The sequence below is a fragment of the Streptomyces altiplanensis genome (assembly GCF_053591575.1).
The window spans coordinates 1-114,222 of the sequence record NZ_JBSFUB010000015.1; the positions used below are offsets into that span (position 1 = coordinate 1).

A 114,222-nucleotide genomic window follows, 5' to 3' on the forward strand; every position below is an offset into this window, starting at 1 on the left:
AGGAACGGACGCTTCCTTCGTACTCACCCTCGCGGGCTTTCCTCCGGGCTTTCGTTCGGCATTTCGTGTTCCCGACTCTATCAGACCCTTTCCGGTCCGACTTCCTCGGCGCCTTCCGGTTCTTCGCTTTCGCGTTTCCCTTTCCGGCGGTTCCGACTTTATCAGAAGCATTTCCGCCGAGCTAATCGGCTTCCTGATTCGGATAAGAATCGAATTGACTCTCGGGAGTTGATTCCCTGAGGAGCCGCATAAACTTTAACGGTTGCCAGTGAGTATGTCCAACTCGATGCAACTGTTAAAATCTACCTCCTCACGCCGACCGTGTCAACAGTCCTTGTGGGGCAGACAGGACACTAGCAGGTCAGACAGGTCGTACGCACATCACGCGGCGGTCGGGAGTTCCGCGCTGCGGTCGGCCGGTTCGACGTCACCCTGGTCGCCTGCTCGGGCTGCTCGGCCGCCCAGGATGTAGACGTACGCGAGGAATGCCAGCTCGGCGGCGATGCCGATGGTGATGCGGGCCCAGGTGGGCATGCCCGACGGTGTGACGAAGCCTTCGATCAGGCCGGAGACGAAGAGGACCAGGGCCAGGCCGAGAGCCATGCCCAGGGCCGCTCGGCCTTCTTGGGCCAGGGCCGCACGGCGGGGGCGGGGGCCCGGGTCGATGAGGGTCCAGCCGAGGCGCAGGCCCGTACCGGCGGCTACGAAGACTGCGGTGAGTTCGAGCAGGCCGTGCGGGATGACCAGGCCCAGGAAGACGTCGAGGCGGCCGGCCGAGGACATCAGGCCGATGCCGACACCGAGGTTCAGCATGTTGAGGAAGAGGATCCAGAGCACCGGGAAGCAGAGGAAGGCGCCCAGGACCAGGCACATGGCTGCTGCCTGGGCGTTGTTCGTCCAGACCTGGGCCGCGAAGGATGCTGCGGGGTTGCTGGAGTAGTAGGTCTCGTACTGGCCGCCGGGGCGGGTCATTTCGCGGAGTTCCGCGGGGGCCGCGATGGCTGACTGGACCTCGGGGTACGTGCCGATCCACCAGCCGATCACGGCTGCCACGGCGATGGAGAGTACGGCTGTGGGGACCCACCAGTGGCGGGTGCGGTAGATCGCGGCGGGGAAGCCGGCGGTCAGGAAGCGGGTCGCGTCGCGCCAGGATGCGCGGCGGGTGCCGGTCACGGTGGCGCGGGCGCGGGCCACGAGCTGGGTGAGACGGGCGGTGAGGGCGGGGTCCGGGGCGCTGGACTGGATCAGTGAGAGGTGGGTGGCCGTGCGCTGGTAGAGGGCGACCAGTTCGTCGGCCTCGGCGCCGGTGAGGCGGCGGCCGCGGCGCAGGAGATGGTCCAGTCGGTCCCACTCTGCGTGGTGGGCGGTGACGAAGACGTCGAGGTCCATGATCGGCTGCTGCTCCAGGCCCTGGGTCCGTACGGTCCGTACTGCGCGGCGCGCTCTGCGGGCCAGCTTGGCAGACTGGGGATTCGAGGGGCAGGGAAGGGCGGCGGCCGTGGGTGGCGGAGGGTGGGTTTCCGGTGAGTGAGCTTGTTACGGGCGACGCGGTTGTACTGGGGTTGCGGCCGGCGAGGCTGCCGAGCCGGGCTCTTGCCCTGGCGATCGACATGGCAGTGGTGTGGACGGTTTACCTGAGTGTGTCCGTGGGACTGGCGATAGCCACTGCCTCGCTCGACGAGGCGGCCGGTATGGCGATCGCGGTGGCGTCTTTTCTGCTGGTGCTGGTCGGGGCCCCGATAGCGGTGGAGACGCTCACCCATGGGCGGTCGCTGGGGAAGATGGCCTGCGGGCTGCGGGTGGTGCGGGACGACGGGGGGCCGGTCCGGTTCCGGCATGCGCTGGTCCGGGGGGCGGTGGGGGTCGTGGAGATCCTGATGACCTTTGGGGTCGTTGCGTGTATTGCTTCGCTCGTGTCCGCGCGGGGTCGGCGGATCGGGGATGTTTTCGCCGGGACTCTCGTCGTACGGGAACGGGTGTCTGCGGGGCGGGTGGGTGTGGTGCCGCCTCCGCCGCCGTGGCTCGTGGGGCGGTTCGCCGGGCTGGACCTGTCCGGGGTGCCGGACGGGCTGTGGCTTGCGGTGCGGCAGTACCTGACGCGGATGGGGCAGTTGGATCCACAGGTCAGCTCGTCCATGGCTGAGCGGCTGGCCGGGGATCTTGCGGTGCGTACGGGGGCGCCGGCGCCTCGGGATGTGCCGCCGGCCGCTTACCTCGCGGCCGTGATGAACGAGCGGCAGGCTCGGGAAGCGCGTCGGGTGCTGACGGGGACGGGTGCCCCCGGTGTGGTCGCGCCGGAGGGCGGGGCAAGCGCGGTGGCGGATGCTGTGCGGGTGGCTGCGCCGGATGCCGGGCCGGGCGCTGGGGCGGGACGGGCGGAGGCGCCGTTGTCCAGTGCCAGTACTGGCACTGGCACTGGGTTTGCGCCGCCCGCTTAGGGCTCCCCTCGATGGGGGTTGGCTCCTCGTTGTGGGGTGCCGGCGGGCAGCGTGAGGTGAAGGGCATCGGTACGGCCTCGCTGCTCATGCTGGAGGAGCGGGCGTGCGAGCTCAGCCTCAGCCAGCGGTCGGACCCGGCGTGGGTGGGGGCGAATGCGGCGCCCGAGGGAAGCCACTGCCTGTGGCCGGCCCGGTGGAACAGCCTGTCCCACCGTCCGGACATTCCGCGTCGGCTGCGGTGCGGTCTGCTGCTCACACTGCGCTCGGGAGAGCGCGTGATGAGCCTGCCGGGCATGCTTCCCGATGCCTTCGTCCCACTGCCGAGGGTGACCTCGCGCGAAGAAGGCAGGCGGGTCGGCCGGCTCCTGGACCGTGTTCCGACGGTCAGGGAATGGCTGTTGCGGGAAGGCGAGGGCTCAGCGGGCCGGCTGTGACAGGCGGTGCCGCCCGGAGTGGCGGGAGAAGCTGGGTGACGTCGTTGCGGTTGCCGCCGGTCGGCGTGGTGGCGAGTGGGATACGGGATGTCGGTGGGGTCGGTGATCAAGGGGCGCTGCCCGGATCGGATGCGGGAGCCGTCCGCCGTTGCCCGGGAGGAGTCCAGGGCGCTCGCGCGGCGGATCCTGAGGATGCCGGTGTGCAGTGCGGGCAGGGTGCCCTGGCCACCCCACCGGGCCGGATACCGAGTGCGGCGCTCCGGCTCCCGGACCAACAGTCCCGGAGTGGACCGGCCACCCCGAAGATCATTGCGCTGGGAGTCGCTGGGCGGGGCGGCGCTCGCAGTCGTGGGAGGCGGGGTGCTGGTGGTCAGGGAAAGGCCGAAGGTGGGGTTTCCAGGTGCTCCAGCTCGATGCCGGGGGCTGAGAGGACCACGTCGCCCGCGATGTGGATCTGGTGCTGCTCGCCGGTGTCCAGGGCGTTGACCTGGTACTCGTCCACCATCAGGGGGCCGTTGTCAGTGGCGTGCGCTTCACTCCTGAGCAGGGCCCAGGACTGGTCGATCGTGCGGGGGGCCAGGACCGGGTCCGTGAAGGCGACGAGACGGACGCGGGCGGCGGGGGAGCCGGGGGTGAGGCGCAGGAGGCGGGTGGTGGCGACGAGGAAAGCGGGGGATGTACCGGTGAAGGCATGGGCGGGGACGTTGCCTTCGGTGGCGTGAGTGCCGGTCGGGTCGGTGCGGACCCAGGTGACGCCGTCGATGGCCGCGCCGCGGATCTGCCAGCTCGCGGCGTGCAGTTCGAGGCGGATGGGGCGGCCGAGTTCGTCGATGGCCAGGTCGACGGAGCCGGCGTGGTCGCCGGAGGGGGCGGTGATCTGGGAGACGTAACGCCAGCCGGAGGGGCCGGGCGCGCAGTGGAAGTGTTCTTCGCCGAGGAGGGTGTGGTCGTGGGGGTCGTGGAGCGAATATCGGCCTCGGGGCATGGGTCTGTCCGGTTCTTCGGGTCCGACACGGGGCAGGCCCCCGGCACGGGGGTGCGGGGGCCTGCCTGAAAGCTACTGCTGTGTGTTGAGCGTGGTGCTCAGTAGCGGTAGTGGTCGGACTTGAACGGGCCCTCGACCTCGACGCCGATGTAGGCGGCCTGCTCGGGGCGGAGGGTCGTGAGCTTGACGCCGAGGGCGTCGAGGTGGAGGCGGGCGACCTTCTCGTCGAGGTGCTTGGGCAGCACGTAGACGTCGGTCGGGTACTCCTCGGGCTTGGTGAACAGCTCGATCTGGGCCAGGGTCTGGTCCGCGAAGGAGTTGGACATCACGAACGAGGGGTGGCCGGTCGCGTTGCCCAGGTTCAGCAGGCGGCCCTCGGACAGGACGATGATGACCTTGCCGTCGGGGAACGTCCAGGTGTGGACCTGCGGCTTGACCTCGTCCTTGACGATGCCGGGGATGGCGGCGAGGCCGGCCATGTCGATCTCGTTGTCGAAGTGACCGATGTTGCCGACGATCGCCTGGTGCTTCATCTTGGCCATGTCCGCAGCCATGATGATGTCCTTGTTGCCCGTCGTGGTGACGAAGATGTCGGCGATGGAGACGACCTCGTCGAGCGTCGTGACCTGGTAGCCGTCCATGGCCGCCTGGAGCGCGCAGATCGGGTCGATCTCGGTGATGATCACGCGGGCGCCCTGGCCGCGCAGGGACTCCGCGCAGCCCTTGCCCACGTCGCCGTAGCCGCAGACGACGGCGACCTTGCCGCCGATCAGGACGTCGGTGGCGCGGTTGATGCCGTCGATGAGGGAGTGGCGGCAGCCGTACTTGTTGTCGAACTTCGACTTCGTCACGGCGTCGTTCACGTTGATCGCCGGGAAGAGGAGGGTGCCGTCGCGGTGCATCTCGTACAGACGGTGGACGCCGGTGGTGGTCTCCTCGGTGACGCCGCGGATCTCGGAGGCCAGCTGGGTCCACTTCTGCGGGCTCTCGCCGAGGGTGCGGTTGAGGAGCGTGAGGATGTGGGCGTACTCCTCGCTGTCCGCGGTGGAGGGGTCCGGAGCGGCGCCGGCCTTCTCGAACTCGACGCCCTTGTGGACGAGGAGGGTGGCGTCACCACCGTCGTCGAGGATCATGTTCGGGCCGCCAGTGGGCGTGTTCGGCCAGGTCAGAGCCTGCTCCGTGCACCACCAGTACTCCTCCAGGGTCTCGCCCTTCCAGGCGAAGACCGGGACACCGGCGGGGGCGTCCGGGGTGCCGTTCGGCCCGACCGCGATGGCGGCGGCGGCGTGGTCCTGGGTGGAGAAGATGTTGCAGGAGGCCCAGCGGACGTCGGCGCCGAGGGCGACCAGCGTCTCGATGAGGACGGCGGTCTGCACGGTCATGTGCAGCGAGCCGGTGATGCGGGCGCCGGCGAGCGGCTGAGCGGCGGCGTACTCCTCGCGGATCGACATCAGGCCGGGCATCTCGTGCTCGGCGAGAGTGATCTCCTTGCGGCCGAAGGCGGCGAGGGAGAGGTCGGCGACCTTGAAGTCCTGGCCGGTGGCGACAGTCGTCATGCGGGCTGCTCCTCGTGGGTTGGTTCGAGGTGGGTACGGCTGACTCTGCGGCGGCGGGCATACGAGTGCCCGGGCGCTCGCAGCGCAGTCCGTCGGAGGCCCTCTCTCCCTCGGCCGGTCCACGGGACCGCCCGACCGCCATCAGCAGCGACGTCTGGCTAGGTCACGAATCTACACCGATCGGCCCAGTGAACCCCAGCCGCCCTGGTCAGGGCTGTGGGCGGGAGACAGGGAGACAGGTCGGCCGATACCAGATTTTTTGGGCTTTTGATCGGGGTGTTTGTGTGTGGCACGGCGCCTGTTCACCGGGACCATGCGCGCAGCCAACGAGGAGATCCACGTGGCGAGACCTGCAGGTCACCCGGGGAGCGGAGACATGAGAACCGGGGGCATGAGCGGACAGAAGAAGCCGAAGCTGCTCGCGGTCACCGCCTGCCCCACCGGTATCGCCCACACGTCCATGACGGCGGAGAAGCTGACGCGGGCAGCGAGAAGGCCCCCGCCGGTGAACGGCGGGGGCCTTCTTCGTGAGGCGCGTGAGGCCTGTGGGGCGTACGGAGGTCAGTGACCGGCCGGGCCGCCCGGTGTGCTCGCCGGGTTCTTGCCCGCCGCTGCCGCCGTCTCGCTGTAGATGTCCGGCTCCAGGTAGATCACGCGGGCGATCGGGACCGCCTCGCGGATGCGGCTCTCCGCCGCGTCGATCGCGTGGGCGATCTCGGCGGCCGTGTCGTCGTGCTGGACCGCGATCTTGGCGGCGACCAGCAGTTCCTCGGGGCCGAGGTGGAGCGTACGCATGTGGATGACGCGGGTGACCGTCTCACCGTCGACGAGAGCGGTCTTGATCTTCTCCACGTCCTCCGTGCCGGCCGACTCGCCGAGGAGGAGGGACTTGGTCTCGGCCGCCAGGATGATCGCGATGACGATCAGCAGGACGCCGATGCAGAGGGTGCCGATGCCGTCCCAGACGCCCTCGCCCGTGACGAGGGCCAGGCTGACGCCGACGAGCGCCAGGATGAGGCCGACCAGCGCGCCGAGGTCCTCCAGGAGGACGACCGGCAGCTCGGGGGCCTTGGCGCGGCGGATGAAGTTCTTCCAGGACAGGTTGCCGCGCGTCTGGTTGGACTCGACGATCGCCGTGCGGAAGGAGAAGGACTCCGCGATGATCGCGAACACGAGGACGCCGACCGGCCAGTACCAGGCCTCGATCTCGTGCGGGTGCTTGATCTTCTCGTAGCCCTCGTAGATGGCGAACATGCCACCGACGGAGAACAGCACGATGGAGACCAGGAAGGCGTAGATGTAACGCTCGCGTCCGTAGCCGAAGGGGTGCTGGGGGGTCGCCTCGCGCTGAGCTTTCTTGCCTCCGAGCAGCAGCAGGCCCTGGTTGCCCGAGTCGGCGAGCGAGTGCACGCTCTCCGCGAGCATCGAGGACGAGCCACTGAAGAGGAACGCCACGAACTTGGCTACTGCGATCGCGAGGTTGGCGGCGAGTGCCGCCACGATCGCCTTGGTTCCGCCTGACGCACTCATGGGTGCCGGATGTCCCTTCCTTGGTGCTGCGGCCCTGGCGCCGCCGTACGGCCGGTCATTGTTGCAGCTTGCCGCGGAAGCCTGCGCGGACGGTACGTCAGGCGACGACCGTGGCACGGAAGAGTGTGCCCGTACCGGACAATCGGGTCGATTCGCCTGCCGGTACGAAGGCCGACTCTCCCGGTGCGAGGGTGAGTTCGCCGGCGCTGACCCTGCCGGCCGTGCAGAGCAGGATCTGCGGGGTGGCGGACGGGAGGGTGCGCGGCGCCGCGCCCTCGGCCAGGACGTGGCGCGAGAGGCGGAATTCGTCGATCGGGGTGTCGTACAGCTCTTCGCCGTCGGGGGACGACGCCTCGGGGCGCAGGACGCCCGGGTCGCCGGCCTCGAAGCGGACGACGCGCAGGAGTTCGGGGACGTCCACGTGCTTGGGGGTCAGGCCGCAGCGCAGGACGTTGTCCGAGTTCGCCATGATCTCGACGCCGAGGCCGCTGAGGTACGCGTGCGGGACGCCGGCGCCGAGGAAGAGGGCCTCGCCGGGCTGCAGCCGTACGTAGTTGAGCAGCATGGCGGCGATGACGCCCGGGTCGCCCGGGTAGTGGTGCGCGAGGCCGGCGTACGGGGCGTACGCGCCGCCCAGGCGCTCGGCGGCGGCCGCGGCCGCCGTGACGGTCCCGGCCATCTCGGCGCGGTCCGCGGTCAGTACGGCGGTGAGCACCTCGCGGAGCGCGGCCTCCTCGGGGTGGGCGTGGAGGAGGTCGACGTACGGCTTGAGGGAGTCGACTTCGAGCGCGGCGAGCGTGTCGGCCGACTCGGCGGGGGCGCGGAAGCCGCAGAGGCCCTCGAAGGGGGTGAGAGCGCAGATCAGTTCGGGCTTGTGGTTGGCGTCCTTGTAGTTGCGGTGCGGGGCGTCGAGGGGGACGCCCCGGGCCTCCTCGGCGGCGTAGCCCTCCTTGGCCTGGGCCAGGTTCGGGTGGACCTGGAGGGAGAGGGGGGCGCCGGCCGCGAGGATCTTGAGGAGGAAGGGGAGGCGGGGGCCGAACTTCCGCACCGCGGCCTCGCCCAGTTCGGCTTCGGGGGCGGCTTCGACGACCGCCGAGAGGGGCTGTTCGCCCGTGCCGCGGTCGACGCGGGAGGGTGCTCCGGGGTGGGCGCCCATCCACATCTCGGCCTGGGGCTCGCCGGTGGGGGCGGTGCCGAGCAGGTCCGGGATGGCGGTCGTGGAGCCCCAGGCGTAGGGGCGCACGGTGTTCGAGAGGCGGTCCATGGGGCTTTCCCTGGGTGTGGTGGCTCTGGTACCGGCCGGCCTCGGTGGCGGCGGCAGGTGGTGCAGGTCAGGTGCTGGCCCTCATGATCACCCTGCGGAAGCGAGCGCCAGGTAAACGGCGGCGAAATCCGTGATGGCGAGCAGTTCGGCGAGGTTCTCCAGCTCGCTGCCCTCCTCCGGTTCGATCTCGCTGACGGCCGTGTCGTGGCTGAGCGCGAGCTCGCGGGCGGCCGGGGCCGCGGAGATTCCGCCGGCGGGGCGGTCCCGGAGGAGCACCACGCGTGCGTGCAGCGCCTGTGCTTCGTCGACACGGTCGCGGAAGAAGTCTTCGGGGTCGGCGCCCGCGGCGAAGGTCCCCGCGAGCAGTACGCCGTGGGCGGGCAGGGCCTCCGGAAGCTCGGCGGCGAGGGCGGGGCGGCCGGCCAGCTCGGCGAGCACGGAGGAGAACCGGCGGCCTGCGGGGCCGGCGCACGCGCCCTCCGTCCAGATGAGCGGCAGCGAGTCCGCGAGCTCGGACGCGAGGGTCTTGGCCGGGTTGCCGTACGTCGCGATGGCCGGGCCGCAGCGTTCCGCGGTGCGGTCGAGGCGGTCGGCGACGAGCCGGAGGGTGTCCGGGGGCGCGGTGACCAGGCCGAGGCGGTCGAAGAGGACGAGGAGGGGGGTGAGGAGTGCCCAGAGCGCGCCGGGGCCGGTGGCGTCGCCCTCGTCGTACTCCTCGTAGGGCGCCGTCGCCATCGGTACGACCATGCCGTGCACGCCGCCGACGGACTCGCTCAGCGGGGAGCGCTGCGGGGCCACGGCGACGACCGTGCAGCCGCGGCGGTACGCCTGCTCGGCGAGGAGCGCGAGGCCGGGTTCGGCGCCGTCCGGGGTGACGAGGAGGAGGAGGTCGACGGAGCCCGCCCAGCCCGGGAGCGCCCAGCGCAGGGCGCCGGCGGCGGGGGCGACTCCGGTGGGGTGCAGCCGGGCGACCGGGCAGGAGGCGCCGGCGAGGGTGGCCAGCAGGTCGGCCACGCCGTTCGCGGCGGTGCCCGGGCCCGCGATCAGTACGGCGCGGGGGCGGCCCTCCGGCTTGATCTCCGCGAGGCCGGCCTCGGTGGCGTGCCGTGCGGCGGTGCGTACGCGTGCGCCCGCCTCCGCGGCGCCGCGGAGCAGGCCGCGGTGGTCGGCACGGGCCAGGGACTCCGGGTCGTCCAGCAACGACTCGTCGAGCATGGTGCGGGCCTCCGATCGCCGGGCGCGTGGCTTGTGGCCCTGCGCGAGGTGGTGGGTGGGGCGTCAGGCGGGGCGGGTGTCGGGCGGGCTGGGCGTCAGGCGGGGCGGCGGGCCTCGTCGACGAGGAGGACCGGGATGCCGTCTCGTACGGGGTAGGCCAGACCGCAGTCCTTGCTGGTGCAGATCAGCTCGGGGGTGTCCGCGGCGGACGCGTCGTCGAGGGGCGCGTGGCAGGCGGGGCAGGCGAGGATCTCCAGAAGGCCGGCTTCGAGCGGCATGGGGCGGGTCCCTTCAAACATGCGGGCAGGGGTACGGATCGGGCCAGGTCAGCCTACCGCCGGGGCGGGGGCGGCGCGGTCTGGCGGGGCGATCGGCGTGGACGTGGCGGTGTTCCCCGGTTCCTCGCTGCCGGACGGGCGGTGCGGAGGGGCGCGGGTGGAGGGGCGCGGGTGGAGGGGGCGCGGGTGGAGGGGGCGCGGGTGCGGTACCCCTCCGCCGGGCCCCGTGGAGCCCGGCGGAGAAGGTACGCGCACGGTGCCGCCGTGCCGGGGCCGGAAGGCTAGGCGCGGATCAGGGCCAGGGCCTCGTCCCGGGTTTCCACCATGGTGGACTCGTCCCTCGCCTCCACGTTCAGCCGCAGCAGGGGCTCCGTGTTGGAGGGGCGGAGGTTGAACCACCAGTCGGCGGCGGTGACCGTCAGGCCGTCGAGTTCGTCGATGGTGATTCCGTCGCGGCCGGTGTACGCCGCCCTGACCGCCGCCAGCCGGCCCGCCTGGTCGTCCACCGTCGAGTTGATCTCGCCGGAGCTCGCGTAGCGGTCGTACTGCGCGACCAGGTCGGACAGGGTGCCCTCCTGGCCGCCGAGGGCCGCGAGGACGTGGAGGGCGGCCAGCATGCCGGTGTCCGCGTTCCAGAAGTCCCGGAAGTAGTAGTGCGCCGAGTGCTCGCCGCCGAAGATCGCGCCGGTACGGGCCATCTCCTCCTTGATGAAGGAGTGGCCGACACGGGTACGGACCGGGGTGCCGCCGTTCTCCTTGACGACCTCCGGGACGGACCACGACGTGATCAGGTTGTGGATGACCGTGCCCTTGCCGCCGTTGCGCGCCAGCTCGCGCGCGGCGACCAGCGCCGTGATCGCGGACGGGGAGATGCCCTCGCCGCGCTCGTCGACGACGAAGCAGCGGTCCGCGTCGCCGTCGAAGGCCAGGCCGAGGTCGGCGCCGGTCTCGCGGACCTTCGCCTGGAGGTCGACGATGTTCTTCGGGTCGAGCGGGTTGGCCTCGTGGTTCGGGAACGTGCCGTCCAGCTCGAAGTAGAGGGGGACGACCGTGAGGGGCAGGGAGGCGAAGACCGTGGGGACCGTGTGGCCGCCCATGCCGTTGCCCGCGTCGACCACGACCTTCAGGGGGCGCATCGAGGCCAGGTCGACCAGGGAGAGGAGATGGGCCGCGTAGTCCGTCAGCGTGTCACGCCGGGTGATGGTTCCGGTCCTGGTGGCGGGGGGCGTCTGCGGAGCGTTCGCCGACCACTCCTCCACCAGCGCGCGGATCTCCGCGAGACCCGTGTCCTGGCCCACCGGAGCCGCTCCCGCCCGGCACATCTTGATGCCGTTGTACTGCGCGGGGTTGTGCGAGGCCGTGAACATCGCGCCCGGCAGACCGAGTTGCCCGGACGCGAAGTACAGCTGGTCGGTCGAGCAGAGCCCGATCTCCGTCACGTCCACCCCGCGCGCCGCCGCCCCGCGCGCGAACGCCCGCGAGAGCCCCGGCGACGAGGGCCGCATGTCGTGCCCGGTGACAATCGCGTCGGCATTCGTCACCTGCGCGAAGGCGGCTCCGAACAGCTCGGCCAGCGACTCGTCCCACTGGTCGGGGACCACTCCGCGCACGTCGTACGCCTTGACGATCTGCGACAGATCAGCAGCCACGGCCAACCCTCCTGAAGTCCGGTTAGGACCCCCCAAGCTACCCGCAGGACGTGACGTCAGAAACGGGCCTCAGGAGTCGGGAGAGCGCAGGACCCGCAGATGCCCGCGGCGTGCGACCTCCATCGGGTCCGCGGTGCGCGTCCCGCCGCCGACGTCCGCGGCGCGGTCGTGCGGCCTGGCGGCCTCACGTACGGCGTTGGCCAGTGCTTCGAGATCGTCGCCGCTGGGGCGCGGGGGGGCCGACCCGTCGACGAGCCGGAGGACTTCCCAGCCGCGTGGGGCGGTCAGCCGATCCGAGTGCTCGGCGCACAGGTCGTAACAGTGGGGCTCGGCATAGGTGGCGAGCGGGCCGAGGACTGCGGTCGAGTCCGCGTAGACGTACGTCAGTGTCGCGACGGCAGGGCGGCCGCACGCGGTGCGCGAACAGCGACGTACAGGGCTCACGATGTTGGACGGTACCGCACTCTTGAGCGGGCCGCGACGACTCTCCCTCACGTCACTCCGCCGTGTCGTGTCTTCCACCGTGCCGCGAAGGCCTCCTGAGCCACCGGTCTGACCTGCGCGGAGACCGTGACGAGGCGGTGGATAACCGGCCGTGACCGGTCGTCACCCGGGACAAATGCCGTCAAGCGACGCGAGATCGACGGTCGTGCACCGGCGTGAAAACGAGCCCAACCTTGGCTGGAATGCTCAATATGCGACATGCCGCGTGCCGTCCCTCCGTCGCGGTCCGACCGCTCGGATGAGGGCTACCCTGCGTCAGTGATGGACAGTCCCGTACCCCCCAGTCCCACCGGCCCGGGGCCGCGCCGCCGCGACCGCCACGGCCGCGGCATGCGTGGACCCGTGGCGCCGCCCCAGGTGCCCCTCTCGGTCAGCCGGGCCGCCGTCTTCGGCGACCTCGTGCAGGATTCCGTGGAGCGGCTGGAACGGCGCTGGCCGCAGCTCGCCGAAGTCGACTTCCTGGTGCTCGACGTACCGCCCGCGGCCGGCGGCGGCGACGATTCCGGCGCCTGGGCCGACGAGTCGGTGCCGCTCGGCGGGGTGACCGCCGCGACGAGCGCCCACCCGGCCCGGATCGTCGTCTACCGGCGCCCCGTCGAGATCCGCACCAAGAACCGGGACGAGCGCGCCCTGTTCGTGCACGAGATCATCGTGGAGCAGGTCGCGGAACTGCTCGGGCTCGCACCGGAGTCGGTCGATCCGCGGTACGGGGGCGGGGACGGGCAGGACTGACGCCGGTCAGTCGTCCAGTACCGACAGGTCTTGCTCCGCTTCCGGCACCAGGACCGTCCCGCGGTCGTCCGGCATCGTCTGCACGGTGAACATCGGGATGCCGTCCTCGGGCAGTTCGAGCGCGCGCGACGCGTGGACCGGGCCGCCCGACCGCGGTTCGACCGTCAGCGCGTACGAGCCCTTGAGCCCGGACGGCACCGGCGGCTTCACCGCGAGCGTCGTGCCCGCCTTGACCGTGTACTTCTTGACGACCGGCTCGCCGCCCCCGCTGCCCGCCGACGCGGTGACCTCGACCTCGGCCGTCGCGCCGGGCGCGGTCAGCGAGAGCACCGAGCCCCCGGCCCTGTTGTCCGCCACGGTGGCCCGCTCGCCCACCTGCCCGGTCGCCGGGATGTACGCCGTCTCCCGGGCGGCGCCCTTGCCGCGCACCACGCGCAGCGCGGCGACCACCGGCGCCGGGTCCCCCTGCGCCGGGCTCAGCAGCAGCGAGCCCTCCTCGCCCTTGGTGATGTCCTTGAGGTCGACGGCCGTGGTCATGCCCGCCTTGACGTGCAGGGTCTCGTGGCCCGCCGGTGTGATCGAGCCGCTGCGGCCCGCCAGCCGTACCTTCAGGTCGGCGTCCTCCTCACCGGGCGCGAACACCACCAGGTGTACGGACGTGGCGTCCGCCGGGATGCCGGGGAGCACGACGGTGTCCGAGGCGTCGGCGGAGGCGGCCAGCCAGTCACTGCCGGCCTCCTCGTCCACCGCCTGGACGACGGCGCCGACGCGGCCGCTGCGGGTGGTGACGTGGACGGTCACGTTCTCGGCGCCGTCGGCGCTCAGCGTCGACAGCAGCACCGGGACGCTGGACCTGGCGGGGACCGTGATCCCCTCCCCCGCGTCGGACTCCAGGGCGCCGTCCTTGCCGTACAGCCCGACGTCGGCGACGGCGGCGGTGTCGTCCGGGTTCGTGAGGTGTACGTAGTCGTGCCGCGTGTCGGCGGTGCTCGCGCCGGGGAACCAGAAGCTGGTGTCGGGCGCGGTGCAGCTGACGCCGAGCACGCCCCGGCCGTCGCCCGCCGTGATCTTCGTGGTCTGCTGCGCGGTCCATCCGGGGGCCAGGAGGCCGTCGGCCGAGCCGACGAGGGCGGGGGCCTCGGCGGTGTTCGCCTCGGCGGTGACGGGCTTGCCGGGCTCCTTCAGCGAGAGGACCGGCTTGCCGGGCCCCGCCTTCCCCGGGTCCTTTTTCTTCTTGTCCTCGGCGCCGTCCCGGGCTGCCAGGGTCGCGTTGGTGGGAACGAGTTCCGCGGAGCCCTCCTCCGCGTCCGCGTCGCCCTTGCCCGCCGGGGTGACCGACGTGTACGTCGTCTCCGCGAGGTCGGACGTGCTGGGTGCGGGGCAGAGCAGGCTGGAGCGCTCCACGGGCATCCGCGCCGGGGTCTTCGCACCGGCGGCCCCGCCCGTACCGGCCGCCGCGGTGTCCGCCGGGCCGTCCGGCGCGGAGACCGCGGCGAATCCGGTGACTGCGGCGAGAGCGGTGGCGGCGGCGATCAGGGAGAGGGTGGTGCGGTTCATCGGTTGTTGCTCCCGTCGGGACGCTGCTCGGGCTCGTTGCCTTCGTCGTAGGGCTGCGGCTGCTGCTGTCCGTAGCCGTACGGGTCGTACTGGCCTTCCTGGTACTGGCCTTCCTGGTACTGACCGGTCCGGTACGGGTCCGCCTGGTACGGGTCGGCCCGGTACTGCTCGCCGCCGTAGTCCTGCCGGCCGTCGCCGTACTGGCCGGCCTGGTACGGGTCGGCCTGGTACTGCTCGCCGCCGTAACCCTGGTGCTGGTCCTGGGCGTACGGCTGCTGCTGCCCGTACCCGGCGTCCGCGTACGCCTGCGCGTCCCACTCCCCGTACTGCTGCTGCGGCGGCACGGCCGCGTACACGGCGGTCCCGTCCTGCTCCTGGGACGGCTGACCGTACGGGTCCGCGACCGGCGGGGCCGGGGGCTGCTGCCCGGACTCCCCCGCGTCCTCCTGGGGGGCGTGCGGGGCTTCCGCCTGCGCCGCCGCGCGCAGCCTGCGCGCCCTGCGCCCCTCGCCGGCCACCGGCTGCGCGGGCACCTCGGGCTCCTCCTCGGGCAGGTCGTCGTCGATCTCCTTGCGGCGGCCCGGCAGTGCGAGCACCAGCAGGAGGAGGACGAGCCCGACCTGGGTCCAGACCCACACGGTGTGGGTGACTGGGGCCTCGTAGGTGAGGTCGAGCCTGCCGCCCCCGGAGGGCAGCTCAAAGCCCTGCGCCCAGCCGTCGACGGTCTTCTTCGCGAGTACGCGCCCGTCGAGCGTGGCCTGCCAGCCCTCGGCCGCCGAGTCCGCGATCCGCAGGACGCGCCCCGCTTCGCCCGACGGGATCTCCGTGTGCGCCTCGACCGGCTCCGAGGCGACGGACAGCGGCTCGGCGCCCTCCTCGCCGGAGACGATCGTGGCCCGCGCGACCTGGCGGTCGACGCGCCACAGCGCGCTGCCGTCGAGCTGGCTGAGCCGGCTCAGGCCGGGCGTCGAGTCCAGGACGCGGCTCACCGAGCGGGGCGCACCGTCGCGCACGAGGACGTAACGGACGGCGTACCCGCCGAGCTGGTCGGCCTGGTCGGCGCCGGAGCCCGCGACCAGGTTGGAGACGATCCTGTCGAGGCGCGGACTGCTGCCGCCCGCCTCGACGAGCTCCCCGTCGCCCAGGCGGGCGCCGGAGCCGCGTACGAGCGTGTACGAGACCTTCACGGCCGACGTACCGCCGAGGACCAGGGTGCGCGCCTGGTCGCGGGTGCCGCTCTCCTCCGCGACGAACGCCGGCACCTGCACCGGGTCGCGCCGCTCCAGCGGCCCCGCGGCGCCGCCGATCATCCATCCGGCGGCGGCGAGCAGCGGTCCGGCCGCCGCGGCGAAGGCGATCAGCACGGCGACGGGCTGGCGCCAGCCGAAGCTCTGGGTGGCGACGCGCTCGCGCGCGCCGTCCGCGCCGAGCACGGTGGCGGCGATCAGCGCCAGGCCGTAGACGAGGGTCGCCGGTCCCGCCCAGCCGTGGTTGTTGGTGAGGACCGCGCCCAGCAGGGACACGATCGCCACGACCCACGCCGTGCGGATGGCGAAGGTCCGCTCCCCGCGCAGCAGGGCCGCCAGCGCCGCGAGGACGATGCCGACGAGCAGCAGCCCGCCCGCGGCCTTCGGGCCGCCGGGGCCGGCGCCGAGCAGGTCCAGTGCCCCGGCCGGGTCCGTACCGAAGTCCAGGCCCGCCTCGCGGAAGAAGGCGGCCGGGCTGGTCAGCAGGGTGAGCGACCAGGGGGCCAGCACCAGCACGGGGGTGCCGACGCCGGCCAGGAAGCGCAGTCCGTACGCCACGATGTCGCCGCGCCGCAGCGCCAGTACGCCGATGCCGAGCACCAGGGCGATCGGCCACACGACCGGCGTGAACGCCGTCGCGAAGGTCAGCAGGAGCGCGTAAGCCCAGACGGCGCGCCAGCTGGAACGCGCGCCCTCGGCGCGCAGACCGCTCGCGGAGACGGCGCACCGCGCGATGAGCGGCAGCAGGACCGCCAGGACGGCGGTCCCGAGGCGTCCGGTGGCGAGGGCGCCGGTGGCGGCGGGCAGGAAGGCGTACGCGACGGCCGCCCAGGCGCGCAGCAACCGGGACTCGACGAGCGGGCGCGAGACGAAGTAGGCGGTGAGGCCGGCCAGCGGCACCGAGCAGACGAGCAGCACGGTGAGCGCGAACCCGGTGGAGCCGAGGAAGACGGCCGACAGGGCGGCGAGGAGGGCGAGGTAGGGCGGCGCCGTCTGGGTGCCGCCGGTGCCGATCGGGTGCCAGGCATCGGCGTACCGCGACCAGAGGCCGGACACGTCGGCGGGCGCGGGCAGCAGCGCGCCGCCCGCGAGCGATCCGCCGCCGAGGAGACCCCGGCAGGCCACGAGCGACACCAGGAGGAGCAGCACGAAGAGCATGGGCCCCGGCTTGCGGGCGATCCGCTTCAGCCGCGCGAACTGCTCGATCTCCAGGTAGTCGGCGTCGTCGCCGCCGGGGCCCGACTCGACGACGCCGTGGCGCGAGCCGGTGTCGGGCTCGGAGCCGCCGCCGAAGGTGCCCGCCACCTGTTCGACGGTCGCCCGGACCGTGGCGCCGGTCGGCGGGAAGAGGGGCCGCAGTTCGCTCGCGTCGACCTGTCCCTTTCCGCGCCGCTTCCTGGCCGCGAGGATCTTCCCGGGGCGCAGCAGGGTGCCGAAGAGTCCGGTGACTTCGTCGACCGCCTGGCCCGGCGCCTTGCCGAGCAGGTAGGCGAGCGTGCGGAGCAGCGTGCCGACGACCAGGCGCAGCATGACGTACGGCAGGGCGGGGCCGCGCGCGTTGACGAGCATCGTGTAGACGGCGCCCGCCTTGTCGACGCGGTGCGGGTTGGCGACGGAGCGCCCGGCGCAGTCGATGGGCCTGCGCTCGCGCGCGGACGCCTCGGCGTGGCGCAGTACGGCGTCGGGGGCGACGAGGACGCGGTGGCCCGCCGCGTGGGCGCGCCAGCACAGGTCGACGTCGTCGCGCATGAGGGGCAGCCGGCGGTCGAAGCCGCCGAGCTCCTCCCACACGTCCCGGCGCACCAGCATTCCGGCGGTGGACACGGACAGCACGGAGCGGACCTGGTCGTGCTGGCCCTGGTCCTGCTCGCGCCGGTCCAGTCCGGTCCAGCGGCGGCCGCTGTTGGCGATGGAGACGCCGACTTCGAGGAGCTGTTTCCTGTCGTACCAGCCGCGCAGTTTGGGGCCGACGATCGCGGCGTGCTCGTCGGAGTCGGCGACGCGCAGCAGTTCGGCGAGCGCGTCCGGCTCGGGCGCGCAGTCGTCGTGCAGGAGCCACAGCCACTGCACGGGTTCGCCGTGCGGGAGGTCGGGGAGGTCGTACGCGTCGTCGCGCCACGTCCTGCTCACCGGGTCCCAGCCGCTGGGGCGCTTCAGGTAGGGCAGTTCCTCGGGTGTGAGGACCTGTGCGCTGCGGACCGCCTCGTCGACGGCGGTGCCGAAGCCGGAGCGGCGTGCGAGGTGCAGCACGCGGTCGGCGCCGATCGCGTCGGCGACCAGTTCGGCGGAGTCGTCCGCGCTGCCGGTGTCGGCGGCGACGACGCTCTGTACGGGGCGTTCCTGCCCCAGGAGCCCGGCGAGCGCGTCGGGCAGCCAGCGCGCTCCGTCGTGGGAGACGAGCACGGCGGTGACGACATGCCGGGGGAACTCGGGCTCGGCCGCCGCGTACGGCGCCGACGTTTGGCTGTGCACGGACATCGGGGTACGGGCCCTCCGGCCGGGGTCCGGGGGTCGCCCCCCGGAAGGCTGCTGTCTGACTGCGCGGACGCGCGCGCCCCGCGGGTGCGTTGATGCGTCTCGGACAGCGCCCCACACTAACGGCTGGGCAACGCAACGGTCCGCCGCCTGCGGCCGGGGGCCGGGCGACGGACCGGTGGATACGTACAAGCTTGTGACATTTGGTCAATAAGGCGTAAGGCACGGCAGAGAACGGTGGCGGGCACAGCGGTCAGACGGCGGCCTTCTTCAGTCGTCGGCGTTCACGCTCGGACAGTCCGCCCCAGATGCCGAACCGTTCATCATTTGAAAGCGCGTACTCAAGGCATTCGGAGCGGACCTCACAGGCGAGGCAGACCTTCTTGGCCTCGCGGGTGGAACCGCCCTTCTCGGGAAAGAAGGACTCGGGGTCGGTCTGGGCGCACAGGGCACGCTCCTGCCAGCCAATTTCCTCGTCCGCGTCCTCGACCAGCAGTTGCTGGAACAGCTCGGTCATGTGCGCCCCTCGTCTGTCTTTTGCTTCCCCGTGATGTAGTCGTTGCCGTTTTCGGCCGAACGACACGAGTGAAATTACAAGTGTGCGGATCCGAGGCAGTCAAGCCGAGATCTGCTATTGAGCCGGTTATTCACTCTGCGGAACCAAAGCTATGCGGAAAGTGTTCAAATCGCTAAAAACCGCGACACATGCCACCGGCCCACTCCTGCCCCCTCATCCGAGGGAGATGCAGCAAGGTTCGATCTTGTTGCGGCCGGCCCGCGGAAGCGATCCGGATCACAGTCCGGCCACAACGTCTCGACGACGTTTGCCCGCGCGGTTGATGCGCCACTTCTCCGCCCCGCGAGCCGCACAAACCTTTCTCCACATCCATTAACCGGATGAGGTGAAACATTCCCCCCAAATCGGTCATCGGGTTGACAGCGGGTGAGCGAGCCGGTCTTCTTGAACGTATGCCAGCGACCGCAGTGCTCCCCCGGACCCACACCCGTGGGTTCCGTTGCGCTGTCCAGGCCCGCTGTTGCTGTTCCAGCTGTTGAAGCCGCCGCGCTCCAGCTCACTCTCCGTAACACCCGCTCCACCTGTCGTGTGACGACTCGCGCCATCTCCCGTCGCACCGCCTCTTCTCTCCTTGCGACACCCCAGCACTCATGCCGAGGAACCCCCGCACCATGAACAGCGACAGCGACCTCCAGATCGCCGGCGACATCCTCGCCGTCCAGCACCTCCTCCAGCCCGCCCGTGAGCACCCGGCCACCGTCGCCGAGTTCGCCGGACTCGCCCGCTCCATCGCCGCCGACCGCGCCCAGTGGGAGCACCTCGTCGCGTACGACACCACCACCCGCTGGTACCACCGGCTGCGCACCGGACCCGGATACGAGGTCTGGCTGCTCAGCTGGGTGCCCGGACAGGGCAGTGGTATGCATGACCACGGCCTCTCGTCCGGCGTACTGACCGTTCTCGACGGCGAGTTGACCGAGCGGGCGGGGCGGGCGGGGCGCACGCTGGGGGCGGGCGCGCAGCGGGTGTTCGCGCCCGGGTACGTCCACGAGGTCACCAACGACTCGCTGGAGCCGGCGGTCAGCCTGCACGTCTACTTCCCCGGACTCACCGAGATGCCGATGCGTCCGGCACAGTCGGACCAGTCGGCCCAGTGCTCCCCGGCGGCTCAGGATGCCGTTCCCGCCTGACAGACTGCTGTGCATGCGCATTGTGGTTCTGGCAGGCGGTATCGGTGGCGCTCGCTTCCTCCGCGGCCTCAAGTCGGCCGCGCCTGACGCGGACATCACCGTCATCGGCAACACCGGTGACGACATCCATCTGTTCGGGCTCAAGGTCTGCCCCGACCTGGACACCGTGATGTACACCCTCGGCGGTGGCATCAACGAGGAGCAGGGCTGGGGGCGGGCGGACGAGACCTTCCAGGTGAAGAGCGAGCTCGCGGCGTACGGCGTGGGGCCCGAGTGGTTCGGGCTCGGCGACCGTGACTTCGCGACGCACATCGTCCGTACGCAGATGCTCGGCGCGGGCTATCCGCTGAGCGCCGTGACGGAAGCGCTGTGCGAGCGGTGGCAGCCGGGGGTGCGGCTGCTGCCCATGTCCGACGACCGGATCGAGACGCATGTCGCCGTCGAGGTGGACGGGGAGCGGAAGGCCGTCCACTTCCAGGAGTACTGGGTGAAGCTGCGCGCGTCGGTGGACGCGCAGGCCGTCGTGCCGGTGGGCGCGGAGCAGGCGAAGCCGGCGCCGGGGGTTCTGGAGGCCATCGGCGAGGCCGACGTCATTCTCTTTCCGCCGTCCAACCCTGTGGTGAGTATCGGGACCATCCTGGCTGTGCCCGGTGTCCGTGAGGCGATCGCCGACGCGGGGGTGCCTGTGGTCGGGCTCTCGCCGATCGTCGGGGACGCGCCCGTGCGGGGCATGGCCGACAAGATGCTGGCCGCGGTGGGTGTCGAGTCGACCGCTGCCGCTGTCGCCCGGCATTACGGGTCCGGGCTGCTCGACGGGTGGCTCGTCGACACGGTGGACGCGGGCACGGTCGAGGACGTGGAGAGCGCGGGGATCCGGTGCCGGGCCGTTCCGCTGATGATGACCGGTGTCGAGGCCACGGCCGCGATGGCCCGGGAGGCGCTGGAGCTGGCCGAGGAGGTACGGGCGTGAGTGCGCCGGGGCCCGGAGGCGGTTCCGGGGCCGGGGCCGGGGCCGGTTCCGGGGCGGCCCCGGCCTGCCGGGTGTGGGCGCCGGCCGGGATTCCGGAGGTGCGGGCCGGGGACGACCTCGCCAAGCTGATCGCGGACGCGGAACCCGGGCTCGTCGACGGCGACGTCCTGCTCGTCACTTCGAAGATCGTCAGCAAGGCGGAGGGCCGCGTCGTGGAGGCGGCCGACCGCGAGGCGGCGATCGACGCCGAGACCGTACGGGTGGTCGCGCGGCGCGGCGCGCTCCGTATCGTCGAGAACCGGCAGGGGCTCGTCATGGCCGCGGCCGGTGTCGACGCGTCCAACACGGCGGCCGGGACCGTGCTGTTGCTGCCCGAGGATCCGGACGCTTCGGCGCGGCTGATCCGGGACGGGCTGCGGGACACGCTCGGAGTGGACGTGGGTGTCGTCGTTACGGACACCTTCGGGCGGCCCTGGCGCACCGGCCTGACGGATGTCGCGATCGGGGCCGCCGGGGTCCGGGTGCTGGACGACCTGCGGGGCGGGACCGACACGTACGGCAATCCGCTGAACGTGACGGTCGTCGCCGTCGGGGACGAACTCGCGGCGGCGGGCGATCTGGTGAAGGGGAAGGCGGAGGGGCTGCCGGTCGCGGTGGTGCGGGGGCTCTCGCATCTGACCGGCGAGGGCTCCGGCGGTGACGGTGGCGGGCGGGCTCTGGTCCGGGCGGCGGCCGACGACATGTTCCGGCTCGGGACGTCGGAGGCGGTGCGGGAAGCGGTGACGCTGCGGCGTACGGTCCGGGACTTCACCGACGAACCCGTGGATCCGGGCGCGGTGCGCCGCGCGGTCGCGGCGGCTGTGACGGCGCCCGCGCCGCACCATACGACGCCCTGGCGCTTCGTGCTGGTCGAGTCGGAGACGGCACGGGTGGCTCTGCTCGACGCGATGCGGGACGCGTGGGTCGCGGACCTGCGGGCCGACGGGAAGTCGGAGGAGTCCGTCGCCAAGCGGGTGCGGCGGGGGGACGTGCTGCGCAGGGCGCCGTATCTGGTGGTGCCGTGCCTGGTGACGGACGGCGCGCACGTGTACGGGGACGCGCGTCGCGACGCGGCGGAGCGGGAGATGTTCGTGGTCGCGGCCGGCGCGGGTGTGCAGAACTTCCTGGTGGCGCTGGCGGGCGAACGGCTGGGGTCGGCGTGGGTTTCGTCGACGATGTTCTGCCGTGAGGTGGTGCGGGACGTGCTGGGGCTGCCGGAGGACTGGGACCCGATGGGCGCGGTCGCGGTGGGCCATGCCGCGGCCCCGCCGAAGGAGCGGGCGGCGCGGGACGCGGCGGCGTTCGTCGAGGTGCGCTGAGGCGGGCCGGCGCGGGCGCGGGGGCAGAGCGGTGCGTGAGGCAGCGCGGGGGTCTTGGGGCCGGTGCCCCGGGGCGTCTCCTCGGGCGCCGGACGGCGAGGGTGGTGGGTCGTCCGGGTGTGTTGTGTTCGACGCCCTGCGGGGAGCGCCACGGTGCCGCCCCTCCCGGCACCGTGGCGCGTGAGGCGAGGCGGTCGCGTGGCCTTGGGGGCGGTGCCGTGTCGTGCGCGGGGCGGGGTGCTGGTCAGAGGCGGGCTATGTCGCGCGGGGCCATGCGGGGGGCCCGGCGGGGCGGGGTCCGGCCGGAGAGAAGGATCAGACGGGTAGCCCGGTGGCGCTGGCCCGCGTACGGCGCCAGGAGTTCGAGCATGACCGCGTCGTCCGCGTCGCGGTTGCCCGCCAGGGCGTAGCCGACCGTACCCGGCAGGTGGAGGTCGCCGACCGTCACCGCGTCGGGGGCTCCGTTGCTGCGTTGCAGGGTTTCCGCCGCCGTCCAGGGGCCGATGCCCGGGACGAGCCGCAGGCGGGCCGCGGCGTCCTCCGGTGACATGGCCGCGGCCTCCTCCAGGCGGCCCGCCACGCGTACCGCCCGCAGGATCGTCGAGGAGCGTTTGCTGTCGACGCCCGCGCGGTGCCACTCCCAGGAGGGGATCAGCGACCAGGTGCGGGGGGCGGGCATGACGTGCATGCCCTTTGCCGGGCCCGGGGCCGGTTCGCCGTACTTGCGGAGCAGCAGGCGCCACGCCCGGTACGCCTCGTCCGTGGTGACCTTCTGCTCCAGGACGGAGGGGATCAGCGATGCGAGGACCAGGCCGGTGCGGCCGAGGCGCAGGCCGGGGCGGCGGCGCTGCGTCTCGGCGAGAAGGCGGTGGCGCGGCACGAAGGCGGACGGGTCGTCGGACGCTCCGAGGAGGGAGGGGAGCCGGTCCAGGAGCCAGTCCGCTCCCTGGCCCCAGGCTGTCGCCTCCACCTCGCCGTGGCGTGCGGCGAGGTGGAGGGTGCCGGGGCCCGCGGGCGTCCTGCTGGTGTGCCAGAAGGAGCCGTCGGGGGTTGCGCGGAAGGCGGGGTCGGCCGGTCCGCGCCGCAGCGGACCGAGCACCAGTCCGAGGTCCAGTTGCCCCGGTGGTGTCCACGTGCGGGTGGTCCCCGCGGTGGTGGGGGCGGCTCGGCCTGACATGGGGGTCCTCGGGTCCGGGATGGACTTCGAGCCTACGGGCATCGGGGTCCCGGACCCAATGGACCGGCGTTACTGGTCCGACGAGAAACGGAGCGAGCCGTCGGGGAGGGACGCGCCGCACCACACCCGTACGCCCTCGCGCAGCTCGTTGTCCGCCCCCACCGTCGCGCCGTCGCCGATCACCGCGCCGGAGACGACCGTACGGGCGCCTATCCTGGCGCCCGCGCCGACGAGGGAGTCGGTGATCACCGCGCCCGGCTCGATCACGGAGTGGGGCAGAAGGGCGCTGCCGTCGATGCGGGCGCCCTCGCCGACCACCGCGCCCTCCCCCACGACCGTGCCGCCGGTCAGCTTCGCGTCCGTGGCGACGGAGGCGGTCGGCAGGACCAGGCGGTCTCCGCAGCGGCCCGGCACGGCCGGGGACGGGGCGCGGCCCATGACCAGGTCGGCGGAGCCGCGGACGAAGGCCTGCGGGGTGCCCAGGTCCAGCCAGTACGTCGAGTCGACCATGCCCTGGAGGTGCGCTCCGGAGGAGAGGAGGTCGGGGAAGGTCTCGCGCTCCACGGAGACGGGGCGGCCCGTGGGGATCGTGTCGATGACCGAGCGGCGGAAGACGTACGCGCCCGCGTTGATCTGGTCGGTGACGATCTCCTCGGGGGTCTGGGGCTTCTCCAGGAACGCCGTCACCCGGCCCGTGGAGTCGGTGGGGACCAGGCCGAAGGCCCTGGGGTCCTCGACCCGGGTGAGGTGCAGCGAGACGTCCGCGCCCGAGGCGGTGTGGGTGGAGACGAGGGCGCCGATGTCGAGGCCCGTGAGGATGTCGCCGTTGAAGATCAGGACCGGGTCGTCGGGGGCCGAGCGGAGGCGCGAGGCCACGTTGCGGATGGCGCCGCCGGTGCCGAGCGGTTCTTCCTCGGTGACGTACTCCAGGTGCAGGCCGAGGTCGGATCCGTCGCCGAAGTACGGTTCGAAGACCTCGGCGAGGTACGAGGTCGCGAGGACGATGTGTTCGACTCCGGCCGCCCGGGCGCGGGCCAGCTGGTGGGTGAGGAAGGGCACGCCCGCCGCCGGGACCATCGGCTTCGGTGTGTGCACGGTGAGCGGGCGCAACCGGGTGCCCTTGCCGCCGACCAGGAGGATCGCTTCAGTCACCTTGTCGTCTCTGCTTCCTGCTGGGGCCGGCCGGGGTACGGGCAGGCCAGTGTATGCAGACCGTTCGATGTACCCCGGGCGGCGGTCAGCGTCCCTGGAGACGGGCCGAGGCGGTCCGGGTCGCGCCGAGCTTGCTGTAGAGGCGGCTTCCGGGGCAGTCGGTCACGTACCCGTCCCGGTGTCCGGAGATGACGTTGAGCTTGACGTTGGTGCCTTTCTTGTAGCGGTTTCCGCCACCGGACTTGAGCGTGGTCTTCGCGCGCGGATCCGCGCCGTACAGGCCGAGCTTCCAGGCCGTGAGGCGGGCAACCGCGTTCACGACGGCGGTGGGTGGTTTCGACTTGCTGTACGTCCCGAGGACGGCGATGCCCGTGCTGTTGGTGTTGAAACCGAGAGTGTGCGCCCCCAGGACCGGCTTGGCCACACCCCCGGCCCGGCCTTCGTAGATGTTTCCGCACTTGTCGATGGCGAAGTTGTAGCCGAAGTCGCGCCAGCCGCTGCTCTTGACGTGGTAGCGGTAGATACTGCGCAGAACTGAGGGCGCTTGCGAGCAGGTGTAGTTGTTCCCGGTCGCGCTGTGGTGCACGAAGGCCGCCTTGACGCGCTTGGTGTAGACGAAGCTGCGCTCGCGGAGCTTCTCGTCCGCGCCCCACCCCTTGCGCGTGACGATGCGCGGGCGCGGTCCGATGTGCGGCTTCGATCCGAGGAAGGCGACTTCCTCTTCCGTCTCCGCCCGGCTCAGGGCGGGCACTTCGGCGGCACCGAGCGGTGCGAGGTCTGCGTTGACCGCGGAGCTGGCGGCTTCCTCGGCGGACAGGACGACGGTGGTGGTGGTCCGGGGGTCGTCGACGGCGTCGGTCTCGGCTTCGGTGTTGGTGGTGGTGTCGTCGTCGCGGGAGCCGGCCGGGGGGTCGTCGCCGGGGTCGACCAGTTCGAGGCGCAGGCCGGCCGGGAGCGGAGTGGGGGTGGCGGCGCGTACGCCGTCGGCCTCCTCGGGGTGTACCCGCACCTCCACACCGTCGCTGTCGCCGACCCACAGGGGCGCGGTCGAGCCGCGGACCTTCCCCGCCTCGCGCTCCGCCGTACCCAAGTCGGCGGCGTGGTCGTGGTTGTGGGTCTCGACGTCCTGCCAGCCGGACCAGCCGGCTGCCCCGGTGGCGCGGGTACGGACCTGGACCGTGCCGTGGAGTTCGGCTTCGGCGTCGTCCCAGACGACCCCGACCAGCGAGAACGGTCTGACGTGGCGGGGTGGCAGGCCGCGCGGGGCGGTGCCTGCGGCCCGGTCGGTCCCGGGGCCCTCCGGCACCAGTGGTGCGAGGGGCAGCGACTGGGTGGAGCCGGGTGGCGCGGGGGCGGGTTCGGCGGCGGGGGCGGTCGTGGCGGGGGCGGCCACGGCGCCGGTGGGCAGGACCAGAGCGGCGGCGCACGCGACTCCGATCGCGGAAGCAAGGAATGCACGCATGGTGTAGATCTTGTGCATAACCATATAAATATGTCCATTTGAGGATTTGACGGCTCATCGGTCCGACGGGGTGCGGCCGGCCGCGCCCGCGCCCGGGCTCCACGGCGTCCGGGCGCGGGCGCGGCGTACTCTTGCGCGGTGAACGCCACCGATCGCACCCCCGCCGACCTGCTGCGATCCGCGCTCGCCGCGGATCCGGCCCGCCCCCTGGTCACCTTCTACGACGACGCCACGGGCGAGCGCGTGGAACTGTCCGTCGCCACCTTCGCCAATTGGGTGGCCAAGACCGCCAATCTGCTCCAGGGCGACCTCGCCGCGGCCCCGGGCGACCGGCTCGCGCTGCTGCTGCCCGCGCACTGGCAGACTGCGGTCTGGCTCCTCGCCTGCTCCTCGGTCGGCGTGGTCGCCGACGTCGGCGGCGACCCGGCCGACGCCGATGTCGTGGTGACGGGACCCGACACGCTGGAGGAGGCGCGGGCCTGCGGCGGGGAGCGCGTGGCGCTCGCCCTGCGCCCCTTGGGCGGCCGCTTCCCGCAGCCGCCCGCCGGGTTCGCGGACTACGCCGTCGAGGTGCCGGGGCAGGGGGACCGTTTCGCGCCGTACGCCCCCGTCGACCCGGACGGGCCCGCCCTGCGGGTCGACGGTACGGAACTGACGGCCGCGGAGGTGGTCGACCGGGCGCGCGCCGACGCGAAGACCCTCGGGCCCGGCCCCGGGGCGCGGCTGCTGTCGGGGCTGGCGTACGACACCTGGGAGGGACTGTCCTCGGGGCTGTTCGCACCGCTCGCCTCCGGCGGTTCCGTGGTGCTGTGCCGGCATCTCGGGCAGCTCTCCGAGGAGGGCCTCGCCCAGCGGGTCGAGAGCGAGCGGGTCACCAACACGGCGGTACGACAAGCACCCTGAGGGCCACTCGTCCGGCCCACCGGCTGCCGAGCCCCCGGGGCGGAGCGCCGGCTCCGGTGGATGATCGACGGTACGCACCGCACAACCAAGCGCGAGGTTCAGCCGTCTATCCCTGCGACCGGCGGCCCAGCGCGCCGCCGACTCCGTGAAGGATGGACGCAGACGTGACCGACAGTGCTGGCACGCCCTCCGAACCGGACAGCCCGGCCGGGGGCGAGGCCGAGGACCGGGCCACGGAAGGTGCGGACGGGGGCGCGGACGAGGAGACCGGGGCCGGCGCCAACCGCAGGCGGCGCTGGCTCCATTGGACCGCTCTCGGCGTCTCCTTCCTCCTCCTCGTCGCGGCCGGCGCCGGCTGGTGGATCTACCGGAAGCTCGACGACAACATCACCACGGACACCGGCGCCGCCGCCGAGCTGGAGACGTACGAGAAGGAACGCCCCGCGTCCATCGCGCTGGACGCCCAGAACATCCTGCTCATCGGGTCCGACACCCGCTCCGGCAAGGACAACCGCAAGTACGGTCCGGACGAGGGCACCCAGCGCTCCGACACGACGATCCTGCTGCACCTCGCCGCGGACCGCGGGAGCGCGACAGCCGTCTCGCTGCCGCGCGACCTGATGGTGGACGTCCCCAGCTGCCGCAAGCCCGACGGCACCCGCACGGAGAAGCGGTTCGCGCAGTTCAACTCGGCGTTCGAGCTCGGTGGTACGGCGTGCACGATCCGTACGGTCGAGCGGCTCACCGGCATCCGCATGGACCACCACATGGTGATCGACTTCGCGGGGTTCAAGGGGATGGTCGACGCGGTGGACGGCGTCGAGATCTGCGTCAAGGAACCCATCGACGACGACGCCGCCCTCCTCCGGCTGGACAAGGGCCTCCAGAAGCTCGACGGCGAGCAGGCCCTCGGCTACGTACGGGCCCGCAAAACCGTCGGCGACGGCAGCGACACCGAACGCATGGACCGCCAGCAGAAGTTCCTGGGCGCGCTGGTGAACAAGGTGCAGAGCAACGGCGTACTGCTCAATCCGACCAGGCTCTACCCGGTGCTGGACGCGGCGACGAAGTCCCTCACCACCGATCCCGGGCTCGACTCGCTCAGGGATCTGTACGACCTGGTGCGCGGCATGCGGGACATTCCGACCGAGCGGGTGCAGTTCCTGACCGTGCCGCGCCGGCCGTACACGTACGACCCCAATCGCGACGAGCTCGTCCAGCCGGACGCCGGCCGTCTGTTCAAGCGGCTGCGTGAGGACGCGCCCGTCTCGGTCGTGCCGGCGGGCGCGGAGAAGGGGGACAAGGAAGGCGGAGCCCCCGCCGGGAAGAACGACGGGAAGCCGGACGGCCCGGATTCCTCCGGACCGGCTCCGGCACCCACTTTCACCGGGAGCAATGCCGCCGTCGGCACGTGCGAGTAAAGCCATACCCAAGGCATGACCAGCAACAGAACAGATTGGGCGTATTGCCCAGTTGTAAGGGGCGTGGAATTTGTCACGGACGTCGCTGCGCGCTGAACTGGGCAGATAGTGTGACGCGATCCGGTGCTTCCGGCCCTGAGGTCGCACTGCTGGAATGAACGACCGGGTGCCTGGGGGAGGCGCCTCGTGTCGCACCCGACGGAGGACTCAAGCAACCGTGGATGCGCAAAACCGTGGGCGGGCGGAAGAAATCGATCCCGCAGACCAGTGGGTGCTCAACCCGGAGACCGGTCATTACGAATTGCGACTGGAGCGACCCGCTGAGCAATCGCCCGCGGCGCCCCGGACCCGGAAAGCCCCGTCGAGAGCACAGGCCCGTGAGCGGACCGCCGCGCCCCGGCGCGAGGTCCCGGCGCAGCGCAGCCGGCGGGCCGCGAACGGCTCGCGCGGTGCGAACGGCTCGCGCGGTGCGGGGGGTTCGGGCGGTTCACGCGACTCCGGCGGCGAAGGGTCCGCCCCGCAGGCCGGCCGCCGCAAGCGCAAGGCGAAGAAGTCCGGCAAGAAGAAGGTGCTGCTGTGGACCGGCGGCGTCATGGGCTTCGTGCTCGTCGGCGTCTCGGCCGGCGCCTACGTCGTGTACGACCGCCTCAACGGGAACATCAGCTCGGTCGACGTGGGTGACGCGGCCAACGGCGGCAGCCTGAAGGACGGGCCGATCAACATTCTGATCATCGGCACGGACATCCGGACCGGCGAGGGCAACGAAGACTACGGAGACCGGCAGAACACCACCGGCCACGCCGACACGACGTTCCTCTTCCACGTCTCCGAGGACCGCACCAACGCGACCGCGCTGAGCATCCCCCGGGACCTCAAGACGGACATTCCCGACTGCCTCACCAAACAGCCGGACGGCACGGACAAGGTCATTCCGGGCAAGAAGTACACGAAGTTCAACGAGAGCTTCGGAGTGAGCGGCCGGGACCCGGGGTGCACCATGCGCACGGTCTCGGCGATCACCGGGCTCCCGATCCACCACTTCATGATGGCCGACTTCAACGCGGTCAAGACGCTGACCACGGCGATCGGCGGCGTGGACGTCTGCCTGTCGAAGCCCATCAAGGACGACAACTACTCCAAGCTCGACCTGCCGGCCGGAAACCACAGCATCGAGGGTGAGGAGGCGCTCGCCTTCGTCCGGAACCGGCACGGCCTCGGCAACGAGAGCGACCTCGACCGGATCAAGATGCAGCAGCAGTTCATCGCCTCGATGATCCGCAAGATGAAGGAAGACACCCTCGGCAGCCCGAAGAGGATGCTCGACCTCGCGGACGCGGCGACCAAGGCGCTCACCGTGAACAAGGAGATCGCCGGCATTCCCGAACTGACCGGCCTCGCCAAGGAACTCGGCAAGATCAACCTCAAGAACATCACTTTCATGACGATCCCTGTGATCGACAATCCCGCCGAGGCCGTCAAGGCGACCGTTGTCGTGGACCCCGTCAAGGCTCCGGAGGTCTTCAGCGCACTGCAGAACGACATCTCCTTCACCGAGGTGAAGGAGAAGGAGAAGGCCGCCAAGAGCAAGCAGGCGGCCCTGCTCAAGGGCGCGCGGGCCCAGGCGTCCGAGGTACGTGTCGACGTCTACAACGGCAGCGACACCCCCGGGGCCGCGCAGAGGACCCTCAACTGGCTGCAGGTCCAGAAGGGCGTGCTCAAGTCCACGAACAAGAGCAACGCCCCGAAGAAGATCGCCAAGACCACTCTCGAGTACGCGCCGAACCAGGCCGACCAGGCGCGCAAGCTCGCGGACCTGATGGGCCTGCCCGCCGGGGCGCTCAAGAAGGGCACCGAGGACGCCGGGGAGATGCAGCCGATGGTCCTGACCCTGGGTGCCGACTTCAAGGGCGAAGGGGTGCCCATCACCGGCCCGGTGAAGCCGCCCGAGAACGTCGACAAGGTCGAAGCAGACAAGAAGATCTGCGCCAAGTGAAACCGGGTCACCGGATGATGCGGCGCGCCTGAACAGCAGGGGGGCCAGGGGTGGGACAGAACAGCGTGCGCGGGGCGGGGACACGGCGAGACGCCCGGGACGCCGGTGACCGGAGTGAGGACGACAGCCCGTACGGGAGCGGGCCGGAGGGGGCCGGGGACAGAGGCGGTACGCCGCCGGATCCGGTGAGCACGGCCGCCGCCGGCACGGGACCGCCCCGGCGGCGCGGCAGCGGCAAGCGGCGGATACTGCGCTGGGGCGCCTCCGTGCTGTCCCTGCTGATACTCGGCACGGCCGGCGCCGGATACCTCTACTACCGTCACCTCAACAACAACCTGCAGCGGGAAAAACTGAATCTCGGCGACCAGCCGATGGCCGAGCACAAGGCCAACGCCGCAGGCCAGACCCCGCTCAACATTCTGCTCATCGGCTCGGACGCGCGTAACTCCGACGAGAACAAGCGGCTCGGCGGCGCCCGGAGCACCTTCGACAGCACGCCGCTCGCCGACGTGCAGATGCTGGTGCACGTCTCCGCCGACCGCAGCAACATCTCGGTGATCAGCATGCCGCGCGACACACTGCTGAAGATGCCCCAGTGCACGGACCCGGAAACCGGCGAGGTCTACCCGGAGACGACGCGGCCGAGGATGACCAACGAGAGCCTCGGACGCGGCGGTCCGGGGTGCACGGTCGCCACCTGGCACATGCTGACCGGCATCACCATCGACCACTTCATGATGATCGACTTCTCCGGTGTGGTCTCCATGGCGGACGCCATCGGCGGCGTTCCCGTCTGCGTCAGCGACAACGTCCGCTCCCGCAACAGCAAGGGAGAGGGCTCGGGCCTGGAGCTGAAGAAGGGCACGACCTACATCAAGGGCGAGAAGGCCCTCCAGTGGCTGCGCACCCGTTACGGCTTCGAGGACGGCACCGACCTCGCCCGCGCCCACGGCCAGCACATGTACATGAACTCGATGGTCCGCGAGCTCAAGAAGACCGAGCTCAGCGACCCGAACAAACTGCGCAAGCTCGCCGAGGCCGCCACCCGGGCGCTCGTCGTCGACGAAGAGCTGGACACCGTCAAGAAGCTGTACGACCTGGGCGAGGAGCTCAAGAAGGTCCCGGCGGCCGGGATCACCATGACCACCATGCCGTCGGTGCCGGAGGGCAGCAGGGTCCTTCCCAAGCCGGACGAGGCCGAGCTGCTCTTCAAGATGGTCCGCGAGGACACCCCGCTGGACGGCAGGGCCTCGAAGAAGCAGAAGCCGAAGGTCTCCGAGGACCCGGCCGCGCCCGACGCGGAGATCGGCGTGATGGTGCGGAACGGCACCTACACGGCCGCTCTCGGAGCGGCGGCGGGGCGCGTCACCGAAGTCGTCGACGTCCTCACGGAGAAGGGGTTCACGCAGGCGAGGGCCGACGCCCAGCGCACCCCGCAGGAGCGGACGACGGTGTACTTCCCGAGCGTCGACCTGGAGGGTGACGCCCAGGCGGTCGCCAAGTCGCTGGGGCTGCCGGTGAGTTCGGTGAAGAGGTCCACCGATGTCTCGGGGGTCACGCTCGTCGTGGGCGCGGACTGGCGTACCGGCAGTACGTACCCCGGGTCCGCGGCGGAGGACGACGGCAAGGACAAGGAAGAGACCCTCAAGTCCGCCCGCGCGCTGAGCGGCGACGACACCGGCGCCTGCATGAAGGTGCAGCCCGGCTTCGTCTGGTCCGACTGACCCGGCCGGCCACCACGCGCGAGAGCCGTACTGGACGACACCACCCGGGCCGGGCTCCGGGGTCCGGCGCTACGGCCTGCCGGGGACCGGCCGAGTGCCGCCGGCCCGCGGCCGGCGGCACTTTCGGCGCCGTCGTCAGACCGTCGTGGCCGTGACCGCGGGGCGGCGGCTCGCGATGACCTTCTTCGCGAGCGAGCGCGGGCTCGTCAGGAAGCCGTAGCCCCACGACATGTGCATGGTCGCCAGGGCGACGGGGATCTGTGCCCGGGCCTTCAGCGACAGGCCCTTGCCGGCCGGGACCGAGCCCGCCACGATCGCGGCCAGGTAACCGGCCGGGACGACGAAGCCCCACGGCGTGAGGGCGGCGCCGACGACGGTGCCCGCGGCGATCGCGCAGACGGCGGCCGGCGGCGCGAGGTAGCGCAGGTTGATCGAACCGGCGTGGTAGCGGGCGACGACGTGGCGCCAGCGGCCGTAGTCCTTGTACTGCTTGGCGAGGGCCTTGACGGAGGGGCGGGGGCGGTACTGGACCCTCAGCTCGGGCGAGAACCAGATCAGGCCGCCCGCCTCGCGGATGCGGAAGTTCAGCTCCCAGTCCTGGGCGCGGATGAACTCCTCGTTGTAGCCGCCCTGCTGTTCGAGGGCCTCGCGCCGGAAGACGCCCAGGTACACGGTCTCGGCGGGCGCGGCCTCGCCGCCCGTGTGGAACGCCGCGTTGCCGACGCCGATCTTCGAGGTCATCGCGGCCGCGACCGCGTCCTCCCAGGCGTTCTCGCCCTCGGCGTGCATGATGCCGCCGACGTTCTGCGCGCCGGTCTCCTCCAGGAGGCGGACGGCGGTCGCGATGTAGTTCGGCGAGAGCATGCCGTGGCCGTCGACCCGTACGACGACGGGGTGCCGGGATGCCTTGATGGCGGCGTTCAGCGCCGCGGGGGTACGGCCGGTGGGGTTCGGGACGGTGCGGACGCGGGGGTCCTCGCGCACCAGCTCGGCGGCGATCTCCTCGGTGCGGTCCGAGGACGGGCCGATCGCGATCACCACCTCCATCTCGCCGTCGTACTCCTGCTCCAGGATGTGGCGGACCGAGTTGCGCAGATGCCGCTCCTCATTGAGGACCGGCATGATCACGGAGACTGCGGGTGTGGCGTTCATATCAGGGGTCACGTTACCGCGAACGGGGGACGCGGACGCGCGGCGGCCATGTCACTGCCCGGGACGTAGATCGTATGGGCTTACGTTGCTCACTTCTCCCCTCTCCCCCTCGCCTTCGCGGAGGTGTCCCACGTGCCCACGCCGCCCCCTCCACAGCCCCGCCCGCGGCAGGGCCGCGACCGGAGGCAGGACGAGCGTCCGCGGTGGCCGACGCGCCTGATCACCGCGATCTCGGTCCTGGTGCTGTGCGCCGGCGGCATCGGTCACGCCGTGGTGACCCGCATGGAGACCGGCATCGAGCGGGTCGATCCGTTCAAGGACATGAAGAACCGTCCCGTGGGGGGCCACGGCACGAACATCCTGCTCGTCGGCACCGACGGCCGCGACAGGATCACGTCCGGGGAGAAGCGGAAGTACCGGCTGGGCGGCGCGCCCTGCCACTGCACCGACACGATCATGGTGGTGCACATCTCCGCGGACAGGAAGCGCGCGAGCATCGTGAGCCTGCCGCGCGACAGCTACGCGGAGGTGCCCGGGCACACCGACCGGTCCACGGGCGAGCACCACGAGGCCCACCCCGTGAAGATCAACGCGGCGTACGCGGAGGGCGGCCCGCACCTGACGGTGCGGACCGTGGAGCACATGACGAAGGTGAAGATCGACCACTACCTGGAGCTCGACTTCACCAGCTTCATGAAGACGGTGGACGTGCTCGGCGGGGTGGAGATCTGCACGGCCCGCCCGCTCAGGGACCGCTACACCGGCCTCGACCTGCCCGCCGGCCCCCACCGGCTGAACGGCGGCCAGGCACTCCAGTACGTCCGCTCCCGGCACATCGACGGGGCGTCCGACTTCGGCCGCATGCAGCGCCAGCAGCGCTTCCTCGCCGCTCTGATCGCCAGGGCCACCGAGAGCCGCGTCCTGCTGAACCCGGTGAAGTTCCGGGAGGTGACGTCCGCGCTGCTCTCCTCCGTCCGCGCGGACAAGGGTTTCGGTACGGAGGAGATGCTCGCCCTGGGGCAGGCGATGCGCGGCTTCACACCCGCGTCGTCGGAGTTCACGTCCGTACCGGTCGCGGGCATCAACCCGCCCGTCAGGGGCATCGGCTCGACGGTGAAGTGGGACGAGGCGAAGGCGAAGAAGCTCTTCCAGGCGCTGCGCGACGACAAGCCGCTCGCTTCGCGCCTCCCGGAGAAGGAGGGGGCGTCGCTCGTCGACGTACCGCCGCGGCAGATCGCCGTGCAGGTCTACAACGGGACGTCGGTCCGGGGCCTGGGCAGGCGCGTGGACGACGCGCTGCGCTCCGCCGGGTTCAGGACCACCCGTACGCCCAGCGACGCCGAGCTGGACGACGTACGGCGCACGATCGTCATGTACGACCCGCGCTGGGACCGCTCGGCGAAGTCGCTCCAGGCCGCGCTGCCCGGGTGCGAACTGCGGGCGGTGGACGGGCAGGGCGGGCTGCTGAAGGTGATGGCGGGCACGGACTTCAAGAAGGTGCGGCCGGTACGGGCGGACGATCCGTATCAGGGCAAGCCGGCCGCGGTCACCGGCGACCAGGTGCTCTGCCCGTGACCGGCCGCGCCGGTCCTCGCACCGGTCCTCCCCGTCGGTCCTCCGTGCCGGTCCTCCGCGTCAGCCCTCCGCGTCAGCCCTCCGCGTCCAGGCCCTCGGCGGCGCGCCTGTCCCGCAGCTCCTTGATCGCGCGGCGCCGCGCGAGGCGGTGCGTGCGCCGGATCTGGGCCTCCTGGTAGCGGCGCCGGTCGCGCTCCGTCTCGGGGACGACCGGCGGCACGCGGCGGGGCTTGCCGTCCGCGTCGACGGCGGCGAACACGAGGTAGGCGCTGCCGACCTGCGTGGCCGGGGTCGACTCGTTCCAGCGCTCGGCCAGGACCCGTACGCCGACCTCCATCGAGGACCGGCCCGTCCAGTTGACCTGGGCTTTCACATGGACCAGGTCCCCTACGCGCACCGGCTCCAGGAAGACCATCTCGTCCATGGACGCGGTGACGGCAGGCCCGCCGGAGTGCCGGCCGGCGACAGCGCCCGCCGCGTCGTCCACCAGCTTCATGATCACGCCGCCGTGCACCGTACCGAGGAGGTTGGTGTCGCTGCCGGTCATGATGTGGCTGAGCGTGGTGCGGGACGCGGAGGTGGGCTTGCCCGGAATATCGCCCGGCTGAAGTGTTCCGGTCGGAATGTGGGCCTGATCTGTCATGCCCTCCACCTTATGCGGGGGCTTGCGCGGGGGCGCATTGCATCAGGACTGCAACAGCCCTGACCCGATTTCCCACCCGCCCTGTAAGCGGCCCACCCCTTGCCTGCACACTGTTCCGCATGAGCGACTGGCCCGACGGATGGACCAACGACCGCGGCGACCGGCACGGACGCGGCAGCGGCAGCGCGCAGCCCGAGGGCGCGCGCGTGATGCGGCATGTGCAGCGCGGCCAGGTCCCGCCGCAGCCCGCCGCCCCCGTGCCCCCCGCGCCTCCGGCCCACGGTCCGGTGCCGGCGCAGCCGCAGGGGTACGACGACGGTTACGGCCGGGGCGGCCACGGCCAGGGGCACGGCGACGACGGCTACAACACGGGCCAGGTCTACGGCGGCGGACGCGTGTCTTCCGGCGGCCGGGGCCCCCGTCCGCCGCGCGGCGGCCCGGCCCCCGACTGGGGGCGCCGGATCAAGCTCGGGTCGCTGACGCTGGTCGTCGTGCTCCTCGCCGTCTCCATCGGTACGTACTTCTGGGCGGACTCCAAGCTCAAGCGCGAGGTCGACCTGGCGAAGGTCATCGACCGGCCCGAGGAGGGCGACGGCACCAATTACCTGATCGTGGGCTCGGACAGCCGCGAGGGCATGAGCGCCGACGACAAGAAGAAGCTGCACACCGGGTCGGCCGAGGGCAAGCGGACCGACTCGATGATGATCCTGCACGACGGCTCCAACGGCCCGACGCTCATCTCCCTGCCGCGCGACTCCGACGTGGAGATCCCGTCCTTCGTGGGCTCGGAGTCCGGCAAGAAGTTCCCGGCCCAGGGCCGGCGCGTGAAGCTGAACGCGGCGTACGCCGAGGACGGACCCGAGCTGCTGGTCCGTACCGTCGAGCACAACACCGGCCTGCGCATCGACCACTACGTCGAGATCGGCTTCGCCGGCTTCGCCAACATCGTGGACGCGATCGGCGGGGTGGAGATGGACATCCCGAAGGCGTTCAAGGACAAGAAGTCGGGCGCCGACTTCCAGGCCGGCAAGCAGACCCTCGACGGCGAGCAGTCGCTGGCCTTCGTCCGCACGCGGTACGCCTTCGCGGGCAGCGACCTGGACCGTACGAAGAACCAGCAGAAGTTCCTGGCGGCGCTGGCGAGCCAGACGGCGACGCCCGGCACGGTCCTCAACCCGTTCAAGCTCTACCCGACGATGGGCGCCGGCCTGGACACGCTCATCGTCGACAAGGACATGAGCCTGTGGTCCCTGGGCCAGATGTTCTTCGCGATGAAGGGCGTCACGGGCGGCGACGGCACGTCGATGAACATGCCGATCTCGGGCAGCAACGGCAGCAACCTGGTCTGGGACAAGGCGAAGGTCGCGCAGCTCGTGGAGCAGCTGAAGAACGACGAGAAGGTCACCGTCACCGGCAACTGACCGGTCACGCGGAAGGGGCCCGGACGGATCACCGTCCGGGCCCCTTCGCCGTGCGTGGCGTTCGCCGTGCGTTACGGCAGGTTGCGGGCCATGACGATCCGCTGGACCTGGTTCGTGCCCTCGTAGATCTGGGTGATCTTGGCGTCGCGCATCATGCGCTCGACCGGGTAGTCGCGGGTGTAGCCGTAGCCGCCGAGGAGCTGGACGGCGTCCGTGGTGGCCTCCATGGCGACGTCGGAGGCGAAGCACTTCGCCGCCGCGCCGAGGTAGGTGAGGTCGGCGTCGCCGCGCTCGGAGGCGGCGGCGGCCTGGTAGGTGAGGGCCCGGGCGGCGGAGATCTTCATCGCCATGTCGGCGAGCATGAACTGCACACCCTGGAAGTCGCCGATCGGCTTGCCGAACTGCTTGCGCTCCTGGACGTAGCCCTTGGCGTAGTCGAGCGCGCCCTGGGCGATGCCGAGGGCCTGGGCCGCGATCGTGATGCGGGTGTGGTCCAGGGTCTTCATCGCCGTGGCGAATCCGGTGCCCTCCTCGCCGATCATGCGGTCGGCGGGGATGCGCACGTTGTCGAGGTAGACCTCGCGGGTCGGCGAGCCCTTGATGCCGAGCTTCTTCTCCGGGGCGCCGAAGGAGACGCCCTCGTCGGACTTCTCGACGACGAAGGCACTGATGCCCTTGGAGCGCTTCGCCGGGTCGGTGACGGCCATCACCGTGTAGTACTCGCTGACGCCGGCGTTGGTGATCCACCGCTTGACGCCGTTGAGGACCCAGTAGTCGCCGTCGCGGACCGCCCTGGTCTTCATGCCCGCCGCGTCGGAACCCGCGTCCGGCTCGGAGAGGCAGTACGAGAACATGCCCTCGCCCCTGGCGAGCGGCGCCATGTACTTCTTCTTCAGCTCTTCGCTGCCGGAGAGGATGACCGGGAGCGAGCCGAGCTTGTTGACCGCCGGGATCAGGGAGGAGGAGGCGCAGACGCGCGCGACCTCCTCGATGACGATGACGGTGGCCAGCGCGTCGGCGCCCGCGCCGCCGTAGGCCTCCGGGACGTGGATGGCCTGGAGGTCGTTGGCGACCAGGGCGTCCAGCGCCTCCTGCGGGAAGCGGGACTCCTCGTCGACCGCCGCGGCGTACGGCGCGATCTTCGCCTCGGCGAGCGAGCGGACCGCGTCACGGAGCATGTCGTGCTCTTCGGACGGGCGGTACAGGTCGAAATCAGGCGAGCCTGCCAAGGTCTCTCACTCCCCAAGGATGCTAACTACCGTTAAGTAACCCAATTTTAGTGGGCGCCCCGCCCCCAGGGATACGTGAGTTTGCCGACAGAGGCGTGACACGGGGAAAACGTCCCCGCCGACGGGCGCGACTATGCTCGGGCGGCGAATGTCTGCCCGTACCTTCCTGGAGCACTACATGGCCCTCAAGATCACCGTGATCGGCACCGGCTACCTCGGCGCCACCCACGCCGCGGCCATGGCTGAGCTGGGCTTCGAAGTCCTCGGCCTCGATGTCGTGCCCGAGAAGATCGAGATGCTGGCGGCCGGCCGGGTCCCCATGTACGAACCCGGACTCGAAGAGCTGCTGCGCAAGCACGTCGCGGGGATCGAGGGGTCGACCGGGCGGCTGCGCTTCACGACGTCGTGGGAGGAGGTCGGCGCGTTCGGCGACGTGCACTTCGTGTGCGTGAACACGCCGCAGAAGCGCGGCGAGTACGCGTGCGACATGAGTTACGTCGACTCCGCCTTCGCCTCGCTCGCGCCGCAGCTGACCCGGCCCGCCCTCGTCGTCGGCAAGTCCACGGTCCCGGTCGGCAGCGCCGCCCGGCTCGCGGCGCTGCTCGCCGAGCGGTCGCCCGTGGGGGCGGACGCGGAGCTCGCGTGGAACCCGGAGTTCCTGCGCGAGGGCTTCGCCGTGCAGGACACGCTGCACCCGGACCGGATCGTGGTGGGTGTGGAGAGCGAGCGCGCGGAGAAGCTGCTGCGCGAGGTGTACGGCGGGCCGATCGAGGAGGGGTCGCCGTTCGTGGTGACGGACTTCCCGACGGCCGAGCTGGTGAAGACGTCCGCGAACTCGTTCCTGGCGACGAAGATCTCGTTCATCAACGCCATGGCGGAGGTGTGCGAGGCCGCCGACGGCGACGTGGTGAAGCTGGCCGAGGCGATCGGGTACGACGAGCGGATCGGGAAGAAGTTCCTGCGGGCCGGGATCGGCTTCGGCGGCGGCTGCCTGCCGAAGGACATCCGGGCGTTCATGGCGCGCGCCGGTGAGCTGGGCGCCGACCAGGCCCTGACCTTCCTGCGCGAGGTCGACTCGATCAACATGCGGCGCCGTGGCCACATGGTCGAGCTGGCGCGCGAGGCGGTGGGCGGCAACGGCGGCTTCCTGGGGAAGCGGGTCGCGGTGCTGGGCGCGACGTTCAAGCCGGACTCGGACGACGTACGGGACTCGCCGGCGCTCAATGTCGCCGGACAGATCCACCTCCAGGGCGGCCAGGTCACGGTCTACGACCCGAAGGGCATGGAGAACGCGCAGCGCCTCTTCCCGACCCTCGGGTACGCCCCGACCGCGCTCGAAGCGGTGCGTGGCGCTGATGTGGTGCTGCACCTGACGGAGTGGCGCGAGTTCCGGGAGCTGGACCCGGTGGAGCTGGGCGAGGCGGCCTCGGCACGGCTGATCCTGGACGGACGCAACGCGCTGGATCCGGAGCTGTGGCGCGGAGCGGGCTGGACGTACCGGGCCATGGGGCGGCCGAAGGCGTAGCGGCGGCCGGTGTTCCGACGAGGGCGCCCTCCCGCGCGGGGGCGCCCTCCTACGTTTTCGCGCGGCCGGCGCGGTACCCGCGCGTCTTGGCCCGGCTGCCGCAGACCGCCGTCGAGCACCAGCGGCTCCGGCCCGCCGGACTGCGGTCGTAATACGCCCACCGGCAGTCCTGGGCCTCGCACGCCTTGAGGCGCGGCCAGGCCCCCTCGGCGGCCGCCGTCGCGCTGGCCGCTGTCACGGTGGCGGGAGGGGACGCGCCGGGGCGCTCCCCGCAGGGCGTCGAACGCAGCCACCCCGAAGCGGTCCCCGGTGCCCGAACGTTCGGCGCCCGAGGAGACGCCCCGGCACGGCACCGACCCCGAAGCCCCCGCCCCGCCCCGGCCTACCCGTCCAGCTCGCTCAGCGTCGCGTTCGACGGGGGAAGGTGCCGGAGCCCCGCGGCCACCGACTCCGCGTCGCGCAGGGCCCGTACCGCGTTGTGCCAGGTCAGCTTCGCCAGGTCGGCGTCCGACCACCCACGCCGCAGCAGCTCCGCGACCAGGTTCGGATAGCCGGCCACGTCCTCCAGGCCGGCCGGGGTGAAGGCCGTCCCGTCGTAGTCGCCGCCGATGCCGATGTGGTCCACACCCGCGACCTCGCGCATGTGGTCCAGGTGGTCGGCCACCGTGGCCACCGTCGCGACCGGTCGCGGGTTCGCCTCCTCGAAGGCCCGGTGGACCTTCATCGCGTCCGCCGTCGTGTCCAGGTGGTGCAGCCCGTGCGCCCGCATGTTCTCGTCCGCGCGCCGCGTCCACTCCACCGCCTCCGGCAGCACGAACTTCGGCACGAACGTCGCCATGGCCACGCCCCCGTTCGCCGGGAGCAGTTCCAGTACGTCGTCCGGAATGTTGCGCGGGTGGTCGCACACCGCCCGCGCCGACGAGTGCGAGAAGATCACCGGGGCCACCGAGGTGGCCAGCGCCGCCCGCATCGTCGTGGCCGCCACGTGGGACAGGTCCACCAGCATGCCGACGCGGTTCATCTCGCGGACCACCTCGTGGCCGAACGGCGAGAGCCCTCCGACCCCCGGCTCGTCCGTGGCCGAGTCCGCCCACGCGATGTTGTCGTTGTGCGTCAGGGTCATGTACCGGACGCCCAGCGTGTGCAGCGCCCGCAGCGTGGCCAGGGAGTTGTTGATCGAGTGCCCGCCCTCGGCGCCCATCAACGACGCGATCCGCCCGGCGCCCCGCGCCGCCTCCATCTCGTCCGCCGTCGTCGCCCGCGCAAGGTCGCCCGGGTAGCGCGCCAGCAGCTGACCGACGACGTCGATCTGCTCCAGCGTCGCGCTGACCGCCGCGTCCCCCGCCAGGTCGGACCGCACGTACACGGACCAGAACTGCGCGCCCACGCCCCCCGCCCGCAGGCGGGGGATGTCGGTGTGGAGGCAGGCCGACTGGTCGGCGGCGATGTCGCGCCGGTCCAGGTCGTACCGGACCTGCTCGCGCAGCGCCCACGGCAGGTCGTTGTGACCGTCGGCCACCGGGTGCGCGGCGAGCAGCTCGCGCGCCCGGTCGGTCAGCCGGCCGTGCTCCACGGGCGTCACTTGCCGAAGCCGAACGAGTCCGCGCCCATCGCCTTCGCGCGCAGCCGCTTGCCCTTCTCCGTCGCCTGGTCGTTGAGCTCCTGCTGGAACTCCCGCATGCGGCCGAGGAGTTCGGGATCGTGCGCCGCGAGCATGCGCGTCGCCAGCAGCCCCGCGTTGCGCGCCCCCGCCACCGACACCGTGGCCACCGGCACGCCGGCCGGCATCTGCACGATGGACAGGAGCGAGTCCATCCCGTCGAGGTACTTGAGCGGGACCGGTACGCCGATGACCGGCAGCGGCGTGACCGAGGCCAGCATGCCCGGCAGGTGCGCCGCGCCGCCCGCGCCCGCGATGATCACCTTGAGGCCGCGGCCGTCCGCCTCCTCGCCGTACGCGATCATCTCGCGCGGCATCCGGTGCGCCGAGACGACGTCGACCTCGTACGGAATCGAGAACTCGTCCAGGACCTTGGCCGCCGCCTCCATGACGGGCCAGTCGGAGTCCGACCCCATCACGATGCCGACTACGGGAGCGGAAGCAGCAGGAGTCGTCATTCGGTGATCGTTCCTCGCAGGTAGCCGGCGGCGTGACGGGCGCGCTCCAGCGCGTCGTCGAGGTCGTCGCCGTAGGTGTTGACGTGGCCGACCTTGCGGCCGGGCTTCACGTCCTTTCCGTACATGTGGATCTTGAGCTGCGGGTCGCGCGCCATGCAGTGCAGGTACGCCTGGTACATGTCCGGGTAGTCGCCGCCGAGGACGTTCGCCATGACCGTCCACTTCGCGCGCGGGCGCGGATCGCCGAGCGGCAGGTCCAGGACGGCCCTGACGTGGTTCGCGAACTGCGACGTCATCGCGCCGTCCTGCGTCCAGTGGCCCGAGTTGTGCGGGCGCATCGCCAGCTCGTTGACGAGGATGCGGCCGTCCGTCGTCTCGAAGAGCTCGACGGCGAGGTGGCCGACGACGCCGAGTTCCTTCGCGATGCGCAGCGCCAGGGTCTGCGCCTGCCCGCCGAGCTCCTCGGAGAGGCCGGGCGCCGGGGCGATCACGGTGTCGCAGACGCCGTCGACCTGCCGCGACTCGACGACCGGGTAGGCGACGGCCTGGCCGTGCGGGGAGCGGACGATGTTCGCCGCCAGTTCCCGTACGAAGTCGACCTTCTCCTCGGCGAGGACGGGGACGCCGGCCCTGAAGGGCTCCTCGGCGTCCTCCTCGCCGCGTACGAACCAGACGCCCTTGCCGTCGTATCCGCCGCGAACGGTCTTCAGGATCACCGGGAAGCCGCCGGTCTCGGCGGCGAACGCCGCCGCGTCCGCCGGGTCGCTCACGATGCGGTGGCGCGGGCAGGGCGCTCCGATCTCCATGAGCTTCGCTCGCATCACGCCCTTGTCCTGGGCGTGCACCAGTGCGTCGGGTCCCGGCCGGACGGGGATGCCGTCCGCCTCCAGGGCCCGCAGGTGCTCGGTCGGGACGTGCTCGTGATCGAAGGTGATCACGTCGCAGCCGCGCGCGAAGTCACGCAGCGTGTCCAGATCGCGGTAGTCGCCGACGACGACGTCGCCGACGACCTGGGCCGCCGAGTCCTGGGGTGTGTCACTGAGGAGCTTGAATCTGATGCCGAGGGGGATACCGGCCTCGTGGGTCATACGGGCGAGCTGACCGCCACCGACCATGCCGACTACGGGGAACGTCACTCCTCCAGGGTATCCGCAGGCCCGCGGCCCCCTGTCCGCGCGCCCGCCGGCGCACCCCTCACCCGCCGTCACGGGACCGGCACGTCTTCGACGGCGCCCGCGAACATCCTGGAGGGCCGCTGGTTAGCATGGCTGGGTCGACGGCACCGACCGGCAGTCGACCACGGGGCGACACCGACCGAAACGGGGCTGAGCGATCACCATGAGTGGACGGGACGGCGGCCCTTTGCGAAGGCGCCTGGAGCGGTTCGGGCGCGAATTCGCGAAGTTCGGCGCGATCGGCGGTCTGGGGCTCCTCGTCGACCTCGGCGTCTTCAACCTCCTGCGCCACCTCACGGACGTTCCCGTCGTGCGGGCGAGCATCGCCGCCACGGTGGTCGCGATCGGCTTCAACTACCTGGGCTTCCGCTACTTCACGTACCGCGAGCGCGACAAGAACCGCAGGACCAGGGAGCTCACGCTCTTCCTGCTGTTCAGCGTGGCCGGCCTGGTGATCCAGAGCGGGGTGCTGTACACCGCGACGTACGGCTTCGGCTGGGACAGCCCGCTCCAGAGCAACGCCTTCAAGTTCCTCGGCATCGGCATCGCGACCGTCTTCCGCTTCTGGTCGTACCGCACCTGGGTCTTCCGGAAGCTGCCCGAGCGCGACGCCGTGGAGAGCGACGACATAGAGCCCGGCGCCGTGGAGACCGGCGCCGTGAAGGCCGCGGAGTCGGATCCGCTTCTGGACGCCCCCGCCCCGCGGGTCCCCGCCGACCGCGTCGTCTGACCGCCGGCCGCGTCACCTGACCGTCGGCCGCGTCACCTGACCGTCGGCTCCGGCTCCTGCCTGGGGCGCGTCACCCTGCTCAGGAAGAGCGCGAACACCGGCGGCTGCTGCTGGAGCATCTCCAGACGGCCGCCGTCCGCCTCCGCCAGGTCACGTGCGACGGCCAGGCCGATTCCCGTCGAGTTGCGGCCGCTGATGGACCGCTCGAAGATCCGCGCGCCGAGGTCGGCGGGCACCCCCGGGCCCTCGTCGGTCACCTCGATGACGGCCTGGTTGCCGGTGACGCGGGTACGCAGGGCGACCGTACCGCCACCGTGCATCAGGGAATTCTCGATCAGCGCGGCCAGCACCTGGGCGACCGCGCCCGGCGTGCCGACGGCCTGCATGCCGTGCTTGCCCGAGTGCACGATGGCCCGGCCCGCGCTGCGGTAGGCCGGGCGCCACTCCTCGATCTGCTGCTTGACGACCTCGTCGAGGTCGAAGACGACGGCGGAGCCCGTGCGCGGGTCGCGGGAATTGGTGAGCAGCCGCTGCACGACGTCGGTGAGCCGCTCGACCTGCGTCAGCGCGATCGTCGCCTCCTCCTTCACCGTGTCCAGGTCCTCGGTGAGGGTGATCTCCTCCAGCCGCATGGAGAGCGCGGTCAGCGGCGTGCGGAGCTGGTGGGAGGCGTCGGCGGCGAGCCGGCGCTCGGCGGTCAGCATCCGGGCGATCCGCTCGGCGCTGGAGTCGAGCACGTCGGCGACCCGGTCGAGCTCGGGCACGCCGTACCGCTTGTGGCGGGGGCGCGGATCGCCGGAACCCAGGCGCTCGGCGGTCTCGGCGAGGTCGGTGAGCGGGGAGGCGAGCCGGTTGGCCTGGCGTACGGCGAGGAGGACCGCGGCGATCACGGCGAGCAGCGCCACCGCGCCGATGATCAGCAGCGTACGGCCGACCTCGTCGGTGACGGTGGAGCGGGACTCCTGGACGGTGACCTTCTCGCCGGTCCCGCTCCGCGCGACGCCCTCGATGACGCTGCCCTCGGGGCGCTCGCCGATCTCGATGGGGGCGCGGCCCGGGATGTCGATGCGGGCGTACCGCCGGGGGTCGATCTGCTCGCCCAGCACCCCCGGGTTGACGCTCTCCTCACCGAGGAGACGGCTCTCCACGACGCTGATCAGGCGCAGCGCCTCGGAGTCGACGCTCTCCTGGGCGCTGTTGCTGATGGTGCGGGTCTCCACGATGACCAGGGAGACGCCGAAGACTGCGATGACGACGAGCACCACGGCGAGCGTGGAGTTGATCAGGCGGCGGCGCATGGCTGTGTGTGTACGTCAGCTCTTCTCGAAGCGGAAGCCGACGCCCCGCACGGTGGCGATGTAGCGCGGGTTGGCGGCGTCGTCGCCGAGCTTCTTGCGGAGCCACGAGATGTGCATGTCGAGGGTCTTGGTCGACGACCACCAGGTGGTGTCCCAGACCTCGCGCATCAGCTGGTCGCGGGTGACGACCCGGCCGGCGTCCCGGACGAGGACCCGCAGCAGGTCGAACTCCTTGGCGGTGAGCTGGAGTTCCTCCTCGCCCATCCAGGCGCGGTGCGACTCGACGTCGATCCGCACGCCGTGGGTGGCGGGCGCGGGGGCGTGGTCGCCGGCGCCGCGCCGCAGGAGGGCCCGTACGCGGGCGAGGAGCTCGGCGAGACGGAACGGCTTGGTGACGTAGTCGTCGGCGCCGGCGTCGAGGCCAACGACGGTGTCCACCTCGTCGGCGCGGGCGGTCAGCACCAGGATCGGGATGGTGTGGCCCTCGGCGCGCAGCCGGCGGGCGACCTCCAGGCCGTCCATGCCGGGCAGCCCCAGGTCGAGCACGACCAGGTCGACGCCGCCCTGGAGGCCGGCGTCGAGCGCGGACGGACCGTCCTCGCGCACCTCGACCTCGTAACCCTCCCGACGCAGGGCGCGGGCCAGTGGCTCCGAGATGGAGGCGTCGTCCTCGGCGAGCAGTACACGGGTCATGGAGTGATGGTAGTCCGCGAGAGGTACGGGGTGTGGTCGGTCACCGAGTGATCGTTCCGGCCTGCGGCCCTGGGATGCGATCCTGGTATCGACCTTCGAATCAGGCCCCTTGGTTCCAAGGTCACCTGTGATCCATCTCTCAACCTCTTCCATATGGGGCACTGTCGTGACGTATGGTGGCGAGACTGCTTTATCACGACTCAGTGGCCTTTGGCCTGTCATACACGCCGAAGGTCTCTTTTTTCTGTGCGGGGTTGGCGCTGCCGGCCCGGCAGGGAACGACCTTTGGGCCGGGCCCCTCACGCGATGGCGCGCGGAGGGAGTTGATCCTGGCGCGGACTGCTCCGCGTCGGTGCCGGCCGCCCCCACCGGGCGCGTATCCGCTCACGAGGCGGACGCGTCCCGAGCAAGCAAGGATCACCATGGCGTCCAGCCTGACGAAGGACACCCCCGAGGCCGCCCCGGGCGGGAAGACCTTCCTCGGCCACCCCCTCGGCCTGCCCATCCTCTTCCTGACGGAGATGTGGGAGCGGTACAGCTTCTACGGCATGCGCGCGCTGCTCGTGCTCTATCTCTCGGCCACGGTGGCCGACGGCGGTCTGGGCTTCGACACGGCCACGGCCGTCGCGATCTACAGCGTGTACAACGCGATGGTCTACCTGCTCGCCCTTCCCGGCGGCTGGTTCGGCGACCGCGTCTGGGGCGCCCGCAAGACCGTGGCCGTGTCCGGCACGATCATCATGGTCGGGCACTTCCTGCTGGCCGTGCCGCTGGAGATCTCGTTCTTCGCCGGTCTGGTACTCATCGCGGCCGGCTCGGGCCTGCTCAAGGCCAACATCTCCACGATGGTCGGCCACCTGTACCCGGACAAGAACGACCCGCGTCGTGACGGTGGCTTCACCATCTTCTACATGGGCATCAACCTCGGTGCCTTCATCGCGCCGTTGACCATCGGCTACGTCGGCCAGCAGGTCAACTGGCACTACGGCTTCGCCATGGCCGGCGTCGGCATGGCCCTGGGCCTCGTCTGCTTCCTCCTGGGCTCCCGCACCCTGGCCAAGGAGAGCAACCTCGTCCCGGCCCCGCTCTCCGACGTCGAGCGGGCCGCCGTCATCAAGAAGGTGCTGATCTGGCTGGCCGTCGCGGCCGTCGCGTACGGCATCGTCGGCGGCAGCGGTTCCTTCACCATCGACTGGGTGCTGTGGCCGCTGACCATCCTGGGCCTGGTACTGCCCGCGTACTACATCTTCCGCGTCAAGCGCGACCCCGAGCTCGACGCCGTCGAGAAGTCCCGCATGTCGGCGTACGTCTGGTTCTTCGTCGCCGCCGCCGTCTTCTGGGGCATCTACGACCAGACCGGTTCCACGCTGAGCCTGTTCGCCGAGAGGAACACCGCCACCGACCTGTTCGGCTTCGACTTCCCGGCCAGCTGGTTCCAGTCGCTCAACCCGCTGTACGTGATGGCTCTGGCCCCGGTCTTCGCCTGGGTCTGGGTGGCGCTCAACCGCCGCTCCAAGGAGCCGAGCACGCTGGTGAAGTTCGCCTTCGGCCTGGTGCTCGTCGGCCTCTCCTTCGGCGTGATGATGCTGGCGCAGACCGCGGCCGCGGGCGGCGCGATGGTCACCCCGCTGTGGCTGGCCGCCGTGTACCTCCTCCAGACGGTCGGCGAGCTGACCCTCTCTCCGGTCGGCCTGTCGCTCACGACGAAGCTGGCCCCCGCGAAGTACGCGAGCCAGATGATGGGTGTCTGGTTCCTGGCCGTGACGGCCGGTGACTCGGTCATCGCGCTGCTCCAGCTGCTGGGCGCGCCGACGGACACCGAGTTCTGGTTCGCCAGCCAGGGCGCGCTCGCCGTCCTCGCCGGCGTCGCCATCTTCATGTACCGCAAGAAGGTCCAGCCGCTCATGGGCGGCGTGCACTGACACGCTGAAGAAGGAAGGGCCGCCGCACCGATCCGGTGCGGCGGCCCTTCTCGTTCACGACGTGCGCGAGGCGTTGTCCGGCCGCGCGTCCGGCGGGACACCCCGCCGGGGCAAGAAGGCGGGACACCCCGCTTCCGGGCAAGAAGAAAGTGCACGCCGGGCCGACGTGCACCAGAAGAACCGTGAACCGCCGGTACGGCGGGCTACGCAGGAGCGGCGAGTTCCGCCCAGACCGTCTTGCCGGGGGAGTCCTGGGTCCGCTCGACCCCCCAGTCGAGACACAGCCGCTGCACGATGAACATGCCGTGGCCGCCGGGCCGTCCCGCCCGGTGCGGCGTACGCGGGGCCGGCTGGCCCGCGCCGCGGTCGACGACCTCCAGGCGCAGCACCTTGCCGTCGCACGCGACGCGCAGCTCTTCCGGCCCCTCGGCGTGCAGGCAGGCGTTGGTGACCAGTTCGGAGACGACCAGCAGGACGTCCTCGGCGGCGGCCCGCCGGTCGGCCGACGAAGCGGGGAGCCAGCCCCAGTCGTACAGCGCCTGGCGGGTGAAGTCGCGAGCCAGCGGCACGATGCCGCTGGCACTGCTCAGCGCCAGGGAACGCGCCTGGTCGGCGGCGGACACGGCAGAGGCCGAGCTGTGGCTCGCAGCCTCCGGGCCGAGATCGCCCGACCGAGGCTGCCGGGTGGTGCTCATCAGCGCTTCACCTCACCGATTCGCCAATTCATCAATTCATCACTGCAGGAACATGGGAGCTTTCGGAGCCCCCGGGGTCGTCAGGCTCAGAGACCTCCTGCCCGGCCGAACCGTGAGAACACCCACTTTTTCGGGACGGACGTGCGACACGGGCAACCAACCGGTCGGCAGAAGGCGCCGCAAGGGCCGGAATTCAGTCTTCCATTGCGGCTTCGAGCGACTCGTGGATCGTGAAGACGGCCTCGGCCCCGGTGATCTCGAAGACCCTGGCCACTACCGGCTGCATCCCGGCCAAGTGGACTCCTCCCCCGGCCGCTTCGGCCTTGAGGCGAGCACCGAGCAGCACGTTGAGCCCGGTGGAATCGCAGAAATCGAGCGACGAGCAGTCGATGACCAGGCGCGAACGCCCGGCTTCGACCGCGTTTTCCAGAGGCTCGCGGAGCAGCTCGGCGGTGTGGTGGTCCAGCTCACCCGCCGGCGTGACAATCTCGCTCCGGCCCTCGGTCCGAACTGCGACCCGGAGCCGACCCCGGTTCGCGCTGCCGACCGTCCCGCGCTCCATGCCCGTCTCGTCTCTCTTCGCAGTCGTGGCTGTCATTGACGTGCCAGAACCTTACGCCTTCTGTGCGCCGATCGGTACCCGAAGACCCGTGCAATACCCACTAATTCAGACATAAGGAACTTGCAACTGTCGGTCAAGAGCGGGTAGGGCTAGTAGGGACACAACCAACACGACCGGCTTTGGAGGCGCCGCACATCGCACGCAGACGTATCGGCATCGGCAGCCATATGCCGAGAACGATGGAGGACACCATGTCACCCCGGCTCGACGACCCGCGAACGCTCCCCCCACAGCAGACCGCGACGTCGACACCCCCACCCGAGCAGATCGAGACCGGATCCGAGGGCCTTGAAGGGCTCCCGGAGATCCCCCCCTACGACCAGGTGGGGCCGCTGGACGCCAGGGCACTGTCGAAGACGCTCTTCGGGCGTCTGGAAACCCTCGAAGAGGGAACGCACGAGTACGCGTACGTCCGCAACACACTCGTCGAACTCAACCTGGCCCTGGTCAAGTTCGCCGCTTCCCGGTTCCGCTCCCGCAGCGAACCGATGGAGGACATCATCCAGGTCGGCACCATCGGCCTGATCAAGGCGATCGACCGGTTCGAACTCAGCAGAGGCGTCGAGTTCCCGACCTTCGCGATGCCGACGATCGTCGGCGAGATCAAGCGGTTCTTCCGTGACACCTCCTGGTCGGTCCGCGTGCCGCGGCGCCTCCAGGAACTGCGGCTGGACCTCGCCAAGGCCGGTGACGAGCTCGCCCAGCAGCTCGACCGCTCCCCCACGGTGAGTGAACTCGCCGAGCGCCTCGGCCTCACCAACGAAGAGGTCGTCGAGGGCATGGCCGCGAGCAACGCGTACACCGCGAGCTCGCTGGACGCCCAGCCCGAGGAGGACGACTCCGAGGGCGCGCTGGCCGACCGCATCGGTTACGAGGACCACGGGCTCGAAGGCATCGAGTACATCGAATCCCTGAAGCCGCTGATCGCCGGGCTCCCCTCGCGGGACCGGAAGATCCTCTCGCTGCGCTTCGTCGCCAACATGACGCAGTCCGAGATCGGCGACGAGCTCGGCATCTCGCAGATGCACGTGTCACGCCTGCTGTCGCGCACGCTGACCAAGCTGCGCAAGGGCCTGACGCTGGAGGAGTGACGCCTCGGCGTACACGTGAACGAGCACGTGAAGGAGTGAGGGCCTGCCCCAGGCGCTATCCGGGGCAGGCCCTCCTCCTTCTTCTTCGTTCTGACGCCTACCCGGCGTGCCCGGTCGTACGCCTGCCCTTGTGCCAGACCTCGGAGACGAGCGGCACTCCGGGGCGGTAGGCGAGGTGGACGTGGGACGGGGCGTCCAGCAGGGCGAGGTCCGCGCGGGCGCCGGGGGTGACGCGGCCGACGTCCGTGCGGCGCAGGGCCGCCGCGCCGCCCGCCGTGGCCGACCAGAGCGCCTCGTCCGGGGTCATGCCCATGTCCCGTACCGCCAGGGCGATGCAGAACGGCATCGAGCTGGTGAAGGACGAACCCGGGTTGCAGTCCGTGGACAGCGCGACGGTCGCGCCCGCGTCGATGAGCCGGCGGGCGTCGGGCCAGGCGGCCCGGGTGGAGAACTCGGCGCCGGGCAGCAGCGTGGCGACCGTACGGCTGTTCGCGAGGGCGTCCACGTCGGCGTCGGTGAGGTGCGTGCAGTGGTCGGCGCTCGCCGCGTCGAGTTCGGCGGCGAGCTGGACGCCGGGGCCGTAACTGAGCTGGTTGGCGTGGATGCGGGGGTGCAGGCCCTTCGCCCGGCCGGCGGTGAGGATCGCGCGGGCCTGGTCGCCGTCGAAGGCCCCCTTCTCGCAGAAGACGTCGATCCAGCGGGCGTGGGGGGCGCACGCGTCGAGCATCTCGCCGGTGACGAGTTCCACGTACGCCGCCGGGTCGTCGGCGTAGTCCGGGGAGACGATGTGGGCGCCGAGGTAGGTGACCTCGTCGGTCTGGGCGGACGCGATGCGCAGGGCGCGGGCCTCGTCGTGGGTCGTCAGGCCGTAACCGGACTTGGTCTCGAAGGTGGTCGTGCCCTGGCGCAGCGCCTCGCGGAGGTGGTGGGTGAGGTTCGCTTCGAGCGCCTCGTCGGACGCGGCGCGGGTGGCGGCGACGGTGGTGCGGATGCCGCCGGCGGAGTAGGCGCGGCCCGACATGCGGGCGTTGAACTCCTCGGTGCGGTCGCCGGCGAAGACGAGGTGGGAGTGCGAGTCGACGAAACCGGGGATCGCGGCGCGGCCCCGCGCGTCGTAGGAGGTGTCGGCGGCGGGTGCGGCGGCGGCTTCGCCCACCCAGGCGACGCGGTCGCCCTCCATGACGACCGCGGCGTTCCGGATCAGGCCGAGGGGGCCTGTGCCGGCGCCTTGGGCGGGGTCGTTGGTGACGAGGCTGCCGATGTTGGTGACGAGGGTGGTGCTCACGAGGTCCTCTCGGGGTGCGGGGGCGGGGCGGCGTGTCCGGGGGCCGGGCCGGCCGCTGCCCGGGGCTTCCCCCTGCCCGCCCCCGGTCACCCCTATTGCTGGTAGACGGCTGTGATCGCCTTGGCCATCGCCCCGGGAACGTCCGGGACCAGGGTGTGGACGCCGTCGCGGACGATGTGGCGGCCCGCCACGACCGTGTGGCGTACGTCGCAGGCCGAGGCCGCGAACACCGCCGTCTCGGCCCCCAGGCGCGGCAGGGGGCCCGCCGTTCTGACCGAGTCGAGGGCGATGGTCGTGAGGTCGGCCAGGGCGCCCGGCTCGATCGTGCCCGCGTCCGGCCAGCCCAGCGCCGCGTGGCCGTCCACCGACGCGGCCCGGAGCAGGGCCGCCGCCGTCCAGTGGCCGCGGGTGCGGGAGCTGAGGCGTTCGTTCAGCTCCATCGCGCGGGCCTCCTCCAGGAGGTCGATCACCGCGTGGCTGTCGCTGCCGAGGGAGAGGGGCGAGCCCGCCCGCTGGAGGCGGACCGCCGGGCCGATGCCGTCGGCCAGGTCGCGTTCCGTCGTGGGGCACATGCACGTGCCCGTGGAGGTCCCTCCGATGAGGGCGATGTCCTCGTTCGCCAGGTGCGTGTTGTGGACGCCCGTGGTGCGGGGACCGAGGACCCCGTGGTCCGCCAGCAGCCGGGTCGGGGTGCAGCCGTGCGCGGCCAGGCACGCGTCGTTCTCGGCGGTCTGCTCCGAGAGGTGGACGTGGAGCGGGGCCTCGCGGGCCTGCGCCCAGGCCGCCACCGTCGCCAGCTGGCCGGCGGGGACCGCGCGCACCGAGTGGATGGCCGCGCCGATCCGCGCGTGGTCGCGGTCCTTGAGCAGCGACGCGCGCTCCGCCCAGGCGTCGGCCGTGCCGTCGGAGAAACGCCGCTGGGGGCGGTTGGGCGGCGTACCGAAGCCCGACGCCAGGTACGCCGTGTCGAGGAGGGTGATGCGGATGCCGGCCTCGGCGGCGGCCGCGATCAGGGCCTCGCCCATGGCGTTGGGGTCGGCGTACGGGGTGCCGCCCGGCGCGTGGTGGAGGTAGTGGAACTCGCCCACCGCGCTGACCCCGGCCAGCGCCATCTCGGCGTACACGGCCCGGGCGAGGTCGAAGTACGTCTGCGGGGTGAGGCGGGAGGCGACGCCGTACATCACCTCACGCCACGTCCAGAACGTGCCCGAGCCCACCTGCACCGTGGACCGCAGCGCCCGGTGGAAGGCGTGCGAGTGGGCGTTGGCGAGGCCGGGGAGGGTCAGGCCCCGCAGGACCACGGCGCCGGGCGGCGGGGCCGGGACGTCCTTGCGGACCGCCGTGATCCGGCCGTTCGTCACGTCCAGGGCCACGCCCGGCTCGACGAAGGCGTCGAGCCAGGCGTGCTCCAGCCAGTAGGTCACGTGCACGCGAGCCCCTCCAGTACGTCGGCGAGTGCGATGACCCCCGCGACGCAGTCGTCCTCGGCGGCGTACTCGGCCGGGGAGTGCGAGATGCCCGTGGGGTTCCGTACGAACAGCATGGCGGTCGGGACCGAAGCGGACAAAATACCCGCGTCGTGTCCCGCGCCCGTGCCGAGGACGGGGATGTCGCCCCCGAGGAGTTTCGCGAGCTCGTCGCGCAGGGCGTGCTCGAACTCCACCACCGGGGTGAACGACTCCTGCGTGATGCGCAGGTCGATGCCGGAACGGGTGGCGTTCTCGCGGGCCGCCTGCTCGATGCCGGCGATGACCCGGTCGAGGGTTTCCTGGTCAGCGGCGCGCGAGTCGAGCCAGCCGCGGACCAGCGACGGGATCGCGTTGACGCCGTTCGGCTCGACGGTGATCTTCGCGAAGGTGGCGAGGGCCCCGGCGAGCCGCGCCTCGCGGCGGGCGGCGACGACCGTCTCGGCGTACGTCAGCATCGGATCGCGGCGGTCCTCCAGGCGGGTGGTGCCCGCGTGGTTGGCCTCGCCGTGGAAGTCGAACCGCCAGCGGCCGTGCGGCCAGATGGCGGACGCGATGCCGACGGGGTCGCCCGTGACGTCCAGCGCCCGGCCCTGTTCCACGTGCAGCTCGACGAACGCGCCGATACGGGCGAGGCGTTCGGGGTCCGGGCCGATGGCGGACGGGTCGTAACCCGCCGCCTCCATGGCCCGGGGAAGGCTGACGCCGTCCCCGTCCCGGAGTTCGTGAGCCTTGGCGACCGTGAGCTGACCGGCCGCCAGGCGGGAGCCCACGCAGGCCAGGCCGAAGCGGGCGCCCTCCTCGTCACCGAAGTTGGTGACGGCCAGCGGCTTGGTGAACTCCACTCCTCTGCGGCGGAGTTCGTCGAGCGCGGCGAAGGAGGACACGACGCCGAGCGGGCCGTCGAACGCGCCGCCGTCCGGGACCGAGTCGAGGTGCGAGCCGGTGACGACCGCGTCCCCGGCGAGGGGATCGCCCTGCCAGGCCCACTGGTTGCCGTTGCGGTCCACCTCGTAGGTCAGGCCGCGGGACTCGGCCTGGGCCCTGAACCAGGCGCGGCAGTCGGCGTCGGCCGCCGTCCAGGCGTAGCGGCGGTAGCCGCCGGAGGCCGCGTCGCGGCCGATCGGCAGCAGGTCCGCCCACATCTCGTGGAACGACGCGGCGGTGGTGGCGGCGGGGTGCGGCGAGCCGTCGGCGGGTGCCACGGAGGTCACTCGCCCTCCCGCATCGGGACGCGTACGCCCTGCTCGTCCGCCGTCTTCTCCGCGATGTCGTAGCCCGCGTCCACGTGGCGGATGACGCCCATGCCCGGGTCGTTCGTCAGTACGCGGCGGATCTTCTCACCCGCGAGCTTCGTGCCGTCCGCCACCGAGACCTGGCCCGCGTGGATCGAGCGGCCCATGCCGACGCCGCCGCCGTGGTGGATGGAGACCCAGGAGGCGCCGGAGGCGACGTTGACCATGGCGTTGAGCAGCGGCCAGTCGGCGATCGCGTCGGAGCCGTCGAGCATGGCCTCGGTCTCGCGGTACGGCGAGGCGACGGAACCGCAGTCGAGGTGGTCGCGGCCGATCGCGAGGGGGGCGGCGAGGGTGCCGTCGGCGACCATGTCGTTGAACAGGGCGCCCGCCTTGTCGCGCTCGCCCTGGCCCAGCCAGCAGATGCGGGCCGGCAGGCCCTGGAAGTGGACGCGCTCGCCGGCCATCTTGATCCAGCGGTGCAGGGACGCGTTTTGAACCGAATCGGCCTCGGGGAAGAGCTTCAGCAGCTCGCGGTCCGTCTTGTGGATGTCGGACGCCTCGCCGGACAGGGCCGCCCAGCGGAAGGGGCCCCTGCCCTCGCAGAAGAGCGGGCGGATGTACGCCGGTACGAAGCCGGGGAAGTCGAAGGCGCGGGAGTAGCCGGCCAGCTGGGCCTCGCCGCGGATCGAGTTGCCGTAGTCGAAGACCTCGGCGCCGGCGTCCATGAAGCCGACCATCGCCTCGACGTGCCGGGCCATGGACTCGCGGGCGCGCAGCGTGAAGTCGGCGGGCTTCTCGGCGGCGTACGACGCCATGTCGTCGAAGCCGACGCCGACGGGGAGGTACGCGAGCGGGTCGTGGGCGCTCGTCTGGTCGGTCACGATGTCGATCGGGGCGCCCTCGGCGAGCATGCGCGGCAGCAGCTCCGCCGCGTTGCCGAGGAGGCCGATGGACAGCGGCCTGCGGGCGTCGCGGGCCTCGACGGCGAGCTGGAGGGCGTGCTCCAGGCTGTCGGCCCTCACGTCGAGGTAGCGGTGCTCGATGCGGCGCTCGATGGCGCGCGGGTCGACGTCGATGCAGATCGCGACGCCGTCGTTCATGGTCACGGCGAGGGGCTGGGCGCCGCCCATGCCGCCGAGGCCGGCGGTGAGGGTGATGGTGCCGGCGAGGGTGCCGTTGAACTTCTTCGCGGCGACGGCGGCGAAGGTCTCGTACGTGCCCTGGAGGATGCCCTGGGTGCCGATGTAGATCCACGACCCGGCCGTCATCTGGCCGTACATGGTCAGGCCGAGCGCCTCCAGGCGGCGGAACTCCTCCCAGTTCGCCCAGTCGCCGACCAGGTTGGAGTTGGCGATGAGCACGCGCGGCGCCCACTCGTGGGTCTGCATGACACCGACCGGGCGCCCGGACTGGACGAGCATCGTCTCGTCCTGCTTGAGGGTCTTCAGGGTGCGCACCATGGCGTCGAACGAGCGCCAGTCCCGCGCCGCCTTGCCCGTGCCGCCGTAGACGACGAGCTTGTCGGGGTGCTCGGCGACCTCGGGGTCGAGGTTGTTCTGGAGCATGCGCAGGGCGGCTTCCTGCTGCCATCCCAGGGCGCTCAGCTCCGTACCGCGCGGTGCCCGTACGGGGCGGGGTCCTGACATGGGGTGCCTCCTCGCGAGTGACTGCATTGCCATCTATTCACATCCTGGCTGGATGAATAGAGCTAGTCAATACGTCCGGCCGCCTGCGCGCGGCCGAAGCGGGTGGTTGGCTGGAACACATGCCTTCGGACATGAGTGCGCCCGAGCGGCGCGAGCGGGCCGTACGCGCCGCCGTCGAGCAGGGGGTCGTCGGCCCCGGCGCCCCGCTCGCCGGCCTCCTCGACATCACCGGCATCCGGGCCTCGGCCGCCGCCCTGCGCGCCGCGTTCGACGAGGTCACCCCGCCCGGCACCCCGGTCCTGCACGCCTTCGCCGTCAAGGCGACACCGCTGGTCCCCGTCCTGCGGCTGCTGTACGAGCACGGGGGCGTCGGCGCCGAAGTCGCGAGCCCCGGCGAGCTGGCCCTGGCCCGCGCCGCCGGTGTGCGCCCGGCGCACACCGTCCTCGACTCCCCCGCCAAAACCACCGGCGAGCTGCGCGAGGCCCTCGCCCTGGGCGTCGCGGTCAACGCCGACAACTTCCAGGAGCTCGCGCGCATCGACGCGCTGGTGGGGTCGGCGGCCCCCGCCTCCCCCGTCGGCCTGCGCGTCAACCCGCAGATCGGCGGCGGCTCCATCGGCGCGCTCTCCACCGCCACCGCCACCTCGAAGTTCGGCGTGGCGCTGCGCGACCCGGGCGCCCGCGAACGGGTCGTACGCGCCTACCTCGACCGGCCGTGGCTGACCCGGCTGCACACGCACTCCGGTTCGCAGGGCCTGCCGCTGGAGCTGATGGTCCGGGGCGTGGCGGCGGCGTACGGACTCGCCGAGGAGATCAACGCGGCGGCGGGCCGCCGGCAGGTCGACACCGTCGACATCGGCGGCGGCCTCCCCGTCGACTTCACCTCCGACGCCGGGACCCCGTCGTACGCCGACTACGCCCGCCTCCTCAAGCAGCACGTCCCCGGCCTGCTCGACGGGCGCTACGGCCTGGTCACCGAGTTCGGCCGCTCCCTGCTCGCCAAGCACGGCACGGTCCTCACCCGCGTCGAGTACGCGAAGACCTCCGGCGGCCGGCCGATCGCCGTCACCCACGCGGGCGTCCAGATCGCGACGCGGACCGTGTACGCCCCCGAGTCCTGGCCGCTGCGCATCGCCGCGTACGACGCGAAGGGCCTTCCCAAGCCGGGCCCGCCCGTCGCCCAGGACGTGGCGGGCCCCGCGTGCTTCGCGGGCGACCTGCTCGCCGAGAACCGGCAGCTGCCGCTCCTGGAGCAGGGCGACTACGCGGCGGTGCTGGACACCGGTGCGTACTACATGGCCGCGCACTACGGCTACAACAGCCTTGCCAGGGCCGGGATCCACGGCTTCACCGCCACCGCCGGCGGGGTCCGCTTCAGCGTCGTACGGCCGCCGCAGACCTTCGACGAGATCGTCGCCGAGTCGGGCGGGGGGCACGCGGACGCGCTCCTGGATCCCTGAGGCGGATCCCTGAGGCGGATCCCCGAGGCGGATCCCCGAGGCGGATCCCCGAGGCGGATCCCCGAGGCTCCGGTCGCACCCGCCGCCCGGACGCCACGCACCCCCTGACGCGCATCACACAAGCCGCACCGGGCAGAACATCCCCAGTCCATCTCGGGGGAGGTTCCCTATGTCCGCATCCGATGCCACACCAGACACATCCGGCGCATCCGGCGCATCAGTCACACCGGTCGACGAGACACCGCTCAAGCGCGCGCTCGGGCCCAAGCTGCTGATCCTGTTCGTGATCGGCGACATCCTGGGCACCGGGATCTACGCCACCACGGGGAAGGTGGCGGGGAAGGTCGGCGGCGCGCTGTGGCTGCCGTTCGCGATCGGCTTCGTCGTCGCGCTCCTGACCGCGGCTTCGTACGTCGAACTCGTCGGCAAGTACCCGAAGGCCGCCGGCGCCGCGCTCTACGCCCAGAAGGCCTTCAAGGTCCCCTTCCTCACCTTCATCATCGCCTTCATGGTGATGTGCTCGGGCCTGTCGTCCGCGAGCGCGGCCGCCCGCGCCTTCAGCGGCGACTACCTGGCGGAGTTCACGGACGCCGTGCCGCCGACGCTCGTCGCGATCCTGTTCCTCGTCGCCCTCGCCGCGCTCAATCTGCGTGGTGTCTCGGAGTCGGTGAAGACGAACGTGGTGCTGACGCTCGTCGAGCTGACCGGTCTGGCGATCATCCTCGGGATCGGCGCGTACGCCGTGTTCACGGGCGGCGGCGAGCCCGCGCGGCTCGGCGAGTTCCAGGCGTCCGGCACCGGTTACGCCCTGCTGACCAGCGTGCTCGGCGCCACCGCGCTCGGTTTCTTCGCCTTCGTCGGCTTCGAGGACTCCGTCAACATGGCGGAGGAGACGAAGGACCCGCAGCGCACCTTCCCGAAGGCGATCTTCATCGGTGTCGCGGTCACCGGCACCCTCTACGTCCTGGTCGCCCTGGTCTCCTCGCTGCTCGTCGACTACACGACGCTGGAGAAATCGAGCGGGCCGCTGCTGGAGGTCGTGAAGGCGGGCGGGGTCGACTTCCCGCCCAAACTCTTCGCGCTGATCGCGCTGTTCGCCGTGACGAACTCCGCGCTGATCAACATCATGATGGCCTCGCGGCTCTGCTACGGAATGGCCAACGAACGCATCCTGCCGCGCGCCATGGGCCGCGTCCTGTCCCGGCGCCGCACGCCCGTCGTCGGCATCGTCTTCGTCTCGCTGCTGGCGATCGGCCTGGTGTCGACGGGCGAGATCGAGGGGCTCGGCGACACCACGGCGTTCCTCCTGCTGTGCGTCTTCGCCGTGGTCAATGTCGCCGTGCTGGTCCTGCGCAAGGACCGGGTGGCGCACCGGCACTTCCGGACGCCGACGGTCCTGCCGGTGCTCGGCGCGATCACCGCGATCGTCCTCGCCAGTCCGCTGGCCGACCGGCCGGCGGGCGTCTACATCCGCGCAGGCGTCCTTCTTTTGATCGGAATCGGTCTCTGGGCGATCAATAAAGCAGTAATGAAGACACGAGGCGAAAGCTAGCTGGCATGTGCGCATGGAAAATGCCGGAACCACGCGCCGGCGCACCTCCCTTTACGTAACCTCCTCATCACTGCCACAGAACGTGTGTCCGGCAGTCCGCATCCGTGTGCCACGCCGGAAGGGGGGTTCCGCATGCCCGGAATCGACGAATGTCTGCTCTCGGCGATGGCCCTGCCCGGTGCCCTCGGAGCCTCCCTGGTGGACTGGACGAGCGGGCTCGCGCTCGGTACGGAAGGGCAGTCGCCGAACGGTGACCACGAGGCCACCGCGGCGGAGACCGCGGAACTGGCCCGGATGGCCGCCGAGCAGCGGGCGTTCTCCCCGCAGGGGCTTCCCGTCGAGGACGTCATCATCACCACGCCGAGCGGCTACCACCTGCTGCGTTTCGTCGAGACCGCCTTCGACAGCAGCGTCTTCCTGCACCTGTGGCTCGACCGCGAGAAAGGCAATCTGGCCCTGGCCCGATTACGCCTGCGCGGCCTCGCCGAGCAGCTGGTCCTGGCATGACCGGGACCACGGCCGGGGCCGCGACCGTGTCCCCGATGCTCGTGCGGCTGGCCGCCGAACGCGCCACCGGCGCCCTGCTGCGGGACCACGGGACCCTCTACCTCGACGAGGGACAGGTCGTGCACGCCGAGAGCCCGGCGGCGCCCGGCATCGACGTACTGCTGACCTCGGCCGGGCGGCTGCCGGCCGAGGACTGGCAGGAGGCCGTCGACCGGGCGGGCACCCGCGGCCGGGTCGGGCGCTTCCTCGTCGACAGCGGCCGGCTGGCCGGCGGCGAACTGGAACTCTGCCATCTGAGCGCGCTGTTCGACGCCGCCTTCTTCGTCCTCGCCCCCGGCAGCGGCCCGACGCGGTTCCGTTACGGGGCGGCCCACTGGCTGGGCCGCATACGCCCGGTCTCCGCCGCGGCGGTCGAGCGGGAGTCGCGGCGGCGCAGACGGCTGCTGGACCGGCTCTGGCCGTACCCGGACACCGACACCGCCCCCGTCGTACGCCGCCGCGGGCCGTCGGGGCGGCCGGTCACCCGCAGGCAGCGCGCCGTCCTCGACCTGGTGGACGGGGAACGCACCCCGGGGGACATCGCCCGGGCCCTGGGCCGGCCGGCCTTCCACACGCTGATCGACGTACGCAGGCTCGCGGCGGCGGGGGCGGTCGCCACGCCCCGCGACACCCCGGCGCCCCCGCCTCCCGTGCCCGCCCGGGTCGCGCGGGCCCTGCAGGCCACCGACGACCCGGACACCGCCCTGTTGCGCCGGCTCCGCGACGCCCTGGAGGCACAGCTGTGATGTCCCGGACCGTCGGCGCGGCCCCCGCCTCCGCGTCATGAGGCGCGCCCTGAGACAACGCGCCGAAAGGAGAATGCTGATGGCGGCCGAACCGGAAGTCCTCGACGAGCTGCGGCAGTTGAGAGCGAGGGTCCCCCAGCTGACCGGAGCCCTGGCCGCGAGCGTCGACGGCCTCGTACTGGCCCAGGACACCCCGGCCGTGGAGGCCGAGGGGGTGGCGGCGCTCACCGCGGCGGCGCTCGGCGTCGCGGTGCGTCTGACGGACGCGACCGGGCAGGGCGCCTTCCGCGAGCTGCTCGTGCGCGGCGACGACGGCTACGTGGCCACCTACGCGGCGGGGTCGTCCGCCGTCCTCACGCTCCTCGCCGAACCGCGCGTCAACGTGGGCCGGCTCCACCTGGAGGCACGCCGGGCCAGTGTCCGCATCGGCGCGCTGTTCGACGGCGCCCGGGCCCGGGAGAACGCATGACCGCGACCAGGCGCACGACAGCGGCAGCCAGGAACACCACTGGACGGACCACCGGACGAACCACCGGACGAACCACCGGACGAAAAGGAAGTGCGACGCTCATGGCCAACACCGAAACCGCGCTCAAGGAAGCGATGACCGGCATCGAGGGCACCCTGGGTGTCGCTCTGGTCGACTACACCAGCGGCATGGCGCTGGGCACCCTCGGCGGCGGCAAGGACCTCGACCTGACGGTGGCCGCCGCGGGCAACACCGATGTGGTGCGCGCCAAGGTGCGCACCATGGAGCACCTGGGCCTCAAGGACGAGGTCGAGGACATCCTGATCACCCTCGGCAGCCAGTACCACCTGATCCGGCTCCTGAAGGGGCGCGGCGCGAACGGCCTGTTCCTCTACCTGGCGCTGGACAAGGCGCGGGCCAATCTCGCGATGGCCCGCCACCAGCTCAGGAGGATCGAGGCCGAACTCGACGTGTGACCACCGCCGCGGGGGCCGGGCGGCGCCGCGCGCCGCCCGGCGCGGCGTCGCCCGCCGCGATCCCGGTGGTGCGGTACGCCGCGATCCGCCTGCCGGCGGGTCCGCCGCCGAGCCAGTCGGTACGCACCCACAGCAGGGTCTCCTCGCGGCGCTCCCTGGCGCCGATCCACACCGCCTTCAGCCACAGTCCGGCGCCCGCGCCCGCCATCAGCAGTCCGCCCGCGCCCGGAACGGCGAACGCGGTGCCCACCGCGGCGAGGAAGGCGGCCGCCAGCCACCAGCGACGGCCGCGGCGCCAGGCCCGCGCCGTCACGGACCGGTCCTGGAGGAAGTCGCGGCGGGCGGCGCGGGTGGCCGCCGAGGCCAGGGCGGCGTACCGGCCCCTGCGCGCGAGCACGGTGGCCGCGGCCGCGGCCACGAAGAGCGCGGCCCCCGCCAGGAGCCCGGCCCTGCGCCCGGTCAGGCCGGGTACGAGCGCTCCGGTCCCGGCGGCCAGCAGGCCGAGCCACCACAACGGCGCCGCCCCGGCCCGTACGACCACCGCCACCCGCGCCAACGACTGCGCCTGTTCTCCGCGTCCCACGACCGCCCCTCCTTGCCGGCTGCGACTGTTTCCAGTCGGGGAGGGTAACGCCCGATTCTGAGCACCGTCTGAAAAACCGCCGATAACGCGGGAGAAGTGCGGGAGGGCACGGGAGGGCACGGCGAGCGGGGCCGGGGCCGCCGGTCACTCGACGAACAGGCCCCGCGCCGCCGCCTTCGCGTCGAACTCCTCCAGCCGTGCCTGCGCGTCCGGCAGGCCGTCGCACATCGCCTCCAGCAGCACCCGCCCCAGCAGCATCGGCGCGCACGCCGTGTCGAAGGCGAGGCCCGTGCCGACCGCCGCCGGGATCAGCAGGTCGCTGTGGGCGGCCACGGGCGCGAAGGCGGAGTCGGCGACCGTCACCACCGTCAGGCCCTGTTCGCGCGCGTACGCCAGCGCGTCCACGACCTCGCGCGGATGGCGCGGCAGCGCGAAGCACAGCAGCGCGCTCGCGCCCGCCCGGCGGGCCCCGTCGATGCGGTCCGCGAGCATCGTGCCGCCCTCGTCGAGCAGCCGTACGTCCGGATGGACCTTCGCGGCGAAGTAGGCGAAGCCGCGGGCCTGCGAGGAAGCGGCGCGCAGCCCGAGGACGGGCAGCGGGCCGGAGGCGGCGAGGATCCGGCCCGCCTCCTCGACGGGGCCGGGGTCGGCGAGCAGCCCGGCGAGGTGCTGGAGGTTCTCGATCTCGGCCTGGACGGCCTGCTGGTACTCGTTGTAGTGGTCCTCGCCCCGCGAGGACTCGGCGGGCGCGACCTCGCGCAGGTGCTTGCGCAGCGCCGGATAGCCGTCGAAGCCGAGCGCGACCGCGAAGCGGGTGACGGAGGGCTGGCTGACCCCGGCCAGTTCGGCGAGCTCGACGCTCGACAGGAACGGCACGTCGGCGGCCTTGCGCACCATGCAGTGCGCGATACGCCGCTGGGTCGGCGTGAGCCGGTGCCCGTCGAAGAGCTGCTGCAGTCGTGCGGCAGGGCTGTCGCTCATGCCATCCCCCTCGGAGGTCGGTGGTTCAGAGGTCCGTGAACTGGTCGAGCAGCGCGGCCGCCGCAGTCACATCATCGGTGAGCGGGCGGTCCGCGTGGTCGGGGTCGAGCGCGGCGTCCGCGAGCGCGAAGGCGCGGCCGACCGGGAGCGCCGGGTCGGGGCGCAGGTCGCGCTGGCGCAACGCCCGTACGGCGGCGACGAGTTCGCAGCCGACGACATGACGGTACGCGTCGCTCGCGCGCAGTGCCTGGCGGGCGGCGAGCGAGGCGAAACTGGCCTGCTCCTCGACGCCCCGGGAGAGCACGGCGTGGCCGAGCGAGGCGGGGGCGGAGAGGGCGCTCAGGTCGCCGAGGGCGGCCCCGGCGGCGTACTCCAGGATCATCACGCCCGAGCCGGCCGGTTCGCCGTCGGCGAGGAAGGGGCGCAGGCGGGTGAGGGCGGGCTCGTTGAGCGCGGAGAGCCGGGAGGTGGACAGGCGCGCGGTCTGGGTGACGGCGAGCCTGAAGTGGTCGAGCGCCAGGGCGAGCTGGGCCATGTAGAAGCCGCCGTGGTGGTACGCGGCCATGTCGTCGGGGCAGATCAGCGGGTTCTCGGCGGCCGCGTTGATCTCGACGGCCAGGGTGCGCTCCAGCAGGTCCGCCGCGTCCCGCGCCGGGCCGTGGATCTGCGGCAGGCAGCGGAAGCCGTACGGGTCCTGGATGCGGCCCAGCGGCGGCGTGGGCCGCTCGGGGGCGCCGAGCAGCCGGCGCATGGCCGTGGCGACGGCGTACGAGCCGGGGTGCGGGCGGGCCGCGTGCACCGGCTCGGCGTACGCCTCGTACGAGCCGTCGACCGCGAGGAGGGAGAGGGCGCCGACCACCTGGGTGGCGGCTATGAGGCGGCGCAGCTCGTCGAGGGCGAGCGCGGCCTGGCCGAGGGTGAGCGCGTTGCTGCTGATCATCGCGAGGGCGTCGTTGTTGTCCAGCGGCTGCGGTCCGGGCGGCGTACCGCCGAGCCAGGGCTGCTCGCCGGCGAGGGCGAGGCCCACCTGCGCGAGGGCGGCGATGTCGCCCGTACCGACCGAGCCGTACTCGTTGACGACGGGGTGGGCGCCCGACTCCAGCGCCTCGCACAGGGCGCTCACGACGGTGGGGCGCAGGCCCGCACCGCCCGCGAGCAGCTGGTTGGCGCGGACGGCGAGCATGGCGCGGACCTCGCGGGCGGGCAGCGTGGAGCCGATCGCACCGGCATGGCTGCGCAGCAGGCGCAGGCCGTGGTCGGCGGCCGCTCCGGTGGGCACGGCCTCGGAGCGGTTCGCGCCGACTCCGGTGGAGCGGCCGTAGACGCGACCCGATGCGGCGAGTTCACGGGCGGCGTGCCAGGACTCCTCGACGCGCTTCATCGCCTCGGTGCCGGGTACCGGGCGCGCCGCGCCGTGGGCGAGCCGCACGACGTCGGCGACGGGAAGGCTCTGCCCGTCCAGGACGACCACCATGTGGGACGACTTCATTCGTGAATCCCTCCTTTTCCGGACAGCTCGTCTCGCACACCGGTCGGCCGTCACCAGCGATTTACCGCAGAGCATTGACATCTATTCAGTCACGCAGAACTCTGCATGACCATATGCAGCCCCGGCAAGGGATGACCGATGATCACATTTGACGCAGTGCACAAGCGCTTCGCGAACGGCACGACAGCCGTCGACGACCTGACCCTGGAGATGCCGGAAGGCGGCATCACCGTGCTGGTCGGATCGTCCGGATGCGGCAAGACCACCACCCTCCGCATGATCAACCGCATGGTCGAGCCGACCTCGGGCACCATCCGGGTCGCGGGCCGGGACATCCTCGAAGCGGACGCCGCCGAGCTGCGCCGCGGCATCGGTTACGTCATCCAGCAGTCGGGGCTCTTCCCGCACCGCACCGTCCTGGACAACATCGCCACCGTCCCGCTGCTGCTGGGGTGGGGGCGGAAGAAGGCGCGGGCCAGGGCCTCGGAGCTCCTGGAGACCGTCGGCCTCACCGCCGAAGCCGGCCGGCGCTACCCGCACCAGCTCTCCGGCGGCCAGCAGCAGCGCGTCGGTGTCGCGCGGGCGCTGGCGGCGGATCCGCCCGTCCTGCTGATGGACGAGCCGTTCGGCGCGGTCGACCCCGTGGTGCGCACGCAGCTCCAGGACGAGCTGCTCCGCCTCCAGCAGGAGCTGAGCAAGACCATCGTCTTCGTCACGCACGACATCGACGAAGCGGTACGGCTCGGCGACCGCATCGCCGTCTTCCGCACCGGCGGCCACCTCGTCCAGTGCGCCCCGCCCGCCGAGCTCCTGGCCCGGCCGGCCGATTCCTTCGTCGCCGGCTTCCTCGGCGCCGAGCGCGGCCTGAAGCTGCTCTCGCTGACCACCCTGGCCGATGTCCCGCAGCGGCGGGCGACGACCGTACGGGCCGACGAGAAACCGGCCGGCCACGCGGGCGGCGGATGGCACCTGGTCACCTCCCCCGAGGGCAAGCCGCTGGGCTGGCTCGAAGCGGCCACCGCCCCGAGGGCCGGCACGGCGGGCGAGGCCCCGCTGGTGCCGGTGCGGCCGCTGACCGACGCGGACTCCCTCCTGTCGGCGCTCAACGAGTCGGTGGCGTCGCCCAGCGGCCTGGTCGCACGGGTGGACGCGGCCGGCGTCCTGACCGGGGTGACCTCCCGCGAGGAGATCCACACCCGGGCGGGCGCGGCCCACGCCCTCGCCACCGCCCCCGCCGGGCGTGCCGCATGACCGTCGAGTGGGCGTGGATATCCGGCCACGCGAGCGATCTCGCCACCCTCACCGTCTCCCACCTCCAGGCCGCCCTGACCGCCGTCGCCCTCGGCCTGCTGATCTCGCTGCCCCTGGCCGTCGTCGCCCACCGCGTCCGGCCCCTGCGCGGGCTGCTCCTCGGCCTGTCCAACGTCCTCTTCACGATCCCGTCCATCGCGGTCTTCGTGCTGCTGCTCCCGGTGACCGGCCTCACCCGCACCACGACCGTCGTCGGCCTGACCGTCTACACCCTGGTCGTGCTGCTCCGTAACACCGTCGAGGGCCTGGACTCCGTACCCGTCAGGGTCCGCGAGGCGTCCAGGGCGATGGGCACCCGTCCCCTGCGCACCCTGCTCACCGTCGAGCTGCCGCTCGCGCTCCCGGTGATCATGGCGGGTGTGCGCATCGCGACCGTGATGTCCATCTCCCTCGTCAGCGTCGCCACGTACATCGGAGACGGCGGACTCGGCCAGCTCTTCACCGACGGCTTCCAGCGCAACTTCCCCACCCCCGTGATCACCGGCGTCGTGCTCACGCTCCTGCTCGCGCTGGTCGCGGACGCGCTGCTGGTCGCGGTCCAGTACGTGCTCACCCCCTGGACCCGGCAGCCGCACGCGAAACGAGGGCCCGCCTGATGTACGAACTCCTCTCCGACCTCGGCACCTGGCTGACCAGCGGCGAGCAGTGGGCGGGCCCCGACGGCATCGCGCACCGCCTCGCCGAGCACCTCCAGTACTCACTGATCGCCACCCTCGTCGCCGCCGCGATCGCCCTCCCCGTCGGCCTGCTCATCGGCCACACCGGGCGCGGCGCCTTCCTCGCGATCAACCTGTCCTCGTTCGGGCGGGCACTGCCCACCGTCGGCCTGGTCGTGCTGGTCTTCCTGGCCAGCGGCCTGTCCATGACCCCGGTGTACGTCGCGCTGGTCGCCCTCGCGGTGCCCGCCGTCGTCACCAACACGTACGCGGGCATGACCGCCGTCGACCCGGACGTGAAGGACGCGGCGCGCGGCCAGGGCATGCGCGCCCACCAGGTCCTCCTCCAGGTCGAACTGCCGCTCGCGCTGCCCCTGATCATGACCGGGCTGCGCCTGGCCCTCATCCAGGTCGTGGCCACGGCCACCATCGCGGCGTACGTCAGCTTCGGCGGCCTGGGCCGGTACGTCTTCGACGGCCTCGCCCAGCGCGACCTCGTGCAGGTGCTGGGCGGCGCGGTGCTGGTCGCCGTCATCGCCGTCGTGCTCGACCTGGCGCTCGCCGGACTCCAGCGCGCTCTTTTCCGGCACCGCCGCCGCTCCGGCACCGCCGCCCACTGAGCAGCACGCACTGAGCAGCACCCACTGAGGAGATCCCCCCATGAACCGCAGGACCCTGCTCGGCGGCCTGTTCGCCGCCGCCACCGTGCCCGCCCTCGCCGCGTGCAGCGGCGGCATCACCTCCCTCGAAGGCGAGGGCGGCGCCGGCACCGGTACCGGAGGCGGCTCCAGCGCCGACGGCATCACCATCGGCACCGCCAACTTCACCGAGAACCAGATCCTGGGCCACTTGTACGCCGCCGTGCTCGGCGCCGCCGACATCAGGACCACGGTCCGCCCCAACCTCGGCACCCGCGAGATCCTCATCCCCGCCCTCAGGGGCGGCGACATCGACCTGCTCCCCGAGTACCAGGGCGCGCTCCTGCACTACCTCGCCCCGAAGGCGGAGGCGACGGAGGAGGGCGAGATGCAGAACGCCCTCGCCGTCGCGCTCCCCAAGGGCCTCCAGATCCTCCCCTACGGCAGGGCGGAGGACTCCGACGCCTTCGCCGTCACCCGTGAGACCGCCGGGAAGTACGGCCTGAAGTCCCTCGCCGACCTGGCCCGGCACAACGGGAAGCTCGTCATCGGCGCGGCCCCCGAGGTGAAGAAGCGCACGGTCGGGGCGGTCGGCCTGAAGGACGAGTACGGCGTGGAGTTCAAGGAGTTCAAGTCCCTGGACTCCTCGGGCCCGCTGGTCAAGGGCGCGCTCAGGAAGGGCGACGTGGACGTGGCGAACCTCTTCACCACCGACACCGACATCCTCGCCGAGGGCTGGGTCGTCCTCACCGACCCCAGGAACCTCATCCCCGGCCAGCACGTCGTGCCGCTGATCGCCGACCGCAAGGCGGACTCGGCCGTACGCAAGGCACTGGCCCGTCTCGGCAACGCGCTGACGACCGAGGACCTGACGGAGCTCAACCGCCGGGTCGACAAGGACAAGAAGGACCCGGAGGACGTCGCGAACGCCTGGGCGGCCGCCCACCGCCTCACCAAGTAAGGAGATCCCCGCCATGGCCGAGTCCCTGGTCGAGCGCCGCTCGATCGACGTCGTACCGGACAGCGAACGGCACGGCACCGCCTTCTCCCAGTTCACCCTGTGGCTGGGCGCGAACCTCCAGATCACCGCCGTCGTCACCGGCGCGCTCGCGGTCGTCTTCGGCGGCGGCGCCCTCTGGTCGGTCGTCGGCCTGCTGGTGGGCAACCTGCTCGGCGGCGCGGTGATGGCCCTGCACTCGGCGCAGGGCCCGAAGCTCGGCCTGCCCCAGATGATCCAGTCCCGCGCCCAGTTCGGCGTCAGGGGCGCGGTGGTCCCGCTCCTGCTGGTCATCGTCATGTACGTCGGCTTCTTCGCCAGCGGCAGCGTCCTGGCGGGCCAGGCGGTCGGTGAGCTGACCCGCCTCGGCGACACGACGGGCATCGTGATCTTCGCGGCCGTCACCGCCGTGACGGCGGCCGTCGGCTACCGCGTCATCCACGCCCTGGGCCGGGTGGCGAGCGTCGTCTGCGCGGTGGCGTTCGTGTACCTGGGCGTGCGCCTGCTGGAGCGTGTGGACCTGGGCGCGGTGCTGTCGGAGCGTGCCGCGTTCGACCTCCCCGTGTTCCTGCTGGCGATCTCCCTCTCCGCGTCCTGGCAGCTGGCGTTCGGCCCGTACGTGGCCGACTACTCCCGCTACCTCCCGCGCACGACGAGCGGCCGGGCCACCTTCTGGTGGACGCTCGGCGGGTCGGCGCTGGGGTCGCAGTGGTCGATGACGTTCGGCGTGCTGGTCGCGGCGACGGCGGGGGACGCGTTCCTGACGGGCCAGGTGAGTTACGTCGTGGCGCTCGGCGGCACCGGCCTGGTCGCCTCGTTCCTCTACTTCGTGATCGCGCTCGGCAAACTGACCGTCAACGTGCTCAACACGTACGGCGGTTTCATGTCGATGGTGACCAGCATCAGCGGCTTCCGGGGCCAGAAGACGCTCTCGCCGCGCGGCCGGGCCCTCTACATCGCCGCGATCATGGTGGCGGGCACGGCGGTGGCGCTCCTCGGCAAGGACTCCTTCCTGACGTCGTTCAAGGACTTCCTGCTCTTCCTGCTGACGTTCTTCACCCCGTGGTCGGCGATCAACCTGGTCGACTACTACCTGATCTCGCGCGAGCGCTACGACATCCCGGCCCTGTCCGACCCGGGCGGCCGCTACGGCGCGTGGCGCTGGGACGCCCTGACGGTGTACGGCGTGGGCATCCTCGTCCAGCTCCCCTTCCTGGTCACGCACTTCTACACCGGCCCGCTGGTCGCCCCGCTGGGCGGCGCGGACATCTCCTGGGTGGTGGGCCTGGCCGTACCGGCGTTGCTGTACTGGCTGCTGGCGCGGCGCGACACGTCCCACGTCCCGGACCGGACTCTCGTACCGCCGGAGCCGGAGACGGAGCCGGGAGCGGAGCCGGTCCGGGCGGGATGACCCCCGTCAGCCGGCCGGCCGGGCCACCGCGGCCCGGGCGAGGATCCGGTAGTGCTCGCCGGCCCGGGTGGGCAGGGTCAGCACCCCGTCCTCCACCGTGTGGCCGGCGGGCCTCCCGTTCCCCCGTACGACACGGAACGTGCCCGCGAAGAGCGGACCGCGCAGCTTCGCGGTCACCCCGCTGCCCGAGGTGATCCGGATCTCCGTGGCCGCGCCCCGCCGCCAGTCCACGCCGACGGTGAAGTCGCCGCGGGCGCGCAGGCCGTCGTACGACCCGCGCGCGGCCCAGACGGAGGGCAGCGCGGGCAGCACGTCGATGACGGCGCCTGCGTCCGCGTCGCGCCCGTGGCTCTGGAGCAGCATCTCCGCGATGCCGGCCGTGGCCCCGAAGTTGCCGTCGATCTGGAACGGCGGGTGGGTGTCCCAGAGGTTCGGCAGGGTGGAGGATTTCAGCTGTTCGGCGAGCATCCTGGCGGCGTGGTCGCCGTCGCGCAGCCGCGCCCAGAAGTTGATCTTCCATGCCTTCGACCAGCCGGTGCCGCCGTCCCCGCGCGCCGTGAGCGAGACGCGCGCCGCGTCGGCGTACGCCGAACCGGCCTCGATCTGACGTCCCGGGTGCAGCGCGAAGAGGTGCGAGACGTGCCGGTGGGTGTTGGTGCGGCTGTCGAGGTCGGCCTTCCACTCCTGGAGCTGGCCCCACGAGCCGATGCGCAGTCCGGGGTCGAGGGCGTCGAGCGCTTCCGTGACCTCCGCGCGGAACCCGGCGTCGACGCCCAGGACTTCACTCGCCTCGGCGGTGTTCGTGAGCAGGTCGTGCACGATCTGCTGGGAGATGGAGGCCCCGGCCGTGAAGTCGCCGTGCTCGGGCGAGTAACCGGGCGACACGACCAGCTTGCCGTCGCGCGGGTCGGTGTGCAGGTTCGCCAGCCAGAACCGGGCCGCTTCCTTCATCGCGGGATAGGCCGTCTCCCGCAGGAAGTCCTCGTCCCGGCCGAAGAGGTAGTGCTCGTACAGCTGCTGGACCAGCCAGCCGTTGGCCTCCGGCATCCAGAAGGAGGTGGGCCAGTCGTGCACGCCGGTGTGGCCGAACGGGTTGGTGTTCTGGTGCACCACCCAGCCTTCCGTGCCGAACATCGTCCGGGCGGTCCTGCGTCCCGGCGCCCGCAGGCCGTCGATGAACTCGTGGTACGGCCGGGCGGTCTCCGCGAGGTTCGCCGGTTCGGCCGGCCAGTAGTTCATCTGGATGTTGATGTTGGTGTGGTAGTCCGCGTTCCAGGGCGGCGTGCTGGAGTCGTTCCACACCCCCTGGAGGTTGGCGGGGAGCGACCCGGGCCGCGAGGACGCGATGAGCAGGTACCGCCCGTACGCGAAGAACAGCGCTTCCAGCGCGCGGTCGGCGGGTGACGCGCCGCCCGTGTAGGAGCCGAGCAGCTCGTCGGTCGGCACGCCGGGGGCCGCGCGCTGTCCGATGTCCAGCCGCACCCGGTCGAACAGCGCCCGGTGGTCGGCCACATGGGCCCGCCGCAGCTCGTCGTAGGTCCGCTCCGCGGCCCGGTCGACGGTGACCGAGACGCGGGCGTGCGGGTCCTCGCCCCGGTGGTCGGGAGGGGTGGCGGCGTAGTCCGTCCCGGCGCAGAACACGAACGTGGCGCTGTCCGCGCCGGTGACGGTGATCCGCCCGTCGTCGCCGTCGGTCCGCTTCCCGCCGGTGGTGAGGACCCGCACCTGCCCCTCGTACGTCAGCCCGTTGTCGGCGAGCGCGCCGCGGACGAGCAGCCGGCCGTCCTTCGCCGTCACCGAGGTCCGGTCCTGCGCGCTCCTGAAACTCAGCGTGAAGGAGACCTTTCCGGGCCGGTCGGCGGAGATCCGCCCGGCGACGACGCCGTCGGGGTGGCTGGCGAAGTACTCGCGGGTGAAGCGGGTCTCCCCGTCGCCGTACGAGACGGTGGCGACGGCGTCGGCGATGTCGAGGCTGCGGCGGTAGCCGGTGAGCGGGGCCGCAGCGCCGGGGAAGTCGAGGAAGAGGTCGCCGAAGTCCTGGTAGTCGCCGAAGCCGGGGATCCTGCCGGCGGTCGCGTACGCCGGATTGCCGAGCCGCCGGGCCACCTCCTCGGGGTCCATCGCCCCCTTCTCGTCGATGGCCCTCTGCACGTCGGCGAGGGCCCCGGGCCGCGGCTTCGGCCAGTCGCCGTGGTCGTAACCCTCCGCGCTGCCGGGGCCACCGGTCCACAGGGACTTCTCGTTGAGCTGCACCTGCTCCCGCGCCACACCGCCGAAGACCTTGGCGCCCAGGGCGCCGTTGCCGAGGGGCAGTGCTTCGCGCTCCCAGCTGGTGGCGGGCTCGTCGTACCAGAGGAGGGTGGGGACGGAGCCGGGCCCGGACCCCTCGGCGGCCCCGGCGGCCCCGCCGGTCGCGGCCGAGGCCGGAACTGCGGTCAGCCCGGCCGCTGTGGCGAGGTCCGACCTCCGGGCGTACTTCCGCGACATGGATCCACTCCTAGAGCTCGGACGACTGGCGAGCCGAACTTAGAAGGAGAGGGTCAGTTGAGGCAATAGTTCAGTAATCCTTGACCATAATCCGCCAACTCATCGGATGTGCGGGTGCCGGATGACTCACCTGCGCGGCATCGGCGGCGTGGAGCGGGGGGCCGGGGGAAATCGAGGGAGAGGGGGGTTAACCCCACTGTGCCGGGCCGCCCCGCTCCGTAGCGTTGCCACCATGGAAGCCCGCGATCCTGAGCTGAAGAAGGAACTCGACGCCACCTTGCGTGCCCGCAGGGAGCTGGGTGAGGACTACGAGTCCGCGCTCGTCGAGTCGTTCCTGGAGAAGGTCGAGCAGCGCCTCGACAGTACGGTCGACCGCCGCGTCCGGCGCCGGCTCGCCGAGCAGCGGATGACCACCGCCCGGGGCGCCGCCGAGCCGCCGCGCGGCGGGCCGGGCTTCGGCGAGCGGTTCGGTTTCGGCGCGGTCTCGCTGGTCCTCGCTGTCCCGCTGTCGGCGATCGCCGTCGCGAACGCGGACTTCAAGGGCCTGGTGGTGGCCTGGCTGGGCATCGTCGGCGTCAACGCGGTCCACGCGGCGCGCGGCCTGCCCCGGCTGCGCGGGAACCGCGAGAGGTCCGACTGGGAGGAGTGAGTGTCGCGGGGACCGCCGCACCCCCGGTTGCCCGGAGGGCGGGACGACGGCGGTCCCCGCGAGGGACACGGACCGGGTTCAGGGCCGGTCTCGCGTCCAGGCGTCCGTGGAGGTCCGGGAGCCGCTCCGGTTGTCCTTGACGCCGACAACGACCACTGTGCCCGAGGCGTGTTAAGCCGGTGCTGCGCGCACATGTCGCGCTCGTACCACTTTCGCGAACCGCGGCCTCCCGTCCCTCCGGAAAGCCGCGGTCACGACTGCGGCTGCGGCTTACACCTGCGGCTTCGCCAGGAAGGCCAGCAGGTCCTGCCGGCTCACCACACCCGTCGGCTTCCCCTCGACCAGCACGATGGCCGCGTCGTGCTGCCCCTTGCCGCCCAGCACCGCCATCAGGTCCTCCACCGGCTCGCCCGAGCCGACCTGCGGCAGCGGCGGGCTCATGTGCTTGTCCAGCGGGTCGTTCAGCGACGCGCGCTGCGCGAACAGGGCGTTCAGCAGCTCGCGTTCGACGACCGAGCCGATGACCTCGGCGGCCATGACGTCCGGGTGGCCCGCGCCCGGCTTCACGATCGGCATCTGCGAGACGCCGTACTCGCGGAGCACCTCGATCGCCTCGCCGACGGTCTCCTCCGGGTGCATGTGCACCAGCTTCGGGATCGCGCCCTCCTTGTGCCGCAGGACGTCGCCGACGCTCGCGGACGGACCCGACTCCTCCAGGAAGCCGTAGTCCGCCATCCACTCGTCGTTGAAGATCTTGCTGAGGTAGCCGCGGCCGCTGTCCGGCAGCAGGACGACCACGACGTCGTCGGGGCCGAGCCGCTCGGCCACCCGCAGCGCGCCGACCACCGCCATGCCGCAGGAGCCGCCGACCAGCAGCCCCTCCTCCTTGGCGAGGCGCCGCGTCATCTGGAACGAGTCCTTGTCGGACACCGCGACGATCTCGTCGGTGACGGTCCGGTCGTACGCCGACGGCCAGAAGTCCTCACCGACGCCCTCGACGAGGTACGGCCGCCCCGAGCCGCCGGAGTACACCGAGCCCTCCGGGTCCGCGCCGACGACCTTGACCTTGCCGCCGCTGACCTCCTTCAGGTAGCGGCCGGTCCCGGTGATCGTGCCGCCGGTGCCGACGCCCGCGACGAAGTGGGTGATCTTCCCGTCCGTCTGCGTCCACAGTTCGGGACCGGTGGTCTCGTAGTGCGAGCGCGGGTTGTTCGGGTTGCTGTACTGGTCGGGCTTCCAGGCGCCCGGCGTCTCGGCGACCAGCCGGTCGGAGACGTTGTAGTACGAGTCGGGGTGCTCGGGGTCGACGGCCGTGGGGCACACGACGACCTCGGCGCCGTACGCGCGCAGCACGTTGATCTTGTCCGTGGACACCTTGTCCGGGCAGACGAAGATGCACTTGTAGCCCTTCTGCTGGGCCACGATGGCGAGGCCGACACCGGTGTTGCCGGACGTCGGCTCGACGATCGTGCCGCCGGGCTTGAGGGCGCCGCTCTCCTCGGCCGCCTCGATCATGCGCAGGGCGATCCGGTCTTTCACGGACCCGCCGGGGTTGAAGTACTCGACCTTGGCCAGGACCGTCGCCTGGATGCCGGCCGTCACGCTGCCCAGCCTCACGAGCGGGGTGTTGCCGACGAGGGTGATCATCGAGTCGTGGAATTGCACGATTTTCTCCGGGGTCTCCGTGATGGTGCAGCCCAGCGTAAGGGGCGGACGACGGCGCGTTCACCTCCGAGCGCGATTGAAAAGCGCCCACTACCGGGCAGTAAGCAAGTGTGCGGGAGGCTTCGAGGAGGTGGCTGCGACTGTGTCGAGGGCAAGGGTGGCACGGCGGATCGCCGCCGGCGCGGCGTACGGCGGGGGCGGGATCGGTCTGGTCGGCGCGGCGGCGGTGGGGATCTTCCTCGCCGAGGTTCAGCTGGCCAAGCGGTCGGTGGGCGGCGGCCGGGCTCCGGTGCCGCCCCTGGCGGACGGGCTCTACGGCATGCCCCTGGCCGGGTACCCCATGGATCCCCCGCTGCGGCTCGCCATGCTCGGCGACTCGACGGCGGCCGGTCAGGGCGTGCGCCGGGCCGGGCAGACACCGGGGGCGCTGCTCGCGTCCGGTCTCGCGGCGGTGGCGGAACGCCCGGTCGCGCTCCACAACGCCGCGCAGCCCGGGGCGCAGTCCGACGACCTGGAGCGCCAGGTCACGGTGGTGCTGGCGGACCGGGAGCGGCAGCCGGACGTCTGCGTGATCATGGTCGGCGCGAACGACGTCACGCACCGCATGCCGCCCACGCAGTCGGTGCGCCACCTCGCTTCGGCGGTACGGCGCCTGCGTACGGCGGGGGCGGAGGTGGTCGTCGGCACCTGCCCCGACCTGGGCACGATCGAGCCGGTCTACCAGCCGCTGCGGTGGCTGGCCCGGCGCGTGTCGCGGCAGCTCGCGGCGGCGCAGACGATCGGCACGGTGGAGCAGGGCGGCCGCACGGTGTCGCTGGGCGACCTGCTGGGTCCCGAGTTCCTCGCGAACCCCCGCGAGCTGTTCGGCCCGGACAACTACCACCCCTCGGCGGAGGGCTACGCGACCGCGGCGATGGCCGTACTGCCCACGCTGTGCGCGGCGCTCGGGCTGTGGCCGGAGTCGGACCGCCTGGACGCCTCGCGCGACGAGGACATCCTGCCGGTCGCCAAGGCGGCGGCGGAGGCGGCGTCGGCCGCCGGTACGGAGGTCACGGCCGCCCGGGCCCCCTGGGCCCTCCTCAAGCACCGCCGCCGCCGGCGCCTTCCCGCCCCGGCGGAACCGGCCCACCAGCCGGAGCCCCGCCGCGCGCTGTGACAGGCGCGGCCGCGCCGCCCGCGGGGGCTCGGCCCCGGACCCGGCCCCCCGGTCGCCGGACGGGCCCGGGCCCGCCCTCCGTCAGTTTCGGGAAGGGGCGGGGCGGGGAAGGAAACCCACCGACTGAGCGGACGCTTAGAAAAGAGGCCCGCATCACATCACCAGGTCGGTGACCACAGCCGTACGTACGGGTAACTTCCCACTCAGCCGTGCCCAATCGCCCTTCTCGCCCTCATGGAGCCGTCGTGCCCGAAGCCGTGATCGTTTCCACCGCCCGTTCGCCCATCGGCCGCGCCTTCAAGGGCTCGCTGAAGGACCTGCGGCCCGACGACCTGACCGCCACCATCGTGCAGGCCGCCCTCGCCAAGGTGCCCGAGCTCGACCCCCGCGACATCGACGACCTCATGCTCGGCTGCGGCCTCCCCGGCGGCGAGCAGGGACACAACCTGGGCCGCATCGTCGCCGTGCAGATGGGCATGGACCACCTGCCGGGCTGCACCGTCACCCGGTACTGCTCCTCCTCGCTCCAGACCTCCCGCATGGCGCTGCACGCCATCAAGGCGGGCGAGGGCGACGTCTTCATCTCCGCCGGTGTCGAGATGGTGTCCCGCTCCGTCAAGGGCAGTTCCGACGGCATGCCCGACACCCACAACCCGCTCTTCGCGGACGCGGAGGCCCGTACCGTCGCCGTCGCGCAGAGCGAGGGCGCCGACTGGCACGACCCGCGCGAGGACGGCCTCGTCCCGGACGCGTACATCGCCATGGGCCAGACCGCCGAGAACCTCGCCCGCCTCAAGGGCGTCAGCCGCGCCGAGATGGACGAGTTCGGCGTACGGTCGCAGAACCTCGCCGAGCAGGCCATCAAGAACGGCTTCTGGGAGCGCGAGATCACCCCGGTCACGACCCCCGACGGGACCGTCGTGTCGCAGGACGACGGCCCGCGCGCCGGTGTCACCCTCGAAGGCGTCCAGGGCCTGAAGCCCGTCTTCCGCCCCGACGGCCGCGTCACGGCCGGCAACTGCTGCCCGCTCAACGACGGCGCCGCGGCCCTCGTGATCATGAGCGACACCAAGGCCCGCGAGCTGGGCCTGACCCCGCTGGCCCGGATCGTCTCGACCGGCGTCTCCGGCCTCTCGCCCGAGATCATGGGGTACGGCCCGGTCGAGGCCAGCAGGCAGGCGCTCAAGCGCGCCGGGCTGACCATCGGCGACATCGACCTCGCCGAGATCAACGAGGCCTTCGCCGCCCAGGTCATCCCGTCCTACCAGGACCTCGGCCTGGACCTGGACAAGCTCAACGTCAACGGCGGCGCCATCGCCGTCGGCCACCCCTTCGGCATGACCGGCGCCCGCATCACCGGCACGCTGATCAACAGCCTCCAGTTCCACGACAAGCAGTTCGGCCTGGAGACGATGTGCGTGGGCGGCGGCCAGGGCATGGCCATGGTCATCGAGCGCCTCAGCTGACCCCGTCCGGGGCGCTGGCCGCACCCGGTTCGTAACCCAATCTCCCCCAGGATGTGATCTATCTCCTGGGGGAGAGGCATATCCCCAGGTCAAGGACGGTTGCGGGCTGGATGACCGCCAGAAAGATCTGTCCAATTCGTGACGTAATGCACTGACAGGCGGCGCGCACTCACCTCAAGCTGATGTAGGAAGTCGGGGGATCGATGAAACCGGGAGTAAGTCAGTGAGCGCCATGCCTCTTGCCCTGCTGCTGACCACGGCCGTCGCCACGGCTGTGGGTGCCGCTGCCCTGCACGCAGTCCACGGACTGCGCAGGCAGGTCACCGCTCTGCGTACCGAGCTGACAGCGGCCGCCGCGTTCGGCCGCTCCGGGGCCGCCGTCCCCCAGCAGCCCCGTTCCGCGGAGGCCGACGGGATACGGACGGCAGTGGCCGAGGCCCTCGCGGAGGAGCGCGAGCGCGAGCTCGCCGAGGCGCGTGCCTTCTGGGCCGCGCAGGAGGCCCGCGACGCCGCCGACGCCCCGTCGCTGCTGGGCGGCCTGCCCGGCCTGGGCGACGAGACGCCCCCGTTCTTCGTCCCGCGCCAGGCGGACTTCACGGGCCTGGAGTCGTTCGACGCGTACGAGGCGCTCGAATCCCTCGACAGGGCCGACAGGGCCGGCGCCGACGATCCCCTCGGCTGTGCCGACGGCATCGAGGGCATCGACGGGCTGGACGACCTGGAGCCGGCCGACGCGTTCCCCGAGGACTCCCCCGAGCTGGCCGCCGCCCGCCGCCGCCACCCCTCGCACCCGGACTTCGTGCCGGTCCAGGCGCCGGCCGTGGCCGACCACGAGCGCACCGTGGCCCGCCTGGAAGAGCTCGCGGCCGCCCGTACCGCGCTCGCCGACGTACGCCCGGGACCGCTCGGCACCCTCGACGTCTACGTCTTCACGGACGGTACGACGCTCTGCATGACCCCCGGCCACCGCGAGACCGCCGAGCGCCTCGCCGAGTCGCTGCGCGCCGGCGAGTCCCCGGTCCTGCTGGGCGGCTCCGGGATCTCCGGCGCGTACGCGCTGACCTTCTCCTGCGGCGAGGAGAGCGTCTACATCCTCGCCGACCGCGTCATCGCGTCCGTCTGACCGGCCGTCCGGTCAGACCTGCGCCCGCGACGCGGCGGCTCTCACCAGACTCACGGCCTCGTCCAGCCCGGCCCGGGCGGACGGGGCCGTTTCCCGTTCCAGCGCGCACGCCAGGTCATGACCGGCCACCGTGAGCTGGTCGGCCACCGCGAACGCGCCCGCGTCCGGCATGATCCGCAGTTCTTGCCCCGGCTCCTCGATCCGCTGCGCCCGCAGGGCCAACTCCCTGGCCAGAGCGAGTCCTTCGGCGGCCGCGCCGCGCTGGAGGCGGCTCTGCGGGGCGGCGCGCAGCCGGTCGGCGAATCGGTCCACGGCGGCCGTCAGGGGCGTTGTATCGAGCACGCCGCGACCCTACGCGCCTCCCCGGGGCTGTTGCCAACGGGCGGACACTCAGGCACGGTGACGTGAAGGAGCACTCGCGCGAAGCGTCCGGAGGCGCCGAATGTCCCAAGTCTTCTCCGAAGAGACCCACCGCAACCTGCTGTCCCGCATCCCCCACTGCACCGGTCGTGAAGTCTCCGACTGGCTCCGCACCGTGGACGACGGCCCCGCCCTCCTGCGCTTCGACGAGAAGGTGAGCTGGCTCCGGAGCGAACACGATCTCGCCTACGGTCACGCCAAAGCGATCATCCACGAGCACGATCTGAGGCGCGCCGCCCGGCGACTGCTCTAGCGGCCGGGCCTGAGCGCACATGCGGAAGGGCCCGCCGGGCGAATGCCGGGCGGGCCCTTCCTCAGTTCTCAGCGGTTCCCGGCGGCTCTCGGGCCGCCGGGGGGGCGACTAGTCGTCGCCGCTGAGGATGGAGACCAGTCGCAGCATCTCCAGGTAGATCCACACCAGGGTCATGGTGAGGCCGAAGGCCGCCATCCAGGACTCCTCGCGCGGAGCGCCGTAGGCGACCCCGTCCTCGACCTGCTTGAAGTCCAGGGCGAGGAAGAAGGCACCGAGCAGCACACCGACGACACCGAAGAGGATGCCCATGCCGCCGCTGCGGAAGCCGAGGCCGTCACCGCCGCCGAACACCATGAACAGCAGGTTCACAGCGGTCAGGACCATGAAGCTGATCGCGGCGATCATCAGGTAGCGCGTGAAGCGCTGGGTGACCCGGATGATCCGGGTCTTGTACAGGACGAGCATGGTGACGAAGACCGCCATCGTGCCCAGCACCGCCTGCATCGGCGCACCCGGCGACACCCACGTGTTCACCAGGTTGCTGAGGGCGCCGAGGAAGATGCCTTCGAAGGCCGCGTACGCCAGGATCAGCGCCGGGACGGGCTTGCGCTTGAAGGACTGGACCAGCCCGAGCACCATCGCCACGAGAGCGGCGCCGACGGCCAGGCCGATGCCGAGGTTCATCACCCACGCGACGGTGGCGCCGGCGATCACGAGGCCGAGCGTGATGCCCGTCCGCGCGACGACGTCGTCCATCGTCATGACGTTGCCGCGTACGGGAGCCTGCGGGGCGCCGTACTGCGTGTCCTGCTGGGCGTAGGGGTTCGTCGCGTAGGGGTTCGTCGCGTACGGGTTCGCGGGGGCGCCCTGGGCGTACGGGTTGCCCTGCGCCGTACCGACGGCGGGGCCCCCGGCCTGCGGTGCCGCGTTGAAGCCCGCGGTGCCGTTGTCGCGGCTGAAGCCCCGTCGCGAGAAGACCGGGTTGCTGCTCCTCATCTCACTCCTCCATGGCCACCCTGCGTGGCCTTGACTCAAGAGTAATGGGAAAGCAAAAGGAACACCCTAGTGCCAGGGGAGGATCTTTCTGAGACCGTGACGTGCCCGGAGCCGGACTCGAACCGGCACGCCCCGAGGGGCAGCGAGGTTTAAGCTCGCCGTGTCTGCATTCCACCATCCGGGCAAGGTGCGCGGCTCCGCAATTCGCGGGTCAGAGCCTATCCGGACGGTTCCCCCGGACAGCGGAACTCCTGGCCGATGTTGTCTTATTTTATGGGCGCCTGAGAGTGCGTCAGTCTGCGTAACGGGCCGTCGGCACATGCCCGACGCGGTGGGCGGGCCCGGGGGACCGCGGACGGGAAAGGCGGAAACTCGACTGCCCGGTCCCCGGCCCGCACCCCGCCCGCACCCTTGCCCGCTCTAGGGGACGGCGTCATACCAAAGGAGGACGGGCGGGCCCGGCGATGCGACTCAAGAGGGCCGCGAGAACGGGTACGAGGGCTGATCCGCGGGCGCCGGACGGACGGGACGATGGACGAGTCCCCCAAACGTCCCCGACAGGAGTGCCCTCTCGTGACCACCACCCCCACCGCCACCGCCCGCCGCACCACCGCGGTGGCCGCACGCGCCACGGAGCTCTCGAAGGTCTACGGACAGGGCGAGACCCAGGTGGTCGCCCTGGACCGGGTCACCGTGGACTTCCGGCAGGGTGAGTTCACCGCGATCATGGGTCCGTCCGGGTCCGGCAAGTCGACGCTGATGCACTGCGTCGCCGGCCTCGACTCCTTCAGCTCCGGCTCCGTCCGGATCGGCGAGACCGAGCTGGGCACCCTCAAGGACAAGCAGCTCACGCAGTTGCGCCGGGACAAGATCGGCTTCATCTTCCAGGCGTTCAACCTGCTGCCGACGCTCACCGCCGCCGAGAACATCACGCTGCCGATGGACATCGCGGGCCGCAAGCCCGACAAGGAGTGGCTGGACACGGTCATCGGCATGGTCGGTCTGGCCGGCCGGCTCAGCCACCGCCCCACCGAGCTCTCCGGCGGCCAGCAGCAGCGCGTCGCCGTGGCCCGCGCCCTGGCGAGCAGGCCGGAGATCGTCTTCGGCGACGAGCCGACCGGAAACCTGGACTCGCGCTCGGGCGCCGAGGTGCTCGGCTTCCTGCGCAACTCCGTGCGCGAGCTGGGCCAGACCGTCGTCATGGTGACGCACGACCCGACGGCCGCGTCGTACGCGGACCGCGTGATCTTCCTGGCGGACGGCCGGATCGTCGACGAGATGCTCGCCCCGACCGCGGACGGCGTCCTCGACCGGATGAAGGAGTTCGACTCCAAGGGCCGCACCAGCTGACCCGTACGAGCCCGCCTCCCTCCGGCCGCCCCTCCATCCTCAGGACTGACAGAAACATGCTCCGTACCGCCCTGCGCAATGTGCTCGCGCACAAGGCCAGGCTGCTGATGACCGTGCTCGCCGTCATGCTCGGCGTGGCCTTCGTGTCCGGCACCCTGGTCTTCACCGACACCCTTTCCCACGCCTTCAGGAACCAGTCGGCGAAGAGCTACGACAACGTCGCCGTAGCGGTCACCACCTACCCGGACCGCGAGAACGGCAAGAAGGAGCAGGGCATAGACGCCCGGACGCTGGAGAAGATCCGGGGCGTGGACGGCGTCGCCTCCGCCACCGGGCGCGTCTCCGGCTTCGCCGGTGTCGCCGACCCCGACGGCAGGCTGATCGGCAACGGCTGGTCCAACACCGGTGCGAACTTCGCGCCCGGCGACGACGGCAAGGACGCCGCGTACGACTTCACCGACGGCGCCGGTCCCGCGAAGGCCGGCGAGGTCGCCCTCGACAGGGCCACGGCCGACAAGGGGGAGTACAAGACCGGTGACACCGTGCGGGTCGCGACCAACGGCCCGGTGCGGGAGTACACCCTCTCCGGTGTCTTCACCACCGAGGACGGCCAGGTCAACGCCGGCGGCTCGCTGGTGCTCTTCGACACGCCCGTCGCGCAGAAGCTCTACCTGGCGCCCGGCCGCTTCAAGGACGTCACCGTCACCGCCGCGGCCGGCGCGTCCGAGCAGCGGCTGCTCGACGCGGTGAAGCCGCTGCTGCCCGAGGGGGCCGAGGCCCAGACCGGCAAGGAGCTCGCCGACGACCAGGCCGAGATGATCGAGGAAAGCCTGAGCGCGCTCAACCAGGTGCTGCTCGCCTTCGCCGCGATCGCGCTCTTCGTCGGCATCTTCCTGATCTCCAACACCTTCACCATGCTCGTCGCCCAGCGCACCAAGGAGCTGGCGCTGATGCGGGCCGTCGGCGCCTCCCGCCGCCAGGTCAAGCGCTCGGTGCTGCTCGAAGCGCTGGTGGTCGGCGCGCTCGCGTCGGTCGTCGGCTTCGCCCTCGGGCTGGGGCTCGCGACGGGGCTGCGCTCCGCGATGTCCGCCTTCGGCGCGAAGACGCCGGCCGGTCCGCTGATCGTCTCCCCCACCGCCGTCGCCGCCGCGTTCGCGGTGGGCGTGCTGGTCACGATGCTCGCCGCCTGGCTGCCCGCCCGCCGGGCCGCCAAGATCCCGCCGGTCGCGGCGATGAGCAGCGTGCACGCCGCTCCGACCACCAAGTCGCTGGTCGTACGGAACTCCGTCGGCGGCGCGATCACGCTGCTGGGCGCGGCCGGCATCCTCGGCGGCGCGGCGGCCGGCGAGGACGGCCGGATGCTCATCGGGGCCGGTGCCTTCCTCGCGCTGATCGGCGTCATCGTGCTGATCCCGCTGCTGTCGCGGCCGGTGATCGCGCTCGTACGGCCGCTGATCGGCAAGCTCTTCGGGGTGTCGGGCACGCTGGCCGGCCAGAACGCGGTGCGCAATCCGCGGCGTACCGGAGCCACCGCGTCCGCGCTGGCCATCGGCCTCACCCTGGTCACCGGCCTCTCCGTGCTCGGCGTCACCATGGGCAGGGCCGTGGACAAGATGACCACGGACAACATCAAGGCCGACTACATGTTCTCCATGGCCAACGGGGGCTCGCTGGACGCGTCGGCGCTCAGCGCCCTGGAGAAGACGCCCGGCGTGTCGGCCCTCTCCCCGCAGACGGCCGCCGACCTCGAACTGAAGGGCGCCTGGGCCGCGGCCTCCGGTGTCGCCCCCGGTGACATCGAGCGGGTCATCAACGTCACGCCGGTCTCCGGCTCGCTGGACTCGCTCGCCAAGGGCGCGATCGCGGTCGCCGACGACACCGCGAAGAGCAGCGGCCTCAAGGTCGGCGACAGCGTGCCGGTGGAGTTCGCCGACGGCGAGAAGGCGGAGCTGACGGTCGGTGCGACGTACGAGGGCAACGAGTTCCTCTCGCCCGTCCTGCTCGACCAGAAGATCGTGGCCGAGCACGAGGCCAAGCCGTACATCCGGGAGATCTGGGTGAAGACGGACGGCGGCGCGAGCGCGGCGAACGAGAAGGCGCTCGTGAAAGCGCTGGGCCAGAACCCCGCGATCAACGTGATGGACCAGCAGGACATCCGCAATCAGTTCGGCGGCATGATCAACACGATGCTGAACATCATGTACGGGCTCCTGGGCATGGCCCTGCTCATCGCGGTGCTCGGTGTCATCAACACCCTGGCGATGTCCGTCTTCGAGCGTCAGCAGGAGATCGGCATGCTGCGGGCGATCGGCCTCGACCGCGGCAAGGTCAAGACCATGATCCGGCTGGAGGCCGTGGTCATCTCGCTCTTCGGCGCGGTGATCGGCATCGGCCTCGGCACCTTCCTGGGCTGGGCCATCGGCCAGACGGTCAAGGACTCGGTGCCGGGTTACGCGCTGGTCCTGCCGTGGGACCGGTTCGGCGTCTTCCTGCTGCTGGCCGCGGTGGTCGGCGTACTGGCCGCGATGTGGCCGGCCCGCAGCGCCGCGAGGCTGAACATGCTCGCCGCGATCAAGGCCGAGTAGGCGGCCGGACGGACCGCGGTACGCGCACGGTGAGGGGCCGGTCCCGGACGGGACCGGCCCCTCACCGTGCGCCGGACGTCATCCGGCCGCCGGGTTCCACGTCCGGGCGCGCAGCGGCATGCCCGACGCGCCGCCCTCCCCGGGCCGTACGGCGAGGACCTGGTTCACGCCGATCCTGTTGTGCTCGAAGGAGAGCGCGGAGGCCGCCATGTAGAGCCGCCAGACGCGGGCCCGCCCCTCGGAAGTCACCCGTACGGCCTCGGCCCAGTTGGCCTCCAGGTTGGCGACCCACCGGCGCAGCGTCAGGGCGTAGTGCTCCCGGATCGACTCGACGTCGCGGACCTCGAAGCCCGCCTCCTCCAGCGTCCCCACGGTCCGGCCGAGGGGCGCGAGCTCGCCGTCCGGGAAGACGTACGCGTCGATGAACTCGTCCACGTGGTACGCCTCTTCGTTCGGCTCGGGGCGCCGCGCGATCTGGTGGTTGAGCAGCCGGCCGCCCGGCTTCAGCAGGGCGAACAGGTCGTCGGCGTACTCCCGGTAGCGGACCGAGCCGACGTGCTCGGCCATCCCGATCGACGAGATCGCGTCGTACGGACCGTCCCTGACGTCCCGGTAGTCCTGCACCCGGATCTCGATGCGGTCGGTCAGGCCCTCGTCGGCGATGCGCTTGCGGGCGTACGCCGCCTGCTCCTTGGAGAGCGTGATGCCGGTGACCCGGGCGCCGTACTCGCGCGCCGCGTGGATGGCCATCGATCCCCAGCCGCAGCCCACGTCCAGCAGCCGCGTCCCTTCCCCGATCCCCAGCTTGCGGCTGATCAGGCCGAGCTTGGCGTACTGGGCCTCTTCGAGGGTCGCCCCCCCGGCGGAATCGTCGAAGTACGCGCACGAGTAGACCATCGAGGGGCCGAGCACCTGCTCGTAGAAGTCGTTGCCCACGTCGTAGTGGTGGCTGATCGCCTCCTTGTCGCGGCGCTTGGTGTGCAGCGGCCCCGTGCGGCGTCTGACCTCTTCGGCGGGCGGAGGCGGCGGCGGCCAGGGACCCACGAGGGCGACGAGGCCGCGGGCGGCGGCGCGCAGGCGGGGGTCGCGGACGGCGTGGACGGCCGACTTGGTCTCGGCGCCGCGCTCCCAGAGCAGTCCGGCGATGTGGTCGAGTGTCTCGTACAGGTCGCCCTCGATGTCGATCTCACCGGCCACCCAGGCGCGGGCCAGGCCGAGTTCGCCGGGCTTCCACAGCAGGCGGCGCAGCGCGCGGCGGCTGTGGATGACGAGGGCCGGGGCGCCGGAAGGGCCGGATTCACTTCCGTCCCAGGCCCGGATGCGGATCGGTAGAGCAGACCCGAGGAGTTCCTCGGCAAGCGTGGTCAGCCGCAGGGCGGCGTCGGCCATGGTGCGCACCTCCGTGACAGTGGAGCCCGGATTGTTCGGCGACGTTCTTCCCTCATTAACGCCGTCGTGCACCCGCCGCATCCCGGTACCGGGTAAGGGACCGGCACAGCGGATGGCCTCTACATGCACGGACGCCGTGGATCCGGTACGCCGAAGGGGCCGCCCGCACCACGGATGGCGGGCGGCCCCTTCGGGCTGCGCTGTACTGACTGCACGGCTGTCCGACTACCGGCCGGCCCGACTGGCCGGCCGGTCGGCTGCGGTCCGGCCACTGCCGGGCCACCGCCGTCTCACCGGGTCTTCCGGTGGGTCAGGAGGCCTTGGCCTTCTGGCCGCCGGCGGGCGCGCCCGCCTGGGCGGCCGGAGCCGGAGCCGGCTTGGCGGCCTCGTAGAACTCCTCGCGCGGAGTCTCCATGGCGCCGAGCGAGACGACCTCGCGCTTGAGGAACATCGCGAGAGTCCAGTCGGCGACGACGCGGATCTTGCGGTTCCAGGTGGGCACGGCCAGACCGTGGTAGCCACGGTGCATGTACCAGGCGAGACGGCCCTTGAGCTTGATCTTCATCTTGCCCATGACGATCATCGCGACGCCCTTGTGCAGGCCGAGACCGGCGACCGCACCCTTGTTGGCGTGGCTGTAGTCCTTCTGCGGGAAGCCGCGCATCCCGGAGATGACGTTGTCGCCGAGGACCTTGGCCTGACGCAGCGCGTGCTGGGCGTTCGGCGGGCACCAGGCGTTCTCGACGCCGGCCTTGCGGGCGGCGATGTCCGGGACCTGGGCGTTGTCGCCGGCGGCCCAGATGTAGTCGGTGCCCTGCACCTGGAGCTTCTCGGACGTGTCCACGTGACCGCGCGGGCCGAGCGGCAGGCCGTAGCGGGCCAGCGCCGGGTTCGGCTTCACGCCGGCGGTCCACACGATGGTGCTGGAGTCGACCTCCAGGCCGTTGTTCAGCACCACGTGGCCGTCCACGCAGGAGTCCATGCCGGTCTTGAGGTAGACCTCGATGCCGCGGCCCTCGAGGTGCTCCTTGCCCCACTTGCCGAGCTCGGGCCCGACCTCGGGGAGGATCTTGTCGGCCACGTCGACCAGCAGGAAGCGCATGTCCTCGCGCTTGACGTTGGTGTAGTACTTGGCCGCGTCGCGGGCCATGTCCTCCACCTCGCCGATGGTCTCGGCGCCGGCGAAGCCGCCACCCACGAAGACGAAGGTCAGCGCCTTGCGGCGGACGTCCTCGTCGGTCGTGGAGTCGGCCTTGTCCAGCTGCTCCAGGACGTGGTTGCGGAGGCCGATGGCCTCCTCCACGCCCTTCATGCCGATGCCCTGCTCGGCCAGGCCGGGGATCGGGAAGGTGCGGGAAACCGCGCCGAGCGCGACGACCAGGTAGTCGAAGGGCAGCTCGTAGGCCTCGCCGACGAGCGGCGCGACCGTGGCGACCTTGCGGTCCTGATCGATGGTGGTGACCCGACCGGTGAGCACCTCGGCCTTGGGCAGGACGCGTCGCAGGGGTACGACGACGTGCCTCGGCGAGATGCTGCCGGCGGCGGCTTCGGGGAGGAAGGGCTGGTACGTCATGTACGAGCGCGGGTCGACGACCGTGACGGTCGCTTCCGCGTAACGCATCTTCTTGAGGATGCGTCGAGCTGCGTACAGGCCTACGTACCCACCGCCTACTACGAGGATCCTGGGACGCTCCGTGGTGCTCATGCCATCGAGTATCCACCCCTCGGAGGGGGGTGGCTCGTGAGCCCCTTCACAAGCATCCCGGCCCCCTCTGCTACACTCCGCCGCCCACGTGACACAGGTCATGGCGGAGCAGGGGAACCACGGTGTACGACGGGACGTTGAAAACCCCTCGTGAGCTTGCCGTTCAGCCCTTTTCGGGGGCTGTACCACCGGTCCGCTTCACACCGGCGCAACGCGCCCGGAACCGTCCGAAATGCGAGTGGCGCACCCGAGTTGGGCGACGGAGGGGGCCCCGGACCCCCGATCGGGGGCCGAGAGCCCCCAATTCCTTGTGAAGAACTTCACGAAGTTCGTCGGCGGGAAGCCTCCGCGAGACCCGCAGGGGCCCCGGGAAGGGCCTGCGGGCCCCTCCCGGAGTCCCTCGGGACGGGCCCCCGTCCCCGCGGGCTCCCGGGCGCCCGCTCAGGCGATGGACCAGCCGATCCCGTCGAGGATGTCGTGCTCGCTGACCACGACCTCCCGGGCCCCGGTCCGTTCCATGATCTCCAGCAGTACCAGCGCGCCGGCCGCGATGACGTCCACCCGGCCCGGGTGCATGACGGGGATCGCGGCCCGCTCGTCGTGTGTCGAGGAGAGCAGCCGGCCGGTGATCTCCTCGACCCGCTCGTACGGGATCCGGGAGTGGTGGATCGCCGCCGAGTCGTACGTTCCGAGGCCCAGCGCGATCCCGGCCACGGTCGTCACCGAACCCGCGAGCCCGACGAGGGTGTGCGCCTCGCGCAGCGGCACGGTCTCCTCGGCGAGGTCGAGCGCGGCGCGGATGTCGGCCCGTATGGCGGCGACCTGGCCGGGGGCGGGCGGGTCGGTGACGGCGCCGCCCTGCACGAGGTGGCGCTCGGTCATCCGTACGCAGCCGATGTCGACGGAGCGGGCCGCCCGTACCCGGTCGTCGCCGACGACGAACTCCGTGGAGCCGCCGCCGATGTCCACGACGAGGTAGGGCCCGGTCAGGTCCTCGCGGCCCGTCAGCTCCCTGGTCGCGCCGGTGAAGGAGAACTCGGCCTCCTGGTCGCCGGTGATCACCTCGGGCTCCACGCCCAGGATGTCGTGGACGCCGCGTACGAAGTCCTCGCGGTTCTCGGCGTCGCGGGAGGCCGAGGTGGCGACGAACCTGACCTTCTCGGCGCCGTGCGCCGCGATGGCCTCGGCGTACTCGCGGCAGGCCGCGAAGGTGCGTTCCAGTGCCTCCGGGGCGAGGCGTCCGGTGCGGTCGACGTCCTGGCCGAGCCGAACGATCCGCATCCGGCGGTCGATGTCGGTCAGCTCCCCCGTCGCGGGGTCGGCGTCGGCGACGAGCAGGCGGATGGAGTTCGTACCGCAGTCGATGGCGGCCACCCGGGTCACTTGCCGTCCTCCTGACCGGTGGCGCCCTCGGCGCACGGCGTCACGCACGGGCCCTTGGCCCACCACTCGGGCAGCAGCGCGAGCGCCTCGTCGCCGAACGGGTTCACCCCGGGGCCGGCCGCCAGCGCGTGGCCGACCAGCACGTGCAGGCACTTCACGCGGTCCGGCATGCCGCCGGCGCTCGGGAAGCCCTGGAGCACCTCGATCGCGTCACGGCGCCGGATGTAGTCCTCGTGGGCGGCGCGGTAGGCGGCGGCCAGCTCGGGGTCCTCGGCGAGGCGGTCCTGCATCTCCTTCATCAGGCCGGAGCCCTCCAGGGTGCCGATCGCCCCGGCCGCGCGCGGGCAGGTCAGGTAGTACAGCGTCGGGAACGGCGTGCCGTCCTCCAGGCGCGGGGCCGTCTCGACCACGTCCGGCTGTCCGCACGGGCAGCGGTGCGCGATGGCGCGCAGTCCGCGCGGCGGGCGGCCCAGTTGCAGCTTGAACGCGGCGATGTCCGCCTCGGTGGGCTCGGTGCGCGGGGTGGTCGGGGGTGCGGCGTCCATGCGTGCGTTCGTGCCTTCGTGTGTGTCGTGACTGCTGATGACTGGTTACTGCGCTGCTGACCGCTGGTCACTTGGCCGGGCGGTCGGCCTGGTCGACGCCGTCCCAGAGGTTGGTGTACCAGGGGCGGCCGGTGCCTTCCCGGTCGTCGCGGCGCTTGTCGCGCGCGCCGGGGTCGATGACGGTGAAGCCCGTCTCCCCCGGCCGTACGAGGTGGAGGTGCTCGCGGGCGAGGCGCTCGATGTACGCGTCGTCCTTGAGCCGGGCCTTCTCGTCGCGGAGCTCCTCGACGCGCCGGCCGGCCTCCCGCATCTTGCGCTGCTGGTCGGCGATCTCGCCGCGCTGCGACACGTACTGACGCATCGGGTAGGCGAGGGCCACGACCAGCGAGCACAGGACCAGGACGAGGAGCGCGGCCCGGCCGGTGAGCCGGGAGCGGCGGGCCTGACGGCGGGTCTGCGAGCGGTAGACACGGGCGGCGGTCTGCTCGCCGAGCACCCGCAGCCTGGTCGCGGTGGAGAACCGGTCCCGGTCCTTCCCGGCCATGTCTCCCGCCTCCCCTGCCGTTACGCACGTACGTCCCCGGACACGGTACGGGACCGCGGCCGGGGACGTACGTACGACGGGCTGAGCTGTTACGCCCTGCTGTGCCTAATCAGTTCGCGGAGCGAAACCGCGGGAAGGCGGAACGGCCGGCGTACACCGCCGCGTCGTCGAGGATCTCCTCGATGCGCAGCAGCTGGTTGTACTTGGCGACGCGCTCGGAGCGGGCCGGGGCGCCGGTCTTGATCTGGCCGCAGTTGGTGGCGACGGCGAGGTCGGCGATGGTGACGTCCTCGGTCTCGCCCGAGCGGTGCGACATCATGCACTTGAAGCCGTTGCGCTGCGCCAGCTCGACGGCGTCCAGGGTCTCGGTCAGCGAACCGATCTGGTTGACCTTCACGAGCAGCGAGTTGGCGGCGCCTTCCTCGATGCCGCGCGCCAGGCGCTCCGGGTTGGTGACGAAGAGGTCGTCGCCGACGATCTGGACCTTGGTGCCCAGCTTGTCGGTGAGGACCTTCCAGCCGGCCCAGTCGTCCTCGAAGAGCGGGTCCTCGATGGAGACGAGCGGGTACGCCGCCACGAGCTCCTCGTAGTACTCCGTCATCTCGGCGGCCGAGCGGGACTTGCCCTCGAACTCGTAACTGCCGTCCTTGTAGAACTCGGACGCGGCGACGTCGAGCGCGAGCGCGATCTGCTCACCGGGGACGTAACCGGCCTGCTTGACGGCCTCGAGGATGAGGTCGAGCGCGGCGCGGTTGGAGTCCAGGTTCGGCGCGAAGCCGCCCTCGTCGCCGAGGCCGGTGGACAGGCCCTTGGACTTCAGGACGGACTTGAGGGTGTGGTAGACCTCCGTGCCCCAGCGCAGGGCCTCGGAGAACGACTCGGCGCCGATCGGCGCGATCATGAACTCCTGGATGTCGACGTTGGAGTCGGCGTGCGACCCACCGTTGAGGATGTTCATCATCGGAACGGGCAGCAGGTGCGCGTTCGGGCCGCCGAGGTAGCGGAAGAGCGGCAGGTCGGACGCCTCGGAGGCGGCGTGCGCGACGGCGAGGGAGACGCCGAGGATGGCGTTGGCGCCGAGGGAGCCCTTGTTCTCGGTGGCGTCCAGGTCGAACATGGCCTGGTCGATCAGGCGCTGCTCGGTGGCGTCGTAGCCGACGAGCTCCGGGCCGATCTGCTCGATGACGGCGAGGACGGCCTTCTCGACACCCTTGCCCTGGTAGCGGTTCGGGTCACCGTCGCGAAGCTCAATGGCCTCGAACGCTCCGGTGGAGGCACCGGACGGAACAGCAGCACGACCGGTGCTGCCGTCGTCGAGGCCGACCTCGACCTCGACCGTGGGATTGCCTCGGGAGTCCAGGATTTCCCGGGCTACGACGACGTCGATGGACGGCACGAGCATCTCCTTCTGGGATGTGACGCTATGGGGTGCAGGGTCACTTTGGCCTTGCGACAAGAGCCTAACCGGCCCGGGGGCGTCGATCGGCCGTTCGCCCGCCCCCTGGGACAAGAAGAGGCCCGAATACCCGCAATAGCGGACGTAACTCTTGGATGTGCGGAACGGCGTTCCGGTCTACTGATCAGTAAGGGAAAAGAGGAAACCCCGGCCCGGCGCGCACGGGGGAAGCGCGCCGGACCGGGGTGCTCCGGGGGAAACGGGTCAGCTGAGGTGCAGCTGCTGGCCCGCGTAGATGACATCGGCGTCGTCGACGATGTCCTTGTTCAGCTCGAAGAGCTTCTCCCAGCCGCCCTTGACCTTCTTCGCTTCGGCGATCTTGCCGAGGGTGTCGCCGGACTTGACCTTGTACTCGCCGTCGCCCTTCTCGATGACCTTCGGGGCGGCGGGCTTCGCGGTCTCGGCCTTCGGCGCGGAGCGGACCTCGCTGCGCGAGGCGGGCTGCTCGGCGGCGCGCGGGGCGGCCTGCTCCTGCGTCTGCTGCGGCTGGGGCGCGGCCTTCTGCGGCTGCGCCTGCTGCTGCGAGGAGCCGGAGGTGTCGACACCCGGGTCGACGCCGTCGTTGGTCAGACCGCCGGCGCCGGCGCAGGCCCAGGCACCCGGGCCCTGCATGTCGAGGAGCTTCTCGGCGGTGGCTATCTGCTGGGCCTTGGAGGCCTTGTCGGCGGTGGGGGCGTACTGCGTGCCGCCGGCGGCGGCCCAGCTGGACGCGGAGAACTGCAGGCCGCCGTAGTAACCGTTGCCCGTGTTGATGGACCAGTTGCCGCCGGACTCGCACTGGGCGACAGCGTCCCAGGTCTCGACGGAGGCGGCGGAGGCCGACGTCGCGCCCATCAGCGGGACGGCGACAGCGGCGCCGGTGATGCCGGCGAACGTGGCGATACGAACGGCCTTCGACGGACGACGGTGCTTGGCCTTGCCGGAAAACAGCATGCGACATCTCCTCACCGACGCCTACGAGGTGAGCTGTCGGGTTCGGGCCAATGAGTGCCCGGCCGCGCGACCTGCGTCGCGCGCCTTAACCCCAAGCCGGTTCCGTCCGTCTTCCGACGTCCGGGCCCGGCGCCTACCTGGGTCCCCCGCTCCTGCCTACGGCGCTTTACGCGTCGGTTCCCCCCGACCGACGGCAGGATTCGGCGTGACGGTCGACGGGGCCCGCGATGGCGAGCGGTTCGACCGTAAACACATGAGCCCTCGATGTTCAAAGAGGAGCATCACGGAAATATCGCCCATTCGCGCCCCCGCCCGACCCCCATCCGCGCAGGTCAGAGGCGAGACTGACGGACCGTTCGGGCCGGCCGCGTGATATGAGGCAAAGAGATCCATGTCTCACTGTCTCCAATGCGGACATAGCGGCCCGAACTGCCCCCGTTTTCAGTTCAGATCGAGGCTTTGGCCAGGGACGATGAGGTCCGGATCGGACCCGACGGTCTTCTCGTTCGCGGCGTAGAGCGCCGGCCAGCCGCCGCGCACGTCATGCGCGTCGGCGATGTCCCAGAGGCTGTCGCCGGTGCGGACGGTGTAGTCCTTGTCCTTGTCCTTGCCCTTGTCCGCGTCCGCGCCCGCGTCCGCGTCCGCGCCCGCGTCCGCGTCCGCGCCTGCGTCCGTGTCCGCTCCCGCTTCCTGCTCACCGGCCGTGCCGACCGCGTCGCGTGTCGGACCGTCACCTCGCGAGGCGTGGCGGCCCGATTCGCGCTCGATGCCCGAGTCGCCAGTTATGGCGTCCGCGTCCTCCCGGGCCTTTTCGCCGCGGTGCTTGCCCGTGGAGGCGCTCTTCCCGGGGGTGGCCTCAGCGGCCTCACGGGCGGGCGCGTCGGACGTCTCGGCGTCGGCGGTGGCCTCCGCGGCATCGGCGGCGTCGGCCGACGGGGGCGCCGTCGGCTCGGCGGACTTCTCGGCTCCGGCCGCCTTTCCGTCCGAGGAAGCCTCCGGAGCCGTGGAACTCTTCGGCGTCCCGGTCCTGGAGCCGGTCTTGGAGCCGGTCTTGGAGCCGGTCTTGGAGCCGGTCTTCGGTGCGGCATCCGGCTCGGCGGTCGCGCCGCCACTCGGCCCGGCGTCCTCACCCTCCGTCAGGCCCGAGATGAGCGCGCAGCTCGGCCACGCCTGCGGTCCCTGTGCGGCCAGTACCTTCTCGGCCACCTGGATCTGCTGGGAGCGGCTGGCGAGGTCGGCGCGCGGCGCGTACGCCGTACCGCCGAAGCGCTGCCAGAGTTCCGGCGAGAACTGGAGTCCGCCGTAGTAGCCGTTGCCGAGGTCGGCACTCCACATGCCGCCGCTCTCGCAGTCGGCCACCCGGTCCCAGGTCGCGGCTTCGGCAGCGTTCGCGCCGGTCGCGCCGAGCAGCGGGATGGCGATGGCCGATCCGGCGACTCCTGCCGCGACGACGAGAGCTGGAGCCTGACGGGGTCGGCGGTGTCTACCGTTCCCGGAGCGCATGCGGTGGCCTTTCGAGTGGCGGCTGAGGTCGACGGTGAACGTAGCCGCACTCGAACGTCTGTCACAAGTCGATACAGCGGAGATCACATGAAGGTCTCGCTCTTGACGTACCGTCACTTCCGTTCTGTCCCGAACTGCACGGGCAAAGTGCGCAATCCGCGCATAATGAGCCCGCCGCGCCACCGCAGATCATCAGGTTCTGCCGCAAGTCGCAGATCGGGAAGGCGGCGCAGCAGCGTCGCGATCGCCGTCTGCCCTTCCAGCCGGGCCAGCGGCGCGCCGAGGCAGTAGTGGATGCCGTGCCCGTACCCGAGGTGCTGGTTGTCGCGGCGCGAGAGGTCGAGCGTGTCCGGGTCGTCGAAGCGCTCGGGGTCCCGGTCGGCCGCGGCGAGCACGACGAGCACGGGGTCGCCCACCGCGATGTCCCGGCCGCCCAGGGTCAGCGCCTCGGTGGCGTACCGCCAGGTCGCCAGCTCCACCGGGCCGTCGTACCGCAGAAGTTCCTCGACGCCCGTGGCGAGCAGTTCCGTGTCCCCCTCGTCGAGGGCGCGCTGGAGGCGCTCGCGCTGCTCCGGGTTGCGCAGGAGCGCGTACACGCCGTTGCCGATGAGATTGACCGTCGTCTCGAAGCCCGCGAAGAGCAGGATGAAGGCCATCGCGGCGGCCTCGTTCTCGGTGAGGTGCTCGCCGTGGTCGCTGGCGCGGATCAGGCCCGAGATGAGGTCGTCGCCGGGCTCCTCCCGCTTGCGGTGGATGAGCTCGGCGAGATAGTTGCGCATCTTCTTCACCGACCGGGCGACGCCGCCGCGCGGCCCGCCGCCGTGGCGGATCATCATGCCGGCCCAGTCGCGGAAGTCGTCCTGGTCCTCGCGCGGTACGCCGAGCAGGTCGCAGATCGCGTGGATGGGGAGCGGGAAGGCGAAGTCGTGGATGAGGTCGGCCTCCCCCTTCTCCAGGAAGGCGTCGATCAGCCGGTCCGTCAGTTCCTGTACGCGCGGGGCGAATTCGGCGACCGTGCGCGGCGTGAACGCCTTCGACACCAGACGCCGCAGCCGCGTGTGGTCCGGCGGGTCGATGTTCAGCAGGTGCGTCATCAGGTCGGCCTTGCGCTCGCCCGGAATGCCGGTCCTGCCCTTGGCGTGCGCGGAGCCGCTGTGGTGGGCCGGGTCCTTGGAGAGCCGCTGGTCCGCGAGTGCCTGGCGCGCGTCGGCGTAGCGCGTCACCAGCCATGCCTCGACCCCGCTGGGCAGCGTCGTCCGGTGGACGGGCGAGTGCTCGCGCAGCCAGGCGTACGCCGGGTAGGGGTCGGTGGCGAACTCCCAGGTGAAGAGTTCGGGCACGGGGCCCTCGGACGCGGGTTCGGGGGTGTTCTGGTGGTGCGGCACGCCGTCGACCGTATCCCCTCGCCCCCGGCCGCCGGACGCGGGCGAACAGGCGCGACCGCGTCCGGGGCGGGCCGGCCGGCCGGGGCGGGCTAGTCCTTGTGGCCCTCCGCCGCCCGGATCGCGTCGCGGTACGTGCGGGCCGCGGCCCGCAGCGCCGCTTCGGGGTCGACGCCGGACTCCTCCGCCCGTACCGCCATGGCCAGCAGTTCGTAGCCGATGCCCTCGCCCGCCGGGAGCGGCACGCCGAGGTGGGCGCCGCGTACGCGCGAGGAGAGCTTCGCGACGAGGGCCAGGCCGGGCTGGCCGAGGGGGACGCCGTCCGTGACCGAGTCGCGCTGCTTCTCGGCCGCCTTCGTCCGCAGCCAGTGCGCCTTGACCTCCTCGGGGGTCTCGGCGGTCTCGTCGCCGAAGACGTGCGGGTGGCGGTGGATGAGCTTGTCGACGATCGTGCCCGCGACGTCGTCGATCGAGAAGGGTTCGTCCTGGTCTTCCTGGGCGATGCGTGCGTGGAAGACGACCTGGAGGAGTACGTCGCCGAGCTCCTCGCGGAGTTCGTCGCGGTCGCCGTCCTCGATCGCCTCGACGAGCTCGTACGCCTCCTCGATGCCGTACTTCGCGAGGCCCTTGTGGGTCTGGCGCGAGGACCACGGGCATGCGAGGCGGATGCGGTCCATGACCTGGACCAGGTCGAGGAGGCGGGCGCCCGGCAAGTCGTACGAGCCGGGCAGCAGCTCCAGGTCGGGCATCTGGACCCGGCCCGACCCGGCCAGCCTCGCCAGGCCGTCGGTCAGGGCCTGGTCGCCCTCGCCGGACGGGACGACGACCACCGTGCGGTCGCCCTCGCACGCGTCGATCAGCTCCTGGGCGGTCGGGGCGGCGTGCTCCACGGTGACGCCCGCCTCGCGCAGGTACGGCAGCTGCGGGTGGTCCGCGTCGGCGCACACCACCAGGTCGGCGTCGCGCAGCGTCTGCCAGGCGGGCCAGGAGAGGAGCCCTGGGGCGACCCGGTGGCTGGCGGTGAGGAGGACGATACGGCCGGGGGCGGCGGGCGCGGGGGCGGGTGCTTCGCTGGTCACCCCTCGAACGTACCCCGGCGGTACGACAGCCCGGGGCCGCCCCCGGCCCCGGGCCTGCCGGACGGGCGGGGGCTAGGCGCCCGCCTGCTGCGCCTCGGGGGCGGTCGCCTCCTTGGTGACCTGGGTGATCCACGGGGCTTTGTAGTCGCCGAGCTCCATCTTCTGGTCGTCCCACGTGCCGTAGCGCGGGTTGACGTCGATGTCGAGCTTCTCCGACGCGGCGACGAACGCCTCATTCACCTTCTGCTGGCCCTCGGGGGTGTTGGTCGCGCCGATCTTCTCGGCGAGCTTGCCGACCAGGACGTCCCTGCGGATCGCGTCGTCGATCTGGTCGGGGGCGACGCCGCGCTGCTGGAGGTACATCGCGGCGAGCTGCTCCTCGCCGCCGGCCTGCTCGGCCGCCTCCCCCCGCGCGGTCTGGATCTCCTTGCGGCTCACGCGCGCGCCGGCGTCGTCCGCGGCCCGCTGCACGATCCGGTCCACGATGAGGTCGTAGAGCTTGGCGCGCCCGAGCTGCCCGGTCGCGCCGACGAGCTGGGCGGACTGCGGCGAGGTCTGCTGGGCCTGGCGTACGTCCTTGACCTGCGACTGGAGGGCGGAGACCTCGATACGACCGCCACCCACGACGGCCGCGGCCCCTGGATGTGCCTCGTTGCCGCAGGCGGCGAGGAACGGCGCCGCGACCAGAAGCGCGGTGGAGAGGGAGAGCGCGGTGCGACGGCGGCGGTGCAAAGGGGGCCTCCCGGCGGTGATCGTGCGGCATCGCGGCGAAAGTGCGACGAACGACCTTGCGGTGATCGATGTTAGGCAGTCGGAGTGGTCCGGGCCACTGATTCGCCCAACGATTCGTTCGTGTTCGTGGATGCGCCGCCCCGGGAATTCCGGGAGGGGCCGCCGAGCATGATCGTGCGGGAGACGACGAAGGTGATGGGGATCGCGGCCGCCGCGGCGATCAGCGGGGCGTACGTGCTGTGGAGACGCAGGACGTCCACGAGGAGATAGACACCGCTGGTCGTGATCACGAAGTTGGCGGCGTTGGTGAGCGGGAAGAGCAGGAACTTCCGCCAGGTGGGGCGCGTGTTGTAGGTGAAGCGGCAGTTGAGGAAGAAGGAGCCGGTCATGCTGACGGCGAAGGCCAGGACGTGCGCGGCGACGTACGGCAGCCGGAGCAGGAACAGCAGGTAGCAGGCGTAGTACGTCCCGGTGTTCACCACACCCACCAGGGCGAACCTGACCAGCTGGCGGCGGATCATCGGCGTACGAGCTCCCGGTTCCGCGGGTGGGCGGCCGCTGTCTCCACGTTCGTCGCCTTCACCAGGAAGTGCGGGCGCCGTTTCACCTCGTAATAGATGCGTCCGACGTATTCACCGACGACGCCGATCATCAGCATCTGGACCCCGGCGAGCGCGGTGACGGCGACGAGCAGCGTCACATAACCAGGGGTTTCCACTCCGTTCACGAGGGTGACACCGACGATCCACGCCGAATACACCATGGCGACGGTGAGCAGCAGCAGGCCGAGATAGAGCGCGGCCCGCAGCGGCTTGTCGTTGAAGGAGAGCAGGCCGTCGAGTCCGTAGTTGAGCAGTTTCGAGAAGGTCCATTTCGAGCGGCCCTCCTCGCGTACGGCATTCTCGTACTCGAAGGTGACGGTGCTGAATCCGACCCAGGCGAAAAGGCCCTTGGAGAAGCGGTTGTACTCGGTGAGTCCGAGTACGGCGTCGACGCTGCGGCGCGACAGCATGCGGAAGTCACCGACGCCGTCGACGAGCTCGACGTCGACCAGGCGGTTGATGATCCGGTAGTACGCACGAGCGGTAAGCGTACGCGTGACCCGGTCGCCCTTCCTGGTGCGGCGGGCGACGACCTGGTCGAAGCCCTGCTCGTGCAGCGCCACCATGCGGCGGACGAGCTCGGGCGGGTGCTGGAGGTCGGCGTCCATGATGACGACGGCCTCGCCCGAGGCGTTGCGCAGGCCGGCCAGCATCGCCGCCTCCTTGCCGAAGTTCCGGCTGAAGGAGACATAGCGCGTGCGCGGATCGGATTCCGCGATCTCCTGGAGGACGGAGAGCGTGCCGTCCTTGCTCCCGTCGTCGACATAGACCAGCTCGACGGGGTGGCCGAGGCTGCCGAGTTCTTCCGTCACGCGCTCGTGGAAGCGGCGGATGATCTCCTCTTCGTTGAAGCACGGAACGACAATTGAGATGAGCACGGCTCTCCCGGTGGTTTCGCACAGTCGCAGCAGGCGAAGACAGACGTTCAGCGAAGAACAGCCCCCGCATGTGGCGGAGTCCGACTCTCCGCGTGACGTGTCGGCAACCAATGGGTGAACTCGCCGTTTTCTGCGGGATTTTGGGCGGCCCCGATGTCATGGAGATCTCTTTTTCCGTCACATGCTGGCCTATTCGATATCGGGCGCAGTAGAAGGATCAACATGTCGATTACGGAACCGGCCAGAGGCCGTGCGGCGGCGCTGTCCGCGCTGATCACGGTGGTGGCGGTGTGCGCCGGTGACGCGCTCGCCCGCTCCTTCCCCTTCGGGCCGCGCACGCGCAGCGTCAATGACCTGGGCAACCAGTTCGTGCCGTACCACACCCGCCTGTGGGACCTGCTGCACGGACGCGCGGACGGCGGGGTGCTGGTCAACTGGCAGTCCGGGTACGGCACGAGCTTCCTGCCCGACATCGGCACGTACCTCGGCAGCCCCTTCGCGCCGCTCGTCGGGCTCTTCCCGCGCGACGAGATCGACCTCGCCGTCTACGTCGTCACCGTGCTGAAGATGGCCGCGGCGGCGGCCGCGATGACCGTGCTGCTGCTCGCCCTGCGCGGGGGCGGGGACCGGTGGTGGGCCGCGGGGGTGCTCGGTTCGTCGTACGCGCTGTGCGGGTGGGCGGTCACCGAGGCCGTCTACAACCCGATGTGGATGGACGGCCTGATCGCGTTCCCGCTGCTGTGCCTGGTGGGCGAGTGGGCGCGTACGGGCCGCCGGCGCGTCCTGGGGCCGGTGGTCGTGGCCGTGGCGTGGACCGCGAACTTCTACACGGCGTACATGGCGACGCTCGGGGCCGGGCTCGTCCTGCTGCTGCGGCTGCTCACCGCCGACGCAGCCGCGCCCGTGCGGGAGCGGCTGCGCGTACTGCTGCGCGCCGCTCTCACCACCCTTCTGGGCACAGGTCTGGCGGCGCCCGTGCTGGCCGTCGTCTTCCTCGGGTCGACCCACGCGTACCCGGGCTGGACACGGGAGTTCGAGCCCGCCGGCTGGGCCGATGTGTTCGCCCGCGCGCTTCCGGCGACGTACAGCTTCTTCACGCCCGCCGTCTTCCTCGGCACCGGCGCGCTGCTGCTCGCCGCCACGCTGCTCCTGAACCGGGCGGCGCCGAGGCGCGAGCGGCGGGCGTGGACGCTGCTCGCGGCCGTGGTGGCGGTGTCGTTGCAGTGGGGGCCGACGCACCTGGTGTGGCACGTCTTCGCGACGCCGAACGGCAGCCCGTACCGGCAGACGTTCGTGCTGGCCGGGGTCCTGGTGATGGCGGCCTGGGTGTCGCTCTCGTACGGCTGGCCGGGGCGGCGCGCACTGCTCGGCGGGGCCGGCCTGGTCGCGGTCGTGGCCCTGGGCGCGGTGACCAGCCCGCGGATCACCTCCTGGACGTATCCGCTCGCGGTGGCCGGGGTGGCGGCGACGGTGGGCGCGGTGGTGCTGGCGCGGCGCGCGGAACACCGGGCCCGTCCGGCGGCCGGGGCCCGGGGGCCGGTGCCGGTCCCCGCCCGCGGCAGGGGGCTCGCGGTGGCCGCCGCGCTGCTGCTGGCCGGCGCGCAGGTGGCGCAGGCCGCCGTGACCACCGCGTACGCCGACCGGCAGCGGCTGGCGCACCTCGACGACTACGCGCCGTGGGGCGACCGGCAGCGGGCCCAGGCGGACGCGGTGGCGGACGCCGACGGGTGGCCCGCCCACCGGACCGAACCCGGACGCGAACAGACCACCAGCAACGACCCGTTGACCGTGGGCGGCCAGGGCGCGGCGTACTACAGCAGCCACACGCCCGACGTCCTCACCCGCACGCTCGCCGCGCTCGGCGCCGGCTGGACGTCCAACGGCCGCTCCGTCCAGAGCGTCGACAACCCGGTGACCGACGCGGTCTTCTCCGTCGGCGCGCGCGTGCGCATGCCGCGCGACCCGCACCAGTCCTGGTCGCGGCCCGACGACCGCGGGGTGACGGTGACCCGCGCCACGGTGCCGCAGCTGGTCACCGTGCGCCCGCCCGGCCCCGAGCCGCGCTTCGGCGCCTCCCCCTTCCGCAACCAGGAGAAGCTCCTCGGCGCCCGCGTCTACATGCTCCCGCCCACCGCGCTGCGCGACGGGACGCTGACCGCCGTCTGCCCGGCCCGCAGCGAGGTCTTCCTCTGGGCCCCCGACTTCTTCGGTACGGCCCGGCTCGGCCGCGACGGCACGGAGAGCGACCTGCGCGGCGGCCTGCCCGCGCGGCGCGCCGCGATGCAGCCGCTCGGCGCCGTCCCGGACGACGGCCGCGTCACGATCACGCTGAAGGGCGACCGGGCCGGCGGGCTGCCGCGCGAGAGCGTCGGCTGCCTGGACCGCGGCCGGCTGGCCGCCGCCGTGGACGGTCTCAGGTCGAACGGCGCGGCCTCGGTGCGCGTCACCGGCAGCGGCGTACGCGCCGGCCTGCCGCCCGGCGCCGCCGGAACGGCCGTCTTCGCCGTGCCGCGCATCGCCGGCTGGAGCTGCGGCACGGACGGCGCGAAGGCCCGGCCCGCCGCTTCGTACCTGGGCCTGGTCGCCGTGCCCCTGGACGGCCGCTCCACGTCGGCCGCCGTGAGCTGCGAGTTCAGTCCCCCCGGGCTGCGCGCCGGTGGGTTCGCGGGCGGGCTGTCGCTGCTGGTCCTCGTCGCGGTGGGTGTGCTTCCGCGCGTACGGGCCCGGCGCAGGAGCCACACGAAGACTTCATCCGAGGACCACCGGCTCGTGACCCGCGCGGCATGAACCGCGGCGTACGGTCGGCCGTCCGCCCCCCACTCCCAGGACCGAAGCCAGAGGCGAACCCCATGCCATCTCTGCTGAGCAACCGGCTGACGAAGTGGGCCCTCGGCCCCGTCGCCGCGCTCGTCGACCAGCGCATCTCACGTCACACCGCCGGGCTCCGCGGCGAGATCACCGAACTCCGGCGCAAGCAGCACGGCGTCAGCATGCTGCTCGACCGCACCGGGCGCGGCCAGCACCGGATGCCAACGCCCGAGCAGATCGACACGCTCGTGCGTGAGGTCCGCGCCGTGACGGACGCGGGTGAGCGCGCCCGCCGCAACGTCACCGTCGCCTACCGCAACGTGGTGGCCCTGGAGGCGCTGGGCGTCGGCCGGATGGCGGGCGGTACGTCCAATGTGTGCGGCAAGCTCGCCACCGTCCCGCTGCTCGCGCGGCCGCAGGGCGAGGAGCACGGCGCACCCGGCGGACTCGACGTACTGGAGATCGGCACGCTGCACGGGCTGTTCGCGGCCGCGCTGATGCGGATGCTGCACCGGGCGGGCATCGAGGCGACACTGACGATCGTCGATCCGCTGGCGGGCTCGCAGCTCCAGCCGGGCACCTCCGACTACGAGGAGCCGACGGGGACCCCGGTCCGCGAGGACGTCGTACGGGCCAACCTGGCGCTCGGCGGCGGCCGTCCCGGCACCGGGGCGCGCATCCGGCAGGGCTTCTCGGAGGACCCGCGGGTGCGGGCGGAGGTCTCCGACCGGAAGTACGGCGTGATCGTCGTCGACGGCGACCACTCCTTCGAAGGCGTCCGCGCCGACCTGGAGTGGGTGGAGCTGATCGCCGCGCCCGGCGGTGTCGTCGTGCTCGACGACTACGGCGACGGGCGCTGGCCCGGGGTCAAGGAGGCGCTGGACAAGCACCTGGCGGGCGGTGACAGCCGGCTCACGATGGTGGGCCGGGTCGCCACCTCCGCCTTCCTGCGGGCGCGCTGACCCCTCGGGCGTTCCCGGTTCTCAGACGTCCCGCATCCGCCGGTGCCGGTCGAGGGCGCGGCGCACCTCGGCCGGCAGCGGGTGGTACGGGCCGTACACGCGCTCGGCGTCGTACAGCAGGCTCTGCAACTGGCTGTGCGCGGCGGCGTGGTCGCCCATGGCGAGCAGCAGGTTCGCCGTGCGGTGGCGGATGTCGAAGGCGCGGGCGGTGGCGTCGGCCGCCGCCGGTCCGCCCCCGTACTGGTTCTCGTAGTACGGGAGCAGGGCGCGGTACTCGGCGAGCGCCGCGGCCGGCTCGCCCAGCTGCTCCAGGCACTGCGCCGCCTCGTACCGGAACTGGAGCGCCTGCGGGTCGGCCAGGCCCGCCTCGGCGGCACGGTCGTCGGCGAGGCGGCGGAGCTCGGGCAGGGCGCGGCGGTACTGCCCGTCGTCCAGCAGCGTCGCGGCGTACTGCTTGCGCAGGATGCGCACGACCGGGGAACGCTCGCCGTGCTGGGCGGCGGCCACCGGGAGGATCCCGCCGAGGATGTCGACGGCCTGCGTGATCCGCCCCTCGCCGAGCAGCTGCTTGACCTCGTCGACGGCGCCCGCGACGTCCGGCTGCGCCTGCGCGGGGGCGGGCTGGGCGGCGGGCGGGGTGGTGGCGCGGTCGGGCCAGGGGGCGTGCGGGCGCAGGAAGGGGCGGGTCGGGTCGAGGGGGCCCGACGGGATGCCGCCGTGGGCCGGCAGCATCGGGGCCAGGGCCTCGTAGACCTCCTGGGCGGAGGACGGGCGGTGCTGGGGGTCCTTGGCGAGCAGCCGCAGGACCAGCGCTTCGAGCGGCTCGGGGACGTCCTGGCGGAGCTGGCGGACGGGGAGCGGCGGCTCGTAGAGGTGGCGGTGGAGGACGCCCAGGACGGTCGATCCGGCGAAGGGGACGTTGCCGCTGAGGAGTTCGTGCAGGAGGACACCGAGGGCGTAGAGGTCGGTGTACGGGCCGACCGCGCCGCCCATCGCCTGCTCGGGCGCCATGTAGGCGGGGCTGCCGATGGGCGAGCCGGTGTGGGTGAGGCGGGTGGTGTCGGTGTCGAGGACGGAGGCGACGCCGAGGTCGAGGACGGTGACCGTGCCCTCGGGCTTGACCATGACGTTGCGCGGCTTGAGGTCGCGGTGGACGATCGGCACGGCGTGCACGGCGGACAGCACGGCGCAGAGCTGGGCGGCGACGGAGACGGCCCACGGCCAGGGGTAGGGGTCGTGCTCGGCGAGGTGGTCGGCGAGGTCGGCGCCCTCGACGTACTGCATGACGAGGTAGAGGTCGTCGTCGTCGTTGCCCGCGTCGTGGACGGTGACCAGGCCCGGGTGGTCGACCTGGGCGGTGACGCGGCACTCGCGCACGAAGCGGCGGCGCATCTCGTCGGCGGCGGTGGCGGCGGCCATCCGGTCGGGGCGCAGCAGCTTCACGGCGACGCGGCGGTCGAGGCGCTGGTCGTACGCCGTCCAGACCTGGCCCATGCCGCCCTGTCCGATGACGGTGGACAGCTCGTAACGCCCGGCGATGATCCGTCCGTTCACCGGGGCTGGTCCCCCCGCTGGTCCTTGTTGCGCAGGAGGTCGCTGAGCTCGTCGAGCTCGGCGCGGACCTGGTCCATGCGGTGGGGGGTCTGCTGGGGCTGTGCCCGGGGCTGGGGGGCCGGGGCAGGGGCCGGCGCCGGGACGGGCGCGGGCGCCGGGTTGACCACCGGGGTGCTCGCGTACGGGTTGGGGTAGCCGTACTGCGGCGGGGCGGCCTGCGGGACGTACGGGGGCTGCGGGATCTGCGGGGCCCGCGCGGCCCCGGAGTGCTGCGGGGCGTGCGGAGCCTGCGGGTTGTACGGCCCGTACGGGACGCGCGGAAGGCCGGCCCCCGGGCCCGTGGCGGCGAGCCGCGCGTGGTGCTTGATGTCGAAGACCAGGAAGTACACGGCGCTCGCCGCTCCGAGGAGCAGGACGCAGGACATGGCGATGTCGGTGGAGACGTGCCCCTCGGGCATCTCGCCGACGACGGCGAAGGCCGCGATCGCCGCCGGCAGGCTCAGCCAGGCGGCCCCCCAGTCGACCGGGCGCCCGCGCAGGATCGCGACGCGGAACAGCGGCACGCACGACAGCATTCCGCAGCTGATGACGGCGCAGGCCGTGAACAGCACGCGCAGGGTGATGACGACGCCTTCACTGCGGACTGGCGGCGCGCTGCCGGAGCCGTGCATGGGTGCTCCTGAAGACCTGGTGAGAGACGTGAGCGGGACACGCGTGGAGACGCGCGCTTCGAGCGTATACACCGACACCGACAACGGCCCATGGGTTGTACGGATCCGGTGTGGCACAGCTCACTCCGGTCGTACGGTCCCGTCCGTCAGGCCGTCGTACATCCCCTGCACCAGCTGTTCGCCGAGCCGGCCCGCCCGCCGCAGCGCGGCCTCGAACTCCGCGAGCGCGCGGAAGCGTTCGCCGTACCGCCGCTGGTCGGCGAGCGGCAGCCGGGGCAGCTGGAGGCGGCGCACGTCGAGCCGGGTCGAGGTGGAGGCGTAGCTGCTGGCCTGCCGGTTGTTCGCGGTACCGCGCAGGAACCCGGCGAGGAACCAGGGATCGACGGCCGCCGGATCCGGGCGCAGCAGCTGGAGGCCGCGGCCGAGGGCGGCGCCCGCGGTGGCCTCGTCGACGACGCGTACGACCGAGCCTCCGCCGAGCACGGGCACGACCACGTCGCCCTCCTCGACCAGCACGGGGGTTTCCGCCGGGCCTTCGGGGAGCGTGCCCGAGGGCGGCGCTGCGGCGAGGACGTCGTGCTCGGTGAGGACGGGCTCCCCGGAACCGGCTCCCGCGCCGCCCGCGCGCAGCACGAGCGCTCCCGCCCTGGCGAGTTCGCCGACGGTGGTGGTGGGCCAGCGGGGGGGCTCGGCGGACTCGACGGCGGGGGGCGTCAGTTCGGCGGTCGTCCGCAGCGTGTCGGCCAGCCGTTCGCGTACGCCGGCGAGTTCGGCGGCGCCGCCGCCCGCGGCCGGGGGCGGCAGGTGGCGGGCGGGGGCGAAGTCCACGTCGTCGTCGAGCAGCTCGATGACGGACACCGCGCGGCTGACGCCCGGACGCTCCTCGACGGTGCCGTGGCGGTCGAAGGCCTGCCAGGTGTCGAGGACGGCGGTGTGCAGGGCCTGCCAGTCGAGCTTGTCGCGGCCGGCGGCGGAGAGGTCCGCGGTGTCGACCAGGAGCATTTCGTGCGAGGGCCGGCCCCCGGGCACGGGCTTGCGCAGGATCCACAGGTGGAGGGGGATGCCGTACGGGGGCGCGGCGCCCGCGGGCAGCGCGACGACGGCGCGCAGGGCGCCGCGCCGCAGCAGGTCGGCGCGGATACGGCGGCCGGAGCGGCGGGAGGCGGCGGCGGGCGGCATCAGCAGGACGGCGGTGCCGCCCTCGCGCAGCCGGGCGAGGGCGTGCTGGACCCAGGCGAGTTCGGACTCCGTACGGGCCGGGAAGCCGTACTCCCAGCGGGGGTCGTACGCCAGCTCGTCGTGGCCCCAGTTGCGTTCGTTGAACGGCGGGTGGCAGATCACGGCGTCGGCGGCGAGGTGCGGGAAGGCGTCGGCGCGCAGTGAGTCGGCCGCGGTCACCCGCACTTCGGCCGGGCCGGTCCCGGTCCGCAGGGCGAGGCGCAGCGCGGCGAGGGCGGCCAGGTCGGGGTCGGCCTCCTGGCCGTGGACGGCCGGTCCCTCCTGGGTTCCGGCGGTGGTCCGCACGACGGCGCACAGCAGGGTGCCGGTGCCGCAGGCCGGGTCGAGAACGGTGCGGGGGCTGCCCGCGAGGGCGGCCATCAGGGCGGCGGGACCCGGCGGGGTGAGCGTGTGCTGGCGCGGGTTGGCGTCGAGGTGGCGGCCGAGCAGGAACTCGTACGTCTGGCGGGCGCCGAGCTCGGCGGCGAGTTCGGCGGCCGCGCGCAACAGGGGGACGGAGGCGGTCAGTTCGGGCGTGCCCGGGGTGTGAACGGCACGGTCCGGACCGAAGCGGGGAGCGAGGACCTCCTCCAGGGCGGGCGGCAGCAGGAACGCGAGTTTCTCGTCGGAGACGGCGGCGAGCTGGAGCCAGGCGGTGGGCCTGTCGCGTACGAGCAGGAGCGCGCAGCCCGTGTGGACCAGGGCCTGGACGGCGCCTGCCGGGTGTCCGGAGAGCTGCTGCCAGACGCGCTCGCGCAGGGGCACTTCGGCGATCTTCCCCTGGTCGCGCAGCCATCGCTCGACCTCGGTGAGGGCGAAGGAAGGGCTCGTCTCGGTGCCGCCGACGGGTTTGGGGAAGTCGGGGTGACGGCGGCGCCAGTTGCTCACGGCGGCGCGTCCGACCCCGGCGAGCCGGGCGATTCCGGCGGCGGTCACCTCTGTTGCGTTGTCCGACACCGGCCGGCTCCCCTCGTACAGCTGCGCCTGCTTGTGACACCGAGCATACCTGCGCATGCAAGAGAGGCCGCTTCACGCCGTGAACAGAAGCATTACGAGCAACCGTGTTGACTCGGTTCACAAGCTCTGCTGTGATTACTCCATCGCAGCACGGGGCGGCAGGCAGTCCCGAACACACCTTGTCCGGAGGACATCCATGTCTCAGTACACGCAGCAGCCCCAGTTCCCGCAGGCTCCGGTCCCCGCCGCGCAGGCCCGCAACGGACTGGGCACCGCCGCCCTGATCCTCGGCATCATCGGCGCGCTGTCGGGTCTGATCCCGTTCTTCTTCTGGCTCGCCGGCATCCTCGGCGTCATCGCCCTGATCATGGGCCTGGCCGGCCGGGGCCGCGCCAAGCGCGGCGGGGCCACCAACAAGGGTGTCGCCCTGGCGGGCACCGTCCTGGGCCTGATCTCCCTGATCATGTCGGTGGTCGGCGCGGTGATCCTCTTCAAGGCCGTGGACGACGCGGTGAGCGACATCGACAAGACGATCAGCGACTCGTCGGCGGTCAAGGAGCCGGGCGACGGCTCCGCGAAGGACGGCGGCAAGAACGGCAAGAGCGGGGACAAGGGTGCGGACAAGAGCGAGGACAAGAGCAGCGAAGAGACGCTGGAGGCCGGCGACTCGGCCGTCTACGACGACGAGCTGACCGTCACCGTGTCCGACCCCAAGGCGTACACCCCCGGCGAGTACGCGCTCGGCCACACCAAGGGCAACAAGGCCTACCTGGTCACGGTCGTCATCGACAACGCCGGCAAGGAGAAGTTCGACGCCACGTTCATCACCGCCGAGGCCCGCGCCGGCGAGGAGGGCGTGAAGGCCGAGGAGATCATCGACGACAAGGTCGGCGAGATCTTCACCGGATCGATCATGCCGGGCAAGAAGGCCACCCTGCAGTACGCCTTCGACGCCCCCGCCGACGCCGAGAACCTGGTCGTCGAGGTCTCCCCCGGCATCTCCCACGACGACTCGCAGTGGGACCTGAAGCTCTGATCAGCGGCAGAACCGCAGGACCGCAAAACAGCAGGACAGCAGGACAGCAGGACAGCAGGACAGCAGGACCGGGGAGGCCGTCGGAGGGGGACGGCCTCCCCGGTCCTGTGTCACCGGCCCGTTCACAGACGGTGGCGCACCCACACATTGGGCTCGACGTACACGGCGTACCCGCCCCTCGTCTCGCAGTGGACCGGAGCCAGCGCCCCCGGAACCTCCACCGGCCCGTCCGCGTCGAAGGCCAGTCCGGTCCACTCCCGCCACTGCGCGAGCGAGCCGGACACCGTCATGGAGGCCGGCGCCACGGCCTCGACGGTTCCGCCCGCCCGGACGTGGACGCGCAGCCAGGGATCGTGCGGCAGGCCGTCCGCCCGCCGGGTGCGGAACGCGTACTCGTCCATCGGCGCGAGCGGTTCCAGGTGCTTGGCATTGGGCCGCACGGGCGCCACGACTTCACCGAATCCGTGCGTACGGGCGTTCTCGCGGAGGGCGGTGAGCATCTTCCCCGAAATCCCGCGCCCCTTGTGCGTGTTGGCGACCGTGATCTCGATGGCGCTCACCGTGTCCGGCACACGGCCGTGCCGCCGGTCCGAGAACGCCCACAGCAGCACCTGGTCCCAGCCGCGCGCGGGCAGCTCCCCGCGCCCCTCGGTCTTCAGCGCGAACGGCACGCTGAACGCCCGTGCCACCACGGCGCCGTCGGCGTCGGTGCCCACGAGGACGTACTCGGGCAGTTCGGCGACTATGCGCCCCATGGTGGCCCAGCCCACCGGGTCGTGCAGGATGAACTCGGGCCAGCTGTCGAGCATCCGCCACATGGGGCCCTGGAGATGCGGCCGTTCGGCGAGCGTAGTGATAGTCGGTTCCACGCGGGCAGGCTAGAGCGCCCCGGTCCCCCGCCCAAGGGCTTTTTCACGCCCCTGCGTTCCCCGCGCGCCCCACGACGTCCCTCTACGTCCTCCTGCGCCCCGCGACGTCCCCCTACGCCCCGCACTGTGCGAGCATCGCGTCCCTGTCCGCCGCCGTCACCGGCATCTCGTACTTCAGAGCCACCTGCGCGAACCGCACCGCGTACGAGCAGCGGATCTGCTTGTTGGGCGGCAGCCAGGACGCCGGACCGGAGTCACTCTTGGAGCCGTTGGTGGGCCCGTCGACCGGCATGAGGTTGAGCGGGTCGTTGGCGAGCTGCTCGCGCTTGTCCTCGGACCACCGCGACGCGCCCATCTGCCAGCCGTAGGACAGCGGGACGACATGGTCGATCTGCACGGCGGCGGCCTTCTGCTTCCGCCATTCGACGGTGGTGCCGGTGTACGGGTCGTCCAGCGTCATCGCCACGACCACGCAGTCGGAGCCGGAGCGGTACTCGAGGTCCTCCCCGTCCCTGGCCAGGAGGTCGTTGCGGGTGTCGCAGCCGTTGCGCGCCAGCGGCACCCCGTCCGCCGTGTCCATCCAGGCGTAGCCGAACTCGTCGCGGTCGTACCCCGTCTTCGGTCCGCGCCCCTTGGTGGACACCTCGCCGATCAGCTGCCGGGCCGAGGCCCTGTCCGCCTCGGAGGCGACCGGGGCCAGACCCGGCGCCGTCCCGTCGGGGTTGCGCAGCGGGTTCGTACCGCCGTCACCGGTCGCACGGCCCTGCCCGCCGTCGCCTTCCGCCCCGGGGGTGCAGCCGGTGACGGCGAGGGCGGCGGCGAGCGCCGCGACGGGGAGGGCTGTCCTGAACCTGCGTATCACGGCATTCCGTCCTGACGGGTCGGGATGAATGCTCTCAGAATGCCACGAACACAGAAGCTAGACCTTGCCGATCCCCAGCGTGGTCCCCGAAGGCAGCAGACCGGAGTTCGGCACCTCCTCCCAGAAGGGCCCCAGCAGTTCGGCGAGGCGCGCGGTCCCTTCGCTCCCGAGCGCCCACCAGGGCGCGGCGGCCAGTTCGCGGCGGCCAGTTCGCGGCGGCCAGTTCGTCGGTACGCCGTTCGACGCCGGCACGCAGCGCGCGCCCGGCACCGGTCGCCACCGCGTCCTCGTCCGGCAGTCCACGTGCCACGAGCCGCTCCCTCGCCGCGCTCCACTCCTCCTCGCTCCACCCCCGGCTGCGAAACGTCCCGGCGGACGTCTTCCGGGCGCTGGCCGCCGCCCTGCTCAAGAGCGACGCCTGACGCCCCGGACGCGCGTTCCGGGCAGTACAACCATCGGGCCGTTCGAGGTGTCACACCTGCGGCAGATCAACCAGAGCGGGACTGATGGGGAACCCTTGAGAAAGATCACGGCAGCGGTGGGCACGGCCCTCGCGCTTTCTGCAGCCACACTGGTCGCCGCGCCCGCCGCGCAGGCGGCCGACGTCACCCTCAAATCACACACCTGGTCCTACGAGAAGGACGGCCGGATCCATGTCGTCTACAACTCGCTGGACAGCGACATACTCCCGGGGGACGTCAGGATCCGGGTGCGCGAGAGGGGCAGCGACACGGTCCTCAGGACGCTCGGGCTCCATGGCACCGACGGCTGCACCCCGGAGCACGACTGCTGGGACCTGACGTTCCTGACCGATCCGATCACGCTTCCCCGGATGGGCGTCTACGCGTTGGACGTCGTGGTCCGGGAGGGCCAGCCGGACGAGCTCGTCGACCGCGACAACGGCGACCTCAACTACGGCCTCGATCCGCAGCTGACCGTCACCAGCAACCATCCGTGGATCTCGTACGACGCCCGCACCCACGACATCTCCGGCACCTTGGTCGCCAAGGACCCGAACACGCACGAGGTCAAGCCGCTCGCGGGGGCCACGGTCGGCTACCGCGGCCAGGTGAGCGGTGACGAAGGGAAGAAGCTCACGGACGAGGAGGGGCGTTTCACCCTCCGGCGGATCTTCAACGAGTACAACACCGCCACCCCCATCCGCTTCTACGTGAACTCCGAGGAGGAGACGCTCCGGCTTCCGTTCCGTCAGCAGGAGCTGAAGCTGAAGGTCGACACGCCCACCGGCTCCGTCACCGCGCCGTACGGGAGCGACATTCCCGTGAAGGGCAAGCTCACCCGGGTCGCCGACGACGGCACCGAGCAGCCGCTGGCCGGCATCGATGTGATGACGGACGCGCAGAACAGGGCGGTCACCAAGGCGGACGGCACCTTCTCCGGTGTGCGCACCGTCCTGCGGAGCGGCTGGGCCGACGTGCAGGCCCGCACGTCGTCCGGCTGGTTCAAGGACCCGGCTCCGCACTCCTTCCAGGTCAGCTCGGCGAAGACCAGCACGTTCTCGCCGCTCACGGCCGGTGTGGACAAGTACCGGAAGGTCACCTTCACCGGAAAGCTGGGGGTCAAGGAGGGGTCGTACCCCGCCGGCACGTCGGCGAAGATCTCCATCCAGCACTCCACGAACGGCAGCAGCTGGTCGACCGTCGACTCCTTCACCGCGCGGTACGGCACCACCTTCACGCAGTCCCCGTCCAAGAAGGGCACGGACGGCAGTTACTGGCGCCTGCGCCACTCGGCCGCGGACCTGAACAGCACCTCGTTCAAGCTCGGCCGCAAGGCGACCGAGCTGTGGAACGACGACGTCACGCCCGAGGGCGTGCGCAAGGGGACGACGATCACGGCCAAGGGCGGCCTGATGCAGCAGTCCGGGACCTCCTGGAAGACGTACGCCGGCCAGACGGTCCGCATCTACTTCAAGGCTTCCACCAGCGGCGCCGCGTGGAAGCAGCTGGGCACCGCCAAGACCCTGAGCAACGGCACCTTCAGCAAGAAGTTCACCGCGCAGCAGGACGGCACCTGGCAGATGCGCTACATCGACACGGTGAAGACGCACTACGCGGACTACGGCCGCCAGGACTTCGTCGACGTCCGCTAGCGGGGGGAGCGCCTGTCCCGCCCCTGGGAATAGCCCGAGCCGATCCGTGATTGACCGTGTCGCACGCACGTGATCCACGACAGGGGGCGGGACAGATGGGTTCCACGACTTCTTTACGGCGTACGGGTGTCGCGCTGCTCTCCGCGGCCGTACTGGCGGCGCTGCCGGTCGTCGGCGCCGGCGGACCGACCGGGTCCGCCGGCGCCGTCGCGGCCGAGCAGCGCGGCCGGACGGCGTGGCAGGGCGGCTGGGCCGCTTCGCCGCAGGCGCCGATCGCGCCGTTCGGGCCGAACTGGTCCGAGCAGGGCTTCGCCGACCACACGGTCCGGCAAGTGGTCAGGGTCAGTACGGGCGGCACGAAGGCCCGTATCGAACTGTCCAACCGCTACGGCTCCGCCCCGCTGCGCATCACCGGCGCGACGGTGGCCCGTACGGACGAGGGGGCTTCGGTCGAGGCCGGTTCGGTCCGGCGGCTGTCCTTCGGCAAGGACCGGTCGGTGACGATCCCGGCGGGCGGCAAGGCGCTCAGCGACGGGGTGCCGTTCCGGGTCGAGGCGCTGGAGTCGGTGACCGTCACGCTGTATCTCGCCGCGCCGACCGGGCCTGCCACCTTCCACGCGGTCGCCTCCGCCACGAGCTACCGGGCCGACGGGGACCACCGTTTCGACCGCGGCGCTGCGGCGTTCAAGGAGACCAGCGACTCCTGGTACTACCTGTCCGGCGTCGAGGTCTCCGGGGGCGGGGCCCCGCGCCGGGACGGGGTGGTGGCCTTCGGCGACTCCATCACCGACGGCGTCGGATCCACCCCGGGCACGAACAACCGCTACCCCGACGAGCTGGCGGAGCGCTTCGCGGCCGCCGGACAGCCGCGCAGCGTCGTCAACCACGGCATCGGCGGCAACCAGATCACCAACGACACGGCCTGGGCCGGCGAGAAGGCCGTGGCCCGTTTCGGGAAGGACGTGCTCGGCGAGCCGGGCGTGGGCACGGTCATCGTGCTGGAAGGCATCAACGACATCGGTGGCAGCGGCAGCAGCTGGCAGGGGTTCCCGGGCGGTCCCACCCCCGAGGTGTCGGCCGAGCAGCTCGTCGAGGGCCACCGCACGCTGATCCGCCAGGCGCACGCCAAGGGCATCAAGGTGGTCGGCGCGACCCTGACGCCCGTCAAGGGTTCGGCGTACTACAGCGAGGTCAACGAGGCCAAGCGCGACGCGGTCAACCACTGGATCCGTACGTCCGGCGAGTACGACGCGGTGGTCGACCTGGACCGCGCCCTGGCCGACCCCGCCGACCGGGACCGCATGCTCCCGGTCTACGACTCGGGCGACGGCCTGCACCCGAACGACGCCGGATTCCGCGTGATGGCCGAGGCCCTCGACCTCGACACGCTCTGACGGACCGCCGGCCGTGCCCACGACCTGGGCACGGCCGTCCGGGCACGCTCTGACGTACGGCCGGACACCGGTCCTGTTACGACCCCAGGATCGTCGTGAGGAACTCCCCCGTCCAGGCCAGCAGTTCGCGGCCCACCACCGGCTTGCCGCCGATCTGGCCCGTGGTGGGGCGGGGGACCAGGATCTGGTGGGTGGCCGGCTTCAGGACCGTGCGGGGGTAGAGGCGCTTGAGGCGCAGCTCCTGGGATTCGCGCAGTTCCACCGGGCCGAAGCGGATGTTGGGGCCGGCCAGGGTGATGTCCGCGACGCCGCAGGCCCGGGCCAGCATGCGCAGGCCCGCGACCAGCAGCAGGTTCTCCACCGGTTCGGGGAGCTTGCCGTACCGGTCGGTGAGCTCTTCGCGCACGGCCCTGATGTCGTCCTCGGAGTTCGCGGAGGCGATCGCCCGGTACGCCTGGAGGCGCAGCTGCTCGCCGGGGGCGTAGTCGTGCGGAACGTGGGCGTCCACCGGGAGTTCGATCTTGACCTCCAGCGGGGGCTCCTCCTCGGTCTGGCCGTCCACCGCCGCGCGGTAGTCCGCCACGGCCTCGCCGACCATGCGGATGTAGAGGTCGAAGCCGACGCCCGCGATGTGGCCGGACTGCTCGCCGCCCAGGAGGTTGCCCGCGCCGCGGATCTCCAGGTCCTTCATGGCGACGTACATGCCCGCGCCCATCTCGGTGTGCTGGGCGATCGTCGCCAGGCGCTCGTGCGCGGTCTCGGTCAGCGGCTTCTCGGGCGGGTAGAGGAAGTAGGCGTACCCGCGGTCGCGGCCACGGCCCACGCGGCCGCGCAGCTGGTGGAGCTGGGAGAGGCCGAAGTTGTCGCCGCGCTCGACGATCAGGGTGTTGGCGTTGGAGATGTCGATGCCGGACTCGACGATCGTCGTCGAGACGAGAACGTCGAACTTCTTCTCCCAGAAGTCGACGACCACCTGCTCCAGCTGGCTCTCGCCCATCTGGCCGTGCGCCGTCGCGATCCGCGCCTCCGGGACGATCTCGCGGAGCTTCGCGGCCGCCCGGTCGATCGACTCGACGCGGTTGTGGATGTAGAAGACCTGGCCCTCGCGCAGGAGTTCGCGACGGATCGCGGCGCCGATCTGCTTCTCCTCGTACGGGCCGACGAAGGTCAGGACCGGGTGGCGCTCCTCCGGCGGCGTCGTGATCGTCGACATCTCGCGGATGCCGGTGACGGCCATTTCGAGCGTACGGGGGATGGGGGTCGCGGACATCGTCAGGACGTCGACGTTGGCGCGGAGCTTCTTCAGCTGCTCCTTGTGCTCGACGCCGAAGCGCTGCTCCTCGTCGACGATGACCAGGCCCAGGTCCTTGAACTTCGTCTCGGAGGAGAAGAGCCGGTGCGTGCCGATGACGATGTCGACCGAGCCCTCCTTGAGGCCCTCCAGCGTCGCCTTCGCCTCGGTGTCCGTCTGGAAGCGGCTCAGCGCCTTCACGACGACCGGGAACTGCGCGTACCGCTCGGAGAACGTGCCGAAGTGCTGCTGCACCAGCAGTGTCGTGGGCACGAGGACCGCGACCTGCTTGCCGTCCTGGACGGCCTTGAAGGCCGCGCGGACGGCGATCTCGGTCTTGCCGTAGCCGACGTCGCCGCAGATCAGGCGGTCCATGGGGACCGACTTCTCCATGTCCTCCTTCACCTCGGCGATGGTGGACAGCTGGTCGGGCGTCTCGACGTACGGGAAGGCGTCCTCCAGCTCGCGCTGCCACGGGGTGTCCGGGCCGAAGGTGTGGCCGGGGGCCGCCATGCGCGCCGAGTACAGCTTGATGAGGTCGGCGGCGATCTCCTTGACCGCCTTCTTCGCGCGCGCCTTGGTCTTCGTCCAGTCCGCGCCGCCGAGCCGGTGGAGGGTGGGGGCCTCGCCGCCGACGTACTTGGTGACCTGCTCCAGCTGGTCGGTGGGGATGTAGAGGCGGTCGCCGGGCTGGCCGCGCTTGGCGGGGGCGTACTCGACGAGCAGGTACTCGCGGGTCGCGCCCTGGACCGTGCGCTGGACCATCTCGATGTAGCGGCCCACGCCGTGCTGCTCGTGGACGATGAAGTCGCCGGCCTGGAGCGTCAGCGGGTCGATGGTCTTGCGGCGGCGGGCCGGCATGCGGCCCAGTTCCTTGCTGGCGGTGCGCTGGCCGGTGAGGTCGGTCTCGGTCAGTACGGCCAGCTTGAGGCCGGGGTCGACGAAGCCGTTGTCGATCGAGCCGCAGGCCACGTGCACGACCGACGGGGTGATCTCGGCCAGTTCGGCCTCCAGACGGGCCGCGATGCCCTCGCCGCCCAGGACCTCCACGGTGCGGGCCGCCGGGCCGTGGCCCTCGGTGATGTAGACGGTGCGCCAGCCGTCGGCCAGCCAGCCCTTGGTGTCGGCGAGCGCCCTGGCCGTGTCGCCCCGGTACGCCTCCGGGGCGTGCATGCCCAGCTTGAGCGTGTCGTCGGACAGCTCCTCGTCGGCGGCGAACGGCGCCACGGACCACCACAGCATGTCCAGCTCACGGGCGCGTTCCCGTACGTCCGCGATGCCGCGCAGCGAGGCCGCGCCCACGTCGATCGGGGCCTCGCCGCCGCCCGCCGTGGCCGCCCAGGACGCCTGGAGGAACTCCTGCGACGTCGCCACCAGGTCCGCCGCCCTGGTCCGCACCCGCTCCGGGTCGCAGACCAGCGCCATCGACCCCTCGGGCAGGACGTCGAGCAGCAGCTCCATGTCGTCCACGAGGACCGGGGCGAGGGACTCCATGCCCTCCACGGCGATGCCCTCGGCGAGCTTGCCGAGCAGTTCGCCCAGCTCCGGGTGTTCCTCGGCGAGGGCCGCCGCCCGCTCGCGCACACTGTCGGTCAGCAGCAGCTCGCGGCAGGGCGGGGCCCACAGGCCGTGCTCG

At 71.7% G+C, this 114,222-nt stretch carries 95 protein-coding genes, 1 tRNA gene, 2 pseudogenes and 1 riboswitch (1 of these 99 only partly in view); of the genes and pseudogenes, 40 read left to right on the forward strand and 58 right to left on the reverse strand.

What is annotated here, in order from left to right; translation table 11 throughout:
• Positions 1-381: 381 nt before the first annotated feature.
• Positions 382-1,389, reverse strand: coding sequence for a stage II sporulation protein M (locus tag ACWD0Y_RS10125; RefSeq protein WP_450259912.1), 1,008 nt, complete (start codon positions 1,387-1,389; stop codon positions 382-384).
• Between the two features lie 134 nt (positions 1,390-1,523).
• Here ACWD0Y_RS10125 and ACWD0Y_RS10130 point away from each other — a divergent pair, with 134 nt between their 5' ends.
• Positions 1,524-2,438, forward strand: a complete 915-nt coding sequence (locus ACWD0Y_RS10130) for an RDD family protein (RefSeq protein ID WP_450259913.1) — start codon at positions 1,524-1,526, stop codon at positions 2,436-2,438.
• 11 nt (positions 2,439-2,449) lie between these two features.
• Positions 2,450-2,872, forward strand: coding sequence for a hypothetical protein (locus ACWD0Y_RS10135; protein WP_450259914.1), 423 nt, complete (start codon positions 2,450-2,452; stop codon positions 2,870-2,872).
• 370 nt (positions 2,873-3,242) lie between these two features.
• Here the strand turns inward: ACWD0Y_RS10135 and ACWD0Y_RS10140 are convergent, their stop codons facing one another.
• Positions 3,243-3,857 carry a hypothetical protein gene (locus ACWD0Y_RS10140; RefSeq protein WP_450259915.1) on the reverse strand — a complete coding sequence of 205 codons (615 nt, stop codon included), beginning with the start codon at positions 3,855-3,857 and terminating at the stop codon, positions 3,243-3,245.
• A gap of 98 nt (positions 3,858-3,955) precedes the next feature.
• The gene (gene ahcY, locus ACWD0Y_RS10145) at positions 3,956-5,413 is read right to left on the reverse strand and encodes an adenosylhomocysteinase (RefSeq protein WP_450259916.1); all 1,458 of its coding nucleotides are present in this window, start codon (positions 5,411-5,413) and stop codon (positions 3,956-3,958) included.
• A gap of 340 nt (positions 5,414-5,753) precedes the next feature.
• Here ahcY and ACWD0Y_RS10150 point away from each other — a divergent pair.
• Positions 5,754-5,903 (forward strand): annotated as a pseudogene (locus tag ACWD0Y_RS10150) (hypothetical protein); the annotation flags it as partial.
• 71 nt (positions 5,904-5,974) lie between these two features.
• On the opposite strand, the gene ACWD0Y_RS10155 reads toward ACWD0Y_RS10150, so the two are convergent.
• From ACWD0Y_RS10155 to ACWD0Y_RS10180, 6 genes are all read right to left on the reverse strand, one after another.
• Entirely contained in the window at positions 5,975-6,943 is a 969-nt protein-coding gene (locus ACWD0Y_RS10155) for a cation diffusion facilitator family transporter (RefSeq protein ID WP_450259917.1), read from the reverse strand.
• A gap of 97 nt (positions 6,944-7,040) precedes the next feature.
• Complete coding sequence (gene manA, locus ACWD0Y_RS10160) at positions 7,041-8,207, reverse strand: mannose-6-phosphate isomerase, class I (RefSeq protein WP_450259918.1); 1,167 nt, start codon at positions 8,205-8,207, stop codon at positions 7,041-7,043.
• An 87-nt stretch (positions 8,208-8,294) separates the two neighbouring features.
• A complete protein-coding gene (locus tag ACWD0Y_RS10165; RefSeq protein ID WP_450259919.1) occupies positions 8,295-9,422 on the reverse strand; it encodes an SIS domain-containing protein in 1,128 nt (375 codons plus the stop codon).
• Positions 9,423-9,517: 95 nt separating this feature from the next.
• Complete coding sequence (locus tag ACWD0Y_RS10170) at positions 9,518-9,700, reverse strand: Trm112 family protein (protein ID WP_093800582.1); 183 nt, start codon at positions 9,698-9,700, stop codon at positions 9,518-9,520.
• Between the two features lie 281 nt (positions 9,701-9,981).
• Positions 9,982-11,349, reverse strand: coding sequence for a phosphomannomutase/phosphoglucomutase (locus tag ACWD0Y_RS10175; RefSeq protein WP_450259920.1), 1,368 nt, complete (start codon positions 11,347-11,349; stop codon positions 9,982-9,984).
• A gap of 69 nt (positions 11,350-11,418) precedes the next feature.
• Positions 11,419-11,793 (reverse strand): DUF3499 domain-containing protein, encoded by a 375-nt coding sequence (locus tag ACWD0Y_RS10180; RefSeq protein WP_218058195.1) that lies wholly within the window; start codon positions 11,791-11,793, stop codon positions 11,419-11,421.
• Positions 11,794-12,114: 321 nt separating this feature from the next.
• Between ACWD0Y_RS10180 and ACWD0Y_RS10185 the strand changes: the two genes are divergently transcribed.
• Entirely contained in the window at positions 12,115-12,585 is a 471-nt protein-coding gene (locus ACWD0Y_RS10185) for a metallopeptidase family protein (RefSeq protein WP_450259921.1), read from the forward strand.
• A 6-nt stretch (positions 12,586-12,591) separates the two neighbouring features.
• On the opposite strand, the gene ACWD0Y_RS10190 is transcribed toward ACWD0Y_RS10185, so the two are convergent.
• The 3 genes from ACWD0Y_RS10190 to ACWD0Y_RS10200 all read right to left on the reverse strand — a co-directional run bounded on the left by ACWD0Y_RS10190 (position 12,592) and on the right by ACWD0Y_RS10200 (position 18,381).
• Complete coding sequence (locus ACWD0Y_RS10190; RefSeq protein ID WP_450259922.1) at positions 12,592-14,142, reverse strand: DUF5719 family protein; 1,551 nt, start codon at positions 14,140-14,142, stop codon at positions 12,592-12,594.
• Positions 14,139-17,867: a glycosyltransferase gene (locus ACWD0Y_RS10195; protein ID WP_450259923.1), complete on the reverse strand. Its 3,729-nt coding sequence runs from the start codon at positions 17,865-17,867 to the stop codon at positions 14,139-14,141. Before ACWD0Y_RS10195 ends, ACWD0Y_RS10190 begins: the two co-directional genes overlap by 4 nt.
• Positions 17,868-18,117: 250 nt before the next feature.
• Positions 18,118-18,381, reverse strand: coding sequence for a WhiB family transcriptional regulator (locus ACWD0Y_RS10200; RefSeq protein WP_028810740.1), 264 nt, complete (start codon positions 18,379-18,381; stop codon positions 18,118-18,120).
• 671 nt (positions 18,382-19,052) lie between these two features.
• Here ACWD0Y_RS10200 and ACWD0Y_RS10205 point away from each other — a divergent pair.
• The 3 genes from ACWD0Y_RS10205 to ACWD0Y_RS10215 all read left to right on the forward strand — a co-directional run bounded on the left by ACWD0Y_RS10205 (position 19,053) and on the right by ACWD0Y_RS10215 (position 21,899).
• Positions 19,053-19,571, forward strand: a complete 519-nt coding sequence (locus ACWD0Y_RS10205) for a cysteine dioxygenase (protein ID WP_450259924.1) — start codon at positions 19,053-19,055, stop codon at positions 19,569-19,571.
• A 13-nt stretch (positions 19,572-19,584) separates the two neighbouring features.
• Positions 19,585-20,541 carry a 2-phospho-L-lactate transferase gene (cofD, locus tag ACWD0Y_RS10210; protein ID WP_093800575.1) on the forward strand — a complete coding sequence of 319 codons (957 nt, stop codon included), beginning with the start codon at positions 19,585-19,587 and terminating at the stop codon, positions 20,539-20,541.
• A 71-nt stretch (positions 20,542-20,612) separates the two neighbouring features.
• Positions 20,613-21,899, forward strand: coding sequence for a coenzyme F420-0:L-glutamate ligase (locus ACWD0Y_RS10215; protein ID WP_450259996.1), 1,287 nt, complete (start codon positions 20,613-20,615; stop codon positions 21,897-21,899).
• 244 nt (positions 21,900-22,143) lie between these two features.
• On the opposite strand, the gene ACWD0Y_RS10220 is transcribed toward ACWD0Y_RS10215, so the two are convergent.
• From ACWD0Y_RS10220 to ACWD0Y_RS10230, 3 genes are all read right to left on the reverse strand, one after another.
• Positions 22,144-23,076, reverse strand: coding sequence for a DNA-3-methyladenine glycosylase family protein (locus ACWD0Y_RS10220; RefSeq protein WP_450259925.1), 933 nt, complete (start codon positions 23,074-23,076; stop codon positions 22,144-22,146).
• A 69-nt stretch (positions 23,077-23,145) separates the two neighbouring features.
• Positions 23,146-24,228 (reverse strand): sugar phosphate nucleotidyltransferase, encoded by a 1,083-nt coding sequence (locus tag ACWD0Y_RS10225; RefSeq protein ID WP_450259926.1) that lies wholly within the window; start codon positions 24,226-24,228, stop codon positions 23,146-23,148.
• An 85-nt stretch (positions 24,229-24,313) separates the two neighbouring features.
• On the reverse strand, positions 24,314-25,690 hold the full coding sequence (locus tag ACWD0Y_RS10230; protein ID WP_450259927.1) for a peptidoglycan recognition protein family protein: 1,377 nt from the start codon (positions 25,688-25,690) through the stop codon (positions 24,314-24,316).
• A gap of 138 nt (positions 25,691-25,828) precedes the next feature.
• Between ACWD0Y_RS10230 and ACWD0Y_RS10235 the strand changes: the two genes are divergently transcribed.
• The 4 genes from ACWD0Y_RS10235 to ACWD0Y_RS10250 all read left to right on the forward strand — a co-directional run bounded on the left by ACWD0Y_RS10235 (position 25,829) and on the right by ACWD0Y_RS10250 (position 31,731).
• Entirely contained in the window at positions 25,829-26,593 is a 765-nt protein-coding gene (locus ACWD0Y_RS10235; RefSeq protein WP_450259928.1) for a TIGR03089 family protein, read from the forward strand.
• 164 nt (positions 26,594-26,757) lie between these two features.
• Positions 26,758-28,014 (forward strand): LCP family glycopolymer transferase, encoded by a 1,257-nt coding sequence (locus tag ACWD0Y_RS10240; RefSeq protein ID WP_450259929.1) that lies wholly within the window; start codon positions 26,758-26,760, stop codon positions 28,012-28,014.
• 217 nt (positions 28,015-28,231) lie between these two features.
• Complete coding sequence (locus tag ACWD0Y_RS10245; protein ID WP_450259930.1) at positions 28,232-30,007, forward strand: LCP family protein; 1,776 nt, start codon at positions 28,232-28,234, stop codon at positions 30,005-30,007.
• Between the two features lie 50 nt (positions 30,008-30,057).
• Complete coding sequence (locus tag ACWD0Y_RS10250) at positions 30,058-31,731, forward strand: LCP family protein (RefSeq protein WP_450259931.1); 1,674 nt, start codon at positions 30,058-30,060, stop codon at positions 31,729-31,731.
• A gap of 135 nt (positions 31,732-31,866) precedes the next feature.
• Here ACWD0Y_RS10250 and ACWD0Y_RS10255 read toward each other — a convergent pair whose 3' ends face one another.
• On the reverse strand, positions 31,867-32,883 hold the full coding sequence (locus ACWD0Y_RS10255; RefSeq protein WP_450259932.1) for a glycosyltransferase family 2 protein: 1,017 nt from the start codon (positions 32,881-32,883) through the stop codon (positions 31,867-31,869).
• A gap of 132 nt (positions 32,884-33,015) precedes the next feature.
• On the opposite strand from ACWD0Y_RS10255, the gene ACWD0Y_RS10260 reads away from it, so the two are divergent.
• Positions 33,016-34,458: an LCP family protein gene (locus ACWD0Y_RS10260; protein WP_450259933.1), complete on the forward strand. Its 1,443-nt coding sequence runs from the start codon at positions 33,016-33,018 to the stop codon at positions 34,456-34,458.
• A gap of 73 nt (positions 34,459-34,531) precedes the next feature.
• On the opposite strand, the gene ACWD0Y_RS10265 is transcribed toward ACWD0Y_RS10260, so the two are convergent.
• Positions 34,532-35,101 carry an acyl-CoA thioesterase gene (locus tag ACWD0Y_RS10265; RefSeq protein WP_450259934.1) on the reverse strand — a complete coding sequence of 190 codons (570 nt, stop codon included), beginning with the start codon at positions 35,099-35,101 and terminating at the stop codon, positions 34,532-34,534.
• 119 nt (positions 35,102-35,220) lie between these two features.
• Here ACWD0Y_RS10265 and ACWD0Y_RS10270 point away from each other — a divergent pair, with 119 nt between their 5' ends.
• Positions 35,221-36,522 carry an LCP family protein gene (locus ACWD0Y_RS10270; RefSeq protein WP_450259935.1) on the forward strand — a complete coding sequence of 434 codons (1,302 nt, stop codon included), beginning with the start codon at positions 35,221-35,223 and terminating at the stop codon, positions 36,520-36,522.
• A 71-nt stretch (positions 36,523-36,593) separates the two neighbouring features.
• Here ACWD0Y_RS10270 and ACWD0Y_RS10275 read toward each other — a convergent pair whose 3' ends face one another.
• On the reverse strand, positions 36,594-37,751 hold the full coding sequence (locus ACWD0Y_RS10275) for an acyl-CoA dehydrogenase family protein (protein ID WP_450259936.1): 1,158 nt from the start codon (positions 37,749-37,751) through the stop codon (positions 36,594-36,596).
• Positions 37,752-37,929: 178 nt separating this feature from the next.
• On the opposite strand from ACWD0Y_RS10275, the gene ACWD0Y_RS10280 reads away from it, so the two are divergent.
• Positions 37,930-39,276: a UDP-glucose dehydrogenase family protein gene (locus tag ACWD0Y_RS10280; protein ID WP_450259997.1), complete on the forward strand. Its 1,347-nt coding sequence runs from the start codon at positions 37,930-37,932 to the stop codon at positions 39,274-39,276.
• 49 nt (positions 39,277-39,325) lie between these two features.
• Here ACWD0Y_RS10280 and ACWD0Y_RS10285 read toward each other — a convergent pair whose 3' ends face one another.
• The 4 genes from ACWD0Y_RS10285 to ACWD0Y_RS10300 all read right to left on the reverse strand — a co-directional run bounded on the left by ACWD0Y_RS10285 (position 39,326) and on the right by ACWD0Y_RS10300 (position 42,509).
• Positions 39,326-39,514, reverse strand: coding sequence for a CGNR zinc finger domain-containing protein (locus ACWD0Y_RS10285; RefSeq protein WP_450259937.1), 189 nt, complete (start codon positions 39,512-39,514; stop codon positions 39,326-39,328).
• A 144-nt stretch (positions 39,515-39,658) separates the two neighbouring features.
• Positions 39,659-40,834, reverse strand: coding sequence for a dipeptidase (locus tag ACWD0Y_RS10290; RefSeq protein WP_450259998.1), 1,176 nt, complete (start codon positions 40,832-40,834; stop codon positions 39,659-39,661).
• A 20-nt stretch (positions 40,835-40,854) separates the two neighbouring features.
• Positions 40,855-41,394, reverse strand: a complete 540-nt coding sequence (purE, locus tag ACWD0Y_RS10295; protein WP_450259938.1) for a 5-(carboxyamino)imidazole ribonucleotide mutase — start codon at positions 41,392-41,394, stop codon at positions 40,855-40,857.
• Positions 41,391-42,509 carry a 5-(carboxyamino)imidazole ribonucleotide synthase gene (locus tag ACWD0Y_RS10300; RefSeq protein ID WP_450259999.1) on the reverse strand — a complete coding sequence of 373 codons (1,119 nt, stop codon included), beginning with the start codon at positions 42,507-42,509 and terminating at the stop codon, positions 41,391-41,393. The genes purE and ACWD0Y_RS10300 overlap by 4 nt, the downstream gene beginning before the upstream one ends.
• Positions 42,510-42,732: 223 nt before the next feature.
• Between ACWD0Y_RS10300 and ACWD0Y_RS10305 the strand changes: the two genes are divergently transcribed.
• On the forward strand, positions 42,733-43,299 hold the full coding sequence (locus ACWD0Y_RS10305; RefSeq protein ID WP_450259939.1) for a GtrA family protein: 567 nt from the start codon (positions 42,733-42,735) through the stop codon (positions 43,297-43,299).
• A 32-nt stretch (positions 43,300-43,331) separates the two neighbouring features.
• On the opposite strand, the gene ACWD0Y_RS10310 is transcribed toward ACWD0Y_RS10305, so the two are convergent.
• Together ACWD0Y_RS10310 and ACWD0Y_RS10315 are read right to left on the reverse strand one after the other, a co-directional pair.
• Positions 43,332-44,597 carry an ATP-binding protein gene (locus tag ACWD0Y_RS10310; RefSeq protein WP_450259940.1) on the reverse strand — a complete coding sequence of 422 codons (1,266 nt, stop codon included), beginning with the start codon at positions 44,595-44,597 and terminating at the stop codon, positions 43,332-43,334.
• 15 nt (positions 44,598-44,612) lie between these two features.
• A complete protein-coding gene (locus ACWD0Y_RS10315; RefSeq protein WP_450259941.1) occupies positions 44,613-45,290 on the reverse strand; it encodes a response regulator transcription factor in 678 nt (225 codons plus the stop codon).
• A gap of 422 nt (positions 45,291-45,712) precedes the next feature.
• Here ACWD0Y_RS10315 and ACWD0Y_RS10320 point away from each other — a divergent pair, with 422 nt between their 5' ends.
• On the forward strand, positions 45,713-47,212 hold the full coding sequence (locus ACWD0Y_RS10320; RefSeq protein ID WP_450259942.1) for a peptide MFS transporter: 1,500 nt from the start codon (positions 45,713-45,715) through the stop codon (positions 47,210-47,212).
• 203 nt (positions 47,213-47,415) lie between these two features.
• Here ACWD0Y_RS10320 and ACWD0Y_RS10325 read toward each other — a convergent pair whose 3' ends face one another.
• A complete protein-coding gene (locus tag ACWD0Y_RS10325) occupies positions 47,416-47,907 on the reverse strand; it encodes an ATP-binding protein (protein WP_450259943.1) in 492 nt (163 codons plus the stop codon).
• 193 nt (positions 47,908-48,100) lie between these two features.
• Positions 48,101-48,469, reverse strand: a complete 369-nt coding sequence (locus ACWD0Y_RS10330) for an STAS domain-containing protein (protein ID WP_093800554.1) — start codon at positions 48,467-48,469, stop codon at positions 48,101-48,103.
• 251 nt (positions 48,470-48,720) lie between these two features.
• Between ACWD0Y_RS10330 and ACWD0Y_RS10335 the strand changes: the two genes are divergently transcribed.
• Positions 48,721-49,620, forward strand: a complete 900-nt coding sequence (locus tag ACWD0Y_RS10335; RefSeq protein WP_450259944.1) for an RNA polymerase sigma factor SigF — start codon at positions 48,721-48,723, stop codon at positions 49,618-49,620.
• Between the two features lie 97 nt (positions 49,621-49,717).
• On the opposite strand, the gene hutI is transcribed toward ACWD0Y_RS10335, so the two are convergent.
• The 4 genes from hutI to hutU all read right to left on the reverse strand — a co-directional run bounded on the left by hutI (position 49,718) and on the right by hutU (position 55,255).
• A complete protein-coding gene (gene hutI / locus ACWD0Y_RS10340; protein WP_450259945.1) occupies positions 49,718-50,905 on the reverse strand; it encodes an imidazolonepropionase in 1,188 nt (395 codons plus the stop codon).
• 92 nt (positions 50,906-50,997) lie between these two features.
• Positions 50,998-52,335, reverse strand: coding sequence for a formimidoylglutamate deiminase (locus ACWD0Y_RS10345; RefSeq protein ID WP_450259946.1), 1,338 nt, complete (start codon positions 52,333-52,335; stop codon positions 50,998-51,000).
• Positions 52,326-53,516 (reverse strand): allantoate amidohydrolase, encoded by a 1,191-nt coding sequence (locus ACWD0Y_RS10350; protein WP_450260000.1) that lies wholly within the window; start codon positions 53,514-53,516, stop codon positions 52,326-52,328. The genes ACWD0Y_RS10345 and ACWD0Y_RS10350 overlap by 10 nt, the downstream gene beginning before the upstream one ends.
• Positions 53,517-53,581: 65 nt before the next feature.
• Complete coding sequence (gene hutU, locus ACWD0Y_RS10355; RefSeq protein WP_450259947.1) at positions 53,582-55,255, reverse strand: urocanate hydratase; 1,674 nt, start codon at positions 55,253-55,255, stop codon at positions 53,582-53,584.
• Positions 55,256-55,374: 119 nt separating this feature from the next.
• Between hutU and ACWD0Y_RS10360 the strand changes: the two genes are divergently transcribed.
• The 6 genes from ACWD0Y_RS10360 (at position 55,375) to ACWD0Y_RS10385 (ending at position 60,504) form a co-directional block, all read left to right on the forward strand.
• Positions 55,375-56,715 (forward strand): diaminopimelate decarboxylase, encoded by a 1,341-nt coding sequence (locus tag ACWD0Y_RS10360; RefSeq protein ID WP_450259948.1) that lies wholly within the window; start codon positions 55,375-55,377, stop codon positions 56,713-56,715.
• Between the two features lie 169 nt (positions 56,716-56,884).
• Positions 56,885-58,267, forward strand: coding sequence for an APC family permease (locus ACWD0Y_RS10365; protein WP_450259949.1), 1,383 nt, complete (start codon positions 56,885-56,887; stop codon positions 58,265-58,267).
• 132 nt (positions 58,268-58,399) lie between these two features.
• Entirely contained in the window at positions 58,400-58,774 is a 375-nt protein-coding gene (locus ACWD0Y_RS10370) for a hypothetical protein (RefSeq protein WP_450259950.1), read from the forward strand.
• Positions 58,771-59,559, forward strand: a complete 789-nt coding sequence (locus ACWD0Y_RS10375; RefSeq protein WP_450259951.1) for a transcriptional regulator — start codon at positions 58,771-58,773, stop codon at positions 59,557-59,559. The genes ACWD0Y_RS10370 and ACWD0Y_RS10375 overlap by 4 nt, the downstream gene beginning before the upstream one ends.
• A gap of 37 nt (positions 59,560-59,596) precedes the next feature.
• A complete protein-coding gene (locus ACWD0Y_RS10380; RefSeq protein WP_450259952.1) occupies positions 59,597-60,028 on the forward strand; it encodes a roadblock/LC7 domain-containing protein in 432 nt (143 codons plus the stop codon).
• 101 nt (positions 60,029-60,129) lie between these two features.
• On the forward strand, positions 60,130-60,504 hold the full coding sequence (locus ACWD0Y_RS10385; protein WP_450259953.1) for a hypothetical protein: 375 nt from the start codon (positions 60,130-60,132) through the stop codon (positions 60,502-60,504).
• Here the strand turns inward: ACWD0Y_RS10385 and ACWD0Y_RS10390 are convergent.
• From ACWD0Y_RS10390 to ACWD0Y_RS10400, 3 genes are all read right to left on the reverse strand, one after another.
• Complete coding sequence (locus ACWD0Y_RS10390; RefSeq protein WP_450259954.1) at positions 60,473-61,087, reverse strand: hypothetical protein; 615 nt, start codon at positions 61,085-61,087, stop codon at positions 60,473-60,475. The genes ACWD0Y_RS10385 and ACWD0Y_RS10390 overlap by 32 nt on opposite strands.
• A gap of 144 nt (positions 61,088-61,231) precedes the next feature.
• Positions 61,232-62,068 (reverse strand): MurR/RpiR family transcriptional regulator, encoded by an 837-nt coding sequence (locus tag ACWD0Y_RS10395; RefSeq protein ID WP_450259955.1) that lies wholly within the window; start codon positions 62,066-62,068, stop codon positions 61,232-61,234.
• A 25-nt stretch (positions 62,069-62,093) separates the two neighbouring features.
• A complete protein-coding gene (locus tag ACWD0Y_RS10400) occupies positions 62,094-63,557 on the reverse strand; it encodes an aromatic amino acid ammonia-lyase (RefSeq protein WP_450259956.1) in 1,464 nt (487 codons plus the stop codon).
• A gap of 138 nt (positions 63,558-63,695) precedes the next feature.
• On the opposite strand from ACWD0Y_RS10400, the gene ACWD0Y_RS10405 reads away from it, so the two are divergent.
• From ACWD0Y_RS10405 to ACWD0Y_RS10425, 5 genes are read left to right on the forward strand one after another with little or no spacing between them, the layout of a single operon-like run.
• Positions 63,696-64,808 (forward strand): ABC transporter ATP-binding protein, encoded by a 1,113-nt coding sequence (locus ACWD0Y_RS10405; protein WP_450259957.1) that lies wholly within the window; start codon positions 63,696-63,698, stop codon positions 64,806-64,808.
• The gene (locus ACWD0Y_RS10410; protein ID WP_450259958.1) at positions 64,805-65,464 is read left to right on the forward strand and encodes an ABC transporter permease; all 660 of its coding nucleotides are present in this window, start codon (positions 64,805-64,807) and stop codon (positions 65,462-65,464) included. The genes ACWD0Y_RS10405 and ACWD0Y_RS10410 overlap by 4 nt, the downstream gene beginning before the upstream one ends.
• Positions 65,464-66,144 carry an ABC transporter permease gene (locus ACWD0Y_RS10415; protein ID WP_450259959.1) on the forward strand — a complete coding sequence of 227 codons (681 nt, stop codon included), beginning with the start codon at positions 65,464-65,466 and terminating at the stop codon, positions 66,142-66,144. The genes ACWD0Y_RS10410 and ACWD0Y_RS10415 overlap by 1 nt, the downstream gene beginning before the upstream one ends.
• A gap of 40 nt (positions 66,145-66,184) precedes the next feature.
• On the forward strand, positions 66,185-67,123 hold the full coding sequence (locus ACWD0Y_RS10420) for an ABC transporter substrate-binding protein (protein WP_450259960.1): 939 nt from the start codon (positions 66,185-66,187) through the stop codon (positions 67,121-67,123).
• 13 nt (positions 67,124-67,136) lie between these two features.
• Positions 67,137-68,570: a purine-cytosine permease family protein gene (locus ACWD0Y_RS10425; RefSeq protein ID WP_450259961.1), complete on the forward strand. Its 1,434-nt coding sequence runs from the start codon at positions 67,137-67,139 to the stop codon at positions 68,568-68,570.
• A 6-nt stretch (positions 68,571-68,576) separates the two neighbouring features.
• Here the strand turns inward: ACWD0Y_RS10425 and ACWD0Y_RS10430 are convergent, their stop codons facing one another.
• Positions 68,577-71,057: a glycoside hydrolase family 95 protein gene (locus ACWD0Y_RS10430; RefSeq protein WP_450259962.1), complete on the reverse strand. Its 2,481-nt coding sequence runs from the start codon at positions 71,055-71,057 to the stop codon at positions 68,577-68,579.
• A 232-nt stretch (positions 71,058-71,289) separates the two neighbouring features.
• Here ACWD0Y_RS10430 and ACWD0Y_RS10435 point away from each other — a divergent pair, with 232 nt between their 5' ends.
• On the forward strand, positions 71,290-71,706 hold the full coding sequence (locus ACWD0Y_RS10435) for a hypothetical protein (protein ID WP_450259963.1): 417 nt from the start codon (positions 71,290-71,292) through the stop codon (positions 71,704-71,706).
• A gap of 270 nt (positions 71,707-71,976) precedes the next feature.
• On the opposite strand, the gene ACWD0Y_RS10440 is transcribed toward ACWD0Y_RS10435, so the two are convergent.
• Entirely contained in the window at positions 71,977-73,371 is a 1,395-nt protein-coding gene (locus tag ACWD0Y_RS10440) for a cystathionine beta-synthase (protein ID WP_450259964.1), read from the reverse strand.
• Positions 73,372-73,528: 157 nt separating this feature from the next.
• Between ACWD0Y_RS10440 and ACWD0Y_RS10445 the strand changes: the two genes are divergently transcribed.
• The 3 genes from ACWD0Y_RS10445 to ACWD0Y_RS10455 all read left to right on the forward strand — a co-directional run bounded on the left by ACWD0Y_RS10445 (position 73,529) and on the right by ACWD0Y_RS10455 (position 77,116).
• Positions 73,529-74,527 (forward strand): SGNH/GDSL hydrolase family protein, encoded by a 999-nt coding sequence (locus ACWD0Y_RS10445; RefSeq protein WP_450260001.1) that lies wholly within the window; start codon positions 73,529-73,531, stop codon positions 74,525-74,527.
• Positions 74,528-74,772: 245 nt separating this feature from the next.
• Positions 74,773-75,993 carry an acetyl-CoA C-acetyltransferase gene (locus ACWD0Y_RS10450; protein ID WP_450259965.1) on the forward strand — a complete coding sequence of 407 codons (1,221 nt, stop codon included), beginning with the start codon at positions 74,773-74,775 and terminating at the stop codon, positions 75,991-75,993.
• 247 nt (positions 75,994-76,240) lie between these two features.
• Positions 76,241-77,116: a hypothetical protein gene (locus ACWD0Y_RS10455; RefSeq protein ID WP_450260002.1), complete on the forward strand. Its 876-nt coding sequence runs from the start codon at positions 76,241-76,243 to the stop codon at positions 77,114-77,116.
• A 12-nt stretch (positions 77,117-77,128) separates the two neighbouring features.
• On the opposite strand, the gene ACWD0Y_RS10460 is transcribed toward ACWD0Y_RS10455, so the two are convergent.
• Positions 77,129-77,458 (reverse strand): hypothetical protein, encoded by a 330-nt coding sequence (locus ACWD0Y_RS10460; protein WP_450259966.1) that lies wholly within the window; start codon positions 77,456-77,458, stop codon positions 77,129-77,131.
• Positions 77,459-77,558: 100 nt separating this feature from the next.
• On the opposite strand from ACWD0Y_RS10460, the gene ACWD0Y_RS10465 reads away from it, so the two are divergent.
• A complete protein-coding gene (locus ACWD0Y_RS10465) occupies positions 77,559-77,789 on the forward strand; it encodes a DUF4287 domain-containing protein (protein WP_093800537.1) in 231 nt (76 codons plus the stop codon).
• Between the two features lie 108 nt (positions 77,790-77,897).
• Here ACWD0Y_RS10465 and ACWD0Y_RS10470 read toward each other — a convergent pair whose 3' ends face one another.
• Positions 77,898-78,785, reverse strand: coding sequence for a Bax inhibitor-1/YccA family protein (locus ACWD0Y_RS10470; protein ID WP_450259967.1), 888 nt, complete (start codon positions 78,783-78,785; stop codon positions 77,898-77,900).
• A 102-nt stretch (positions 78,786-78,887) separates the two neighbouring features.
• Positions 78,888-78,969: transfer RNA gene (locus tag ACWD0Y_RS10475), tRNA-Leu, on the reverse strand.
• A 389-nt stretch (positions 78,970-79,358) separates the two neighbouring features.
• Between ACWD0Y_RS10475 and ACWD0Y_RS10480 the strand changes: the two genes are divergently transcribed.
• Both ACWD0Y_RS10480 and ACWD0Y_RS10485 read left to right on the forward strand, forming a co-directional pair.
• Positions 79,359-80,135, forward strand: a complete 777-nt coding sequence (locus ACWD0Y_RS10480) for an ABC transporter ATP-binding protein (protein ID WP_450259968.1) — start codon at positions 79,359-79,361, stop codon at positions 80,133-80,135.
• 56 nt (positions 80,136-80,191) lie between these two features.
• Positions 80,192-82,720, forward strand: coding sequence for an ABC transporter permease (locus ACWD0Y_RS10485; RefSeq protein ID WP_450259969.1), 2,529 nt, complete (start codon positions 80,192-80,194; stop codon positions 82,718-82,720).
• Positions 82,721-82,798: 78 nt separating this feature from the next.
• Here the strand turns inward: ACWD0Y_RS10485 and ACWD0Y_RS10490 are convergent, their stop codons facing one another.
• The 13 genes from ACWD0Y_RS10490 to ACWD0Y_RS10550 form a co-directional block, all read right to left on the reverse strand.
• Positions 82,799-84,109: a class I SAM-dependent methyltransferase gene (locus ACWD0Y_RS10490; protein ID WP_450259970.1), complete on the reverse strand. Its 1,311-nt coding sequence runs from the start codon at positions 84,107-84,109 to the stop codon at positions 82,799-82,801.
• Positions 84,110-84,419: 310 nt separating this feature from the next.
• On the reverse strand, positions 84,420-85,814 hold the full coding sequence (locus tag ACWD0Y_RS10495) for an NAD(P)/FAD-dependent oxidoreductase (protein WP_450259971.1): 1,395 nt from the start codon (positions 85,812-85,814) through the stop codon (positions 84,420-84,422).
• Positions 85,815-86,255: 441 nt separating this feature from the next.
• Entirely contained in the window at positions 86,256-87,197 is a 942-nt protein-coding gene (locus ACWD0Y_RS10500; protein ID WP_450259972.1) for a Ppx/GppA phosphatase family protein, read from the reverse strand.
• Positions 87,194-87,742, reverse strand: coding sequence for a DUF501 domain-containing protein (locus ACWD0Y_RS10505; RefSeq protein ID WP_093800530.1), 549 nt, complete (start codon positions 87,740-87,742; stop codon positions 87,194-87,196). The genes ACWD0Y_RS10500 and ACWD0Y_RS10505 overlap by 4 nt, the downstream gene beginning before the upstream one ends.
• Before the next feature lie 67 nt (positions 87,743-87,809).
• Positions 87,810-88,286 carry an FtsB family cell division protein gene (locus ACWD0Y_RS10510; protein WP_093800529.1) on the reverse strand — a complete coding sequence of 159 codons (477 nt, stop codon included), beginning with the start codon at positions 88,284-88,286 and terminating at the stop codon, positions 87,810-87,812.
• A gap of 109 nt (positions 88,287-88,395) precedes the next feature.
• Complete coding sequence (gene eno, locus ACWD0Y_RS10515; protein ID WP_093803498.1) at positions 88,396-89,682, reverse strand: phosphopyruvate hydratase; 1,287 nt, start codon at positions 89,680-89,682, stop codon at positions 88,396-88,398.
• A gap of 264 nt (positions 89,683-89,946) precedes the next feature.
• The gene (locus ACWD0Y_RS10520) at positions 89,947-90,675 is read right to left on the reverse strand and encodes a transglycosylase family protein (protein WP_450259973.1); all 729 of its coding nucleotides are present in this window, start codon (positions 90,673-90,675) and stop codon (positions 89,947-89,949) included.
• 3 nt (positions 90,676-90,678) lie between these two features.
• A riboswitch (cyclic di-AMP (ydaO/yuaA leader) is annotated at positions 90,679-90,849 on the reverse strand.
• Positions 90,850-91,116: 267 nt separating this feature from the next.
• Positions 91,117-92,178 (reverse strand): transglycosylase family protein, encoded by a 1,062-nt coding sequence (locus ACWD0Y_RS10525; protein WP_450259974.1) that lies wholly within the window; start codon positions 92,176-92,178, stop codon positions 91,117-91,119.
• Positions 92,179-92,291: 113 nt separating this feature from the next.
• Positions 92,292-93,563, reverse strand: coding sequence for a cytochrome P450 family protein (locus ACWD0Y_RS10530; RefSeq protein WP_450259975.1), 1,272 nt, complete (start codon positions 93,561-93,563; stop codon positions 92,292-92,294).
• An 89-nt stretch (positions 93,564-93,652) separates the two neighbouring features.
• Positions 93,653-94,639: a nucleoside triphosphate pyrophosphohydrolase gene (locus ACWD0Y_RS10535; RefSeq protein WP_450259976.1), complete on the reverse strand. Its 987-nt coding sequence runs from the start codon at positions 94,637-94,639 to the stop codon at positions 93,653-93,655.
• 72 nt (positions 94,640-94,711) lie between these two features.
• Entirely contained in the window at positions 94,712-95,371 is a 660-nt protein-coding gene (locus tag ACWD0Y_RS10540; protein ID WP_450259977.1) for a SurA N-terminal domain-containing protein, read from the reverse strand.
• Between the two features lie 71 nt (positions 95,372-95,442).
• Positions 95,443-95,892, reverse strand: a complete 450-nt coding sequence (locus ACWD0Y_RS10545) for a GtrA family protein (protein WP_450259978.1) — start codon at positions 95,890-95,892, stop codon at positions 95,443-95,445.
• A complete protein-coding gene (locus tag ACWD0Y_RS10550; protein ID WP_450259979.1) occupies positions 95,889-96,851 on the reverse strand; it encodes a glycosyltransferase family 2 protein in 963 nt (320 codons plus the stop codon). Before ACWD0Y_RS10550 ends, ACWD0Y_RS10545 begins: the two co-directional genes overlap by 4 nt.
• A gap of 222 nt (positions 96,852-97,073) precedes the next feature.
• Here ACWD0Y_RS10550 and ACWD0Y_RS10555 point away from each other — a divergent pair, with 222 nt between their 5' ends.
• Both ACWD0Y_RS10555 and ACWD0Y_RS10560 read left to right on the forward strand, forming a co-directional pair.
• Positions 97,074-99,638: a YfhO family protein gene (locus tag ACWD0Y_RS10555; RefSeq protein ID WP_450259980.1), complete on the forward strand. Its 2,565-nt coding sequence runs from the start codon at positions 97,074-97,076 to the stop codon at positions 99,636-99,638.
• Between the two features lie 62 nt (positions 99,639-99,700).
• The gene (locus ACWD0Y_RS10560) at positions 99,701-100,621 is read left to right on the forward strand and encodes a class I SAM-dependent methyltransferase (RefSeq protein ID WP_450259981.1); all 921 of its coding nucleotides are present in this window, start codon (positions 99,701-99,703) and stop codon (positions 100,619-100,621) included.
• Positions 100,622-100,642: 21 nt separating this feature from the next.
• Here the strand turns inward: ACWD0Y_RS10560 and ACWD0Y_RS10565 are convergent, their stop codons facing one another.
• The 3 genes from ACWD0Y_RS10565 to ACWD0Y_RS10575 form a co-directional block, all read right to left on the reverse strand.
• A complete protein-coding gene (locus ACWD0Y_RS10565) occupies positions 100,643-102,175 on the reverse strand; it encodes a protein kinase domain-containing protein (RefSeq protein ID WP_450259982.1) in 1,533 nt (510 codons plus the stop codon).
• Positions 102,172-102,846: a hypothetical protein gene (locus tag ACWD0Y_RS10570; protein ID WP_450259983.1), complete on the reverse strand. Its 675-nt coding sequence runs from the start codon at positions 102,844-102,846 to the stop codon at positions 102,172-102,174. The genes ACWD0Y_RS10565 and ACWD0Y_RS10570 overlap by 4 nt, the downstream gene beginning before the upstream one ends.
• A gap of 120 nt (positions 102,847-102,966) precedes the next feature.
• Positions 102,967-105,021 carry an N-6 DNA methylase gene (locus ACWD0Y_RS10575; protein WP_450259984.1) on the reverse strand — a complete coding sequence of 685 codons (2,055 nt, stop codon included), beginning with the start codon at positions 105,019-105,021 and terminating at the stop codon, positions 102,967-102,969.
• A gap of 196 nt (positions 105,022-105,217) precedes the next feature.
• Between ACWD0Y_RS10575 and ACWD0Y_RS10580 the strand changes: the two genes are divergently transcribed.
• Positions 105,218-106,057, forward strand: a complete 840-nt coding sequence (locus ACWD0Y_RS10580; protein WP_450259985.1) for a DUF4190 domain-containing protein — start codon at positions 105,218-105,220, stop codon at positions 106,055-106,057.
• Between the two features lie 122 nt (positions 106,058-106,179).
• On the opposite strand, the gene ACWD0Y_RS10585 is transcribed toward ACWD0Y_RS10580, so the two are convergent.
• The 3 genes and pseudogenes from ACWD0Y_RS10585 to ACWD0Y_RS10595 all read right to left on the reverse strand — a co-directional run.
• Positions 106,180-106,926, reverse strand: coding sequence for an N-acetyltransferase (locus ACWD0Y_RS10585; RefSeq protein ID WP_450259986.1), 747 nt, complete (start codon positions 106,924-106,926; stop codon positions 106,180-106,182).
• A gap of 112 nt (positions 106,927-107,038) precedes the next feature.
• Complete coding sequence (locus ACWD0Y_RS10590) at positions 107,039-107,788, reverse strand: HNH endonuclease family protein (RefSeq protein ID WP_450259987.1); 750 nt, start codon at positions 107,786-107,788, stop codon at positions 107,039-107,041.
• 57 nt (positions 107,789-107,845) lie between these two features.
• A pseudogene (locus ACWD0Y_RS10595) lies at positions 107,846-108,203 on the reverse strand (helix-turn-helix domain-containing protein); the annotation flags it as partial.
• Positions 108,204-108,305: 102 nt separating this feature from the next.
• Between ACWD0Y_RS10595 and ACWD0Y_RS10600 the strand changes: the two are divergent.
• Together ACWD0Y_RS10600 and ACWD0Y_RS10605 are read left to right on the forward strand one after the other, a co-directional pair.
• Positions 108,306-109,901, forward strand: a complete 1,596-nt coding sequence (locus ACWD0Y_RS10600) for a hypothetical protein (protein WP_450259988.1) — start codon at positions 108,306-108,308, stop codon at positions 109,899-109,901.
• A gap of 95 nt (positions 109,902-109,996) precedes the next feature.
• On the forward strand, positions 109,997-111,295 hold the full coding sequence (locus ACWD0Y_RS10605) for an SGNH/GDSL hydrolase family protein (protein ID WP_450259989.1): 1,299 nt from the start codon (positions 109,997-109,999) through the stop codon (positions 111,293-111,295).
• Between the two features lie 76 nt (positions 111,296-111,371).
• On the opposite strand, the gene mfd is transcribed toward ACWD0Y_RS10605, so the two are convergent.
• Positions 111,372-114,222, reverse strand: the 3' portion of a protein-coding gene (gene mfd, locus ACWD0Y_RS10610) for a transcription-repair coupling factor (RefSeq protein ID WP_450259990.1). It continues 680 nt past the right edge of the window; 2,851 of the gene's 3,531 nt are visible here — the last part of the coding sequence; its start codon lies beyond the right edge, outside the window; it ends in the stop codon at positions 111,372-111,374.

Excerpts from the sequence above, each read along its gene's own strand:
- ACWD0Y_RS10360 (WP_450259948.1), top strand. The coding sequence starts at position 55,375 with ATGCCTTCGGACATGAGTGCGCCCGAGCGGCGCGAGCGGGCCGTACGC.
- ACWD0Y_RS10410 (WP_450259958.1), top strand. The coding sequence starts at position 64,805 with ATGACCGTCGAGTGGGCGTGGATATCCGGCCACGCGAGCGATCTCGCC.
- ACWD0Y_RS10365 (WP_450259949.1), top strand. The coding sequence starts at position 56,885 with ATGTCCGCATCCGATGCCACACCAGACACATCCGGCGCATCCGGCGCA.
- ACWD0Y_RS10165 (WP_450259919.1), bottom strand. The coding sequence starts at position 9,422 with ATGCTCGACGAGTCGTTGCTGGACGACCCGGAGTCCCTGGCCCGTGCC.
- ACWD0Y_RS10580 (WP_450259985.1), top strand. The coding sequence starts at position 105,218 with ATGTCTCAGTACACGCAGCAGCCCCAGTTCCCGCAGGCTCCGGTCCCC.
- ACWD0Y_RS10310 (WP_450259940.1), bottom strand. The coding sequence starts at position 44,597 with ATGCGCCGCCGCCTGATCAACTCCACGCTCGCCGTGGTGCTCGTCGTC.
- ACWD0Y_RS10255 (WP_450259932.1), bottom strand. The coding sequence starts at position 32,883 with ATGAACGCCACACCCGCAGTCTCCGTGATCATGCCGGTCCTCAATGAG.
- ACWD0Y_RS10385 (WP_450259953.1), top strand. The coding sequence starts at position 60,130 with ATGGCCAACACCGAAACCGCGCTCAAGGAAGCGATGACCGGCATCGAG.
- ACWD0Y_RS10545 (WP_450259978.1), bottom strand. The coding sequence starts at position 95,892 with ATGATCCGCCGCCAGCTGGTCAGGTTCGCCCTGGTGGGTGTGGTGAAC.
- ACWD0Y_RS10125 (WP_450259912.1), bottom strand. The coding sequence starts at position 1,389 with ATGGACCTCGACGTCTTCGTCACCGCCCACCACGCAGAGTGGGACCGA.
- ACWD0Y_RS10205 (WP_450259924.1), top strand. The coding sequence starts at position 19,053 with ATGAACAGCGACAGCGACCTCCAGATCGCCGGCGACATCCTCGCCGTC.
- ACWD0Y_RS10465 (WP_093800537.1), top strand. The coding sequence starts at position 77,559 with ATGTCCCAAGTCTTCTCCGAAGAGACCCACCGCAACCTGCTGTCCCGC.
- ACWD0Y_RS10520 (WP_450259973.1), bottom strand. The coding sequence starts at position 90,675 with ATGCTGTTTTCCGGCAAGGCCAAGCACCGTCGTCCGTCGAAGGCCGTT.
- ACWD0Y_RS10300 (WP_450259999.1), bottom strand. The coding sequence starts at position 42,509 with ATGGTCGGTGGCGGTCAGCTCGCCCGTATGACCCACGAGGCCGGTATC.
- ACWD0Y_RS10220 (WP_450259925.1), bottom strand. The coding sequence starts at position 23,076 with ATGTCAGGCCGAGCCGCCCCCACCACCGCGGGGACCACCCGCACGTGG.
- ACWD0Y_RS10195 (WP_450259923.1), bottom strand. The coding sequence starts at position 17,867 with ATGTCCGTGCACAGCCAAACGTCGGCGCCGTACGCGGCGGCCGAGCCC.
- ACWD0Y_RS10200 (WP_028810740.1), bottom strand. The coding sequence starts at position 18,381 with ATGACCGAGCTGTTCCAGCAACTGCTGGTCGAGGACGCGGACGAGGAA.
- ACWD0Y_RS10415 (WP_450259959.1), top strand. The coding sequence starts at position 65,464 with ATGTACGAACTCCTCTCCGACCTCGGCACCTGGCTGACCAGCGGCGAG.
- ACWD0Y_RS10270 (WP_450259935.1), top strand. The coding sequence starts at position 35,221 with ATGAGCGACTGGCCCGACGGATGGACCAACGACCGCGGCGACCGGCAC.
- ACWD0Y_RS10395 (WP_450259955.1), bottom strand. The coding sequence starts at position 62,068 with ATGAGCGACAGCCCTGCCGCACGACTGCAGCAGCTCTTCGACGGGCAC.
- manA (WP_450259918.1), bottom strand. The coding sequence starts at position 8,207 with ATGGACCGCCTCTCGAACACCGTGCGCCCCTACGCCTGGGGCTCCACG.
- ACWD0Y_RS10495 (WP_450259971.1), bottom strand. The coding sequence starts at position 85,814 with ATGAGCACCACGGAGCGTCCCAGGATCCTCGTAGTAGGCGGTGGGTAC.
- ACWD0Y_RS10425 (WP_450259961.1), top strand. The coding sequence starts at position 67,137 with ATGGCCGAGTCCCTGGTCGAGCGCCGCTCGATCGACGTCGTACCGGAC.
- ACWD0Y_RS10155 (WP_450259917.1), bottom strand. The coding sequence starts at position 6,943 with ATGAGTGCGTCAGGCGGAACCAAGGCGATCGTGGCGGCACTCGCCGCC.
- ACWD0Y_RS10230 (WP_450259927.1), bottom strand. The coding sequence starts at position 25,690 with ATGCGTGCATTCCTTGCTTCCGCGATCGGAGTCGCGTGCGCCGCCGCT.
- ACWD0Y_RS10525 (WP_450259974.1), bottom strand. The coding sequence starts at position 92,178 with ATGCGCTCCGGGAACGGTAGACACCGCCGACCCCGTCAGGCTCCAGCT.
- ACWD0Y_RS10470 (WP_450259967.1), bottom strand. The coding sequence starts at position 78,785 with ATGAGGAGCAGCAACCCGGTCTTCTCGCGACGGGGCTTCAGCCGCGAC.
- ACWD0Y_RS10420 (WP_450259960.1), top strand. The coding sequence starts at position 66,185 with ATGAACCGCAGGACCCTGCTCGGCGGCCTGTTCGCCGCCGCCACCGTG.
- ACWD0Y_RS10485 (WP_450259969.1), top strand. The coding sequence starts at position 80,192 with ATGCTCCGTACCGCCCTGCGCAATGTGCTCGCGCACAAGGCCAGGCTG.
- ACWD0Y_RS10560 (WP_450259981.1), top strand. The coding sequence starts at position 99,701 with ATGCCATCTCTGCTGAGCAACCGGCTGACGAAGTGGGCCCTCGGCCCC.
- ACWD0Y_RS10140 (WP_450259915.1), bottom strand. The coding sequence starts at position 3,857 with ATGCCCCGAGGCCGATATTCGCTCCACGACCCCCACGACCACACCCTC.
- ACWD0Y_RS10325 (WP_450259943.1), bottom strand. The coding sequence starts at position 47,907 with ATGAGCACCACCCGGCAGCCTCGGTCGGGCGATCTCGGCCCGGAGGCT.
- ACWD0Y_RS10430 (WP_450259962.1), bottom strand. The coding sequence starts at position 71,057 with ATGTCGCGGAAGTACGCCCGGAGGTCGGACCTCGCCACAGCGGCCGGG.
- ACWD0Y_RS10380 (WP_450259952.1), top strand. The coding sequence starts at position 59,597 with ATGAGGCGCGCCCTGAGACAACGCGCCGAAAGGAGAATGCTGATGGCG.
- ACWD0Y_RS10505 (WP_093800530.1), bottom strand. The coding sequence starts at position 87,742 with ATGGACGCCGCACCCCCGACCACCCCGCGCACCGAGCCCACCGAGGCG.
- ACWD0Y_RS10605 (WP_450259989.1), top strand. The coding sequence starts at position 109,997 with ATGGGTTCCACGACTTCTTTACGGCGTACGGGTGTCGCGCTGCTCTCC.
- ACWD0Y_RS10510 (WP_093800529.1), bottom strand. The coding sequence starts at position 88,286 with ATGGCCGGGAAGGACCGGGACCGGTTCTCCACCGCGACCAGGCTGCGG.
- ACWD0Y_RS10570 (WP_450259983.1), bottom strand. The coding sequence starts at position 102,846 with ATGCACGGCTCCGGCAGCGCGCCGCCAGTCCGCAGTGAAGGCGTCGTC.
- ACWD0Y_RS10305 (WP_450259939.1), top strand. The coding sequence starts at position 42,733 with ATGAGTGGACGGGACGGCGGCCCTTTGCGAAGGCGCCTGGAGCGGTTC.
- ACWD0Y_RS10400 (WP_450259956.1), bottom strand. The coding sequence starts at position 63,557 with ATGAAGTCGTCCCACATGGTGGTCGTCCTGGACGGGCAGAGCCTTCCC.
- ACWD0Y_RS10375 (WP_450259951.1), top strand. The coding sequence starts at position 58,771 with ATGACCGGGACCACGGCCGGGGCCGCGACCGTGTCCCCGATGCTCGTG.
- ACWD0Y_RS10435 (WP_450259963.1), top strand. The coding sequence starts at position 71,290 with ATGGAAGCCCGCGATCCTGAGCTGAAGAAGGAACTCGACGCCACCTTG.
- ACWD0Y_RS10170 (WP_093800582.1), bottom strand. The coding sequence starts at position 9,700 with ATGCCGCTCGAAGCCGGCCTTCTGGAGATCCTCGCCTGCCCCGCCTGC.
- ACWD0Y_RS10370 (WP_450259950.1), top strand. The coding sequence starts at position 58,400 with ATGCCCGGAATCGACGAATGTCTGCTCTCGGCGATGGCCCTGCCCGGT.
- ACWD0Y_RS10320 (WP_450259942.1), top strand. The coding sequence starts at position 45,713 with ATGGCGTCCAGCCTGACGAAGGACACCCCCGAGGCCGCCCCGGGCGGG.
- ACWD0Y_RS10350 (WP_450260000.1), bottom strand. The coding sequence starts at position 53,516 with ATGTGGGCGGACCTGCTGCCGATCGGCCGCGACGCGGCCTCCGGCGGC.
- ACWD0Y_RS10190 (WP_450259922.1), bottom strand. The coding sequence starts at position 14,142 with ATGAACCGCACCACCCTCTCCCTGATCGCCGCCGCCACCGCTCTCGCC.
- ACWD0Y_RS10315 (WP_450259941.1), bottom strand. The coding sequence starts at position 45,290 with ATGACCCGTGTACTGCTCGCCGAGGACGACGCCTCCATCTCGGAGCCA.
- ACWD0Y_RS10330 (WP_093800554.1), bottom strand. The coding sequence starts at position 48,469 with ATGGAGCGCGGGACGGTCGGCAGCGCGAACCGGGGTCGGCTCCGGGTC.
- ahcY (WP_450259916.1), bottom strand. The coding sequence starts at position 5,413 with ATGACGACTGTCGCCACCGGCCAGGACTTCAAGGTCGCCGACCTCTCC.
- purE (WP_450259938.1), bottom strand. The coding sequence starts at position 41,394 with ATGACGACTCCTGCTGCTTCCGCTCCCGTAGTCGGCATCGTGATGGGG.
- ACWD0Y_RS10335 (WP_450259944.1), top strand. The coding sequence starts at position 48,721 with ATGTCACCCCGGCTCGACGACCCGCGAACGCTCCCCCCACAGCAGACC.
- ACWD0Y_RS10265 (WP_450259934.1), bottom strand. The coding sequence starts at position 35,101 with ATGACAGATCAGGCCCACATTCCGACCGGAACACTTCAGCCGGGCGAT.
- ACWD0Y_RS10490 (WP_450259970.1), bottom strand. The coding sequence starts at position 84,109 with ATGGCCGACGCCGCCCTGCGGCTGACCACGCTTGCCGAGGAACTCCTC.
- ACWD0Y_RS10280 (WP_450259997.1), top strand. The coding sequence starts at position 37,930 with ATGGCCCTCAAGATCACCGTGATCGGCACCGGCTACCTCGGCGCCACC.
- ACWD0Y_RS10555 (WP_450259980.1), top strand. The coding sequence starts at position 97,074 with ATGTCGATTACGGAACCGGCCAGAGGCCGTGCGGCGGCGCTGTCCGCG.
- ACWD0Y_RS10405 (WP_450259957.1), top strand. The coding sequence starts at position 63,696 with ATGATCACATTTGACGCAGTGCACAAGCGCTTCGCGAACGGCACGACA.
- ACWD0Y_RS10185 (WP_450259921.1), top strand. The coding sequence starts at position 12,115 with ATGGACAGTCCCGTACCCCCCAGTCCCACCGGCCCGGGGCCGCGCCGC.
- ACWD0Y_RS10135 (WP_450259914.1), top strand. The coding sequence starts at position 2,450 with ATGGGGGTTGGCTCCTCGTTGTGGGGTGCCGGCGGGCAGCGTGAGGTG.
- hutU (WP_450259947.1), bottom strand. The coding sequence starts at position 55,255 with ATGTCAGGACCCCGCCCCGTACGGGCACCGCGCGGTACGGAGCTGAGC.
- cofD (WP_093800575.1), top strand. The coding sequence starts at position 19,585 with ATGCGCATTGTGGTTCTGGCAGGCGGTATCGGTGGCGCTCGCTTCCTC.